115 protein-coding genes and 1 tRNA gene (2 of these 116 cut by a window edge) are annotated in these 115,343 nt (G+C 39.8%); 49 read left to right on the top strand and 67 right to left on the bottom strand.

The window, feature by feature from the left end:
- The 12 genes in view from GGQ60_RS10380 to GGQ60_RS10325 are tightly spaced (at most 24 nt apart) and all read right to left on the bottom strand, a layout consistent with a single transcriptional unit that may run on beyond the window.
- Positions 1-18: the beginning of an alpha/beta hydrolase gene (locus GGQ60_RS10380; RefSeq protein WP_183763335.1), read on the bottom strand. 597 nt of this gene lie to the left of the window's left edge; only the first 18 of its 615 coding nucleotides appear in the window; the start codon lies at positions 16-18; the stop codon falls past the left edge of the window.
- Between the two features lie 2 nt (positions 19-20).
- Positions 21-320 carry a GNAT family N-acetyltransferase gene (locus GGQ60_RS10375; RefSeq protein ID WP_183763332.1) on the bottom strand — a complete coding sequence of 100 codons (300 nt, stop codon included), beginning with the start codon at positions 318-320 and terminating at the stop codon, positions 21-23.
- A 3-nt stretch (positions 321-323) separates the two neighbouring features.
- Entirely contained in the window at positions 324-1,259 is a 936-nt protein-coding gene (locus GGQ60_RS10370) for a ring-cleaving dioxygenase (RefSeq protein WP_183763330.1), read from the bottom strand.
- Positions 1,260-1,272: 13 nt separating this feature from the next.
- Entirely contained in the window at positions 1,273-1,575 is a 303-nt protein-coding gene (locus GGQ60_RS10365; RefSeq protein WP_183763326.1) for a GNAT family N-acetyltransferase, read from the bottom strand.
- A gap of 2 nt (positions 1,576-1,577) precedes the next feature.
- The gene (locus GGQ60_RS10360) at positions 1,578-3,878 is read right to left on the bottom strand and encodes a tetratricopeptide repeat-containing sensor histidine kinase (protein WP_183763323.1); all 2,301 of its coding nucleotides are present in this window, start codon (positions 3,876-3,878) and stop codon (positions 1,578-1,580) included.
- A 6-nt stretch (positions 3,879-3,884) separates the two neighbouring features.
- Complete coding sequence (locus tag GGQ60_RS10355) at positions 3,885-4,562, bottom strand: YoaK family protein (RefSeq protein WP_183763320.1); 678 nt, start codon at positions 4,560-4,562, stop codon at positions 3,885-3,887.
- Positions 4,563-4,571: 9 nt separating this feature from the next.
- A complete protein-coding gene (locus tag GGQ60_RS10350) occupies positions 4,572-5,045 on the bottom strand; it encodes a Dps family protein (protein ID WP_183763316.1) in 474 nt (157 codons plus the stop codon).
- A 21-nt stretch (positions 5,046-5,066) separates the two neighbouring features.
- A complete protein-coding gene (locus GGQ60_RS10345; RefSeq protein ID WP_183763313.1) occupies positions 5,067-5,498 on the bottom strand; it encodes a DoxX family protein in 432 nt (143 codons plus the stop codon).
- A 2-nt stretch (positions 5,499-5,500) separates the two neighbouring features.
- Positions 5,501-7,393: an amidohydrolase gene (locus GGQ60_RS10340; protein WP_183763310.1), complete on the bottom strand. Its 1,893-nt coding sequence runs from the start codon at positions 7,391-7,393 to the stop codon at positions 5,501-5,503.
- Between the two features lie 24 nt (positions 7,394-7,417).
- Positions 7,418-8,161, bottom strand: a complete 744-nt coding sequence (locus GGQ60_RS10335; protein WP_229685027.1) for a M17 family peptidase N-terminal domain-containing protein — start codon at positions 8,159-8,161, stop codon at positions 7,418-7,420.
- A 12-nt stretch (positions 8,162-8,173) separates the two neighbouring features.
- The gene (locus tag GGQ60_RS10330; protein ID WP_183763307.1) at positions 8,174-9,550 is read right to left on the bottom strand and encodes an alginate export family protein; all 1,377 of its coding nucleotides are present in this window, start codon (positions 9,548-9,550) and stop codon (positions 8,174-8,176) included.
- Positions 9,551-9,569: 19 nt separating this feature from the next.
- Positions 9,570-10,202: a hydrolase gene (locus GGQ60_RS10325; protein ID WP_183763304.1), complete on the bottom strand. Its 633-nt coding sequence runs from the start codon at positions 10,200-10,202 to the stop codon at positions 9,570-9,572.
- Between the two features lie 302 nt (positions 10,203-10,504).
- On the opposite strand from GGQ60_RS10325, the gene GGQ60_RS10320 reads away from it, so the two are divergent.
- The 8 genes from GGQ60_RS10320 (at position 10,505) to GGQ60_RS10285 (ending at position 22,907) form a co-directional block, all read left to right on the top strand.
- On the top strand, positions 10,505-12,199 hold the full coding sequence (locus GGQ60_RS10320; RefSeq protein WP_229685028.1) for a sigma-54 interaction domain-containing protein: 1,695 nt from the start codon (positions 10,505-10,507) through the stop codon (positions 12,197-12,199).
- A 13-nt stretch (positions 12,200-12,212) separates the two neighbouring features.
- Positions 12,213-14,504, top strand: a complete 2,292-nt coding sequence (locus GGQ60_RS10315) for a tetratricopeptide repeat-containing sensor histidine kinase (RefSeq protein WP_221235923.1) — start codon at positions 12,213-12,215, stop codon at positions 14,502-14,504.
- Positions 14,505-14,507: 3 nt separating this feature from the next.
- Complete coding sequence (locus tag GGQ60_RS22980) at positions 14,508-16,430, top strand: sigma 54-interacting transcriptional regulator (protein WP_183763298.1); 1,923 nt, start codon at positions 14,508-14,510, stop codon at positions 16,428-16,430.
- A 216-nt stretch (positions 16,431-16,646) separates the two neighbouring features.
- Positions 16,647-18,602, top strand: coding sequence for a sigma 54-interacting response regulator (locus GGQ60_RS10305; RefSeq protein WP_183763295.1), 1,956 nt, complete (start codon positions 16,647-16,649; stop codon positions 18,600-18,602).
- A 368-nt stretch (positions 18,603-18,970) separates the two neighbouring features.
- Positions 18,971-19,789, top strand: coding sequence for an alpha/beta fold hydrolase (locus GGQ60_RS10300; protein ID WP_183763292.1), 819 nt, complete (start codon positions 18,971-18,973; stop codon positions 19,787-19,789).
- A 691-nt stretch (positions 19,790-20,480) separates the two neighbouring features.
- A complete protein-coding gene (locus GGQ60_RS10295; RefSeq protein ID WP_183763289.1) occupies positions 20,481-20,750 on the top strand; it encodes a hypothetical protein in 270 nt (89 codons plus the stop codon).
- A 107-nt stretch (positions 20,751-20,857) separates the two neighbouring features.
- Positions 20,858-21,625 carry a hypothetical protein gene (locus GGQ60_RS10290; protein ID WP_183763286.1) on the top strand — a complete coding sequence of 256 codons (768 nt, stop codon included), beginning with the start codon at positions 20,858-20,860 and terminating at the stop codon, positions 21,623-21,625.
- Between the two features lie 199 nt (positions 21,626-21,824).
- Positions 21,825-22,907 (top strand): hypothetical protein, encoded by a 1,083-nt coding sequence (locus GGQ60_RS10285; protein ID WP_183763283.1) that lies wholly within the window; start codon positions 21,825-21,827, stop codon positions 22,905-22,907.
- 273 nt (positions 22,908-23,180) lie between these two features.
- On the opposite strand, the gene GGQ60_RS10280 is transcribed toward GGQ60_RS10285, so the two are convergent.
- The 20 genes from GGQ60_RS10280 to GGQ60_RS10185 all read right to left on the bottom strand — a co-directional run bounded on the left by GGQ60_RS10280 (position 23,181) and on the right by GGQ60_RS10185 (position 42,377).
- On the bottom strand, positions 23,181-24,428 hold the full coding sequence (locus GGQ60_RS10280; RefSeq protein WP_183763280.1) for a phospholipase D-like domain-containing protein: 1,248 nt from the start codon (positions 24,426-24,428) through the stop codon (positions 23,181-23,183).
- Positions 24,429-24,637: 209 nt separating this feature from the next.
- On the bottom strand, positions 24,638-25,261 hold the full coding sequence (locus GGQ60_RS10275) for a hypothetical protein (RefSeq protein ID WP_183763279.1): 624 nt from the start codon (positions 25,259-25,261) through the stop codon (positions 24,638-24,640).
- A 19-nt stretch (positions 25,262-25,280) separates the two neighbouring features.
- Positions 25,281-25,619 (bottom strand): hypothetical protein, encoded by a 339-nt coding sequence (locus tag GGQ60_RS10270; protein ID WP_183763276.1) that lies wholly within the window; start codon positions 25,617-25,619, stop codon positions 25,281-25,283.
- Positions 25,620-25,996: 377 nt separating this feature from the next.
- Positions 25,997-26,076 (bottom strand) — tRNA-Leu (locus GGQ60_RS10265).
- A 79-nt stretch (positions 26,077-26,155) separates the two neighbouring features.
- Positions 26,156-26,467, bottom strand: coding sequence for a DUF3817 domain-containing protein (locus GGQ60_RS10260; RefSeq protein ID WP_183763273.1), 312 nt, complete (start codon positions 26,465-26,467; stop codon positions 26,156-26,158).
- A 318-nt stretch (positions 26,468-26,785) separates the two neighbouring features.
- The gene (locus GGQ60_RS10255) at positions 26,786-27,322 is read right to left on the bottom strand and encodes an iron-sulfur cluster co-chaperone HscB C-terminal domain-containing protein (RefSeq protein ID WP_183763270.1); all 537 of its coding nucleotides are present in this window, start codon (positions 27,320-27,322) and stop codon (positions 26,786-26,788) included.
- A 79-nt stretch (positions 27,323-27,401) separates the two neighbouring features.
- Positions 27,402-28,790 (bottom strand): RIP metalloprotease RseP, encoded by a 1,389-nt coding sequence (rseP, locus tag GGQ60_RS10250; RefSeq protein ID WP_183763268.1) that lies wholly within the window; start codon positions 28,788-28,790, stop codon positions 27,402-27,404.
- A 28-nt stretch (positions 28,791-28,818) separates the two neighbouring features.
- Positions 28,819-29,979, bottom strand: coding sequence for a 1-deoxy-D-xylulose-5-phosphate reductoisomerase (locus GGQ60_RS10245; RefSeq protein WP_183763265.1), 1,161 nt, complete (start codon positions 29,977-29,979; stop codon positions 28,819-28,821).
- 212 nt (positions 29,980-30,191) lie between these two features.
- Positions 30,192-31,739: a GH3 auxin-responsive promoter family protein gene (locus GGQ60_RS10240; protein WP_183763263.1), complete on the bottom strand. Its 1,548-nt coding sequence runs from the start codon at positions 31,737-31,739 to the stop codon at positions 30,192-30,194.
- A 40-nt stretch (positions 31,740-31,779) separates the two neighbouring features.
- The gene (locus GGQ60_RS10235; RefSeq protein ID WP_183763260.1) at positions 31,780-32,568 is read right to left on the bottom strand and encodes a hypothetical protein; all 789 of its coding nucleotides are present in this window, start codon (positions 32,566-32,568) and stop codon (positions 31,780-31,782) included.
- The gene (locus GGQ60_RS10230) at positions 32,565-33,533 is read right to left on the bottom strand and encodes a glycosyltransferase family 2 protein (protein WP_183763257.1); all 969 of its coding nucleotides are present in this window, start codon (positions 33,531-33,533) and stop codon (positions 32,565-32,567) included. The genes GGQ60_RS10235 and GGQ60_RS10230 overlap by 4 nt, the downstream gene beginning before the upstream one ends.
- Positions 33,534-33,689: 156 nt before the next feature.
- Complete coding sequence (locus GGQ60_RS10225; RefSeq protein ID WP_183763253.1) at positions 33,690-34,637, bottom strand: glycosyltransferase family 2 protein; 948 nt, start codon at positions 34,635-34,637, stop codon at positions 33,690-33,692.
- A gap of 129 nt (positions 34,638-34,766) precedes the next feature.
- On the bottom strand, positions 34,767-34,934 hold the full coding sequence (locus GGQ60_RS10220; protein ID WP_183763250.1) for a DUF8506 family protein: 168 nt from the start codon (positions 34,932-34,934) through the stop codon (positions 34,767-34,769).
- A gap of 4 nt (positions 34,935-34,938) precedes the next feature.
- Positions 34,939-35,493: an ATPase gene (locus tag GGQ60_RS10215; protein WP_183763248.1), complete on the bottom strand. Its 555-nt coding sequence runs from the start codon at positions 35,491-35,493 to the stop codon at positions 34,939-34,941.
- An 81-nt stretch (positions 35,494-35,574) separates the two neighbouring features.
- Positions 35,575-36,144: a DUF4199 domain-containing protein gene (locus GGQ60_RS10210; RefSeq protein ID WP_183763245.1), complete on the bottom strand. Its 570-nt coding sequence runs from the start codon at positions 36,142-36,144 to the stop codon at positions 35,575-35,577.
- A gap of 15 nt (positions 36,145-36,159) precedes the next feature.
- Positions 36,160-36,828: a hypothetical protein gene (locus tag GGQ60_RS10205; RefSeq protein WP_183763242.1), complete on the bottom strand. Its 669-nt coding sequence runs from the start codon at positions 36,826-36,828 to the stop codon at positions 36,160-36,162.
- A 95-nt stretch (positions 36,829-36,923) separates the two neighbouring features.
- Positions 36,924-38,180, bottom strand: coding sequence for a dihydroorotase (locus tag GGQ60_RS10200; RefSeq protein ID WP_183763239.1), 1,257 nt, complete (start codon positions 38,178-38,180; stop codon positions 36,924-36,926).
- The gene (locus tag GGQ60_RS10195; protein WP_183763236.1) at positions 38,177-40,216 is read right to left on the bottom strand and encodes a BatA domain-containing protein; all 2,040 of its coding nucleotides are present in this window, start codon (positions 40,214-40,216) and stop codon (positions 38,177-38,179) included. Before GGQ60_RS10195 ends, GGQ60_RS10200 begins: the two co-directional genes overlap by 4 nt.
- A 288-nt stretch (positions 40,217-40,504) precedes the next feature.
- On the bottom strand, positions 40,505-40,909 hold the full coding sequence (locus GGQ60_RS10190) for a hypothetical protein (RefSeq protein ID WP_183763234.1): 405 nt from the start codon (positions 40,907-40,909) through the stop codon (positions 40,505-40,507).
- A gap of 19 nt (positions 40,910-40,928) precedes the next feature.
- Positions 40,929-42,377, bottom strand: coding sequence for a L,D-transpeptidase family protein (locus GGQ60_RS10185; protein ID WP_229685029.1), 1,449 nt, complete (start codon positions 42,375-42,377; stop codon positions 40,929-40,931).
- Positions 42,378-42,768: 391 nt separating this feature from the next.
- Between GGQ60_RS10185 and hisG the strand changes: the two genes are divergently transcribed.
- The 9 genes from hisG to GGQ60_RS10140 all read left to right on the top strand — a co-directional run bounded on the left by hisG (position 42,769) and on the right by GGQ60_RS10140 (position 52,061).
- Entirely contained in the window at positions 42,769-43,620 is an 852-nt protein-coding gene (gene hisG, locus GGQ60_RS10180) for an ATP phosphoribosyltransferase (RefSeq protein WP_183763229.1), read from the top strand.
- Between the two features lie 49 nt (positions 43,621-43,669).
- Positions 43,670-44,980 (top strand): histidinol dehydrogenase, encoded by a 1,311-nt coding sequence (hisD, locus tag GGQ60_RS10175; RefSeq protein WP_183763227.1) that lies wholly within the window; start codon positions 43,670-43,672, stop codon positions 44,978-44,980.
- 129 nt (positions 44,981-45,109) lie between these two features.
- Positions 45,110-46,153 (top strand): histidinol-phosphate transaminase, encoded by a 1,044-nt coding sequence (gene hisC / locus GGQ60_RS10170; protein ID WP_183763224.1) that lies wholly within the window; start codon positions 45,110-45,112, stop codon positions 46,151-46,153.
- Entirely contained in the window at positions 46,150-47,283 is a 1,134-nt protein-coding gene (gene hisB / locus GGQ60_RS10165) for a bifunctional histidinol-phosphatase/imidazoleglycerol-phosphate dehydratase HisB (RefSeq protein WP_183763221.1), read from the top strand. The genes hisC and hisB overlap by 4 nt, the downstream gene beginning before the upstream one ends.
- A gap of 238 nt (positions 47,284-47,521) precedes the next feature.
- Entirely contained in the window at positions 47,522-48,115 is a 594-nt protein-coding gene (gene hisH / locus GGQ60_RS10160; RefSeq protein ID WP_183763218.1) for an imidazole glycerol phosphate synthase subunit HisH, read from the top strand.
- A 1-nt stretch (position 48,116) separates the two neighbouring features.
- Positions 48,117-48,866: a 1-(5-phosphoribosyl)-5-[(5-phosphoribosylamino)methylideneamino]imidazole-4-carboxamide isomerase gene (gene hisA, locus GGQ60_RS10155; RefSeq protein ID WP_183763215.1), complete on the top strand. Its 750-nt coding sequence runs from the start codon at positions 48,117-48,119 to the stop codon at positions 48,864-48,866.
- 309 nt (positions 48,867-49,175) lie between these two features.
- Positions 49,176-49,931, top strand: a complete 756-nt coding sequence (hisF, locus tag GGQ60_RS10150) for an imidazole glycerol phosphate synthase subunit HisF (protein WP_183763212.1) — start codon at positions 49,176-49,178, stop codon at positions 49,929-49,931.
- A 60-nt stretch (positions 49,932-49,991) separates the two neighbouring features.
- Entirely contained in the window at positions 49,992-50,594 is a 603-nt protein-coding gene (hisIE, locus tag GGQ60_RS10145) for a bifunctional phosphoribosyl-AMP cyclohydrolase/phosphoribosyl-ATP diphosphatase HisIE (RefSeq protein WP_183763210.1), read from the top strand.
- 567 nt (positions 50,595-51,161) lie between these two features.
- Positions 51,162-52,061, top strand: coding sequence for a WD40 repeat domain-containing protein (locus GGQ60_RS10140; RefSeq protein WP_183763208.1), 900 nt, complete (start codon positions 51,162-51,164; stop codon positions 52,059-52,061).
- On the opposite strand, the gene GGQ60_RS10135 is transcribed toward GGQ60_RS10140, so the two are convergent.
- Together GGQ60_RS10135 and GGQ60_RS10130 are read right to left on the bottom strand one after the other, a co-directional pair.
- Positions 52,058-52,480, bottom strand: coding sequence for a hypothetical protein (locus GGQ60_RS10135; RefSeq protein WP_183763206.1), 423 nt, complete (start codon positions 52,478-52,480; stop codon positions 52,058-52,060). The genes GGQ60_RS10140 and GGQ60_RS10135 overlap by 4 nt on opposite strands.
- Before the next feature lie 11 nt (positions 52,481-52,491).
- On the bottom strand, positions 52,492-53,277 hold the full coding sequence (locus GGQ60_RS10130; protein ID WP_183763204.1) for a C40 family peptidase: 786 nt from the start codon (positions 53,275-53,277) through the stop codon (positions 52,492-52,494).
- A gap of 110 nt (positions 53,278-53,387) precedes the next feature.
- Between GGQ60_RS10130 and GGQ60_RS10125 the strand changes: the two genes are divergently transcribed.
- The gene (locus GGQ60_RS10125; protein ID WP_183763202.1) at positions 53,388-53,837 is read left to right on the top strand and encodes a universal stress protein; all 450 of its coding nucleotides are present in this window, start codon (positions 53,388-53,390) and stop codon (positions 53,835-53,837) included.
- Between the two features lie 23 nt (positions 53,838-53,860).
- Positions 53,861-54,403 (top strand): ATP-binding protein, encoded by a 543-nt coding sequence (locus GGQ60_RS10120; protein ID WP_183763198.1) that lies wholly within the window; start codon positions 53,861-53,863, stop codon positions 54,401-54,403.
- A gap of 52 nt (positions 54,404-54,455) precedes the next feature.
- Here GGQ60_RS10120 and GGQ60_RS10115 read toward each other — a convergent pair whose 3' ends face one another.
- Complete coding sequence (locus tag GGQ60_RS10115) at positions 54,456-54,806, bottom strand: 4Fe-4S dicluster domain-containing protein (protein WP_183763195.1); 351 nt, start codon at positions 54,804-54,806, stop codon at positions 54,456-54,458.
- A 78-nt stretch (positions 54,807-54,884) separates the two neighbouring features.
- Here GGQ60_RS10115 and GGQ60_RS10110 point away from each other — a divergent pair, with 78 nt between their 5' ends.
- From GGQ60_RS10110 to GGQ60_RS10070, 9 genes are all read left to right on the top strand, one after another.
- Positions 54,885-55,901 carry an acyl-CoA reductase gene (locus tag GGQ60_RS10110; RefSeq protein WP_183763192.1) on the top strand — a complete coding sequence of 339 codons (1,017 nt, stop codon included), beginning with the start codon at positions 54,885-54,887 and terminating at the stop codon, positions 55,899-55,901.
- Positions 55,902-55,965: 64 nt separating this feature from the next.
- Positions 55,966-57,909 (top strand): T9SS type B sorting domain-containing protein, encoded by a 1,944-nt coding sequence (locus GGQ60_RS10105; RefSeq protein WP_183763189.1) that lies wholly within the window; start codon positions 55,966-55,968, stop codon positions 57,907-57,909.
- 51 nt (positions 57,910-57,960) lie between these two features.
- Positions 57,961-58,164: a hypothetical protein gene (locus GGQ60_RS10100; RefSeq protein ID WP_039476747.1), complete on the top strand. Its 204-nt coding sequence runs from the start codon at positions 57,961-57,963 to the stop codon at positions 58,162-58,164.
- Between the two features lies 1 nt (position 58,165).
- A complete protein-coding gene (locus tag GGQ60_RS10095; RefSeq protein WP_183763186.1) occupies positions 58,166-58,849 on the top strand; it encodes a cell division ATP-binding protein FtsE in 684 nt (227 codons plus the stop codon).
- Between the two features lie 129 nt (positions 58,850-58,978).
- Positions 58,979-59,560, top strand: a complete 582-nt coding sequence (locus GGQ60_RS10090; protein WP_183763184.1) for a nucleotide exchange factor GrpE — start codon at positions 58,979-58,981, stop codon at positions 59,558-59,560.
- Positions 59,561-59,712: 152 nt separating this feature from the next.
- Positions 59,713-60,870 carry a molecular chaperone DnaJ gene (gene dnaJ, locus GGQ60_RS10085; protein ID WP_183763182.1) on the top strand — a complete coding sequence of 386 codons (1,158 nt, stop codon included), beginning with the start codon at positions 59,713-59,715 and terminating at the stop codon, positions 60,868-60,870.
- 199 nt (positions 60,871-61,069) lie between these two features.
- Positions 61,070-61,366 (top strand): hypothetical protein, encoded by a 297-nt coding sequence (locus tag GGQ60_RS10080; RefSeq protein WP_183763180.1) that lies wholly within the window; start codon positions 61,070-61,072, stop codon positions 61,364-61,366.
- Positions 61,367-61,400: 34 nt separating this feature from the next.
- Positions 61,401-62,117, top strand: a complete 717-nt coding sequence (locus tag GGQ60_RS10075) for a DUF72 domain-containing protein (protein ID WP_183763178.1) — start codon at positions 61,401-61,403, stop codon at positions 62,115-62,117.
- A 233-nt stretch (positions 62,118-62,350) separates the two neighbouring features.
- Entirely contained in the window at positions 62,351-63,265 is a 915-nt protein-coding gene (locus tag GGQ60_RS10070) for a Ppx/GppA phosphatase family protein (protein ID WP_183763176.1), read from the top strand.
- Positions 63,266-63,326: 61 nt separating this feature from the next.
- On the opposite strand, the gene GGQ60_RS10065 is transcribed toward GGQ60_RS10070, so the two are convergent.
- The 10 genes from GGQ60_RS10065 to GGQ60_RS10020 all read right to left on the bottom strand — a co-directional run bounded on the left by GGQ60_RS10065 (position 63,327) and on the right by GGQ60_RS10020 (position 71,317).
- The gene (locus GGQ60_RS10065; RefSeq protein ID WP_183763174.1) at positions 63,327-64,001 is read right to left on the bottom strand and encodes a hypothetical protein; all 675 of its coding nucleotides are present in this window, start codon (positions 63,999-64,001) and stop codon (positions 63,327-63,329) included.
- Between the two features lie 52 nt (positions 64,002-64,053).
- Positions 64,054-64,620, bottom strand: a complete 567-nt coding sequence (locus GGQ60_RS10060) for a Maf family protein (protein WP_183763171.1) — start codon at positions 64,618-64,620, stop codon at positions 64,054-64,056.
- Between the two features lie 69 nt (positions 64,621-64,689).
- Positions 64,690-65,079 (bottom strand): DUF4890 domain-containing protein, encoded by a 390-nt coding sequence (locus GGQ60_RS10055; RefSeq protein WP_183763168.1) that lies wholly within the window; start codon positions 65,077-65,079, stop codon positions 64,690-64,692.
- A gap of 101 nt (positions 65,080-65,180) precedes the next feature.
- Positions 65,181-66,011, bottom strand: a complete 831-nt coding sequence (locus GGQ60_RS10050; RefSeq protein WP_183763165.1) for a universal stress protein — start codon at positions 66,009-66,011, stop codon at positions 65,181-65,183.
- Positions 66,012-66,308: 297 nt separating this feature from the next.
- A complete protein-coding gene (locus GGQ60_RS10045; protein WP_183763162.1) occupies positions 66,309-66,836 on the bottom strand; it encodes a KdsC family phosphatase in 528 nt (175 codons plus the stop codon).
- A 70-nt stretch (positions 66,837-66,906) separates the two neighbouring features.
- On the bottom strand, positions 66,907-67,149 hold the full coding sequence (iscX, locus tag GGQ60_RS10040) for a Fe-S cluster assembly protein IscX (RefSeq protein ID WP_183763159.1): 243 nt from the start codon (positions 67,147-67,149) through the stop codon (positions 66,907-66,909).
- Between the two features lie 120 nt (positions 67,150-67,269).
- Positions 67,270-67,602 (bottom strand): 2Fe-2S iron-sulfur cluster-binding protein, encoded by a 333-nt coding sequence (locus GGQ60_RS10035; protein ID WP_183763156.1) that lies wholly within the window; start codon positions 67,600-67,602, stop codon positions 67,270-67,272.
- A gap of 40 nt (positions 67,603-67,642) precedes the next feature.
- Positions 67,643-68,407: a Rossmann-like and DUF2520 domain-containing protein gene (locus GGQ60_RS10030; RefSeq protein WP_183763153.1), complete on the bottom strand. Its 765-nt coding sequence runs from the start codon at positions 68,405-68,407 to the stop codon at positions 67,643-67,645.
- 4 nt (positions 68,408-68,411) lie between these two features.
- Entirely contained in the window at positions 68,412-70,877 is a 2,466-nt protein-coding gene (locus GGQ60_RS10025) for a heme lyase CcmF/NrfE family subunit (protein ID WP_183763150.1), read from the bottom strand.
- A 5-nt stretch (positions 70,878-70,882) separates the two neighbouring features.
- Positions 70,883-71,317, bottom strand: coding sequence for a cytochrome c maturation protein CcmE domain-containing protein (locus GGQ60_RS10020; protein WP_183763146.1), 435 nt, complete (start codon positions 71,315-71,317; stop codon positions 70,883-70,885).
- Between the two features lie 258 nt (positions 71,318-71,575).
- Between GGQ60_RS10020 and GGQ60_RS10015 the strand changes: the two genes are divergently transcribed.
- The 4 genes from GGQ60_RS10015 (at position 71,576) to GGQ60_RS10000 (ending at position 77,412) form a co-directional block, all read left to right on the top strand.
- Entirely contained in the window at positions 71,576-72,256 is a 681-nt protein-coding gene (locus GGQ60_RS10015; protein ID WP_183763144.1) for a hypothetical protein, read from the top strand.
- Positions 72,257-72,313: 57 nt separating this feature from the next.
- Positions 72,314-74,323 (top strand): hypothetical protein, encoded by a 2,010-nt coding sequence (locus GGQ60_RS10010; RefSeq protein ID WP_183763141.1) that lies wholly within the window; start codon positions 72,314-72,316, stop codon positions 74,321-74,323.
- Positions 74,324-74,391: 68 nt separating this feature from the next.
- Positions 74,392-75,741 carry a hypothetical protein gene (locus tag GGQ60_RS10005; protein ID WP_183763138.1) on the top strand — a complete coding sequence of 450 codons (1,350 nt, stop codon included), beginning with the start codon at positions 74,392-74,394 and terminating at the stop codon, positions 75,739-75,741.
- Between the two features lie 66 nt (positions 75,742-75,807).
- Complete coding sequence (locus GGQ60_RS10000; protein WP_183763136.1) at positions 75,808-77,412, top strand: Na+/H+ antiporter; 1,605 nt, start codon at positions 75,808-75,810, stop codon at positions 77,410-77,412.
- Positions 77,413-77,672: 260 nt separating this feature from the next.
- On the opposite strand, the gene GGQ60_RS09995 is transcribed toward GGQ60_RS10000, so the two are convergent.
- From GGQ60_RS09995 to GGQ60_RS09980, 4 genes are all read right to left on the bottom strand, one after another.
- On the bottom strand, positions 77,673-79,094 hold the full coding sequence (locus tag GGQ60_RS09995; RefSeq protein ID WP_183763133.1) for a Glu/Leu/Phe/Val family dehydrogenase: 1,422 nt from the start codon (positions 79,092-79,094) through the stop codon (positions 77,673-77,675).
- 440 nt (positions 79,095-79,534) lie between these two features.
- The gene (locus tag GGQ60_RS09990; RefSeq protein WP_183763130.1) at positions 79,535-79,753 is read right to left on the bottom strand and encodes a CcmD family protein; all 219 of its coding nucleotides are present in this window, start codon (positions 79,751-79,753) and stop codon (positions 79,535-79,537) included.
- 1 nt (position 79,754) lies between these two features.
- Complete coding sequence (ccsA, locus tag GGQ60_RS09985) at positions 79,755-80,504, bottom strand: cytochrome c biogenesis protein CcsA (protein ID WP_229685030.1); 750 nt, start codon at positions 80,502-80,504, stop codon at positions 79,755-79,757.
- Between the two features lie 83 nt (positions 80,505-80,587).
- Positions 80,588-81,253, bottom strand: coding sequence for a heme exporter protein CcmB (locus GGQ60_RS09980; protein WP_183763127.1), 666 nt, complete (start codon positions 81,251-81,253; stop codon positions 80,588-80,590).
- A 160-nt stretch (positions 81,254-81,413) separates the two neighbouring features.
- Between GGQ60_RS09980 and GGQ60_RS09975 the strand changes: the two genes are divergently transcribed.
- The 3 genes from GGQ60_RS09975 (at position 81,414) to GGQ60_RS09965 (ending at position 82,868) form a co-directional block, all read left to right on the top strand.
- Entirely contained in the window at positions 81,414-81,893 is a 480-nt protein-coding gene (locus tag GGQ60_RS09975) for a methylated-DNA--[protein]-cysteine S-methyltransferase (RefSeq protein ID WP_183763124.1), read from the top strand.
- A 21-nt stretch (positions 81,894-81,914) separates the two neighbouring features.
- Positions 81,915-82,304: a cupin domain-containing protein gene (locus GGQ60_RS09970; RefSeq protein WP_183763121.1), complete on the top strand. Its 390-nt coding sequence runs from the start codon at positions 81,915-81,917 to the stop codon at positions 82,302-82,304.
- A 102-nt stretch (positions 82,305-82,406) separates the two neighbouring features.
- Positions 82,407-82,868: a lipocalin family protein gene (locus tag GGQ60_RS09965; RefSeq protein ID WP_229685031.1), complete on the top strand. Its 462-nt coding sequence runs from the start codon at positions 82,407-82,409 to the stop codon at positions 82,866-82,868.
- Positions 82,869-82,875: 7 nt separating this feature from the next.
- Here the strand turns inward: GGQ60_RS09965 and GGQ60_RS09960 are convergent, their stop codons facing one another.
- Complete coding sequence (locus tag GGQ60_RS09960) at positions 82,876-83,616, bottom strand: LytR/AlgR family response regulator transcription factor (RefSeq protein WP_183763115.1); 741 nt, start codon at positions 83,614-83,616, stop codon at positions 82,876-82,878.
- Positions 83,613-85,553: a histidine kinase gene (locus tag GGQ60_RS09955; protein WP_183763112.1), complete on the bottom strand. Its 1,941-nt coding sequence runs from the start codon at positions 85,551-85,553 to the stop codon at positions 83,613-83,615. The genes GGQ60_RS09960 and GGQ60_RS09955 overlap by 4 nt, the downstream gene beginning before the upstream one ends.
- Positions 85,554-85,890: 337 nt before the next feature.
- On the opposite strand from GGQ60_RS09955, the gene GGQ60_RS09950 reads away from it, so the two are divergent.
- The 3 genes from GGQ60_RS09950 to GGQ60_RS09940 all read left to right on the top strand — a co-directional run bounded on the left by GGQ60_RS09950 (position 85,891) and on the right by GGQ60_RS09940 (position 89,356).
- Positions 85,891-86,670, top strand: coding sequence for a hypothetical protein (locus tag GGQ60_RS09950; RefSeq protein WP_183763109.1), 780 nt, complete (start codon positions 85,891-85,893; stop codon positions 86,668-86,670).
- A gap of 144 nt (positions 86,671-86,814) precedes the next feature.
- Entirely contained in the window at positions 86,815-87,741 is a 927-nt protein-coding gene (locus tag GGQ60_RS09945) for an energy transducer TonB (RefSeq protein WP_183763105.1), read from the top strand.
- Between the two features lie 4 nt (positions 87,742-87,745).
- Positions 87,746-89,356 carry a cell envelope integrity TolA family protein gene (locus tag GGQ60_RS09940; RefSeq protein WP_183763102.1) on the top strand — a complete coding sequence of 537 codons (1,611 nt, stop codon included), beginning with the start codon at positions 87,746-87,748 and terminating at the stop codon, positions 89,354-89,356.
- A gap of 60 nt (positions 89,357-89,416) precedes the next feature.
- On the opposite strand, the gene GGQ60_RS09935 is transcribed toward GGQ60_RS09940, so the two are convergent.
- From GGQ60_RS09935 to GGQ60_RS09920, 4 genes are all read right to left on the bottom strand, one after another.
- Positions 89,417-89,821 carry a hypothetical protein gene (locus GGQ60_RS09935; protein ID WP_183763099.1) on the bottom strand — a complete coding sequence of 135 codons (405 nt, stop codon included), beginning with the start codon at positions 89,819-89,821 and terminating at the stop codon, positions 89,417-89,419.
- A 42-nt stretch (positions 89,822-89,863) separates the two neighbouring features.
- Positions 89,864-90,199, bottom strand: coding sequence for a gliding motility protein GldC (gene gldC, locus GGQ60_RS09930; RefSeq protein ID WP_183763096.1), 336 nt, complete (start codon positions 90,197-90,199; stop codon positions 89,864-89,866).
- 98 nt (positions 90,200-90,297) lie between these two features.
- The gene (locus GGQ60_RS09925; protein WP_183763093.1) at positions 90,298-90,570 is read right to left on the bottom strand and encodes a hypothetical protein; all 273 of its coding nucleotides are present in this window, start codon (positions 90,568-90,570) and stop codon (positions 90,298-90,300) included.
- A gap of 2 nt (positions 90,571-90,572) precedes the next feature.
- Positions 90,573-91,919 (bottom strand): DEAD/DEAH box helicase, encoded by a 1,347-nt coding sequence (locus GGQ60_RS09920; RefSeq protein ID WP_183763090.1) that lies wholly within the window; start codon positions 91,917-91,919, stop codon positions 90,573-90,575.
- A 295-nt stretch (positions 91,920-92,214) separates the two neighbouring features.
- Here GGQ60_RS09920 and GGQ60_RS09915 point away from each other — a divergent pair, with 295 nt between their 5' ends.
- The gene (locus GGQ60_RS09915; protein ID WP_183763088.1) at positions 92,215-93,549 is read left to right on the top strand and encodes a dihydroorotase; all 1,335 of its coding nucleotides are present in this window, start codon (positions 92,215-92,217) and stop codon (positions 93,547-93,549) included.
- Positions 93,550-93,563: 14 nt separating this feature from the next.
- Positions 93,564-94,637, top strand: a complete 1,074-nt coding sequence (locus GGQ60_RS09910) for a DUF3810 domain-containing protein (protein WP_183763085.1) — start codon at positions 93,564-93,566, stop codon at positions 94,635-94,637.
- Between the two features lie 70 nt (positions 94,638-94,707).
- Here the strand turns inward: GGQ60_RS09910 and GGQ60_RS09905 are convergent, their stop codons facing one another.
- Positions 94,708-95,289, bottom strand: coding sequence for a MiaE family protein (locus GGQ60_RS09905; protein WP_183763083.1), 582 nt, complete (start codon positions 95,287-95,289; stop codon positions 94,708-94,710).
- Positions 95,290-95,383: 94 nt separating this feature from the next.
- Here GGQ60_RS09905 and GGQ60_RS09900 point away from each other — a divergent pair, with 94 nt between their 5' ends.
- From GGQ60_RS09900 to GGQ60_RS09865, 8 genes are all read left to right on the top strand, one after another.
- On the top strand, positions 95,384-96,610 hold the full coding sequence (locus GGQ60_RS09900) for a glycosyltransferase family 4 protein (protein ID WP_183763081.1): 1,227 nt from the start codon (positions 95,384-95,386) through the stop codon (positions 96,608-96,610).
- Between the two features lie 200 nt (positions 96,611-96,810).
- Entirely contained in the window at positions 96,811-98,667 is a 1,857-nt protein-coding gene (dnaK, locus tag GGQ60_RS09895; protein WP_183763079.1) for a molecular chaperone DnaK, read from the top strand.
- 710 nt (positions 98,668-99,377) lie between these two features.
- The gene (locus GGQ60_RS09890) at positions 99,378-100,268 is read left to right on the top strand and encodes a M28 family peptidase (RefSeq protein ID WP_221235922.1); all 891 of its coding nucleotides are present in this window, start codon (positions 99,378-99,380) and stop codon (positions 100,266-100,268) included.
- Positions 100,269-100,278: 10 nt separating this feature from the next.
- Positions 100,279-100,716, top strand: coding sequence for a hypothetical protein (locus GGQ60_RS09885; RefSeq protein WP_183763075.1), 438 nt, complete (start codon positions 100,279-100,281; stop codon positions 100,714-100,716).
- 67 nt (positions 100,717-100,783) lie between these two features.
- Positions 100,784-101,815 carry an LLM class flavin-dependent oxidoreductase gene (locus GGQ60_RS09880; RefSeq protein ID WP_183763073.1) on the top strand — a complete coding sequence of 344 codons (1,032 nt, stop codon included), beginning with the start codon at positions 100,784-100,786 and terminating at the stop codon, positions 101,813-101,815.
- A 238-nt stretch (positions 101,816-102,053) separates the two neighbouring features.
- Positions 102,054-102,506 carry a DUF1569 domain-containing protein gene (locus GGQ60_RS09875; protein ID WP_183763070.1) on the top strand — a complete coding sequence of 151 codons (453 nt, stop codon included), beginning with the start codon at positions 102,054-102,056 and terminating at the stop codon, positions 102,504-102,506.
- Between the two features lie 115 nt (positions 102,507-102,621).
- Positions 102,622-103,047, top strand: coding sequence for a VOC family protein (locus GGQ60_RS09870; RefSeq protein WP_183763068.1), 426 nt, complete (start codon positions 102,622-102,624; stop codon positions 103,045-103,047).
- Positions 103,048-103,098: 51 nt separating this feature from the next.
- A complete protein-coding gene (locus GGQ60_RS09865) occupies positions 103,099-104,055 on the top strand; it encodes a zinc dependent phospholipase C family protein (protein WP_183763065.1) in 957 nt (318 codons plus the stop codon).
- Here GGQ60_RS09865 and GGQ60_RS09860 read toward each other — a convergent pair.
- The 11 genes from GGQ60_RS09860 to GGQ60_RS09810 all read right to left on the bottom strand — a co-directional run bounded on the left by GGQ60_RS09860 (position 104,050) and on the right by GGQ60_RS09810 (position 113,967).
- The gene (locus tag GGQ60_RS09860) at positions 104,050-104,742 is read right to left on the bottom strand and encodes a DedA family protein (RefSeq protein ID WP_183763062.1); all 693 of its coding nucleotides are present in this window, start codon (positions 104,740-104,742) and stop codon (positions 104,050-104,052) included. The two genes, GGQ60_RS09865 and GGQ60_RS09860, sit on opposite strands and share 6 nt — an antisense overlap.
- A 66-nt stretch (positions 104,743-104,808) precedes the next feature.
- Positions 104,809-105,510, bottom strand: coding sequence for a DUF4397 domain-containing protein (locus GGQ60_RS09855; RefSeq protein ID WP_183763059.1), 702 nt, complete (start codon positions 105,508-105,510; stop codon positions 104,809-104,811).
- A gap of 59 nt (positions 105,511-105,569) precedes the next feature.
- Positions 105,570-106,247 (bottom strand): DUF4397 domain-containing protein, encoded by a 678-nt coding sequence (locus GGQ60_RS09850; RefSeq protein ID WP_183763056.1) that lies wholly within the window; start codon positions 106,245-106,247, stop codon positions 105,570-105,572.
- A 77-nt stretch (positions 106,248-106,324) separates the two neighbouring features.
- Positions 106,325-107,449 carry a DNA polymerase III subunit beta gene (gene dnaN, locus GGQ60_RS09845; protein WP_183763053.1) on the bottom strand — a complete coding sequence of 375 codons (1,125 nt, stop codon included), beginning with the start codon at positions 107,447-107,449 and terminating at the stop codon, positions 106,325-106,327.
- Between the two features lie 33 nt (positions 107,450-107,482).
- Positions 107,483-109,168: a gliding motility-associated ABC transporter substrate-binding protein GldG gene (gene gldG / locus GGQ60_RS09840; protein WP_183763050.1), complete on the bottom strand. Its 1,686-nt coding sequence runs from the start codon at positions 109,166-109,168 to the stop codon at positions 107,483-107,485.
- The gene (gene gldF, locus GGQ60_RS09835; protein ID WP_183763047.1) at positions 109,168-109,893 is read right to left on the bottom strand and encodes a gliding motility-associated ABC transporter permease subunit GldF; all 726 of its coding nucleotides are present in this window, start codon (positions 109,891-109,893) and stop codon (positions 109,168-109,170) included. Before gldF ends, gldG begins: the two co-directional genes overlap by 1 nt.
- 175 nt (positions 109,894-110,068) lie before the next feature.
- Positions 110,069-110,725 carry a porin family protein gene (locus tag GGQ60_RS09830; RefSeq protein WP_183763044.1) on the bottom strand — a complete coding sequence of 219 codons (657 nt, stop codon included), beginning with the start codon at positions 110,723-110,725 and terminating at the stop codon, positions 110,069-110,071.
- Positions 110,726-110,908: 183 nt separating this feature from the next.
- The gene (locus GGQ60_RS09825; RefSeq protein WP_183763042.1) at positions 110,909-111,439 is read right to left on the bottom strand and encodes a hypothetical protein; all 531 of its coding nucleotides are present in this window, start codon (positions 111,437-111,439) and stop codon (positions 110,909-110,911) included.
- Positions 111,440-111,662: 223 nt separating this feature from the next.
- Complete coding sequence (locus GGQ60_RS09820) at positions 111,663-112,202, bottom strand: hypothetical protein (RefSeq protein WP_183763039.1); 540 nt, start codon at positions 112,200-112,202, stop codon at positions 111,663-111,665.
- 2 nt (positions 112,203-112,204) lie between these two features.
- The gene (locus GGQ60_RS09815; RefSeq protein ID WP_183763035.1) at positions 112,205-112,912 is read right to left on the bottom strand and encodes an ATP-binding cassette domain-containing protein; all 708 of its coding nucleotides are present in this window, start codon (positions 112,910-112,912) and stop codon (positions 112,205-112,207) included.
- Between the two features lie 134 nt (positions 112,913-113,046).
- On the bottom strand, positions 113,047-113,967 hold the full coding sequence (locus GGQ60_RS09810) for a glycerophosphodiester phosphodiesterase family protein (RefSeq protein WP_183763032.1): 921 nt from the start codon (positions 113,965-113,967) through the stop codon (positions 113,047-113,049).
- 271 nt (positions 113,968-114,238) lie between these two features.
- Between GGQ60_RS09810 and GGQ60_RS09805 the strand changes: the two genes are divergently transcribed.
- On the top strand, positions 114,239-115,343 hold the 5' portion of the coding sequence (locus GGQ60_RS09805) for a glycine--tRNA ligase (RefSeq protein WP_183763029.1). 539 nt of this gene lie beyond the right edge of the window; only the first 1,105 of its 1,644 coding nucleotides appear in the window; it begins with the start codon at positions 114,239-114,241; the stop codon falls past the right edge of the window.

Here is a 115,343-nt window from a genome sequence, read left to right as displayed (position 1 = left end):
TTCTATAAATGCTTTCATAGTTAATTTTCGTGTTCTTTGTTCCAGATATCCTGATATAAACCTTCGTGTCTTCTAAACTGTAAATGTACGTAAGGGCACAGTGGAATTACCTTTAATTTGTTTTCGCGAACGTAATTCACCATAGCATCAAGCAGTAGTTTTGCATAGCCTTTCCCCTCTTTTTCAGTATCTACCTCTGTATGGTAAACGGTTAAGTTCTGATTTTTTAGCTCAAAAATCATTTCGCCCACTTTTCCATCCTCATCATATACATCGAATGAATTGGGCTCACCCTGTATGTTTAATTTAATTTCTGCCATGATTTAATTTATTTTTGGGAGTAACTGATCGAGCTCTGCTCTTAGATGTTCATGCTGACGAGGAAGTTTTAAATGTGTGCCCAGCTCATTCAGCGGTTCATCTACTGTAAAGCCAGGATTATCGGTAGCGATTTCGAAAAGTACGCCTCCTGGCTCACGGAAATAGAGGGAGTAGAAATAATCTCTATCAATTTTTGGCGTGATATTTAAGTTTTTACTCCTGATTTTCTCTCTAAATTCCATTTGCACTTCTTCATTTGATACACGGAAAGCCACATGATGATTGGTGCCCGCAGCATTTCTTCCGCGGTTACCACCTGGATTTTCCAATAAATCGACAATAGCAGCAGTCTTCACCGCATCGGTAACAAACCGGTAGCGATTACCTTCCTGCTTTAATAAGCGGTAGCCAAAAATATCTGTTAATACCTTTGCCGTTTCATCAATACGCTGCAAATTTAAAGTGGTGCTGTGAAAGCCTTTGGTTGCGTGTTCAGCTTTGACCTCACTCGTTTCCCATGGTTTCCTTAAATCCTCTGTCTCCGGCACGATTAAACTTAAAGATAAACCATCCGGATCTTTGAAAGTGAGTAGCTGCTCGCCAAAACGCTCGGTAAGCCCGGCCGTTTTTACTTTAGCCTCATTAAAACGTTCTTTCCAAAAATCCAGGCTCCCTTCCGGTACCGCATAACCAATCTCGGTAGCCATACCCACTCCTTCAGTACCCTGCCCAATCCCATCCCACGGAAAAAAAGTCAATATCGTACCCGCATGGCCGATTTCGTCGCCATAATACAGGTGGTAAGTACCCGGATCGTCAAAGTTTACGGTTTTCTTTACCAGGCGTAAACCCAGTGTCTTGGTATAAAAATCGAAGTTTCGTTGTGCATTTCCCGCAATGGCGGTAATGTGATGCAAACCTAAAATTGTATTTTCCATTGTTTTTGTTTTTTTACCGCCCGCGGTATGATTGATTAATTTGGTCGTTATATTCCGGATGGGTACTGATAAATTTTGCCACAAAAGGGCAGTACACCATCACTAATTTCTGATGGGCTTTAGCATAGCTAAATGCATATTTTGCCAACGCCGAAGCAAGGCCCCGGCCCTCCAGAACTTTAGGCACAAACGTGTGCATAAAGGCGATGTCTTTTTTATAAAACCGGTACGACAGGTAAGCCACTTCCCCTTCCAGCGCAATTTCGAACTGAAGGTTACCGGTATTATTATGGATGGTAAAATCTGCTGATTCCATTGCTAGTTGTTTATCTGGTTAACGGTTTCCGGAGATAGTTCGCTGTGCTTTTTAAACCTTATATTGAGGATCAGACCATCTTCATTCCACATATCAATCTCACCGTTTAACTGCAGGGTCAAGCCAGTCATTAAACTCATTCCCAGGGAATCTGAACTATCTGCGTCAAAACCTGCCGGCAGCCCCACTCCATTATCGGCAATTCTTAGCTCACAATCATTTTCATCTTTCATCAAAAGGGATATCAATACTTTACCTTTCATACCATCCGGAAAAGCATATTTTATGGTGTTGCTGATTGCTTCGTTTAAAATTAACCCTAACGGCACTGCCTGCGCAACGTCTAACCTGATGGATTCGGTATGAAGCTCAAACTGGATTTTTCTATCGGTGCTAAAACATTCTACCATATAATCAACCAGTTCCTTGATGTACCAATCCATGTCTATTTCAGCCAGATTATCTGATTGATATAGTTTTTGATGGATGAGCGACATGGCATGCATCCGGTTCTGGCTGTTCCTGATGGCAATCAGCGCATCGTCATTATCGAGGTAGGCTGACTGGGTATTGAGCAAACTGATTACAATCTGAAGGTTGTTTTTAACCCGGTGATGAATTTCGCGTAAAAGCCATTCCTTTTCTCCGAGTATTTTGCGAAGCAATTCATTCTGCTCATTAATTTCCTTTTGCTTCTGTTCTAAAATCAGGTTACTTTTTTTCTTTAGCCTATAGCGGTTATAAATCAATCCGGCAAAAAGCATCACAACAACCAGGCCCCCGATAAATAAGGACCGCGTTCGCTCATCGCTTTCAATCCTTACTTGCTGTAGCTGATTTTTTTGGCTCAGCAAGGCAATATCTTTATTCTTTTTTTCGGTTTGATATTCGATTTCCAAACCGGCCATCTGCTTTGTTTTCTCGCTGTTAGCGATCGAATCTGATAACCTTTTAAAGCTTTTGTAGTGTGCAATAGCCTCCCAGGGTTTATTCTGGGCAGAATCTACGTGATACCAAAGCCTGTATAACTGGGAAAGTGCTAAAATATTCTTTTGCTCGAGGCTTTGTTTTTCATGTTCCCTGAGGTATACCATAACTGCCGAATACTGTTTCTCGTGAACCATTTTTTTGATAATGCTTCTATAGAGATAGATCTGGTTAGGATCATCCTTTGGAAGATCATGATGGAACTTTAAAAGCTGCTGATAATAAGGTTCTGCTTTGGCATAAGCCCTGATATCGTAATAAGCATTAAAAAGAATATAAGGTATTCTTAGCTTCATCTGTACATCCTGAGGCGGGAATTTTTTAATGGTTTTAATCAAAATTGATGTCCCTTCCTCAAATCTTTTCATCCGCACTAAAGCCGTGGTGATATTGGCTACAATAGTAAGAATGTAGTTGGGATCTTTGTATTTCTCCGCAATTTTTTCGGCCTCAGTCCAGTATTCCAGCGCTTTCGGGTCGTTTCTTAAGTAGAAATAAGTTAAGCCCAAATGATTATTAATGGAGCTTCGCTGTAAGGTTGTATCCCCTAGCTGTTCTGCAGTTTTCTCTGCCAACAGACCATATTTCAACGCCTGCGCTAAATTACCCAGGCTGTTATTGGCAATACATAGATTATTGTAAACGCCCTGCAACTCTTTAAAATCTACAGCTTTATAAGCAAGTAAAGACGAATCCATCAGGGTGATCGCATAAGCGGCCTGCCCTTTGATATTGTAATAATCTCCAAGGTTGTTTAAAGAATTTCCTTCTTCTAATCTGTTCCCGGCCTGACGATATAGTTTTAATGCCTGTTTATTGTATTTGATTTTCTGATCCAAATCAATGCCTTCATTCCCATAAAGCTGACCTTTTGCAGCATAAGCACGTGCCAGTTCATTAACCAAATGATGTTTACCGGCATAACCGATTGCCTGGTTGTATATTTTTTCGCTACCCGGTTTATCGCCCGATTCGCGGGTAATATCTGCTTGAAGAATCAACGCTTTTGCTATACCCTGAGAATATCGTATTTGATTAGCTAAAGCAAAACCCTGGGCCTGATAACGCAATGCGGTATTCAGATCGGTTTTGACCTCTCCGGGCAGATTCAAGTAGTAAGTGCCTAGATTAACCAGTACATCAACCTTTTCAGGGCCCGCTTTTAATATTGCTAATTTTGCCGCAGCCTCATTAAACGCTGTTTTTGTCTTAATTTCCTGACCCGCTAGCAGATCAGGAATCAAGAACAGGATTACTGCCAGCAAAATTATCGCTTTACTAAAGGAGCAACAGGCAGATTTGGATTGAACGTACATTTGGAATCAAGCTTTGCTTTTATCTGTTGCGAAATAGCAAATTGCCATGGCAATACCGGGCAATACCATGCCTGCGAGCCCCAATAATTTCCCAATACAGGCGCCCATTATACATCCCAGTAAAAAGCCGCCGAGCGTAACCAATCCTTTGTAAATTCCCGAAAGAAAATCAGCATTTTTAAAGCCTGAGTTGCAATACGACCTGATATCAAGCGCAAACTGGGTCACATTTCCGGTCATCATGGTGGTTGGGCCGAAAGTATCTTTGGCAAAAAGTTTTCCATAGGCATTCTGGAAACCCATTGCAAATACGGTAATCATCACCACCACATACATGGGCCAGGTAACTTCCGTATTATTTATATAACAGAATCCATAGGCCAAAGCACCGGCAATTAAAAGAACAAAACCTTCTATCAGCAGCAAAAAATGTTTATTGGAAAACCTCGCGGCAATCCATCCGCCTACCATCACCGATAGCATAAATACCGGAAAAGTTAACAGTTTTATCCATGCATCTGCGCCACCACCTTTGATGAGCTGGTAGGCAAAAACGATAAAGTTTCCGGTAACATGCGCAGAAAATATCTTATCTGCCGCAACGAATGTAATGCTGTCGCAATAGCCAGCTATGAGCGTTAATACCAGGGTTACAAACCAGACGTTGTTCTGCTTTTCTTCCATATTTGATTATTAAGATAAATGAGCCCTTAACATCCACGCCATCGTCTCATGTGTTTCCATTAATGCGGTAATATAATCGCTTGTTCCGGCATCTTTTAAGGCTGTGGCATAATTATTAATGTTCTCTCTTAAGTGAATTAAGATACTTTCATGATCTGAAAGCAATGTTTTAATATAACTTGTTGCATCGTTTTTCCCCCGGTCGTCCTCCGTTAAGTGTGTAAGCTCCAGGTATTGCTTAAGCGTGGCCGGAGCATAGTGGCCCAGTTTACGGATTCGCTCTGCCACGTCATCTATAATATCAGCGAGCTGATTGTATTGCTCTTCAAAAAACTTGTGTTTATTGTAAAAATCGGGTCCCTCTACGTTCCAGTGCGCTTTACGGGTTTTAGTGTAAAGCACAAATTCGTCGGCAAGAATTTTACTTAAAGAATGCGCTACCTCTGCCAGGTGTTCCGCGCTGATTCCAATTTTAGCTTCCATAATGGTTTGATTGATATTAAATTAAAAAAATTTTTGTAGTAAATAGTGATCGATTGATAGGGTTCCGGGACCTATTGCCAGTAAAAAAAGCATCGCTAAAGTGTACATATAGGGAACATCTCTCACTTCTAATGAATCTTTACGATGTACGATGAAATAGCCGATTGCGGTAACACCTATGGATGGTAAGATGAACAAGCGTGTGCCCAGCCCCATTGCAACCAGGAATGGAACTACCGTATCCGAAAAAGTGGCTACCAAGCCATTGAGCCCATCGGGCAAGCCCAAAGGGTTGGGAACATGTTCCTTTTCTCCATTTTTTAAACTGAACTTTTTCATGCCGTGTACCCTAAAAAGTTCGAGCATGAGTAGCACCCGGAATACCAGTACGGCAATATTATTAAACTCCGATCCCAGATCAGAATAAAGCAAACATTTAATGATACTCTCCATCCTTAAAAAGCAAAGCATGAACATCCCAATGCTCCCCAGAACGCGGTATAATTATTTACCGGTATGTTACTGGTCCTTACCGCATCATGATTATGCTGATGAACATTACAGCTCCCTGTGCAAACATGTACCTTTGCCAAAAGCGAAGCAGATGCGTTACCATTTGCCAACTTACTTTGCTCACTGCCCCTGTGTGTTGTTGCAGAATAATAACCATTGTAGCTATTGGTCGGTGACCAATCTGGCAAAACCGGAATTTTAGGTGGTGAGAAAGATGAAAAATCGCCTTTAGCATAAACAATTTTGCCATCAACAACTGTTAAGTCTGATTCGATACCTTTTATTTCTTCATCTGATACCTCAAAGTAATCACGGTTCAAAACAGCTAAATCAGCGAGCATACCCACCTGGATATCCCCCTTCTTTTGTTGTTCGTTAGAAAACCAGGCACTACCACGGGTATAAAGCGCTAAAGCAGTCTCGCGGGTTAATACAGTATCTGCATCATAAATTTTTAAGCCACCCACGGTTTTGCCCGCAGTTAACCAGAACATGGAAACCCATGGATTATAGCTGCTTACCCGCGTAGCATCAGAGCCACCGCCAACAGGCACTTCCATCTCGAGCATTTTTTTTACCGGAGGAGTTTGCAAGGCGGCCTTTTTCCCATAACGATCGGTAAAGTATTCGCCCTGATAGGCCATTCTACTCTGAATGGCAATACCTCCGCCTAAGGCTTTCACCCGTTCAATATTGCGTTCGTCAATGGTCTCAGCATGATCAAAGATCCATGGCAGTCCGGCAAAAGGGATATCGCGGTTTACTTTTTCAAATACATTCAAAAAACGGGTGATGCTTTCATTATAGGTTGCATGCAGCCTGAATGGCCAACGTTTTTCGACCAGCAAACGCACAACACGCTCAAGTTCCTCTTCCATGTTATCGGCCAGATCCGGACGCGGCTGAAGAAAATCTTCAAAATCTGCGGCAGAAAAAACCAGCATTTCGCCCGCTCCGTTATGACGGTACATATCGTCTCCCTGGTATACATTTACTGAATTGGTCCAGTTCTGAAAATCTTCCAATTCTTGTTTTGGCCGCTGTGTAAATAAGTTGTAGGCAATCCTCACTGTGAGTAGCTTCTGCTCGTTCAGTTCGCTTACCACCTGGTAATCGTCAGGGTAATTCTGAAACCCTCCACCAGCATCAATTACGCTGGTAATACCGAAACGGTTTAACTCCGTCATAAAGTGGCGGGTAGAGTTTACCTGATGTGCCAAAGAAAGTTTTGGTCCCTTGGCCAGCGTCGAATATAGTATCATGGCATTCGGACTGGCTATTATTAAACCCGTAGGCTCACCACTTTCGTCTCTCTGGATCTCCCCTCCAGCGGGCGCCGGGGTATCTTTTGTATATCCCACAGCACGAAGTGCCGCCCGGTTCATAAACGCCCTGTCGTATAAATGAAGTATAAAAACCGGTGTATCGGGCGCAATGGCATTTATTTCGGCTAAAGTGGGCATTCTCCGCTCTGCGAACTGAAATTCAGACCAGCCGCCCACTACACGTACCCATTGCGGCGAAGGGGTACGGTCTACCTGTTCTTTGAGCATACGCAGCGCATCGGCCAACGATGGAACACCATCCCATCGCAGTTCCAGGTTATAATTTAACCCACCACGGATAAGATGGATGTGTGAATCGTTGATTCCAGGTACCACTCTTTTCTTATTTAAATCAACAATTTTTGTTGATGAACCTGAAAAAGCCAGTATATCACCATCATTGCCTACAGCAATGAATTTACCATCCTTAATCGCCACTGCGGTAACCTGTTGCTTATGCTTTGCAATGGTATGAATTTTACCATTGAATAAAATCATGTCTGCACTCATCGTATTGTATTTAAGGGTTAAAACTTAATTTTTAATTGCTGCCACAGCCTCTTGAATGCCTTCTCCTGCCGTAGTGAAAAATGCCGGCCCGGCTAACAGGATCACTTTTGATACCGGTTTAAGCTCAACCATTTTTTTATCCTTTAACCAAAGCTGCGCCCGGTAGGCCTCAAAAATCCCTCTAACTACATTGCCTGCAACCAGGGCTGTTGGCGAATCGATACCGGCATCCTTTAAGTCGCTGGCAAAAGCAAAATTGTCGACACCCAATTTCAGGGCCTCACGCATGGCTACGCTTCCTACGCTGATCATCAGCCCGGGGGTAAATTTATTGCGGTCACCCAAACCAATCAGTAATAATTTCCTTCCGCCGATAGTTCCTTTAGGCGGTGTAATTAATAAGGTTTCATTGGCATGGGCCAAAAACCTGCCGCTCTTACGGATTTCGGTTAACAGGCCTTTTGTATCCTGATCTAAATGCACTAAACCGTTTAAAGCAGCTGGCAAGGCTGGCGGGGAATTATAGATATCGCCCTCGGTATATTCGAAAACGCAGGCTACCTGCAAATCGCTTACCTGGGCAGAAGGCCCCTGAACTACACCTTCAATTGCAATTCCATCTACCGTACCCCAAACTTTTGCTGTGCCAATTGCTGTAGTAGCTTGTTGCGCAAACACGGTTCCGCTCATCCATAGCGAAAATATAATCACCCCGGCAGCTATTTTACTGTTAAGTGATTTTGATAGGATCTTTGTTGTACTTTTCATTTCTTTATTTTTTTAAAATTTGAACGATACCTGAGCATTAAAAAATTGTGAATTATCCCATAGGGGAACAATATCTTTGATAAAGCGACCAACCTTAAAATATTGACCACCACAACTAAAGGATAAGTGTTTATTAAATGAATAATCGGCACTTAGCAGATAAGTAGTTCCGATAAAGCGGTGATTGGATATCGATCCGGCAGCATTAAAATTTCCACTCGGCCGGTAAATACCATCATTTACTGAATAACGCCAATTGAAAACCACATCGGTTTGTACGGTGAGTTTACCGGTTAAAGCAAGGGTAATATAGGGGTGTAAATCAATGAGGTTGGATGGTCCAATCAGCGGATTGAAACCAAAATAGCCTCCCCTTGGAAACAGCGGATTAAATGTTTGCAGCTTACCGTCGCCTACTTTTTGATCGCCTGATATATAATCATTGCGCAGGTTCACGGAAGGCTTAAACCTCAAGTCATCAAATACATACCCTAGCTCTATAGCAGTTGTCCAGGCATCAATGTTACCAGGGCCAAACTTACCTAACTGATAAGCCGCTTCTATATTGTAGATAAAACCTCCTCCACCTTTCCAATAACGCATAGCCAGGGTATGGCGAAGTTCCTTTTCAATCCCCTCCTCAAAGCGGGCCTGGTCTCTTCTGATTCCCAGATAATAAAAATCGAAATTTCCTCCCTTCGGAATAATGAGATTTGAATACGCCCCCCACAAATTTGCCTGGTGGCTGGGGCGGTTATCGAATATCCCGAAATTTACCTCATCAGATTCAAGTACGAAGGCATCAATAGAAAATTTAGGCGAGCTGTACATCACTTTTGCACCCGTAAAATATAGCCTCACTGTTGTACCCTCGCGGACAGAAATCAGCCTGCCCGACCCATAATTAATTTCCTGGCGGCCAACCCTTAAGGCCAATTTATTTTCAGGCTGATTGATCATCCGATATTCGGCGAACAGATTTTGAACGGCCAGCTGATCTTCATCAACAGGTGCAGGGCCATATTTACTTCCGCTCTCCAATGCACTGTTTAACTGGGCAAAAACCCTTAAGCGTTCGCCTATGTTTAAATCGGCATATAAAGCATAGCGTTGGAGTATGGAATAATTGAAACCCTGATCTTTAACCCAGTCTTCATTAATTTTTCCGCCAAATTCTTCCCTCACCTCTCCCCCAAATGTGAAATAAATTTTCCGGTCGGCTGAAAATGGCAGGAACTTTAACACGTTGTAAAAGTTCCTGCTCGAATCTTTCAAGTTGCTGTAATCCTCGTCATAGCGCATTAATTTAATGCCTTGCGCATAAACGTTTGCCGTCAAGCCGCAAAAGCATAACACCATTAATATAGCCAAACGCAGATAAACCTTCATCTTATTTTTGAAATGAGTATTAGTGTTTTACCATTTTATGTGCATACTGAATTCCGATTCCGTAACCGGCACCATATTTCTTCATTAAATCGGTTACCGGAACATAAGTTTCAGTCCTGGCCCAGTCTCTTTGCAGTTCTAAAATATATTGCACTGAAGTGATCGGTTTAACACCCGCGTGGATCATTCTTTGCATGGCTCTTTCGTGCGCCTCCTCGCTAACATCACCACATGCATCAGCAATAACAAAAACATCGTAGCCTTCTGATAAAGCTGATAATGCCGGGCCAACAATACAAACGCTGGTCCATAAACCTGCCAAAACAATTTTTTTCTTGCCTGTTGCGGTAATCGCTCTGTAAGCCGGTTCATCTTCCCAGGTATTCATTGAGGTCCTGTCAATATAATTTGAGCTCGCCTGTGGATAGAATGTTTCAATCTCAGGAAAAACAGGGCCAGCGAACAGCTCTTCCATTACGGTAGTTACAATGGTAGGCACGTTAAAAATTTTCGAAGCGCCTGAAATGATCGCTACGTTGGTACGAAGCTCATTGATTGAAATGCTTTTGGTAGCAAAAGCCATTTGTCCTTCAAAATCAATTAATACTAATGCATGATTTTCCGGTGATAACAAATCTGGTGATGGTTTCATAATATAATATTTTTGTTTCCCTGCTATTTCCAACAAGCATACCACAACATAAAACACTATCTAATAGCCGATTACAAAATCAGAAGCAATTTAATATTAACCATATATCGTCGATTTACGAGCCCTGAAAAATAATTCTAAGCGGCCATCACCATTGTATTAGCGAAAAATTACGAGCTAAAAAAAATCAAAAAATAAATTCAAACAATTGATAAACAAAGAATTATAAAATAAATTTACGAAATAGCGTAAGTTATAAAAGCCAACTATTCGCATTTAAGCATTTATATACCTATTTTAGCATGATGGAAAGCAAAGGCTCGTTATCTGAAATTAACAATCAAGAGAAGATCTGCGCTGAAAAGCAAACTATTCAAGTCCTTGAACAGGAGAATGCCCGTTTACTAAAAAGCCTGGCCCAAAAAGAGGATCAGAATAAAATTATCCTCTCCATCAGCCATGCCATTGCCTCTGTACGCCATAAGCTTGATCTTTTCGATGTCATCGATCAAAAACTAAAAAAACTCTTCGATTTTGATCACTTCGTTATCTGCCTGATCAATTCCGATCAGCAAACCCACAGTCCTTTCATCTATAATCAGAAAGAGGATTTTCTGAAAACCGCAGGCATTCCGCCTAAGGCATCAAAGAAATACCCTCTGGAGGATGGCATGTGCAGGGCAATGATTGCGTCGACAGATCCAATAGTCTTTGATGTTGATGAAGTAATGCAATGGCCTGACGCTCCCGCATGGCTGGGCTTCTGGCAAAACAAGGGGATAAAAGAAATGATTGGACTGCGGATGACCGATAGCTCGGGATGTATAGGCTTTTTTTATATTTATACCCAGCACCGCAAAACCGTTTCCAATATTTATTTTGATCTTCTTCAGGGGATATCACTACAGATCTCAATTGCCATTTCAAATATCCTGGCCAATGAAAAGATCGAGCAACAGCTCGATGAGATCAATACTTATAAGCTAAAACTCGAAGAAGAGAAAAGCTATTTAAAAGAAGAGATCAGCCAAAAGTACAATCATACCGAGATCATCGGCGAAAGTGCGCTGCTCAAAAAAGTATTTCATTTAATTGATCAGGTGGCCACCAGTAGCAGCACTGTGCTTATTTTAGGAGAAACCGGCACAGGAAAAGAGCTCATTGCCCGCGCAATTCATAACGCCTCGGCCAGAAATAAAGCCTTAATGGTAAAGATCAACTGCGCGGCACTACCGGCCGGTTTGGCAGAAAGTGAACTCTTCGGCCACGAAAAAGGCAGTTTTACCGGGGCGCTGGACCGGCGAATCGGAAAATTTGAGCTCGCTCATAACGGAACCCTTTTCCTTGACGAAATCGGTGAGCTTTCGCTTGATCTTCAGGTAAAACTGCTAAGGGCATTACAGGAAAAAGAAATTGAACGGATCGGGGGAAGACAGACGATCAAAACCGACGTCAGGATTATTGCAGCTACCAACCGCGACTTACACCAAGAAGTAGCTAAAGGGAATTTCAGAAGTGACCTCTACTACCGGCTAAATGTGTTCCCTATCCATATTCCCTCTTTAAAAGAAAGAACTGAAGATATCCCTGCCCTGGTTGCTCACTTCATAGATAAAATCGGAAAGAAAACCGGCCGTAACGTACATGCCATATCAAAGAGCAGCATGAATAGATTACTTCAATACCCCTGGCCCGGCAATGTGCGCGAACTGGAGCACCTGATAGAACGGAGTATACTGCTCTGCCATGGTACCGTGCTAAAAGATATCCATTTACCAAAAATTGAGCAGGTTGATACGGGCGCTTATGGAACAGCGCAAAAAATCAAAACGATCCATGAAAACGAGCGCGATCATATTCTATCCATACTTAAAAGCTGTAAAGGAAAAATATCAGGCAAGAATGGCGCAGCAGAAATACTCAGGATACCACCAACAACATTGAACTCAAAAATTAAAAAACTCGGGATAAAAAGAGCGCATATCCTTGAAAAATAATCTTCCATTGGGCATGCAATTAAATCACATCTACATGGGCCGTATAGGTAGCTACCTCCTTTTATTCTTAATAGGTCTTGGGTTATTGATAAAGCCTTCTTTTTCTTATGCAACCCGTGTTGATCCGGCCACAATAAAAACAGCCGCCCCGTTAAAGCAGGATACCAGTCAAATCAAATTGTTATATCAGTCTGCCAGTGAACTTATTAAGCAGCAACCTGTAACAAAACAGCAGCTAAACGGTGCCGCTAAGCTACTTAAAAAAGCGTGGATGATCAGTGAGGCTACAGGAGCTTTAACCTGGAAATACAAAATACAACTGCTGTATGGCCATTTATATGGCCAAAGTAAATTACGTGCACCACAATCCAGTGCATACGAAAATGCGATCGCTATTGCCAAAAAACTGGGCAATGAATCGTTGGAGGCAAATGCTTGGTACCAGTATTACCAGAACGTGCCCGATACGGTAGCGGATTACAGGAACAAAACTTTTTACCTCCGGGCAGAAATGGCTTATAGGCTTTACAAAAAAAGTGCAAAAACTTTCGGAGCGCACTACCGGGAGGCGGAGTTGCTCAGAGAGATGGCCGACTTCCATTTAGAGGAAGAAAACTTCGATCTGGCCATTAGCGAACTGTTCCAGGTAATTGAGCTGGATAAAAAATATAAACTTCCCCGCCTTCCTATGGCCTATGATCTGCTCTCGGCGGTATACAACCGAAAAGGAGAAATGAGCAAGGCGCTGGAATCTGCCCTGCAGAGCATAAGGGTTGCCGAAGCAAACCATGAGGAAGTGTATGTTACTTATCTAAACCGGGTGGCTGCAGCATATGAAGCGATTAACAAACCGCAGGAAAGCATTAAATGGTATACCCGTTCATATCATCAGCTTGCTGCAGATGATCCATATATATTTATTCCGGCATATATGATCGCTACCCAGCTGATCAAATTAAATCAGGCAGAAAAAGCGCTGAGCTTGCTGAAGAATACCTGGCAGGGCGTAAAAAACAGAGCCGATGATCAGGCGAACTTTATGTACCTGGGCTTTGCCGAAAGTTATACCGCGCTGGGACGCTATAGCCAGGCCGATTATTATTTTAAACGGCTGCTTTCACCCTCCATGTCCTTGTCGAATCCTTTCAGAACCTCAGTTTTTTTTTCTGCCAGCGAATTTTATTTCTCCCAAAAAAAATATTCGCTAGCCCTCGAAAATGCAAAAAAGGCGAGTTTAAACCAGATTACCATGACCCTGCCCAGGCAGATCAGGCTTAATGAAATACTTTACAAGATTGATCTCGCACTTAACCGCCCTGCCCAGGCCATTGTGCATCTTCAGGATTTCCATCGGCTTAAAGATTCTATGCTTAACCAGAATAACCTGGAGGCGATCCAACGCCTGCAAATTGAATTTCAAGCCTCACAAAAAGAAAATGAGAATGAGCTGTTAAGAAAGAAATCCCAGCTTCAGAGCCAGCAACTCAACCGGGTGCAATGGATCAGGAACGCCACCATAACCGGCCTTGCCTTCGTTTCGATCGTGCTGGTATTATTATACGGCAGGTTTAGCCTTAAGAAAAAACTACATAACACTTTGGTAAGGCAAAAGGCAGAAATAGATCTTGCCTATGCCGAACTGGAACGCAATGTGGAGCAGAAAAATAAACTTATCGAAGAAAAGGAATGTCTGATCAGGGAAGTTCACCACCGGGTCAAAAACAACCTCCAGCTTACCATGAGCTTACTCAACAGCCAAAGCCATTACCTGGAAGATAAGGCGGCGATTGAAGCGATTAAAGAAAGCCAGCACAGGCTAAAGAGCATTGCGCTGATTCACCAGAAACTTTATCAAACCCAGAACGTTTCGACGATTCAGATCCAGCCTTACATTTTTGAGTTGGTAGAATATTTGAAAGAGAGTGTCAGTAGCGACAAAAAGATCAAATTCAACCAGCACATCATCGATCTCGAACTTGATGTTTCCAAAGCCATACCACTTGGATTAATCATTAATGAGGCGATTACCAATATTTTTAAATACGCCTTCCAAAACCGTGCTAGCGGTAAAATCGAGATCAGCTTAAACGCATGTGGCCAAGATGAATATTTATTATTAATAAAAGACAATGGCATGGGATTGCCGCCAGGTTTTGATTATAAAAGAAGCAATACCCTGGGGCTTACCCTGATGAAGGGGTTGAGCAGCCAGATAGATGCAAACTTCTCCATGATGAGCGAAAATGGTGTAACCGTTAGCCTGAGATTTAGCAGTAAGGAGGCAGCTGAGCCATTTAACGATTAAACAATGATGATAAAAAAAATCCTGATCGTCGAGGACGAATTTATTGTAGCCCACGACCTGCAAATGATCCTGTCAAAGGCCGGGTACCAGGTGGTGGGCATTGCCGACTCCTTTAAAAATGCCCAGGTCATGCTACAATCCCAACCGGTAGACCTTGTTTTTTTAGATATCTACCTGAAAGGAAGATTAACAGGGATTGATCTGGCCCTGGAACTGATGAAAAGTGAAATCCCCTTTATCTACGTATCGGCCAATTCGAATGAAAAGGTTTTCGAAGCAGCAAAGTCTACCTGCCCTTATGGCTTCATTGTGAAACCATACCGGGAAAAAGACATACTGCTTAGTATTGATATTGCTAACTATCGCAAAGAAAACAGCAAAAACATGAAGCTGAGCAGCGAAAGGTTCATGCACGATTTCATTGTCGATATCTCGTTAAAATCGCTCACCTGGCAGAAAAAAATCCTTTCCATAGCCGGCGCATTTCAACCTTACATACCCTTCGATTTTATAGCGCTATCGGGAATCGCTGCAGATGGAAAACGCTATAACGAAATCGGAATAATCCGCACAAACTTCGATCAATATGATTTATTCACAGCAGATGAATTTATAGAAACCAGCGGACTGACGAGAAAAGAATATAACCGGTTAAATCAACTTGTTCCGGAAACCACTGCAGATGCAATATACACTGGCGAGCGCTTCGAAAATGTAAAACAGCTTGCTCCTATGAAAAACCTGATGGCCAGCACCTATCACCTGCATTCCAACCTCGTTAAAACATTCCATCTTGAAAACGGCGATCACATCAGCTTTTCTTTCTATAGCAGAACCCCACACCTTTATCAACCCTCGCATATGGAATTATTGAATTTTCTCTCCACAACACTCGAGAAAAAACTCATCCATTTGGTGGAGATGAAAAAAGCTGACGAAGTACAGCCTAAAACTACTTTCGCCAATTTACATCCTGAAAAAGAAAAAGTGTTTGCCAACATCATCGGCAAGAGCACCTTAATTTTAAACCTTTTGGATAAAATCAAGATCGTGGCCCCAACAGATACTTCAGTTTTAATCACCGGAGAAAGCGGAACAGGAAAAGAAGAAGTGGCCAAAAGCCTTCACCGGCTATCCGGAAGAAGCCAAAAGCCTTTTATTGCGGTTAATTGTGCGGCTTTGCCACTTGAGCTGATCGAATCGATCTTATTCGGGCACGAAAAAGGCGCTTTTACCGGTGCGCTGGAAACACGGATCGGAAAATTTGAAGAGGCGAGCGGAGGAACGATATTTCTGGATGAAATCGGCGAAATGCCTATTGATCTGCAGTCGAAACTGCTCCGGGTACTCCAGGAAAAAGAAATCGAAAGGATAGGCAGCAATCAGCCACTCGCTGTAGATCTGAGAATAATTGCAGCAACCAACCTGGATCTGGAAAAAGAAATCGCCAAGGGTAAATTCCGCTTAGACCTGTTTTATCGGCTAAATGTTTTTCCGCTCCACCTGCCACCGCTAGCACAGCGAAAGGTAGACATCCCCTTACTCGCCGCCCACTTTGTCAGCAAACACGCCAAAGAACTAGGGAAGCCAGTACAGGAGATTCCAACCAATTTTTTGAACGTATTAATGCAATACAACTGGCCGGGCAACATCAGGGAACTCGAGCACACCATCTTACGCAGTATCTTGCTTTCAAAAGATGGCCGGTTGGCAGTAGAAGACCTGGCGTTGGAAACCAAAGGCGAGCAGACTCCTATTTCGACAGAAATTAAAAGTTTTGAAGATAATGAACGCGATCATATCATCAGGGTACTGGAACTCTGTAAAGGAAAAGTGGCAGGTAGCGGAGGAGCGGCTGAACTGCTGGGAATCCCGGCTACCACGCTTAATTCGAAAATTAAAAAGCTGGGCATCACAAAATCTTAAATTCGCGCTATTTGGTAAATTAACGATATATCATAGAATATAGGCAAATACTTATAAGCTAACCACCTAAATTACAAACCGTTAACCAATGGTACTCTTATTGAATAGAAACCGTACCGGATCTGCCTTCAACTGATAAAATTTCGCAGGTTTTAACAACAATAAGGAAGATCTCCCGGAAAACAGCCCGGATGTTAATTGTGCCCTAGATAAAAAATGAAACAGAAAATTTTAATTGTTGAGGATGAATTTATTGTAGCAAATGATTTGAGGATCATGCTGGAAAAAGCGGGTTATAAAGTCTGCGGCATAGCCCCTTCTGTAGTCAAAGCCCTTGAACTTATTGCCTCAAAAGAACCCTCCTGGATTTTGTTGGATATTTTTTTACAGGGGGATAAGACGGGGATCGATCTGGCCGCTCAACTTACCGGAATGGGTATTCCTTTCATCTACATTTCAGCAAATACCAACCAGGGTATACTCGAAGCGGCGAAGGCTACGCTGCCTTATGGTTTTCTGGTAAAACCCTTTCGGGAAAAAGACCTGATGGTGATGCTTGACATTGCCCGTTACCGGCATGAGCAAAACATTAAATATAACCAAAATGCCGATTCTTCCATACACATCCAAATTGAACACATCCTGGAGAATGAAGGAACAAAAAGTGCAAAACTACAGGAATTCAGTAAGCTACTCCACCCGCTGATTCCTTTTGATTTTCTTTGGATAAGCCGGACCGTGCCCCATACTACCACCAAAGATATCACCCTTTTAAAGGAATCCAATGAAAGCTTCAGGCTAATTAGCAATGATGAGCTTTTAAAAGAGACCGGTGCCTCTGCACGTGATTTTAAAACGTGGAATATTGCAAGGATACCTACAAACGGAAAATCTATCTTTAACGGATATGATTTCCGCAGATTGCGAATGGAGAGCCGCTGGATACAGCACCTCTCTGATGGGTACAAGCTCGAATCTGCACTGGTAGCAGAGATCGCAAAAGGCGAAGAAACATTTCAAATCGTATTTTTTAGCCGGCTGAGCGATGTTTTTTCCAAAGTACATACCGGCATCATTAACCAGTTCTGCAAGGCATTTGAACTGCTTATTGATAAAGCCCTGTATGCTCCGAAGCAAGACACAACGAACAAAACAGCCGAAACTACAGCCTTAGCCTCGCCACCGGTGCAAAAAAAAATCAGCCCGGTACCGGTGAATGATTTTCACGGCATTATCGGTAATAGTCCCTTACTCCATAACGCACTCAAGAAAATTGAAACCGTTGCACCGGATGATACCTCGGTGCTCATTTTAGGTGAAAGCGGCACCGGAAAAGAAAGGATTGCACATACCATCCATAAGCTTTCGCCAAGAAAAAATAAATCATTTATCACCGTTAACTGTGCTGCATTGCCACTTACACTTATCGAATCGGAACTTTTCGGACATGAAAAGGGTGCATTTACCGGAGCCAATGAAAAACGGATGGGCAAGTTCGAACAAGCAGATGGCGGCTCGATTTTTCTTGATGAAATCGGCGAACTCCCCCTTGAGGCCCAGGTAAAGCTACTGCGTGTTCTGCAGGAAAAAGAGATTGAACGCCTTGGAGGAAATGGAACTAAAAAAGTCGATGTCAGGATTATCACCGCTACCAACCGGAATCTGGAAAAAGAAGTGGCCGAAGGGCGCTTCCGTTTAGACCTCTATTACCGGTTAAATGTATTCCCGATTGAACTTCCTGCATTAAGACACCGCAAAGAAGACATTCCCTTACTTACGCTGCATTTCCTGGAGAAATACGGTAAAAAATCGTCCGCTAAAGTAACTTCTATTTCTCCGGCCGCACTTGCAACATTACAAACATTTAACTGGCCGGGCAACATTAGGGAACTTGAACACCTGATCGAAAGGACAATGCTGCTAACCGATGGTGATGTTATCACTGAAATTGCATATCCCGATACCAATCCGGCGGCGGCTCTAGCTGATGATAGCGGCTCGAAAGTTAAAACCATGGAAGAGATGGAAAGGGACCATATCCTGCATGTCTTAAAGCTCTGCAAAGGCAAAATATTTGGGGCCGGTGGCGCCGCAGAAATGCTTAACATTCCATCCACCACCTTAAATTCTAAAATCAAGAAACTCGGAATAAAATTCGAGTTTGTAAAATAATTGCGGGTGGAATTCTTTGCAGATTCCCCCTCACCCCTCAACTGGCCATCTTTTAAAGCAACAGCATTTTTCGTGGCCAGATCAGTCCAGATCAGGCATAAACTTACATTTAGTTACATTTCTTTTCAGCTGATCCCGGTTACGACTTAGCCTGCTCACATAAACGAAATAAAGTAAATCCGGCAACCAACACGGGCGCCATAGTAAATTAACGAAATACAGTTAATAACCTAAGCCTAAAAAACAACATAAACAACTGAAATACAAATAAATAAAACAAAGGCACACCTATTGCATCTGGTTTGGCAAACGGGTGCCTATAGGTATAAACCACCTGTCAAAACACATTTAAAAAATTAAAATCAACCATGAGTACAATCAAAGTTAAAGACGGAACTGAAATTTATTACAAAGACTGGGGAACAGGACAACCCATTGTTTTTCATCACGGATGGCCTTTATCAAGTGACGACTGGGATGCCCAGATGATGTTCTTCGTAAATCAGGGTTTCCGGGTAATTGCCCACGATCGTCGTGGCCACGGAAGATCAGGTCAAGCCTCAGAAGGCCACAACATTGACACCTATGCGGCAGATGTAGCAGAGCTGGTAGCAGCTTTAGATTTACGTGATGCAATCCACATCGGGCATTCTACAGGTGGCGGAGAAGTGATCCGCTATGTAGCAAAGTATGGTAAAGACCGCGTGGCCAAAGCCGTACTCATCAGCGCCGTTACGCCGCTCATGATTCAAAACGAGCAGAACCCGGATGGCGTACCTTTAGCCGTATTTGATGAAATCCGTAAAGGAACCGGCTTTACAAGGGCACAGTATTTTTACGATTTCCCGATCGCCTTCTACGGCTGGAACCGGGAGGGCAAAACAATTGAAGAGGGCCTCAGACACAACTGGTGGCGCCAGGGAATGAGTGGCTCAGTAAAAGCGCACTATGAAGGGATCAAAGCTTTCTCTGAAACAGACCTAAGTGAAGATCTGAAAGCAGCTACAGTACCCGTGCTGGTACTGCATGGCGAAGATGATCAGATTGTACCATTTACTCAGGCTCCAAAGGCTGCCGCTTTGTTAAGCAACGGAAAATTAATAGCCTATCCGGGCTTTCCACATGGAATGCCGACCACAGAAGCTGAAACAATCAACAACGATATTTTAGCTTTTATTAAATCATAAATCGTTCGCAGCAGGTATAGCCTAAGGTATTTTTCGCTATACCGGTATTTGATTAAAATTTATTCCAACACTGAGGGGCTGTCAAAGCTCCCTCAGCGTTGGATTTTAGCTTGATTAAAAAGGCTTAAAAACAAAAAACCGGAAAGATGTTTCTAAAAACAATCTTTCCGGTTAGTACGATCAATGATGACTGGTTAGAACACACTTCACGCTTCTTTATGATTATAGAACCGATTATCGATGATTTAAAACGAAAAAATTTCATTTAAAGATTTGAACAATTCTGCTAAGAAGTACCCTTATCATGCCAATTTTTGAACACAAAAAGTTGGCATACATCAAATATATTATTTCGTATTTCTATATTAGTATTGAGCTAGTTATCTTGTCAGAAAGACTAGTTACAACAAAAAAAAATCGAGAATAATTTGGATCTAACAAGTAGCTTTTTTCACTGGAATGACAACCAGTCCGAATAAAGAAAACCGGAATAGATCAATGATGTGGTTTTCCCTGCTTTTCCAATACCTGAAGCTGTCTATCCAAAAGATTCAATTTAGACGATCCGATCATAAAAGAGCATTTAGACAACAAAAAACAGTATCAGTTTTCCATAGACTTTATGTTATGTTTTCGCTAAAATATCAAGACAAATTTAACTACATTAAAGAATAAATTAACACTATCCATTTTGAAAAAGACAATAGAAATTCCGTTTATAAACATTGCGGAGGAAATCAAGGAAAAAACTGGTTTTATTTTAGAACATCAGGTCGCAACTGTATTGGAAAAACACGATTGGAGTGTGATCCATAATAGATTTTACATTGACGATGTGCAGTCAATCCAAAGGGAAATGGATTTACTGGTGTACAAAGCAAACGAAGTAGACACTGTAATGGTCTACACCGCATTGATCATCAGTTGCAAAAAAGCACCTTCAAAGATTGGATTTTTTTAACACGCAATGCAAAGGGCACCAAATGGAACCTTGATACCGTACCTTTCACTTTTTGGTCGAATTCCGAAATATTGAATTACCAGTTGAAGGGCAAAAAGTTTTCGGACTTGAAGGGATGCGACGAAAAAATCCATAAAGAGCTTGATGCGAAATTCGAATATAATAAAACCGTTTTTGCTTTCAGGGAATATGAGGGAAAAGGCGAGGTTAAAAAGATTGGTCAGGACTCGGCCATATTTGAAAGTATCATTACGCTGATTAAATCGCAGGCTTATGAACTTGAATCCCTTCCCATGCGAAGGCAAGACAGGAAATATTATTACAACCTAAATCTATTGACGGTTGCAGATGTAGGTAAATTCATTGAACTGGAATGCAACAATGACGATTTCACTGAAAAGGAGATCGAAAGGATTAATTACGTCAACCGATTTCTCGTTAATAAAAAAGAACACAATAGCAGGATTGTCTTTGCTAAGCTTTCCGCTTTGGAAGAAGTTATCGAAGATTTCAATAATCTACATAAACTCAATATCGATCTTGTAGGAAATGGAATCCCAAGGTTTTATGAGAAAGAAATCTGGGAAGACTACTATGCCAAAAAGATTGTTGTTAATGGTGCCGAGGATGACCTGATAAGCGAATTAAAGTATGAGTTACAGGGGAAATTCCGTGTTCAGCAGGATGATTTCCGGTGGCCTTATTTTATGATTAACGAGCAGGCAGTACTCGAAGTCCAGTTCAATGCCAGTGAGGAATTGATTGACTATATTAACAACGATGAAAAGAGCAATAAAATTACTGCTGAATGGTTAAAGGATAACTTTAGGTATACCGGAAAGTTCATTTTTACCCTCAACGAACTACCGTTTTAATTTAAGCCGCTAACAATGCGTGAGCGGCCCGAGCGGCATCCTCCCGCAATAGCATCAACCTATACCGCAAGACACTAGTCAGCCAGGGATACGCCCAAAGAACGTTAATATTTATTGAACATCAATTATTGAACGAATCAATCTATCGTACAAAGTTCATATATTTAAGAACCGGTAACTTACTAATAATAACCAAACAATGGACGGACAGGAACTTAAAATACTATTTAACCAGGATAAAGCCTACTTGACCCCCGACCGCCCACTGACCTTTGAACAGATCGGTATAGCCGATATTGCCCAAAAAGGTTTCAAGTCCCCTGCATACTGGATCTTAAGGGTGAGAAAATATACTGAGGTTGAACGCAAAATATTCTGTGAGGTATTATCGTATCATATTGGACACACGGAATTTGAAAGTAACCAGAAGGCGCTGTCAGCTGTCCTTAACACCCTGGAAACCATATCTTTCAAAAGCGTCGATACCGGAGGCCTTTGGGACACCTTAAGAGGCGGAATGCCCAGCTCAATTTATACTCATCGGATTAGCACGACAAACAGGGCTACGCACCACCCAGCGATTGCAGAATTTGTGAGGCCAGTACAAAAACAGACGCTGACCAAAACATTTTCCATCGCACTAAAAAATGTGCGTTTCATCGCAGGGGGCGTATCATTTGAACTGATCATCCCTGGACAAAACAAATCCACCGGGTTCACCATTATCAATGAGGATATCAGGGAAGAATATGATTCGATTAAGAACTACTTTGGAAATATCCTCAAAACAAAAAAAATCGAGGTCACTGCCACGATCGAATTATCTGGCGGCGAAGTTGTATCCAAATCTGCAAAATCGCCGGAAATAGATCGAATCAACAGGGAACTGATCGAAAATGTAAAATTTGAATTCCTAAAGACTAACAATAAAACGATAAGCGCAGTGCCAGATAGGAACCTTTATACGATGGAAGAATATTTCGAGGCTTTTGGCGATGAGAAACTCAAACCAGGTACATTTTACGATGATGAAAAGATTTTTTTGGAGGACCAGTTAAAGGTCTCCAATAGCAAGCACTACAAACACCTCAGGTTCTTGTCCAGTAAACACGCTTGTGAGGTGATGAAGCTCAGGTTTACCCAAAACCCCTTTTCGTTTTTCTTTTTGATCCAAAGCGAAAGCAACTACCATATCGTCTGGGAAACACTTAATACTGCAGAAGCGACTTATATCTGGAGCATTGAAAAAGATCCGGATGTTTTAAAGTTGAAGCTAAAGTAACTGGAGGGCGTTATGAGCATTATCAAATCTAAGGGTAGAACAGCTTATCTCATCATAGCCGAAGATTCATTTTGTCGGGTCAATCATGATTATACCGACACTGCAGAAGCGTTTATTAACTGGAAAAACGAGCTAGAACTGGTAATCTTCCGATAAATGCTCATAGCTGATCGATGAACCTGATGGTTTAGGCATATGCCAAAATCAAAATATAGCTCGTTTAGACTCCATAACTCAATTAGCAGTAGTCCAAACTCTTGCATTTAAGCGTATTTACCCGTGCCTGATTAGCTCGTAAAGCACGTAAAGTTTTTTAAAGGCTTCCATTACTGTAGTTGCAATTTGCTTGTCTGAGAGGGCATTATCCAGGTAATAGATGTTCCGACCGATAATAAAATAGGCATCTTCACGGCTCTGCATCACAATTTGAGCTAATTGGTCGGCAGTGACAATATCTGCTTCACCTACCGGTGCTCCGGCATTGATCCAGTAGCCCTTGCCGAGATTTTTAAAGGCATCAAAAAACACAGTCCTGAAAGCAAGGTCAGCCAATTTGTTTTTCAGGTGTTTGCGATCGATCAGACTTGCGCCGCCCCTGCCCAACATCAACCACAGACCTACATCCTGGTCATGTATGATCACCTGCATCCTGATGTTATTAATGAACCGCGATGGATTGTTAATGGACCGATCACCATTATTGTAAACGGCCAATTCAGACTCCGATTTACCATAATGCAGCCACATGGCATTGATATAAAAGCCACTGAACCGGTTAAAAAAGTGCCGGCTCACCCACTCCTTCTTTTGGTGATGGGCATGAAGGTTGACCAGTCCTTCCTTCACAAAGGCAGGATAAATCCGGGAATGCAGTTCCAGAAACCTAGCCCTGACTTCCTTTCTCAACTCCTTTAAATCATCGTTTTCAACCGTATGATAAATCTCCTTAAAAATTCGATGCTGGTTGTGGGTAAAAAATTGACCGCTGTTCTCTGCAAGTTCAAGCTTGAGCGAGGCAGCCTCGGTATCGATCTCCTTAACCTTCGAACGCATCCTCACAAAACTGGCTCTGTAGGAGTCGATGAACTCCGGCGTGATGATATGGCCTTTGGCATAAAGACCATTAAACCAGTCCAAGAGTTTTGTGCACTCTGCTTGATCAGATATCTGGAAATTCATTTCGACATTTTTCTCCAACCCCCATGTAGTGGTATTGGAAGAACCAATGATAGCTTTTAGCGAATCATCAAGCCCGAGAATCAGGTATACTTTGGGATGATAGGTATAAGCAGACTTGTAAACCCTTGCGTTGTGGTCACTATTGGCGTAAAGCCGCACAAAAACTTCTGGCTCGGTGTTCAGATCAATTCCAATCAAATAATGTTGTTTGGCTATTTTAGGAATGTGTTCCTGGATAAATTTCAATCCATTCCTGCTGATCATGGCGCTGGCGATCCAAACCTCTTTTGCCTGGGTCAGTTCCTGCCCAAGAAATTCCTTAATATTGTTATGTAAGATCATGTTCGGATGGCAATCAATTTATGATTTATTGAATGTGGTTGATTTTAAGCTTCTTCGTCTAACGAAATCTGTTATCGATGAATGATTTGATTTCAACATTTCGTTTTTCTTAGGTTATTTTTTAATGACAACTAATCGCTGCATACCTTAGCTACTCCTGCGAAGAGGCGCCAACAGGTAAAAAAGACTTTGGAAAAGGAGTATACCACTTATTGTTTACAGCTGCATCGCCCATTCTGAATTGCCTTTCTGCATTTAGGTGAGCAACTGCTTCTTCGGAAATCGTTCCGATCCACACACCCACATGTGGTTATAAGATTTACCTTTTTGCAATTGATACTATCCACGGCTACAGTTACCTTTTTCTGAGGCATACCTGCCGAATCCTGCTGATCAACATGTTGATAGGTTTTGATTACATTCTTAACCTTTTCAGTTTTATCCTGTTTGCCACAAATAAAAGGGCTGGCAATAAACAAACTGGCTGATATAGCCAATAATGCTATAGCCGTCCAGTAAAATCCCTTATCGTATTTATCAATTTGCGCGTTTGCATTCTTGTAAGCTGCCAATAATAAGGGAGCGTCACTTTTGCTATCTATTTCGAGTTCAATATGGTCCGCTGCCCTGGCATAGCCCATAAGCGCCGCACCCGATAAAACTATCCCGACAGCAGCCAAAATCCCTTCTGCAAGCTTGAGGCCATCACAGTCTATTTTGTCATAGCTAAAAAACAGGATAGCAGAAAAGCCAGCTAACAGTAGCTTGCTAAATTCGCTAAATCTCTTGTACCCCTTTAAAGCTTTAATATTGCTAATATTACTACTGGCCATAAGCGATCAGAAAACGAAATTAAAATCCGGTAAAGCGCTCCCACAACTTACGAAGGATATCTCCAAAGGAATTTTGTAGTTGGTTATATGAGAATCTATCCTGGCCTTCATAAAACCGCGTTAGTAAGATTAATCCTATCATCTCAATCATATCCTGCTCTAAAAGCTCAGATTGCCTACCGGAAACGGTCGGAAATTCTGACCATAACCGTCTGATATCATATTCAATATCGTTCTCGTTATAATTCAGGTGAGTGTAACGCGAAATCCTGTTATCGTAGTCCGGATAGATCGAACGTACACGTTTCTTTGCTTTATCAAAGCCATCGTCTAGCGATGGGGAGAGCGATGTTGCCATAGTGTTTGGTTTGGGACGTTAATTTAGTCATTTTAACAATAACTGCAAATATGGTTCAACAAGTTTAAATAAGAAAAGGCCAAACTGGAATTCACCCAGCGGCAAACTGAAGTGGGTATCGATAGAGAGAAAATAGACACAATGGAAAAAATCCTTCCATTTATGACAAATTTATTCGCAGTCTATGAAAAATGTAACGTAACACAGAAACACGCTATCATTAAGGGGGTGCTCAAAGATAATCTGATATATGCTAATGGTAGTTTTAGAACCGCTTTTATTGACCCAACGTTCAATGATAACATACTGAAAGTAAAACAAAAAGGGTTACTTTTTAACGAGCAACCCTTTAAGGTTTTGGGCTTGAGCCCGGTTAGTACCCGGAGCCGGAGTCGAACCGGCACGGTTTCCCACAGGTGTTTGAGACCAGCGCGTCTACCAATTCCGCCATCCGGGCATTCTTGTTGGACGGGGTTGCAAATGTAGATAATGAAACTCGAAATGCAAAAAATATTTTAAAATAACCCGCAACTAACTTATAGTATGCGGCTTGCGTTTTCAGGCCGTTCATCCTTCAGCTTCCTATCTACAATAAAAGGGGCAAACGGCAGTAAAGAAGCTACAAAAATAAGGGCAACTTTCCCAAATTTCCATTTTTGTTCCTGCCAGGCCATCACTAAAGTAGCGGCATAGAGTACAAATAACAAACCATGCGCCCAGCCGGTATACTTTACATACAGCGGCATGTTAGCAAAATACTTTAAAGGCATTGCTACAAATAATAAAAGCAGGTAAGAAATCCCTTCGGCAACGGCTACCTTACGAAAAATAGAAAGTGAACTGTTCATGTATCTGATTGTTTGCACCGAAAGTAAAACAAAGTATCTGACCTTCAAAAACTAAGAAATGATTTTACAATCGGGTGTCTTACAAGGTAGAAGGTTTAGGGTTTAGGGCTTAAAGCACAGGCGACCATCACTCTGAACCTGATTCAGAATCTTTCCGGTATTAAAGGACTCGAACGGTTATCACATCCTGACCTACGCAATACACAATTTAACTACAGAGGGCACAGCGTGAAGGCACAGAGCACACAGAGTTGGCCAGCCGGGTATGGCCAAATCACCTTCAGACTTCCGACACCCGACTTCGGACTCGCTCCCCTATTATTGAGCTAATTTTTCCCTGATCCTGTCGATATATTTTTGACGGTAAAAATTATCTTTTATGGAAGCCAATAAAACATCTGATGCGCCAGCCGGACTGTTATCGAACTGGTTTGTTAAATCTATCAATTCCGTTTTTAGCGCTTCTTCAATCGCTCCGATATTATTCCGCACTTCTGCCAGTTTTCCGGCATCGGGTTCAAACTGCAAATCCATCAGTGCCTCGTTAATATCCATCATTTCCATTAAAAATGATTGCGGTAACTGGTAGCCTTCATCGGTTTCTACGATACCTTTGAGCTCCAATACGTATTTTAAGCATTTTTTAGCGTTGCTCAGTGTCTGGTATGCCTTATTGTTCAAAGTCGACAGATCGAGTACCTCCTGCTGCTTCTCTTCACTTTCGTTGGCATAAAAATCGGGATGATATTGTTTGCTGAAAGCATAAAATTTAGCTTTCACTAGCTGCTGATCGGGATTGAACTGTATGGGTAGTCCATAGAACTCAAAATAATTGGGTTGTTTTTGTTCGCTCATGCTGGGTATTTAATTAAAAAAGCCACAGATATGCTTTTTGTAATGAGCAGCACATCTGTGGCCATATGATCAATCAGGTTTACTTACCGAATGATTTTAGAATATCATTACCAAAAGCAAATACCATTAAACAAATCAGGATCACGAAACCTACAATCTGCGCCCGCTCCAGCACTTTTTCGCTTACAGGCTTGCGTTGTACCATTTCGATCAGGAGAAACACTACATGGCCTCCATCCAGGCCAGGGATAGGCAATAGATTCATAAATGCCAATGCCATCGAAATCAGTCCGGTTAGGGTCCAGAATTTAACCCAGTCGAACGTACTGCCATATACTTTTGCAATACCGATTGGACTGCTGATATTACGTGCGCTCAATTTACCGGTAATCATTTTACCGATGCCCTTTGCATTATCAACAAAGGTACTCCAGGCCATATTTGCACCTACCGGCAACGATTCGATAAAGCCAAAATCAACATGTGCCGTTTCAGGGGTGCTCAAATCAGGGATGATACCGATCGTTCCTTCTTTGCTCACTTTAAGGTCGAATGTAATTTCTTTTCCTTTGCGCAATGCCTTGATGGTAATCGGTTTTAATTTATTTTGGGAAACTTCTTCTTTAAATTGATCGAAGAAAGTAATGGGCTTACCGTTAACCGATAAAATGCTATCGCCGGGTTTAATACCTGCAGCATAAGCCGGGTATACCGGTTTTTCGAACTTACGTTTGAACAGTTTATCAAAAAACGATGGCTGATCGGCCTTTTCATCAGGCGCACTCACTTTATCTACCCGTTGCATCCTGTAACGCGGAGCAATAAAGTTTTCTTTATCATTTTTCGAAATCTTGTTCAAAATGGTATCAGGCACAGCAATATAGAGGGTTTTATTACCTCTTAAAACAGTTAGCTGCGCCCCATCAAACAAAACCTTGCTTGAAATGGCATCTTCAAATTTGATGAGCTTATTACCGTTAATGGCCAAAATCTTATCGCCGTTCTGTAAACCGATTTCCTTACCGATTTTACCAACAGAAATCCCATCGTTCAGTTTGCCATTTATAGTGTAATTCTGGCCAATATTGAAAGTCAGCATCCAAAAAATAAAAATACCGACAATTACATTTACGATAATACCACCCAACATTACGATTAAACGCTGCCAGGCGGGTTTCGAGCGAAATTCCCAGGGTTGTGCCGGCAATGCCATTTGCTCGGTATCCATACTCTCGTCGATCATTCCGGCAATTTTAACGTAACCGCCCAATGGCAACCACCCAATCCCATATTCAACATCACCTTTTTTGAAACTGAAGAGTTTAAAACCCCAGGCATCAAAAAACAGATAAAATTTCTCTACCTTAATACCAAATGCCCTGGCTGCCAGGAAATGTCCCAATTCGTGTAAAATTACCAATATAGACAATCCGAGCAACAGCTGCCCCGCCATAATCAATCCATTCATATTCTCTTATAAAATTTTATGTTAGATGTTAAACTATACTTTTTGTTACTAATTCGCCGGCTAAGATACGGCTATGTTTGTCAGTTTCTAAATAATCGTTCAATTGCGGCTTTTCAATAAAAGCTACTTCTTCCATACACTGCTCAATTACCTCGCTCATTTGCAGGAAGCCTATTTTATCATTCAAAAATGCCTCTACAACCACCTCGTTCGCAGCATTTAAAATGCAGGGCATATTGCCTCCTTTTCTTAACGATACAAAAGCAAGGTTAAGGTTCCTGAACGTTTCCATATCCGCTTTCAAAAAACTGAAATTCGGATATTCCAGGAAATTAAAACGTTTAAAATTGTTTTTTAGCCTGTCGGGATAATTTAAAGCGTACTGAATGGGCAATTTCATATCGGGCAGGCCCATTTGTGCCTTCATTGATCCATCGGTAAATTGTACCAGTGAATGAATAATGGATTGCGGATGCACAATCACATCCACCTGGTCGGCCTCAAGGTTAAACAGCCATTTGGCTTCGATCACTTCCAGGCCTTTATTCATCAACGAAGCCGAATCGATGGTGATTTTGGCGCCCATAACCCAGTTAGGGTGTTTTAATGCCTGTTCTTTTTTTACGGTAGCAAGAAAATCCTTCGTTTTGCCTAAAAATGGCCCGCCCGAAGCTGTGAGGTAAATTTTTTCGATCTCATTTTGCTCTTCACCTACCAGACACTGGAATATGGCCGAATGCTCCGAATCTACCGGTAAAATCTTAACCTGGTACTCAGCTGCCAGTTGGGTAATCAGCTCTCCGGCTACCACCAAGGTTTCCTTATTGGCTAAAGCAATGTTTTTACCGGCTTTTATGGCAGCAATAGTGGGTTTTAAGCCCACCGATCCCATTAATGCAGTAAGAACAATGTCACTATCGCCGTAGGCCGCAACTTCGGCTAAAGCCGCTTCGCCTGCCAAAACTTTAATATCGGTAGCAGATAAGGCATTTTTAACTTCGTGGTACTTACCTTCATCGCCAATAACTACTACAGCAGGTTTAAATTTAAGCGCTTGCTGAATGAGTAATGTAGCGTTCTTCAGCGCAGATAATACTGCAACTTTAAAAACTGTAGGATGATCACTAACCACTTCGAGTGCCTGTGTACCTATGCTCCCTGTAGAACCTAATATGGTTATTCTTTTCAAATCTTTTAATATCGTGATGCCTAAATTTAATCAAGCATTTTATTTAATCATTTTCTATTATTCACGCATTTTTGTCATTCTGAATGCAGTGAAGAATCTTTTAATAAACAAACACACTGCGCTCGCCACGGTTCGGGTCTCCACAAACTCAGAAATCTATCTAAACAGATTTCTCGACTGCGTTGCACCCCCCTCGAAATGACGACTCGTGGTTAAACAATATACCTCTCCAACCCTTCAGCCAGTTTCCTATCATTGCTCAACCTCGGCACCTTATTCTGTCCGCCTAATTTCCCCTCGCTTTTCATGTAGTTTACAAATGCATCTTTTTGCAAAGTACGTATGATCAATGGTTGGAGGATGTTCCCCTCAATCAGGTCAAAGTAATAAATATTTTTCTTTTGCAGCGCTTTATCCACTTTTTTACTAAAAGCAGCCAGGTCTTTTGGGGCTGATGAAAACTCCACAAACCACTCATGATAAGGCAACTGTCCTGCTTCCGGGTTAACCTGTGGCGCTACGGTAAATTCGGTAATCCCTACCTGTTCTTCATTGGCTACGCTCAAAATGGCCTGCTCTACTTCTTCTCCTATCACATGTTCGCCAAAGGCAGAAATAAAATGTTTAATGCGGCCCGTAACCACAATTTTATACGGGTTTTTCGATACAAATTTAACAGTATCGCCAATGCTGTACCCCCACAACCCCGCGTTGGTATTCAAAATCAGGGCATAATTGGTATTGAGTGCTACTTCTCCGAGCGATAAACGTGTTGGATTGTCGTTATAATATTCGTCTGCCGGGATAAATTCATAAAAAATCCCTGCATCGGCCAATAACAAAAGGCCCTTGTCTTTTTGCGAATCCTGGTAAGCAATAAACCCTTCAGAAGCCGGGTAAGTTTCAATGGCATCTATTTTTTTGCCTATGCTTTGTTCTATTCTTGCCCGGTAAGGTTCGAAATTAACACCACCATAAATAAAGAGGCTAAAATTCCTGAATATTTCGCTGATTTTCTTTCCTCCTGATTTTTCGGAAAGTTTATCGAAATACATTTGTACCCAGGGTGGGATGCCTGAAATCAAAGTCATGTTTTCGTTGATCGTCTCCTCCACAATGGCATCCACTTTCTGCTCCCAATCTTCTATGATATTGGTTTGGTAAGATGGCAGCCGATTTTTTTGAAGATAGGCCGGTACATGATGCGCAACAATACCGGATAAACGCCCTACATTTATACCATGCTTTACGCTCAACACCGGACTCCCTTGTAAAAAGATCATTTTACCGTTAACAAAACCGGCCTTTCCTGTTTCGTGAATGTAGGTTAAAATGGCATTCCGGGCAGCTTTGATGTGTTCCGGCATCGACTCCTTAGATAGCGGAATATATTTTACGCCCGAAGTAGTACCCGATGTTTTGGCAAAATAAAGCGGTTTTCCTTTCCAAAGTACATCAGCCTCACCTGCCACCACACGATCTACATAAGGTTTTAAACCCTCATAATCCCGTACCGGAACGTTTTTCTTAAAATCACTGTAATTTTTGATCTCCGCAAAATGATGGTCTTTTCCAAAAACAGTGTTCCTGGCCTCCTCAACAAGTTTTTTCAGGATATTATTTTGAGCATTTACGGCATTATGCTTCCATTTACCGATCTGCCAAACCGTAAATGCGGCGAAGGGTTTACTTAGTGCTGCTTTTAGCCCCCAACCCCCTGAATAGGATTTTTGCTTTCTACCGTTCTTTTCTTTTTCCATAAATTTAAGCTGATTTTAACTCCCCGTTAGGGGCCGGGGTTTAAACGATATTATGTAAAATATCCGGATGTTCGTCGCCCTTGTATTCGCTAGAAATTTTGCGGTAAGCCACTGTTAGCGCTACGCTGGATAGCGGAACAATGATAAATGAACTTAACATATTTACAATAAAGGCAATTAGAGGCCATTGCAGGTAGTTTAACAGCAGATAAATCAAATATCCACCACCTAAAACAACCAAAAGCAATAGAATTTTGGTAAAATTACCTTTTGTGGTAGCCAAACTCAGTTTTATGGAGTCGAAAGGAGTTGCACCTTTATCGATAATAAAAAAAGGAAAAAATGAAATCCTTAACCAGGTGATAAAAATGGCAATAATACCTACCGAAATGGCAACATTTTTAACAATCGCCACGTTGATACCCGTATAAATAAAAGGAAAGGCAATCAAAATGACCACCAGGTAAACACCGAGGATACAACCCACAAAATAAAGGGTAGCCACCAAAAACCTGATGATCTGTAACCTGGTAGGAAGCGTATCTACAATTTTAACATCACTTTCTTCATCATCCATTAAATGGAAAATATATTTAAAAAGTGAAAGGTTAATTGTAAAGTACAACAACACAAAAATAATGACCATTACCACACTTAATGCCTTGCTTACATCTTTAATAAAAAAAGCCATTAAGCTCGATGCACTTGCAGTGATAAACATCAAAAAGCATAGCGTGGCAATCGAAAAATAGTGCTTCTTGGTGATGCCCCATGCCTTTTGTATTACATCGTTAACGGCGAACGTACTTTCTTTTAGATAATTGATCATTGTTGTTTGAATACCACGCGTTTAAATAAATCCTGTATAAATCCCAAACCATAAGCGGTTAATTGGATAAATGAAGATATAATGCTCAAAAATGCAACTTTTAACGATTTATTTACAGACCATGAATGAAAAAATATCAACATAAAGTAAATCAGTAAGAAGAAGTTACAAACATAGGCCAGCGGCGGGTAAATAAAATTACATAAAATGGTGAAACCAAAGCCCAATGTAAACAAAGCCGGAAAAAAGTGTACAGGCTTTAATTCTTTAGGAAAGTGTTTATAAATATTGATCCTGGCCCTTCCAAAAAAGTGCAGTTGTTTATAAAACTGGCTAAAACTCGTCCGGCGCTTATGGTAAACCTTTGCCTCCGGGATTAAACCGATTTTGAAACCATTTTCATGGATACGGATGCTGTATTCGATATCCTCGCCCAAACGCGTTAAAATAAAGCCGCCAACTTTTTCCCAGGCCTGACGCGAAACGCCCATGTTAAAACTGCGCGGATGGAATTGCCCAACATGCTTTTTGTTACCGCGAATACCTCCCGTGGTAAAAGGCGAGGTCATGGCATAACTAATGGCTTTCTGCACAGGTGTAAAGCTGTCATGAGCCGCATCCGGACCTCCATAAGCATCCAAATGATGTTCGTAAAGGTAATTTTTAACAATTTCCAGGTAATCGGCCGGAACCAGGATATCTGAATCAAAAATGATAAAATAATCTCCTTTGGCCCGCTCAAAACCAAAATTACGGGCAAAGCCCTGCCCTGCATTTTCCTTGAAATAATATTTTACATCAAGTTTGTCTGCATAACGGTCTACTATAGCTTTTGCATCGTTTTTAGAACCGTCTTCGATTACCAGCACCTCAAACTGTAAATAGGTTTGTTTGGTTAAGGTGTATAAAAGTTCGTCTATTTCCTGTGGACGGTTGTAAAGGGGGATTATAATGGAGAAAAACATTTTTTTTAAAGGTTAAAGGTAGAAGGTGTAAGGTTTAGGGCTTTGGCGTACAATTACATTACGCCTTAACTTTTGTCTTATACATTCAAATGTTAATACTTGTCTGCTAGGGCACAAGGTTTAGGCGTATAAACCTTCGGCCTTAAACCTTTTGCCTTATACCCTTTTTTCTATCAAATATTGATTTCTTTCTGGTGCATTACGCGATAAAAGCTCGGCAATAAAGCCCGCTAAAAACAGCTGCGAACCAACAATAATGGCTACTAATGATAAATAAAACAAAGGCTGATCGGTGACATCACGGTAAGCCAGGCCTTTCCAAATCAGGATCTGTTTTTCTATCAGTACATAGAGCGACATAACCATCCCCAAAAAGAAACTTAATACGCCCAGTGAACCAAAAAAGTGCATGGGGCGTTTGCCAAATTTACCGACAAAAAATATCGACAGTAAATCTAAAAAGCCATTGATGAACCTGCTGAAACCAAATTTTGTGGTTCCGTATTTGCGTGCGCGGTGTTCTACCACCTGCTCTGCTATTTTACCAAAGCCCGCCCACTTAGCAATTACCGGGATATAACGGTGCATTTCGCCATATACTTCGATTGTTTTGATCACATCGCTCCGGTAGGCTTTTAAACCACAGTTAAAATCGTTCAGTTCGATACCGCTCATTTTACGGGTAGCCGCATTGAAAAGTTTGGTTGGGATGGTTTTGGTTAAGGGATCATAGCGTTTCTTTTTCCAGCCCGAAATCAGATCGAGTTTTTCTTCTTTAATGCGGCGATACAATTCCGGAATCTCGTCCGGACTGTCCTGCAGGTCGGCATCCATGGTAATCACCACATTGCCCTGTGCTGATTCGAAACCTACGTTTAAAGCGGCAGATTTACCGTAATTACGTCTAAATTTAATCCCTTTTATGGCCGTATTCTGAAGCCTTAATTCTTCAATTACTTCCCAGGACCTGTCGGTACTACCATCATCAACCAGAATAATTTCATAGCTGAAATTATTTTCTACCATCACTTTATCAATCCATGCCGTTAATTCGGGCAGCGATTCGTCTTCATTAAATAAGGGTACTACTACTGATATATCCATTTTTTAATCATAAACCCCGCAGGTTTTCGGCTACGCCGCTAGAAACCTGCGAGGTTTGCTTAAAGTAAAACGTGCAAATTTCATCAAATTAAATGATAAAACCTGCACGTTAAAAATTTTTGATCTGAATTATAATTTTATGTCTTTAGCTTTTACTTTGATAATTTTTCCCTGGTCGGAAAAAACCAAAACACCATCATTTTTCGCCTTATAAGCAACCAGTTTTTTGAAAGTTAATTTCATCCCTTCACTTATTTTTTCATGTAATAACTGAAGAGCAGTCTGTTTATCGTCCATACGGTTAACTTAATTTTTTCCAATTTTCTTTTTCAAATATAGTGATTTCAGTTTTATTACCCTCAGCTATGAAATAAAGTGACTCCTTTGAGTTATTTAATACAAACCAAAAATCGACATTTTTAATAAACTGCTGTAAATTTCGCATTCCCTTTATATATCTTCTTCTGATTACCTCTTCGGGAATATCGTGCCCACCTTCTAATACCCTTGTTTTGACCCTTTCGATAGCAAGCTCTACATCGTTTAGCCAAAAGAATAAAAGTGTAACCCGGTAGCCCAATAACTTGGCTTTTTCTATTGTATTTAAATAAGATTTTGTAGTTAATGTAGTTTCGATCGCAAAATCGACCTTTTGATGAAGCAGTTCATCAATTCTGCTCAACATGATTTTTCCTGCCTGGATGGCTACACTTTCAGGCTTAAATGGCGAAATGCCGCGCGCAATCTCATCAGCGTTTACAAATTCCCTACAGTTTAACATTTCCGGCAGAACAGTAAAAGATGCTGTTGTTTTACCAGCACCATTACACCCCGAAATAATGTATAGATTTTGCATTCGGTTTTAATTTAAACAAAAACGTGCAACTTTACCAAAATAAATGATAAAACCTGCACGTTCAAAATTTTATAAAAGGAATTAACCTTCTTTAGGAAACGAGTCTAATCTTACTGGCTCCTTTTTCTTTAAAATAGCGGAAAGAATTAAAGAAAGAACACCGTACAAGGCCAATGAAACACCAAAACTTGTAAAAATATTTTTAAAGGTTGGCTCTAATTTTTCTTGCATATTACCTGATTTAGCTATTGCTTCATCGATCTGTTCTTTGGCCATACCGAATTTTTCCATCATGGCACGCTGTGCATCTTCGATTGCCGCAGCAGCTTTTGCCGGAAGATCCGGATCAATAATTTTCATCAGCAATACATTATAAAGTGTTGCAGTAAAGGCCAGAATAAGCGAAATAATCAAAAAAGCTTTAAAAGCTTCGCCAAATGTCCAGAACCCACCAATTTCTTTACGGATGTTAATCCCTACCACTACCAATAGCACGATAAACAAAATAAATATCCCTATCTGTGCAACAAAGCTGGTATAAATTAATACGGGATCAATAAAATGCAGGGTTAATGATAAAACGACTGAAACCGCAGCCAGCATTAATCCATTTTTTAAAGCTAGTTTGGAAATAAGAGCACTCTTGTCCATTTTTTTAAATTTTAGTTAGTTATTGATTGTTGTAATCAATGTATAAGATGCAGCATCGAAGGCTTTGTTACGGCTAAACTGAATTAATTCTTTTGTGGTTTCATTACTGCCCTCCACATCCAGGAAGAAAACCATAAACGGCACAAACAGTTCCTGCATTTCTTCACTGATGTTTAATTTAACAGCTGTTTTGCAAATTTCCTCTACACTGCTTTCGGCCAGTTGCTGGTTGCTGATCAGCTCTTCATAAATCTCAAATTCATCCTGAAATTCATCATCCTCTACCAATAAAAATTCTTTCAGAAAATCGCCCAATTCTGGTTCGATATCCTCATCCTTACATTCTTTAATGTAAAGCAGAAGATTTAAAAGCTCCGTTCCCCGGTCGATGGTTTCTTCTTCGATGTTTGCCCATTCGTCGCTTTCCAGATAATCGTCTTCCAATTTCTGTACGTCGCTGCTAAAGAAATTTACCATCAGTAAATCAAAAAAGATTTCACGCAATTCTTCAAATGTCGGGTGGCTATCGAAAACAGCATCGAAGGCTTCGGCCTTATCTAAAAAATTAACATCCAGCTCAAAAGCAGCCAATAATTCTGTTTCGAAATCTCCAACATTAATGGCCGAAACTTCAGCATATTTATTAATTGAAGCGCTTAACGCCTGTTTTACTCTATTATCCATGATTAAAATTTTTAGGATTTAAGGATTATAAAATCATCAAACCGATCGTCATGCTGAATTTATTTCAGCATCTGTAGTATTCACACAACCTTTAACTAATGATACCAGTATTGGTTATTGTTGCAAACCAGTTTTACCTTACCCGTAAGCTCGGTACCCAGTAAAGGACTGTTTGCCGATTTAGAATAATTGCCCGCTGCATTGTACAGCCACTTTTCGGTAGCACTAAATACCGTAAAGTTGGCTTTGGCACCTTCTTCTATTACCGGAACTGTTAAATTTAACAATTTACGTGGATTAATGGCTAATTTCTCGGCAATTAAAGCAATATCTAATCCTGCCTTCAGCAATAATGGCAATACGGTTTGCAAGGCAACGATGCCATAATGGGCAATTTCGAACTCTACATTTTTAAATTCGATTTCTTCCGGACGGTGCTGCGAGGTAATGGCATCAATGGTTCCATCTTTTAAACCAGCGATTAAAGCTTTCACATCCGCTTTACCGCGCAAGGGTGGTTTAACTTTATAATTGCTGTCAAAATCGCTTAAAAGTTCTTCTGTAAATACGAGGTGATGGGCAGTTACGTCGCATGAGATCTGCACGCCATCTTTCTTGGCTTTACGGATCAGGGCCACTGCACCAGCAGTTGAAATATTGCTGATGTGGATTTTGGTTTCGTTGTAAGCTGCCAGGAAAATATCGCGCGAAATATGCAGCTCTTCTGCCAAAGCGGGTAAACCTTTCATCCCCAAAAGCACAGAATTTTTGCTCTCATTGATCTGCGATTTGCCTGCAATCGATTTATTTTCCGGGTAAACCATCAATAAGGCATCAAAACCTTTAGCGTATTGTAAGGCGCGGCTCATAAAACCATCATCCTGCAACGCTTTATCGCCGTCAGAAAAGGCAACTGCTCCCGCCTGTTGCATATCAAATAGCTCAGCAAGTTCTTTAGCTTCGCGGTTTTGGCTAATGGCACCCACAGGCAAAACATCAACCAGGTTATTTTTGGCCCTATTGATAATGTATTCTACCTGGGATTTTGACTGCACCACCGGACTGGTATGCGGCAACAAAGCCAATCCTGTAAAACCACCTGCCTGGGCAGTAGCTGTCAGGGTTTGTATATCTTCTCTGGTTTCAAAGCCCGGATCGCCTGCCGCACAGTTCAGATCGAAAAAACCAGGCGTTAAAAAAGCGCCCTGGGCATCAAAAATGGTTTCGTTTTTATCGGCTGTTAATTTACCTATGTTTTTAATCGTACCATTTTCAACCCGGACATCGCATTGCTGGTGATTAAATTGACTCTGCGGATCGGCAATGGTTACATTTTTAACCAGGAGATTCATATTGTTCTTTTTGTGTTGTTAAAAAATCGGATGAGCAAAATTTCTGCTGCAATAAAAATCAGCGACAAAATTAGACAAAGTTTCCATAATGTTTGCCCGATTTTATTACCGCCGGCAATTAATTTAACGGCATCCTTATCAGTATCGAATATTTTCAGGTTACTTTTACCTGCTAACTGCTCAAGTGCTGCTTTACTTAAATAATGCAGATCAGATTCGGTCCGGTCATTGTTAAAACCATAAACGGCAAGCAACGAATCGGCAAGCTTTAGGTTATAAAACCCCGCATTTTTAATCTGATCGGCAATATAAATCAGCGTTTTACCATCGGTCTGTCTCATTTCCGGGATGGCTTCAAAATGATCGGCTATAATTTTTAAGGTCTGGTTTTTACCCAAGCTAATCTTTTTACTAACTAATGCGTTATCCTTGCCAAGATTATAATATAACGGCATTTCATTCCCGCCACTTAATGCCAGGCGGTAAATTAAGGGTACAAAAACCGGGTGACGGGCCAGGTTACCATCATTTGCATTTAAGCCGGACGCAGCCAAATAGAACTGACCATTGCCGATGCCATATTTGGAGAAAAATGATTTCCTGCCGGGCAACATCATGATATCTTCTTTATTGGAAGTATTTGTTTCACTGAAAGAATAGTAACGCGTAACTGCCGGCAGATCGAGATTTTTCGGAATTTCCTCAAAAACCGTTTTAAAAATCGGGTTTTGAAGGTCAATTTGATCAACTTTTGTAGCGGTGGTAGTAAGTGCCTGGATTGTTGGCAGCGACAATGCACTTAAAAATGAGTTATATACCTTGATATCGGCATCAAGATCAGGAAAGAGGATAACCGTTCCACCTCCATTAAGGTAGGTTTTAAGCTGCTGCGCTAAACCCGTTGAGGGATTTTTCAATCCATTCAGCACAATTAAGCCATAATTGGCAAAATTGCTATAATTTATATTGCTTTCGGCATTTTCAGTAAGCTTATAATAAGCATCGGTTGCAAATAAAGCTTTAATGTAGTTACCGGCATTAGATCCATTAATGCTTAAGACAGGGAAACTTTCATCTACCTTGAAACTGAACGAAAGTGTATCATCAAAAGTTACCGGAAAGTCTTTAATGGTGATCATCCCTTTTTGCCATCCTGCAGCAAGTCCCGAAAAGTTTAAGGTATCTTTCACCGTTTTTCCTGCGGGTATAGTAACAGCGCCCAAACCTTTCTGCTGGTTGTTGATGCTTAATTTTAAAGGAATATTTTTAGCCTCTTCTTCCGAATAATTTTTTAGCTGTACCACCAGGCGCTCATTCGCACCAGGTTGATGATTTGGCGAAAGGATCCAAACGCTATCAACGGCCACATTGGGCAAAATATTCGCATTAAGCTTTAAAAACGAGTATTGAATATCGGGTCTGGTTTCGAGTTTGTTGGCCGCGGAAATATTTTTTTGAAAATCGGAGATTAAAAAGCTGTACTTATTTTCAGCTCCGGTTAAAATATTTCCCTGCCTGTTCAAAAGCTGTTGGAGATTGCGGGTGGCAGCAGATATTTTTACATCATCCAAAGCTTTCAAAAAAGCCTCCTGGTTCAGTAAACGCTGATGTTTCCCTTCAAAATCATTTGTTAAAAGCTGAAAACGGTCGTTGATCCCGAAACCTTTAACGAGTTCTTTAGCCCTGCGTTTGGCTTCATCAAGCAGGCTACCATCTTTATTAATGGCCTCCATGCTGTAAGAGTTATCGATGTAAACGCTGATGATGTTATTTGCCACCGTTGTTTTTTGATGATGGTCCGGAATGTAAGGCTGGGCAAATGCCAGCACCAAAAAGGTGATAGCTAAAATCCGGGATAACAGGATCAACAGGTTTTTAAGTTTTTCCTTTGATGAGTTTTGTTGCTCTACTTCTTTTAAAAGCTGAACATTGGAGAAATAAACCTTTTTAAACTTCCTAAAATTGAATAAATGAATAATAACCGGAACAGCAACCGATATTAGCGCAAAAAGAAAGCCCGGATACAGGAAATTCATTAAAAACCAAAGATAGAAAAAATATGGAACTGTGATGAATTCCTTATTAATTATTATTGATCAGAATAGGTTAGGGTTAAACTTATTTTTCAGTTTCTTTGCCTATACGATCGTCATGCTGAATTTATTTTACAAGTAAAATAGTGTTTCATTGCCTTGTAGCTATTTCGTGGTCAGCATCTTTCTTGCAAAATAGCCCCTGAATGAATTACCTTCTTTGAACCCGCTAAAGTTCGGTTCAGGATGACTATCTTAATGTTAATATTGGCAAAAATAAATGGTACGGGATCAATAACCAAACCCGGGAAATTCGATATTCACAATTTTCCAACTGCCATTTTGAAGGGCAAAATAAAGCTTGAACGGACCACTGATAATTTTTGATTCATTTTTTAACACTGCCCTAAAACCGGCAACCCCCTCTACAAACCCCATTCCTTTTTCTGCACCCATCAGTTCGTAATTTACGTCAATGATATCGTAGCGTCCGCCAACATATTCATCTGATTGACCGAAAATTCCTTTTAACCGGGCAACAATCACCTCTTTACCAATTACTTTACTTCCCGGAAGGATAAAGAAGTCGCTCAGTTCTGCAGTGATGGTTTTAGATTGCTTAAACCACGAGTTGATAAAACGGATTGCGCTGTTTACCAAATCGGCCTGGTGGTTAAAGGTTGGTTTTTCTTGCATGGTGCAAAATAAAGCTTTCTTATCGATACTTCTTCATTGCAGCCCAAAGTTTTTCGTCCATTCCGTAAACATCCGGGCGGTATTCGATCCTATCGTTCTGCGCCCAGGCGGTAATATAGGTAATGATTAAGGGTACCGGGTTTTTAGGTGCGAACCAGGCTGGCTTTAGCTGGAAGGTTTTAAGTGTATCGGCTTTTTGGGCCATCCTTTTTTGGTACCACTTCATATGTGTGCTATCAACAGGAGGTAAATCTACCTCAGCCCTCAGTTTATCGTAAGTATATGTATCTTTCACCAGGAGCCTGGCAAACTCCAGCGGTTTTTCAATCCGCACACAGCCATGACTGATGGCCCGGTTGGTTAAATTAAAGCCATTTTTATTATTGGTATCGTGCAGGTAAATGCTCGAGCTGTTATCGAAAATAAATTTGAACTTACCCAGCGCATTTCCACCTCCTGATCCCTGCTTAAATTTAAAGGGTAATTTATCCCTCGAATAACGATTCCAGTTAATGGTATCAGGCTCCCCAATCAGCTTGTCTTTATAGTAAACTTTAATATTGCTGTTCGACAAATAAAAAGGATCTTTCCTGGCCATCCAATAGATCTCGCTCTGGGCAATACTCACCGGAATATTCCAGATTGGATTGGCCTGAATGGAGTTGATTTTACTGAACAATAAAGGGGTTTCGTGGTTCTTTGGTTTATCGTCTAAATTGCCCGATTTGGCAAAGGCTTTTAGCTTCTCTTCGTAACCATTTTCGCGCTTCCCGCCCACGCAAACTTTCATCGAAATTACGGTATCCAATTGATCTAACCAGGTAAGCCTGAAGTCGGGAATATTTACCTGTACATAGTTATCTCCGGTAGCAGGCATCTGCCACCTGAAGCGCTCCATATTCAGCAATAAAATTCGCTTTTCACTTTCTGAATCTGCGTTCAAATATGCAGACTGCAACGCTTTATATTGCGGCGATTTCGGCTGAGCAGATTTGAGGTTTTCAACCAGGTCGTTTCCTTCTAAAAGTTTCACCATACCCGCACTATCCGGACGCCCCACTTTGATGTAATAACGCGAGAAAATATTACGCGGATTTACCACGCCATACTTTAAATAATTGGTGTAATTTAAATAGGCATTAGCCGATAAAAGTTCAAGTTTAGCAATAACCGGATAACTCTCTTCAACCTTTTTAAATTTATTAGCACTTAATACCTCCAGCAAATCCGAAATCTCATTAGCCTTAAATATTTTGGGGTTAAAGCCATGCACCGCACTTCCATTCAGATAAACTACAAGTGAATCGAGCTCGCCATGGGTATAAAAACGGGTAACCAGTTGAGGTTGGTTATAATTATGCTTATAAAACGCCTTGATTGTTTTCGGATTGATGAATTTGCCTGAAAGACTATCCATTGTTTTAACAAAAATGCTGTCGTAAGCTGCCGTATCGAAATCCTTGTACATTTTGTTATTAAAATGTGCTGACAGCACTTTTCCAACCTCGGGCGGGCTTTTAAACCATCCGCAGGCAGAAATGAATAGTAAAAGGGGCAAAATCAGAAAGCGAAATTTTTTCAATTTGTTAAAAATTTAATACAAAATAAGGGTTGTTAGCAATAAAAACAGCATAATGACAAATTAAGTGCCATTATTTTTTGTTTTACCATTTCAAACACTATATTTGCCATCGCTAATCAGCTAAAGCATTGATATTGGCAGAAATAAATTTATGAACTTAACTTTGAACCATCACTTACATCTACACCATCGCCGATAGGCGATGATATATGTTTGTTTTGTACTTCAAAACGTTTTTTCCGTAAAATAATTTCTTGTCCACTCTATATTCAATACTTTGAAAACACTTAAAATTGCTATCCAGAAATCGGGTAGATTAAACGAAAAATCTGTAGAAATACTTAAAAACTGTGGTTTAGCATTCGAAAACTACAAAAGCTCGCTCATTTCAACTGTTACCAATTTTCCTTTAGAAATTCTTTTTCTGCGTGATGATGATATTCCGGAATATGTACAGGATGGGATTGCCGACCTGGGCATTGTTGGCGAAAATGTAATTGTAGAAACCAAAGCCGAAGTTGATTACCTGCAAAAACTGGGTTTTGGAAAATGCACCTTAAAAATTGCTGTTCAGGCCACCAGCACCATTCAAAATTTATCAGAACTGAACGGTAAAGCCATAGCTACTTCTTACCCTGTAATCCTCGAAAAATTCTTAACTGAAAATGGTGTAAAATCTGACATCAGGACCATCTCCGGTTCGGTAGAAATTGGCCCGGGTTTAGGCTTGAGCGACGCCATTTTTGATATCGTTTCTACCGGCGGAACATTAAAGAGCAACGGACTAAAACCATTTGCAGATGTGATGCAATCGGAAGCCGTTTTAATCGGAAATAAATCGGTAGCCGGCAATCCAGAAGTGGAAGAATTACTGCAAAGGATCCGCTCGGTACTCAGTGCAAAATCGAACAAATATGTAGTGCTGAATGTATCTAAAGATAACCTTCAAAAAGTGGTCGATCTTCTTCCGGGTGTTAAAAGTCCAACGGTAGTTCCACTCTTCGAACCGAACTGGGTAGCTGTACATTCGGTAATTGCCGAAGCCGATTTCTGGGATAAAATAAATAACTTAAAAGCTGCCGGTGCTGAAGGCATTTTGGTTATGCCAATTGAGAAAATAATCAGGTAAAATCGAATAATTATACATTAACTATTAGTTAATTTTAAAACATAAAACATTGAAAATCTACAATTATAAAGATTTATCTAAATCAAAAATTGAAGAACTTTGTTCAAGGCAGATCGAAGACGATAAATTGGTTGAAAGCCGTGTTGCCGACATCATAAAAACGGTAAGAGAGGATGGCGACCAAGCCCTTTTTAATTTCGCAAAAACCTTTGACAAAGTTGAACTGAAAAAGCTTTTTTTAGACCGCGAAGAATTACAAGCCATTGCAGCTTCCATTCCCGCTGATGCAAAAAAGGCTATAGATACCGCTTACGAAAACATCAAAAATTTTCACCTGTCGCAATTAAAAAAAGAAGATAAAGTGGAGACCATGCCTGGTGTGGTTTGCTGGCGGGAAGCCAGGGCAATTGAAAAGGTCGGGCTTTATATCCCGGGTGGAACAGCGGTGTTACCGAGTACCTTTTTAATGCTGGCAACACCGGCGCTTATTGCAGGCTGCAAAGAAATAATTGTATGCTCGCCACCACAGCAGGATAGCAAAACCAATTGCTACCTGGCTTACTGCGCGGTGCTGCTGGGTATCGAAAAAATATTCATGATAGGTGGCGCACAAGCCGTAGCTGCAATGGCTTTCGGAACCGAATCTGTACCACAGGTATACAAGATATTTGGCCCGGGTAACCGCTATGTAACTACAGCCAAAACCATGGTGCAAAACAAGGTGGCTATTGATATGCCTGCAGGTCCATCTGAAGTATTGGTAGTAGCTGATGAAACTGCCATTCCGTCATTTGTGGCCGCAGATCTCCTTGCACAGGCAGAACACGGAACTGATAGTCAGGCTATATTGGTTTCTACCTCTAATGATATTATAGCTGAAACAATAAAAGAGGTTGAAAAACAACTTACTATCCTGCCAAGAAAAGACATTGCCGCCAAAGCTATCGACAATTCTTATGCAGTTCTAACCGATAATATAGCGCTCGCGATGCAGTTTTCAAACGAATATGCACCAGAACACTTAATATTGGCCACTGAGGAGTACCAAAAGCTTATCCCATTGATTACCAATGCCGGATCGGTATTTTTAGGCAACCTGACACCCGAAAGTGCAGGCGATTATGCCTCAGGTACCAACCATACCTTACCAACCAGTGGTTTCGCAAAAGCATACTCAGGTGTTTCTGTTGATGCTTTTATTAAAAAAATCACTTTTCAGCACCTGTCAACCGAAGGTTTAAACAACATTGGTACAACTGTTGAAACACTCGCAGCAGCAGAAGGACTGGAAGCGCACAAGAATGCAGTGAGTATCAGGTTAAATTTTGAGTCCGGAGTCGGAAGTCAGGAGATAAATTAGCATAAAATAAAACTGAAATAAGATTAAGTCATTTAATAAATTCTGTAGAAAGTATAATGTAGAAAGCTTTAGGCAAATCGCCAACCCTTTTACCTTTTACCTTTTACCTTTTACCTTTTACCTCAAATAATGGACATTAACGATTTAGTAAGAGAAAATATAAAAAACCTTCGCCCCTACTCTACTGCCCGGGACGAGTTTAAAGGCCAGGCATCAATTTTTTTAGATGCCAACGAGAACAGTTATGGCTCGCCTTTACCAGCCAATTATAACCGCTATCCGGATCCCTTACAACTGGACTTAAAGGATGCCATAAGCAAAATAAAAGGCGTGCCTATTGAGAATACTTTCCTGGGAAATGGTAGCGACGAAGCCATCGATTTATTATTTCGGGCCTTCTGTAACCCAGGTAAAGACAATGTAATTATTTTGCCTCCTACTTACGGCATGTACGAAGTTTCAGCAAATATAAATGATGTTGAAATCCGCAAGGTTAGCCTGCTTCCGAACTTCCAGTTAGACATGGAAAAGATTGCAGAAAAGATTGATAAAAACACGAAATTAATTTTCATTTGTTCGCCAAATAATCCAACCGGAAATTCGATTAACCGTGCAGATATTGAAACGATTTTAGCCAACTTTAATGGCATCGTTGTGGTAGATGAAGCCTACATTAATTACGCCCGTCAAAAGACCTTTATACAAGAGCTAACCGAGTACGGAAACCTGGTCGTTTTGCAGACTTTTTCGAAAGCCTGGGGACTTGCCGCCTTACGTTTGGGCATGGCATTTTCTTCAACAAAAGTGATCGATGTTTTAAACAAAATTAAACCACCTTATAACATCAATCAGGCCACCCAGGATTTAGCTTTTGAAGCACTAAAAAATATCGCACAGGTGAACGAATGGATTAAAGAATCTGTTGCCGAAAGACAGCGTTTATCTATCGCTTTAAACGACCTCAAAATCGTAACAAAAGTTTATCCTTCTGATGCAAATTTTGTACTGGCAGAAGTAACCAATGCCCTTAAAATTTACGACGATCTGGTCAATGCAGGAATCATCGTGCGCGACCGTTCAAAGGTGACACTTTGCGAAGGCTGTTTACGCATTACTGTAGGCACAAAAGAAGAGAACGATAAACTGTTAACTGTATTAAAAAACTTATCATGAAAAAAGTATTATTTATCGATCGCGACGGTACATTGAACATCGAACCGGAAGATGAGCAGGTAGACAGTTTCGCCAAACTAAAATTTTATCCGCGTTCGCTATATTACCTGTCGAAAATTGCCAGTGAAATGGATTACGAACTGGTGATGGTAACGAACCAGGATGGCCTGGGAACTCCTTCAAATCCTGAAGAAAATTTCTGGCCTATCCATAATTTCATGTTAGATACTTTTGCTGGTGAAGGTGTTAATTTCAGCGAGATTGTGATCGACCGTACTTTTGCCAAAGACAATGCTCCTACCCGTAAACCCGGCACGGCTTTGCTTACCAAATATTTTACCGGCGACTATGATTTACAAAACTCTTACGTAATTGGCGACCGGTTAAACGACGTGATCCTTGCTAAAAATTTAGGTGCAAAGGCGATATTCCTTCGCCAGAATGATGCATTGGGATCAACCGAAGCTTTAGACAAACACGAAACCTTATTGGACGTTATTGTTTTAGAAACCCGGAAATGGGAAGACATCTACAACCTGTTAAAAGCAGGAAGCAGGAAAATTAACCATGTACGCAAAACCAACGAGACCGATATTACCATTAACCTTGATTTGGATGGTACCGGAAAAGCGAAAATAGAAACGGGTCTTAACTTTTTTGATCACATGCTCGACCAGATTGCCAGACATGGCAGTGTAGACCTAGAGGTGATTGCCAAAGGTGATTTACATATTGATGAGCACCACACCATAGAAGATACCGGAATTGCCCTGGGCGAGGCTTTTGCTAAAGGTTTAGGCAATAAACTAGGTATTGAAAGGTATGGTTTTTGCTTACCAATGGACGATTGCCTGGCGCAGGTAGCCATCGATTTTGGGGGCAGGAACTGGATTGTTTGGGATGCTGAATTTAAACGCGAAAAAGTAGGCGATATGCCTAGCGAAATGTTTTACCATTTCTTTAAATCATTCAGTGATGCCGCAAAATGTAACCTGAATATTAAAGCCGAAGGCGAAAACGAACACCACAAAATTGAAGCTATTTTTAAAGCATTTGCCAAAGCCATAAAAATGGCCGTAAAACGCGATGCCGAGAAAATGGTATTACCAAGTACAAAGGGCATGTTATAAGGAAGGTGGAAGGCAGAAAGGTTTAAGGTTGAGGGTTTTGAGCTCACCCGTTGTTGAATAAACCCGATAGAGCGGAATAGCCCACAGGGTAGCGAGGACTATAAGCGATAGCGGGACTACAGAACCTATAAAAAACTGACATTCATTTTCAAACCTTTATAAATAAAAGATATAAAGTTAATTTTATCGACATTAGGTTGACAGCCTTTCGTCTTGATACTGGATATTAAATACTAAAATGATTGGAATAATAAATTACGGCGCCGGCAATATTTTCTCGCTAACCGCAGCTTTAGACCGCTTAAACCTCCAGTATGGCATGGTTGATACTGAAGCCGACCTTGAAAAATACAGCCATATCATCATCCCGGGGGTGGGCCATGCGGGTGCAGCCATGGAAAAACTAAAGGATACCGGCCTGGTTGAAGCCATAAAAAAACTGACCAAACCTGTACTGGGCATTTGCGTGGGCATGCAGCTCATAACCGAACATTCGGAAGAAGGTAATGCCGACCTGTTGGACATTGTGCCCGTAAAGACCAAAAAATTTGATAAAACACTGAATATCAAAATCCCACACATGGGCTGGAATGCCGTAAGCCCTAAAAACAATTCACTGTTTGAAGGTGTTGAAGATAATACACAATTTTACTTTGTGCATTCGTACTTTATTGAATATAACCCTACTTTTGACATTGCATCTGCTGATTATGGTTTAACCTTTTCGGCAGCGGTACAAAAGGACAATTTTTACGGCGTTCAGTTCCACCCCGAGAAATCAGGGAAAGCCGGTGAGTTAATATTAAAAAATTTTTCAAACTTAAGCTTATAAGATGTATATAATACCTGCTATTGATATTTTAGATGGAAAGGTTGTCCGTTTGCGCGAAGGCGATTACAACCAGAAAACTGAATACGATGTTTCTATTGCCGATATGATCGAAAAATACCGTTCAAACGGTACCGATTTTATCCACATTATTGATTTGAACGGTGCAAAAGGCGATTTCAGCAACCAGAAATCACTTTTCGAGATCATTAAAAAAACAGAAATGCGAGTACAATATGGCGGCGGCATCCGTACCATTGAGCAGGTGACCAACCTCCTTGATGCGGGTATTCACCGTGTAATTGTAGGTACACAAGCCATTACCAACCCTGATTTCTTGCCTCAGCTGAGCGAAGCTTTTGCCAAAAAAAACGATTATGCCAACCGCATCGTTATTGCCATTGATGTTTTGGACGAAGTAATTAAATACTCGGGCTGGATGGAAAGCTCACCCATTAAACTGATGGATTATGTGGATAAATGCCTGGCTTTAGGTTTTTTCCGTTTCCTGTGTACCGATATCAGCAAAGACGGGAAATTAGGAGGCGCAGCAATTGAATTATACCAAAAATTACTGGAACACTCACCCATGATCAAATTAATTGCTTCTGGCGGGGTAAGCTCAATGGACGATATTTACGAACTGGCCAAATACCCGATCAGAAGTGTGGTAGTTGGAAAAGCCATTTACGAAAACCGGATTACCATTGAAGAGATTAAAGAGTGGAATTTAAAGGCGTTGAGTTCGATTTAAAATCAATTGGAATCAAAGAAAACATTTATTGCAGGAGTACTTATCACTTTATTAGGAATAGGAATGTTGCTATGGGGTGTGCATATGTTCACCTATCGAGGTGATTTTACAGAATTAATGTCAATAACTGGAGAATATTCATTTCTATTCTGTATTCCCGTTTTCTTAATTGGAGTAGTTCTCACAATAATTGGATTAGTAAAAAGATAATAATACTCGTCATTGCGAGGTACGAAGCAATCCTACAACGATTGCTATGTTTGCGCGTTAAGATTGCTCTGCACCCAGCAGTGACGAAAACCAAAACAAATGTTAAGTAAAAGAATAATACCCTGTCTTGACGTTAAAGACGGCCGTACAGTAAAGGGTGTAAACTTTGTTGATTTACGCGACGCGGGTGATCCGGTTGAACTGGCCGCCCAATACGCGCAGCAAGGTGCCGATGAATTGGTTTTCCTTGACATTACTGCTACGCACGAACGCCGCAAGACCATGATCGAAATGGTTAAAGCGGTAGCGCGACAGTTGAACATTCCTTTTACCATAGGTGGTGGGATAACCGAAATTGCTGATGCTGAGGCCTTGTTAAACGCCGGTGCCGATAAAATCAGCATCAACTCTGCAGCTGTACGAAACCCTAAACTGATTGAAGAACTGGCTAAAGCCTTTGGCGTACAGTTTGTGGTTTTAGCAGTCGACACCAAACATGTAGATGGGAAGAACAGGGTGCACCTGAATGGCGGCAGGTTAATTACCGAACTGGAAACCGAAAACTGGATTAAACAGGCCGAAGATTTAGGCGCAGGTGAGATTTTGTTAACCTCTATGGACCACGATGGTACTAAAGCGGGCTTTGATTGCGGTTTATTGAGTAAAATAAACCAAATGATCAATATCCCGATTATTGCTTCGGGCGGTGCAGGCAATATGGATCATTTTACCGAAGTTTTCCAGAAAGCCAATGTTGATGCCGCACTGGCTGCTTCGGTATTTCATTATGGCGAAATACTGATCCCCGATTTAAAACAAGAATTAAGCAGGAACCAGATTCCGGTTAGAATATAAATTAGTCCGTGGTTGGTAGTCCCGTTAACGGGAGCCTGCTTTCCGAAATAAAAAAATAAAATGACAATCGATATTAATTCCCTTGATTGGGATAAAACTGATGGTTTAATCCCCGTAATCGTTCAGGATTATAAAACCCTGGAAGTTTTGATGCTGGGTTATATGAATGCAGAAGCTTTAACCAAAACTCAGGCCGAAGGAAAGGTTACGTTCTTTTCGCGTTCTAAAAACCGCCTTTGGACTAAAGGTGAAACCAGCAGCAACTTTTTGTACGTAAAAGAACTTTTTGTTGATTGCGACAACGATACCATTCTGATTAAAGCGGATGCCGTTGGCCCTACCTGCCATACGGGCAGTCGCAGTTGCTTTAAAACAGGTTATAACCAGAATTTCATTTTTGAACTGGAAAATATCATCAACGACCGGTATGAAAACCCGGTTGAAGGTTCTTACATCAACAAAATGCGTGGCAAAGGTTTAAACAAAATTGCGCAGAAAGTTGGCGAAGAAGGTGTAGAAACGGTAATTGCTGCCCTGGCCGAAAGCGAAGAAGAATTTATCGGCGAAGCATCTGACCTGCTTTTCCACTTGTTATTCTTATTGAAAGAAAAAGGCCTGTCCATCCAGGATATTGCAAAGAATTTAGAGAAAAGGCATAAATAAGGTAAAAGGTAAACAGGTAGAAGGTTGAAGGCGTAAGGCTTAAATGCCAGGCTGGCAATTTAATATTAAGAAGCATTGAAAGTACCGAACCAAATCAATGAGTTAATTAGGTCAAAAATATCGGTATGGCATTTTTTACTCGTCTTTGGATGTGCCTTTTTTATATGCTCTTTATTCTACTGGTTAATTACCCCTATTATATTTTGGATGGTATTAGGAGAGAGTGACGAATCTGATAGAATTGCGAGTTTACCTTTTAATATGTTTATAGGCGAATGGAGCGCATTGATATTAATTATTTTCCTATGCATTGGTTTTATATTGATAAACTTAAATAAACTGAACTATCAAAAGGCAAAATCTTACTTATTAACCGGAATAATTATTTCCATTCTATATTTATTCAGGCTCCAGATTGCGAATCTTTTAATAGGGATATTTCAATAAAGCAAATTAATAATTCAATATTAAGAAAATCAAATAAGGTTAAAGATAAAAAGGTAGAGGGTGTAAGGCACTGGATGCCTAAACCCAAAACCCTAAGCTTCAAACCCTAAACCTCCAAAAATGCTTAAATACGTCAAAACACTTCCCGGCCACCAAAATCCTGTTTATGCCCTTGCTCCTTCTGATCAGGATGAATTATTTTTTAGTGCGGGTAACGATAAGGGTATTGTAGAATGGTCATTAGCCGAAATGGCCTTTGTTAAGGTTAAAATGCCCGTACAAAGCTCTGTTTATTGCCTTCATTATTACAACCACTTGTTGTTTGTGGGCGAAAGAAGTGGTGCTTTTAGTGTGTACGATTTAAAGAAACAGGAAGTAATTGCCCGCATTAATGCGCACCTGAAACCGATTTTTAACATTAAAACGGTTCCATCTAAGCATGAACTCATTACCACGGGCGAAGATGGGACAGTTGCAGTTTGGTCGTTAACCGATTTTAAAGAGATTTACCGCTTTCAGGCCGCTTATGATACCGTGCGGACCATTGCCCTGTCTCCTGATGAAACAGAGATTGCTTTTGGCTGTAAAGATCACCTGATTAAAATTTATAACCTGAGCGATTATAGCCTGAAACAAAACCTTGAAGGGCATAAGCTTCCGGTTACCGCCCTGGCCTATCACCCCGAAAGCAGGTATTTAATTTCAGGAAGCCGCGATGCACAACTGAAAATCTGGAGTTTGGCAGATTATGCGTTACTCCAAAATATACCGGCCCATATGTTTACCGTTTACGACATTGCTTTCCATCCCACGCTACCCTATTTTGCAACCAGTAGCCAGGATAAAAGCATTAAGCTATGGGATGCCGAAAATTTTAAATTGTACAAAATTTTAAGCCTCGAAAAAGCCGGCATTGGCCATACGCATTCTATCAATAAAATTGTTTGGAGCAATGATGGCAAATACCTGATCTCAACCGGGGATGATAAGCAGGTAATGATTTGGGAGATGGAAAGTTAATTTTTGTTTTTCAGCTTTTCTATTAACTTTAAAAGAGCCTCCCTGTTTTTTGCTAAATGATAAAATTTCGGAAGCTTTTCTAAAAGCGTATAATGTGACCGGTCTTTATGCTCGCGAAGATTAGCAGAAATATAACTTTCCAGGTAAAGTAAATGTTCAAAATTAAAGGCCCAAAATACTTCATCTTTAAATGGTGCCTTTAGCCATAGCTCCGCCCCAAAATAACCATTAGCGGCCATATATAAATCACATATAGATGTCTCTTTATTATAGCCGCAATGCAAACAACTTAACTTTGCATGCTTTTCCACATAATCTACTTTAGCTGTTGCTTTTTTCAAACAAGTAGGGCAAATGATCCAGACATTGGTTTGAAAATGACTTAGTCTAAAGTTTTGATCCTGGAAACGTTCCTTCATTGGTTAGGTTATCAATCTACAAAACGTTTTATAATTCTTAATTTATGCGAGTATTTGCCCAGTTCTTTATTAAAAATACCCTGGTCATCAATCGGATCTATTTTTACTTTTGCTGAAGAATGGATAATTTCATTAGGGCTCAACATAATGCCTACGTGTGTGATCCTACCTTCCTCATTATCAAAAAAAGCCAAATCGCCTGCCCTGCATTCGGCTAAAAAGCCCACCAGTTCGCCCTGTTCGGCCTGTTGAGAGGCATCGCGGTTTAGTTTAATACCCAACATTTTAAATACCGTTTGGGTAAAGCCTGAGCAATCTAAACCAAATAAATGCCTTCCTCCCCATAGATATGGAATATTCCGGAAAAATTTTGCGGTACCGGTTACCTGGTCTTTAAAATTGATCGCACGATTATCATACACTTCAAAATTAAGCTTGAATTTTTCTTCTCCCGCATAACAATATCCATCTTTTAAAAACGGAATGTTACTTGCAGGGCTTAAATGATAGGCGCTTCCATCAGCCGCCGATAACACATTATTGAAACTTAAGGGGGCCAGTAATTTACAATCGTGCATTTCTGCAAACTGATCCTGGCTGATTGGCGCCAGCTGCCTGAAATCCATCCAGCCTTCATAGCCATCATAACCATTCTGGATCAGCCACCAACGCTCTTCTTTTTGAATAATTTCTACATGATCGCCAAATAAAAGTTGCGAAACAATTTCTGCTTTATCTGATGCATCTGCTCTTAAAGGCGCTACCGCAACCCTGCAAATACCGTATTGATTTTCCATTTAACCTGCTCGTTGAAACTATTGTAAAACTAATAAAATACATCCATTGCCTAACATTTTACCTGCAAATTTGTTATTTTTATGATGATAACCGTTTAAATACACATGCCATGAACTTTAAAAAAATATTAATTGCCGTTGATAACAGTACCTGCTCTGAAAAGGCGGCAAAAGCCGGTTACGACATGGCAGAAAAATTTGGAGCAGAAGTAGCATTGGTTAACATTATCGAACCCATACCCGCCAATGTAAACCCCGACCTGACACTGGCGCCGGTGTTTTTGGAAACCTACGACAACAGCGAAGAGAACAGCCATATTTTGCTTAAAGAAATGGAAGGAAAATACGGTAAAGGGATCAAAACTACTTACCTGAGTGTTGTAGATACCGCAGCACATGGCATTATCCAGCAATCAGACGAATGGGGATCTGACCTGATTGTAATTGGCACCTATGGCCGCACGGGATTATACCACTTTTTAATGGGCAGCGTAGCCGAACACGTAGCCCGGAAATCAGCTTGTCCGGTTTTGATTATTCCTAATAAATACGAAGTTTGAGTTAAAACTTGAGTTCATCCTAAATGAAAATTCACATCTTCGGAGCTTCTGGTTCAGGTGTAACTACATTGGGCAGAGCTTTGGCAACAAAATTAAATATTCCCTACTTTGACAGCGATCAATATTTCTGGATGCCCACCGATCCTCCATTTACAACAAAAAGAAATCCTAATGAAAGAAACCAAATGATAAAAACGGTCTTAACTGAAAATGACCGTTGGATTTTTGGTGGCTCAAGCGTAAGCTGGGGCAATGATGTTTTTCCAGATTTTGACCTGATCGTATTTCTTTGGCTTCCACCGGAAATAAGATTAAACCGGCTAAAAAACAGGGAATTTGAACGTTATGGATCAATAATTTATAATGACCCTGAACGAATAAAGAAATATCATGATTTTATCGAATGGGCAGCTCAATATGATATTGATCCTATCGAATCTGGCTTTACAGGCCGATCATTAAAAGTACACGAAGACTGGATGAAAGGTTTAAACAAAGAAATTTTACAGATTAGAGGTAATTTTACTGTAGAAGAAAGACTGAAAAAAATTATGGATCGGCTATAAACTAAAAAAGGCACCATACAGTGCCTTTAATCATTTAAATATTTTATAATGCTTATCCTTCCTGGTGCAACCAGGCTTTCTTAGCCAATAATTCTTCTTCTGTTTCACGGATATCCTCGTCATCTACACAACAGTCAACCGGGCATACTGCCGCACACTGAGGCTCATCATGAAAACCTTTACACTCTGTACACTTATCTGATACGATATAATATACTTCATCTGAAACCGCTTCCTGAGGGGCATCAGCTTCGATTTGTTGATTACCAAAATCAATGATACCGTTTAAATTGGTACCATCAGAAAAACGCCATGCAGTTCCGGCATCGTAAATTGCGTTATTTGGGCATTCTGGTTCACATGCCCCACAATTTATACACTCATCTGTTATTTTAATTGCCATGTTTTCGTCTAATTCTTTTGCTTAGTTTACCTTTGCGCTGCAAATATAAGATATAATCAATTAATAATAGTTCTAAATATGTCAGCATTAACTCAAGAAAAGGCAATAATCGCATTTGGCGAACTCGGCAAAAAGCTTACAAACCCTACTGACATACTAGGAAATGCACTTTATAGTGCCGAAAGTGCCAATGCATGGTTCACCCAGGAAAATATAAAAAAATCTGTTTTATCTTTTGCAGCCATGCTGAATGAGGCCGATTTAGCCCTTTGGTTCCAGTCGGTACAGTTCAGTACATCGCCTAAAAAGGTGGGGTTAATCCTGGCAGGAAACATCCCTCTGGTAGGCTTGCATGATGTTTTATGCGTTTTGGCAACCGGAAACATAGCCTTAATCAAACTTTCTTCTTCTGATGATAAATTGATTAAAACGGTCCTTGCCGAATTGATTAATATCGAACCAGCTTTTGCAGATAAAATCGAATATGTAGAGCGTTTAAAAGATTTCGATGCTGTAATTGCTACCGGAAGTAATAACTCATCCAGGTATTTCGATTATTATTTTAGCAAAGTGCCCAACATCATCCGCAAAAACAGAAACAGTGTTGCCGTTTTAGATGGTAAAGAAAGCCAGGAAGATATCCGGAACCTGGGGGCAGATATTTTCGACTATTTCGGTTTGGGCTGCCGGAATGTTTCTAAAATCTATTTCCCGAAAGGTTATGATGTTGCCCATTTATATGAAGGAATAGAAAACTATAACCAGATCATTAACCATTTTAAATACCAGAACAATTACGATTACAATAAATCTATTTACCTGGTTAATGCAGCCAAACATTTCGACAACGGCTTTTTATTATTAAAAGAAGATGAAAGTCTAGCCTCACCACTGGCAGTACTTTATTATGAGGAATACGAAAGCCTGAAGGATGTTGAAAATAAACTAAAAGATAAAGCCGCAGATATTCAGTGTATAGTTACCCAATCACCAATCAATATAGCCAGTTTTGCATTCGGCCAAAGCCAGCATCCTAAACTTTGGGATTATGCCGATAATGTAAATACAATTGAGTTTTTAAACGGGCTAAATTGATTGCACTAAGCAATTGGATTATAAGTTTTTATTTGGATATTAGCCAATTGACCTGAGCCAGCAGATGTATCGTTTAATCAAAACGCTATCCTTTCTTTTTATCCTGCTATTTGCATTTTTTGCCAGGGCACAGGTATGCACCGGCACTTTTGGACCACCTTTAATTAACCAAACTTTCGGACAGGGCAACGATACCGATAACTGGTATGGCCCCTTAGCTCAATATGCACCGGGCGCCTCTACTTCTACAACTTTTATGGGGCCTCCGGGGCCAAGTCCACGCAATTTAACGGCCAATCAATCCGGATTGGTAAAAACGCCAGCTACTCCAGGCAATCCTTATCCTATTTATTGGCTGCCTCATGCAGATCATACCGGCGATAACAATGGCTTAATGCTGTTAATTGACGGCGTTGCTACACCCACCGTATTCTTTGAACAAAAAATGGATGATCTTTGTCCAAATACAATGTTACGTCTGTCTATCTGGGTGCTCAACACCAACTCGCCTGCTGCTAATGCCCAGCCCCCAAAAATGATTTTAAAGGTAATTGACCCCAATGGTAACCTTCTTGGTAGCGCATCGACAGGAAATGTAACAGCAGACGGGATGTGGCACCAGTACACGCTTGATTTTAGCAATGGAAACAATTCTACGGTGACCCTGCAGCTGGTTAATGATACCCCAACCAACAGTGGTAACGATTTTGCCCTGGATGATATTACTGTACAAGCCTGTGGCCCTGGCATTACTCCTTTTTTTAACCTCAATAACGCAGCACTAAATATGTGTGAGGGCAATACCAGCAGCTTCACGGTAAACGCCAATATTTCGCCGGAATATGTCAACCCGGTTTACCAATGGCAGGAAAACAAGGGCGCTGACTGGGTTAATATCAATGGAGTAACAACAAAGCCAGCAACAATTAACTTTTTAAATCAGCCGGCAGGTATTTACCAATACCGCTTAATTACGGCCATCAATGGAAACATCGACAAGGTATTTTGCCGGGCAGTATCCGATCCGATTACGGTAACGGTAAATCCCTTGCCTATTGCCAGAGCCGAAAACTCCGGTCCTTTCTGTACCGGCAATACCATTCAGTTAACTGCATCAGGCGGGACAAGCTATAGCTGGACAGGGCCAAACGGATTTACCTCTACTGCCCAAAATCCGACGCTCACGAATGCAACTAAAGCCATGGAAGGTGAGTATACAGTAACCGTTATGGCAAATGGCTGTTCATCAAATGCATCGACAAACGTGAAGGTTTCTGACCCTTTACAGATCAGTACCAATGTTCAAATGGTGAGCATTTGCGAGGGGAAATCAGTACAATTAACTGTATCAGGGGGTACTGAATATCTTTGGCAGCCGGCAAATGGCCTTTCAGATCCCAACAGTGCAAACCCCGTAGCTGCTCCTGCCGAAACCACTACCTACACGGTAAAGGTTAGCCAAGGTTTATGCTCAGAAACAGCCCAAATAACTGTTAACGTGAACAAAAATGCAATGGCAGATGCTGGCGCTGATCAAAAAATCGTTACCGGGCAAAAAATAACGTTAAACGGTAAGGTTTCGAACGATGCTACTTATTTATGGACACCTGCCGACTATCTGGATGATCCGGCTAAATTAAATCCGGTTGCCACGCCACCACACGATATCACTTATACCTTACACGCCAGTTCCAGTTTAGGTTGCAGCAGCAGTAGCGACGAGGTTAACATAACCGTTTATCCCAAAGTGGTTATTCCCAATACTTTTTCTCCAAATGGCGATAATGTAAATGATACCTGGAATATACCTGCAGCAGCATCGTTTCCCAATCCTGTTGTTAAAATCATGAACCGTTATGGTAACCTGGTGTACCAAAGCACCGGCCCTTTTAAGCCCTGGGATGGCAAAATGAACGGGAAAGACCTTCCTCCTGGGGTGTATTATTATTCTGTTTATTTGAATGAAGATTTCCAGACCTACACCGGCTGGCTCATGTTAGTCAGATAAAAAGGGATTCTTCCTTTCGCTTATCAGTTGGAAATGCTATTTTTGGGCACAATGTATATCGTTAAAGTTAAAGGCATAGCCAAAATTCCGGATTACGTACAGTTAAGAGACGATAAGTTTACACTTTTAGCTTATTTCAGGGTAGACAGGCCCGATAAATCGTTGGAAAAACTGGGGCTTGGCGACAAGCAGGATTACATTATGGAAATGGTTAAAGATTTGCCTTTCGGGCAGATAGCAAAATTGGAAATATAATATGGCAGGCAACTCAGTAATTCACTTAAGCAATGTTGATGTTTTTCAACAAAAACATCTGGTACTCTCAAACGTAAATTTACACATCGAAAAAGACGAATTTATATTCCTGATTGGCCAGACAGGTTCGGGCAAGAGTAGTTTGCTTAAAATATTATACGGCGATCTTCATATTGGTAACGGCGAAGGCAATATTGCAGGTTTCGACCTTAAAAATTTAAAAGAAAGCCAGGTACCGTTTCTACGCCGTAAATTGGGTGTAGTATTCCAGGATTTTCAGTTGCTTACCGACCGTACCATTGAAAAAAACCTGGAGTTTGTATTAAAAGCTACCGGCTGGAAAGACGAAAAGCTGATTAACGAACGTATTAAAGATGTTTTAGACAAAGTGGGCTTACGTTCTAAAATCAAAAAAATGCCGCACGAAATTTCTGGTGGCGAGCAACAGCGTATTGTTATTGCAAGGGCTTTACTAAACGATCCTGAAATTATCCTTGCCGATGAACCTACAGGTAACCTGGACCCGGAAACTTCAGAAGAAATTGTAACGCTTTTAAAGCAGATCAGCCAGGCCGGAACTGCAGTTTTAATGGCTACACACGATTACCACATCATCCGTACTTTTCCTTCACGTATCATTAAGTGTGAAAATGGAGTAGTACACGAAGATGCCCAAATTGTATAAAAAATTCTGACATCCGTCAGCTAATCAGCCAATCTGTTCAGATAAATACAAATAAATCTGACAGCTTGGCTGATTTCTGTTTATGGCAAAATAGTTGAGATTAACACAAAAAAAATTCAGCCGAGTATTATGTTTAATAAGAAGAAAAATAACGATAAAGAGGAAAATATAATGAATACTGAAAATACATCAGAAAATTCTGCTGAGAATGTAGAGAATACTGATGCTTCTGCGAATGAAACTGAGCAGGTTGCGGAATTATCTGCTGAAGAAAAATTACAGGCAGAAGTTCAACAGCTTAACGATAAATATTTGCGTTTATATGCTGAATTTGACAACTACAAACGCCGCACCCAAAAAGAGCGTGTAGAATTATTGCAAACAGCTGGTAAAGACGTAATTGTATCGCTTTTACCTGTTTTAGATGATTTTGACCGTGCATTAAAAGCAATGGAAACAGCTGTAGATGTAGCCCCGGTTAAAGAAGGTGTATCATTGGTAAGCAATAAGCTAAAAAACACTTTGGCACAAAAAGGTCTTAAAGATGTAGAAAGCATCAACCAGCCTTTTAATACCGATTTCCACGAGGCCATTACCAATATCCCTGCCCCTACCGAAGAGCTTAAAGGAAAAGTAATAGACGAAGTTGAAAAAGGCTATACTTTAAATGATAATGTGATCCGCTTCGCCAAAGTAGTAGTTGGTGCTTAAGAAATTGAAAAGCCGGAGGGTTAAAGGTTGGAATGCTTTAAACTGCAATTTCAACAAGGGGTTCCGGTCAATAAAATAATAAATAGAATGTTTGTTTGGTACCTGAACGTTAAACGCTTCAACCATCAAACATTTTAACGTTTATAAAGAAAATGAGTAAAAGAGATTATTACGACGTACTAGGCGTAACCAAAAGTGCATCCACTGACGAGATAAAGAAAGCCTATCGCAAGATGGCTATTAAATATCACCCAGATAAAAATCCTGGCGATAAAGCTGCTGAAGATAAATTTAAAGAAGCTGCCGAAGCTTATGAAGTTTTAAGCAGTCCGGAGAAAAAACAGCGTTATGATCAATATGGCCATGCGGGTGTTGGTGGTGCCAGTGGCGGGGGCTACGGTGGCAGCATGAACATGGATGATATCTTCAGTAATTTTGGTGATATTTTTGGCGGTCATAACCCATTCGAAAGCTTTTTTGGTGGCGGTGGTGGCCAGCAACGTGGTGGCCGTCGTGTAGCCAAAGGCTCTAACCTGCGCATTAAGGTTAAATTAACCCTCGAAGAAATTGCCCACGGTGCAGAAAAGAAAATCAAGGTTAATAAACTTATTGTTTGTAAAACCTGCGATGGTTCCGGTGCAAAAGATAAATCATCAGTAAGTACCTGTGGTACCTGCGGCGGTAGCGGCCAGGTGCGCAGGGTAACCAATACCATTTTAGGCCAGATGCAAACGGCATCTACCTGCCCTACCTGTAACGGAAGCGGTCAGCAGATTACCTCGAAATGTAATGTATGCCATGGAGATGGTGTAGTACGCGGCGAAGAAACCATTACCATTAACATTCCTGCGGGCGTAAGCGAAGGTATGCAACTGAGCATGAGTGGTAAAGGAAATGCAGCCCCAAATGGTGGTATTCCAGGTGATTTGATTATCCTGATTGAAGAAATCCCTCACGAAACTTTAAAACGCGAAGGCAACAATATCGTTTACGATCTACATTTAAGTTTTGTAGACGCTGCTTTAGGAATGAGCATTGAAGTACCAACAATTGATGGTAAAGCCAAAATCAAAATCGATCCGGGTACCCAAAGCGGCAAATTATTGCGTTTAAAAGGCAAAGGTTTACCGGAAGTAAACTCTTACCACAGGGGTGATGAGATTATCCATATCAACATCTGGACGCCAAAAGCTTTAAGCAGCGAGGAGCGCAGTGCTTTGGAAAAGTTACGCGAATCGCCAAACTTTAAACCTCAGCCGGGTAAAAATGACAAAAGTTTCTTCGAAAGAATGAAAGAATATTTCGAGTAATTAATTCCCATATAAACAAGAAAGCCGATGTCGTAAGCATCGGTTTTTTTGTTTTATAGCCTAAATCATCATCCTTAGGGTTAATGATTTCCCAAAAATATTTGGAGTAATAGTCCTTTCGGGATAGTCATTTCAATTTTAGCTCCATCTCAGCAATTTATGGGTTACCATACCCCCAAAAAGGTATTAAAATAAAAGCATGAACAAATTCACTAATGGTTTAAAAAAACATCCAGTCTTATGGACAATATTTACTTTTTATTTTGTAGGCTGGCTCGTACCGCTTTTAATCGAGGTATTTTTTACACCTATACCTCAACATGATTCTACAAAAGGTCATCATTCGCCATTTGGTGGTTTTTTAATACTTTCTATCTTTTATTTATTATTTACCTTAACACTGGGTTTCACAGGTAAGAATAACAACATTTATTTAAAACTCTCAGGCTATATTGGTTTTTCACTAATCATTTTTATAGCTATTTACAACGGTTAATAAACCTTTCTACGCTATATCTTGTTCTCTATAAATGAAATGGAGAATTGGTTGTTCCGGATTTTACTACCGCGATTGGAAAGAAGTATTTTACCCGAAAGGTGTGCCCCAAAAAGACTGGTTTAAATATTATTGCAGGCATTTCAATACCATAGAAATCAATTCTACCTTTTATAAAATGCCTACCCAAAAATCCTTTAACAAATGGTATGACGAAAGTCCGGATGATTTTCTGTTTACCATTAAAGCGCCACGTTTAATTAGCCATTACAAGCAGCTAAATGATTGTAAACAACTCATCAGCGATTTCTATGAAGCCATCCAATTGGGTTTAAAAGAAAAATTAGGCTGCGTACTGTTCCAGTTTCCACCTAAATTTGATTACAACGAACAGAGATTAAAGTTATTGATTGATCAGTTAAATCCCGGATTAAAAAACATAGTGGAATTCAGGCATTTAAGTTGGTTTAACGAAGAAATTCATAAAGAACTAGCTAAAAACAAGATTACTTTCAGTGGGGAAAGCTATCCTTCGGAGCTACCCGATACCGTCATCCAAAACACCGGTACAGTTTACTACCGTTTTCATGGCAAACCTGTGTTATACAAATCGGAGTATGATATAAGTGTACTTAAAGACTTTAAAAATCAGATCAAAGATAATGCGAGTGAAGTTTTTGTATACTTTAACAATACTTGGGGTGTTGCTGCATTACACAATGCCAAACAACTGCAGGATTTAACGAAATAAGCTCCGATTAGTAGTGCCAGATGGTAACATCTGACAGCACAATAACAAAGGAATTTTTATGGGCTATTCAGTTCTCGCCAAAAGCAGCGCACGTAAAAAAATAAACCTGATAGTAATGATATTTCGCTGAACTAACTTTAATTTAGCATCAGCCGTTAACGAAATTTAATGGATAGCAGGGCTGCGGCTACCGAAGAAATACTGTTTCTGCTTTCCAAAATATAAAACAAACTATGCGCGTTGCCGTCATCGACCTTGGAACCAATACTTTTCACCTGCTAATCGCTGAAACAGCAGGGAAAGATTTGAAAATCCTTTACAAAACCAATGTCCCCGTTAAACTGGGCGAAGGAAGAATTAACGATCACATTATCATTCCAGCAGCATTTGAAAGAGGTGTAAATTGCCTTAAAGATTTTAGTCATACCCTCGCCAGCTACCAGGTGGATCAGGTAAGGGCCACCGCAACTTCAGCTGTTAGGAGCGCAGAAAACGGGCAGGATTTTGTTTATGCAGTAAAAGAACATACCGGAATAACGATCGAAACCATTAGTGGAGATGAAGAAGCAGCGCTGATTTATCAGGGTGTTAAACTGAGCGGTGCCATTACCGGCCTTTCGCTTATTATGGACATTGGTGGCGGCAGTGTAGAATTTATTCTTTGTGATACTGAAAGCCTGATCTGGAAAAAAAGCTATAACATCGGGGCTGCACGTTTAATGCAGCGATTCTTTAAATCAGATCCGCTTTCTGACGAAGATAAACAGGCCATTCTTTTTCACATTCAAGAACAATTGGCAGATCTTTTCGAAATCTGCGAAAAATTTAAGCCCCGGACCTTAATTGGATCGGCGGGTGCATTCGAAACCTTTGCCGAATTGGTTACCAGAAAGCATAACCAAAATATAGCTATTGAGCAGATAAAAACTTATCCGTTCAACTATGATGATTATATTGATATATCAGTAAAGCTGATTAATTCTACCCACCGCCAACGCGTAGAAATGCCGGGCATTATTCCCTTGCGGGTAGATATGATTGTAATTGCCTCGCTAATTACCAATTATGTTTTGGGCAGATGTCAAATAAACCGGCTTATGCTTTCTACTTACGATTTAAAAATGGGTGTTTTGGCCAGCCAGGTATAAAAAATGATCCATACAAAAAATGTACAGATCATTGAGAGATTGAAAGCGTAATTTATTTAATCTATTTTTTTGAAGTCATCATGATCCTACCCATAATGATAGACTCGGCCTTTTTTAATTTGATATCATTCTGTTTCGCACTCGAAAAATCGATGATCAAAAGACCTGTATATTGAGCACTTTCAACCACCAGCTGGTTTTTACTGCTATCAAACTTTTTATCCAAAAGAATTTCGTAACGACCATTTTTATCCGTCAGGGCGGCGTATGGAGTATTAGAAATGGATAACCTTATTCCGGCAGCCGGCTTATGATCAGCTCCAATAACATAACCGTATATTTTTTTGGGTACAACCGGTTTTTTATTGTCGGTTTTGTTGTAGATAGTTTTAGCGATTTCAACTGGTGTATTGATCTTTTCAGCCTTGGCATCCATTACAAAAATGCTCATGCCTATTGCCAAAACACCAAGGTATTTCATCCAGTTCCTGTTGGTGGTTGGTACAATCGATAGGTGAAGGTTAAGCTGGTTTAATTGGCTATGGCTTAACCGGCCACATACCGAAGTGCCTGAATTGGCCAGTATCTGAATGATTTCGGCATTGGTATAACCCGAAAAATCGATTACATTTTTACTGCAGGCTTTACAGAAATTAAAACCTGCTCCTTTTTCCATTTCATCCCAGTTCTGTAAACAGGGTTCGGCTATGCTGATCTCGTTAAATGGGGCTTTCATCTTGCTAATTTTGTTAGATGATGAAAGTTTTAACGCAATTCCACAAAAAAGTTTAAATAAATTTTAATAATTCATTATAGAGTTTTTCGGTAGGCAGGCCCATTACATTGGTATATGAACCTTCAATACGCTCTACCACAACAATACCCCACCAATCCTGTATGCCATAACTTCCGGCTTTATCAAAGGGTTGGTAGTTATCGATGTAAAAATCAATTTCCTCGCTTGTCACTGCTTTACATAAAACTTCAGTACGATCATAAAAGGAATGAACTTTATCCCCTTTAACAATCGTTACACCGGTAAAAACCTCGTGTTTACTCCCTGAGAGTTTTTTTAACATCTCCTGTGCGTGCCTGCGGTCAGTTGGTTTACCTAAAATTTCATTGTTTAAAGCTACAATGGTATCTGCGGTGATTACAATTTCACCATCACCGGTAAAAGCTTTTGCCTTTTTTTCTGAAATATAAACAGCAATTTCTGCCGGGCTTAAACCATCGGGATAACTTTCATCCACATCTTTTAATTCGACCTTAAAATTTAAGCCCATCAGGGTTAAAAGTTCCTGGCGGCGTAGCGATTTGGAGGCTAAAATGATCGGTGGAAACTGAACTGGCATATCTTAATTTTCCGCTAAAATAAGAAAAGCGGCATAAAGCCGCTTTTCTTATCTGATATTTTTCAAAGATTAATTATTTCCTCCACCTTGTCTGCGTTTCTCCATTTCGGCGCGCATTTCTTTTTGCCAGGCTTCGTATGCTTTTTTCTGGTCGTCTGTTAACACTGCAGTAACTTTTGCATCGTTATCAGCACGCATTTTTTGCATTTTTTCCCTCATCGCATCCCTGTCTCCACCAGCTTGCATTTCTTCGCGCATTTTTTTCATGGTTTCTGCCTGCTCAGTAAAAACGGTCGTTAATTTTGTTTTTTGCTCATCAGATAACTTTAATTTTTCATCCAACTGTTTTACGCGTTCTTCAGGCTTCATCATCATTCTTCCGGGTCCACCACCTTGTTGTGCATTAGCGAAACCAGCTATTCCTAGCATCAATCCGCAGATCATCATTAATTTTTTCATGTCGTTTTTGTTGTTTTTGGTTCAAATTGAGCAGGTTTGAGTGCAAAAAATGATGAAGGTTTAAAAACGAAATGTAACTTAGCTGTTGCAGATCCGATGTATTAATCTTTCAACAATAAAACTGGCACATGCGATTTAATCGTTAGTTTTTGGGAAACACTTTCATGAAGCAGGCTTTCGAAAAAACTATATTTCTTGGGTAGTGCGATAATCAGCTGTGCTGCTTCGGCTTTGGCAAACTTCACAATACCCTTAATGGTATCGGGATGATTGGAGTAGTGATAGGCCGGAGAAAAATCTTTAAGCATTTGCTGTAAAACCTGTTCTTCCTGAACATCGATCATTTGACCTGAATTGATATTGAGCACCAACAGTTCTAAGGCATGTTTGCTTAAAATATTTTTAAGCGCGTGCATCGGGATTACCTCTTTAACCTTTTTAAAATCGCAGGCCAGAATCGCTTTACGTATTGACTGATAATCGGCCTTTGGCGGAACTACCAAAACCGGAACCGGACTAGATTTAGAAATCTTGATTGCATTAGAGCCGATATCGCTTTCATCTTTAGCTTTTTTACCGTTGCTACCAATAATGATGAGGTCTATTTCTTCCCGGTTTACGCGGTTAATTACGGATCTTAAAATGGTATCGCGGGATAAATTAACTTCTATTTCTGCCTGCGGATTGATTTCCAGCAATTTAGCTTTTAGTTTTTCAAGGGCTGCCAACCTGTTCAAAATTTCGTCCGCTATGCGATCGTCGGTAGTGATTAGCATATCTGGTGTTGGCAGAATGCTCTCATATTCAGAAACGTAATAAGCGTTAAGTAAAATTATTTTAGCATTCGCCATGGCAAAACTAAGCCTGGCAGCATATTTGGCTGCGTGATCTGCTGTTTTAGAAAAGTCGACAGGTACGAGATAGGTGCTCATAGAATTAAAATTAATGTTTTTTAAATTCAAAATTAATCAATCGATTGATTAATTTATAAACGTAAATTTCGGATATAATCTACTGGATTGCAAATTTTAGAGATGGAGATTTATAACGACAGCGTCATTCTCGCGAGAAAAGCATGGTTAAATATCCCTTGACTACGCTCAGGATGGCAATAGCTTGTAGACAGTAACCGATTTAAACAATTAACCAGTTAACCAATAAAACCGCTTGCAACTTACAGTTTGCAGTACTGATGAACTATTGAACAAATGACCAATAAACCAATGCCCTTATACTCCCGAATCCGAAGCCTTGGGGTTTTCATCGTGCCATCTGCCCTGCACCCTCATTACCTTTTCGATAATATCGCGTACAGCTGTTTTACCACCTTTATAGGGAGATATAAATTTAGAAATGGCCTTAATTTCTTCTACTGCATCAGCCGGACAGGTTGGGAGCCCAACCAGTTTCATTACTTTGAGATCAGGAATATCGTCGCCCATGTAGAGTACTTCTTCTGCAATTATATTTTTATCCTGAAGGTACTGATTAAAAATGGCGACCTTATCTCCGGCACCAAGAAAAACATCGGTTATGCCAAGGTTAAAGAAGCGTTTACCCATTGCAATACCGTCGCCACCGGAGATGATGCAGATGTGGTAACCCCGTTTAACTGCCAGTTGCATGGCATACCCATCCTTAATGTTAAAGGTACGTAACGACTGGCCATTATCCGTAACCTGAACGGTTCCATCGGTAAGCACACCGTCTACATCAAAAATGAAAGTAGTGATTTCTTTTAATTTCTGGAGAAACATCTTGCGTTTGGCGTTTAGGGGTAAGCGTTTGGGATTGACTCCAGACTAAGAACTAGAGACTCAAGACTAATTACTGATTATCTCTCCACTCGTATACCCAGGCTGATTGAATTTGCTCCAAATGGCCTTCATTGCTTTCTTCGCGTGTTCCTTTAAAATTAGGTAATTCTAAAACCCATTCTAAAAGTTCGGTAAAACGGATACGGTAGATTTTGGTTTCGGTAAAATCATCACCAAATTTCTCATATAAAGACATGGCAATATCTTCATAATCGTTCCAGTAAAAAGGTAAAGCAAATTTATCGTTGTTCATGTTTTGTTTGTTGTTGTAAAGTTGAAATATTTAAACGGTTAACTGTTTAAATTGGTTAAGCGGTTTAATTGTTAAATTGATAGCCGATTCAGGACTTAAGGCTCCCAACTCAATACTGAATTAGTGTCCCATAAAACCAGACTGATCCGGAATGGTCACTTCGATATCGCCGTTAATCACCACGCACTGGCAGCCTAAACGCGAAGTAATTTTCGGACGCACTGCCCTATCGATAAAATCTTCCTCTTTATCCGAAATCTCTTCGATATGATCCATCCCTTTGGTTACATACACATGGCAGGTACTGCAACCGCAAACACCACCACAATTGTGCTGTAATTCTATCCCGTTATCCAGACAAACATCTAAAACAGACTCGCCAGCAGCAATGGGTAATTCTACCGGTTCGTGATCTGGTTCTTCAAAATTTATTTTTAATTTAAAAATGCTCATAATTATTTTGCAAAAGTAATAAGCAAAAGCCGTAAAAATGCTATTTCGGCATTAATTTTATGCTGTTGCTTAGTGTTTGATAAATTTCCTGCAATGCGGGCTTATCTTTTAGCATGCTTAGATGCTTATTTATAGTGCTTTCGTCGTTCCTTACTGCTGGCCCGGTTTGTACATTTTCAGGCAGGTTAGTCATGACCTTATCGGCAGTTTCAGCTATTAAAGGCCTGATGATCTCAAAATCAAGACCATTTTGCTGTAATACCTGGTTTGCCAAAGCATATAGATGGTTTGGGAAATTACAGGCAAAAACGGCAGCCAGGTGTAATACCTTTCTTTTTTCGCCGCCGAGCTCGTAAACCTGCTCACTTAATTTAGCGGCCAGTTGGCGTAAAATTTCCAATCGGCCCGCATCAGTGGCTTCGATGCAGAGCGGAATCCGATCAAAAACCACTTCCTTTATTTTAGAGAAAGTTTGCAGAGGATAAAAAACACCCGCATGTTTAACCTGTGCCGATAATACCTGGATATCGGTTGTGCCTGAAGTATGCACCACCAGTCCGTTTACTTTTTTTAATCCTGCGGCGATACTTTCAATAGCATCATCTTTTACCGAAATGATATACAAATCGGCATCGGTTTTAACCGCATTTAAATCATTTACGGCTTCGGCAGCGATCCTACCGGCCAGCAATTTCGCATTAACCAGGTTGGGACTGTACACCTGCACCACATGTTCGCCTTTGGCTTTTAAAGCTTTTGCTAAATGTGTAGCAACATTACCCGATCCTAATAAAACGATGTTCATGTGCTTATCCGATCCTGGCTTCTTTCCTTCTTCTAAAAATAGACAGTAAGAAACCAACCACCATCACTATGGTACCTGCCCAATATAAATTGATGTAAGGAAATTCGATTGCTTTGAAAACTACCCAGTCTTTAGCTTGCTGTGGTTTTTCAAAAATCTGCAATTCTACTTTTTTCTCATCAGGTAAAACCCTCGAGAAACGGAACTTCAGATCCAATTCATCTACTTTACGCGCAAAATCGAACGTATTGTTTCCTTTAATCAGGAAGATTGGTTCAGTGTTGTAAATTTTACCTGCTGCATTAATTTCCAAAGGTAAACCCACAGCATAATCGCCTTGTGCCAAGGCTAAATCTTTGGCGGTAGGTTTCCGGTTTAAATCTTTCACTGTAACCACACCGCTTGAAGTATGAATGGTATCACCTACCGAAACCTTAACTATCCGTGGTGCTTTGTAATTTTCATCATCCGAATGCCCTTCGTGATCCTCGTGGGCAGATTGCTTAACCGCAGCACTTGTAATATGTGTATACACATCATAAGTTAAATAATGTTTGGTATCGGGAGAGGCAATTAACCCCATTTTCTCGTTGTCCTGGGTGTGAGGATGTAAATTAAAATCTTCTTTAACCTTACCGTCTTTATCTACAACTTTGAAGTTAAGTGTATAAAAAGTATTCGGCGCCTCGGTAGTATCGCTTACATAGGTTACGGTATACTTGCCCATTTGTTTAGGCTCGTTTTTATACAGCATAATGTTTTCGCCAGGTTTCTCCGTTTTTTCGAAATCTTTAACCGGAATAAACTTGTTGGCGTTTATTGAAATCGGCTTATTGGTGGCAGCTGCTATTAAGGCACCTAAAATTAAAAGTGCAAAACCAATGTGAGCAATTGCCGAACCTGCCAGCTTTGCTTTGCCTCCAAATGCCTGGTATAAAACCGCCGCATTAGAAAGTACCGCAAACAAGCAACTAAAAGTGATCAGGATGTACATCGTGTTGGTATAAACATCTGCTACATATACCAAACCTGCTGTTAAAACCACTGAGAAAATAACTACAGAGACTAAACTGCTGTAGAATTTACGCGGATCAGTTCTTTTGTATTTTAAATATTGAGAAAAACCCGATATCAGCGTAATCACCATTGCAAAAGGTGCCTGCCACTGATTATAATACTTAACGGCGTCGGTAGGCGGTGTAAAATTAGTACCAAATGCTTTGTTAAATACCGGAACTGACGTAGAGAAAATCACCTGGATGCAGGCAACAGTTACCACTAAGGCACCAATAAACATCCAGAATTCGCGAGAATAGGTTTCTTCATCCTTTGTGGTAATAGGCAACTCTTTCCACCTGATGATGACCAGCGCAATGGCTAAAGCGGCGAATACCACGTTGTAAAGGATCAGGTGGCCAAACATCCCCATATCGGTAAACGAGTGTACCGAGGTATCACCTAAAATACCGCTCCGGGTTAAGAACGATGCATAAAGCACCAACAGAAAGCTTAAAAATACCAGTGCTATGGCTGTAAAATAGGCATGACCGGTGTTTTTATAGGCGATCATGACATGCACAGCCCCGATCAAGGTTAACCACGGGATTAAAGAAGCATTTTCTACCGGATCCCAGGCCCAGAACCCACCGAAATTTAATGCCTCATAGGCCCAGAAAGAGCCCATAATAATGCCGGTACCCAAAACCATTACCGCAAAAAGTGTCCATGGCATGGCGGGTTTAATCCACTCTTTATATCTTTTTTGCCAAAGGGCCGCAATCCCGTAGGCGAAAGGTACCACCATACTGGCAAACCCTAAAAACAAGGTTGGCGGGTGAATCACCATCCAATAATTTTGTAATAGCGGGTTTAAGCCCCTGCCATCGGTAATGAATTTTAGGTAATCTTTAAAATTTTCAGGATTGGCAAAAACCACAGGCGCCATGGCCTTTAAATCAACTGCATCTCTAAGCAGAATAAACGGAGAACTACCAATGCGCTCACCAAAAATCTCTACCCCCAACATCATTGAGGTTAAAAATACCTGAGAAAAAGCCACAACGGTCATTACAGGGCGCTCCCACGTTTTGGCTTTCCAGATGAGCAATACACCTAAAAACGATTGCCAGAATGCCCAAAGCCAGAAACTTCCTTCTTGTCCTTCCCAAAAGGCCGATACAATATAATAAATTGGAAGTTGCTTTGATGAGTGAAAATAAACGTAGTTATATTCGTTATAATGTCCTAAAACCAAATAGAAAAGCGTAACACCAATGCCTATAATGCTGGCCCAGTTAATCAGGAATCCAATTCTTCCCAGATTGCGCCAGGATTTGTCTTCTAAATTTTTGCCGCGACTGGCATAAAAGTATGCAATGGTTGAAAGTAATGATGCACTAAACGCCAGTACAATAAAAAACTGCCCGATTTTACCCGGTAACAGGTGTTCGCCTACAAATTGAATATCCATTAAAATTAGTTGTATTTTTTCTCGCCGTATTTCCCTACGGTGTCTACCTTACCATCCTTATTTACCTCTACCAGGTTATCATTATATTTAGATGGGCATTTCATTAAAATTTTCGATGCATAAAACTTGTCACTGTTCATCTTACCGATCAACACAAGCTTTTCTGATTTTTCAAAATCCTGCGGTTTGGTTCCTGCGTAAATGACCTCTCTCACCTCTCCTTTTTCATCTTTCATGTGGAATGAAAAGTGGTTAGCATCTTTTACGGCGTCGTAATACGTGCCCATTGATTTTACCCAATAGCCCATCACATGCTCTTCTTTTCCGGAAAGGGTTGCCTGTTTAAAATTAGAGTAAGTATCGGTATTCGCATTTAAGCTAAATAAAATACCTACGGAAATGGCGATGGTAATTAATCCAATGATTGCACTTTTCTTCATGGTTATACTTTTTGTAAAAGCTGGCAACAAAGATAGAAAAATCGGCTTAGCCAGCATTCTTTTACATTTTTCTTGTCTTTATATTGACAATTACCTGATTTTTGAAAGAAAATATTTTTTCTGCAATGCTTATTTATTTATTACCCATCATCGGGAATATATCAAATCGTTTAAAAGTCCGGACTGAAATTCTTAAATTCGCCCACCGGATATTTGCTCCTCTTTTACACCCTGCAATAAAACATAAATCAAATTAAGATGAACTTGAAACAGTTTTATAAGCTTTTGCTATTTATTGTGCTGATCCCCATTTTAAGTTCGTGTTTTGAAGTAATTGAAGAAATTTCGATGAAAAATGATGGTACAGGCGATGTGGTATTAACCATCAACATGAGCCAAAGCAAAACCAAAGTAGCCTCGGTCATGCTGTTAGATAGCGTTCAAGGCTATAAAGTGCCCAGCAAACAAAAAATACAACAAGAATTAAATGAGGCTGTAGCTTATTTAAAGAAATCGGAAGGAATCACTAATGTAAAAAGCACTGCCGATTTTAACAATTTCATTGCCACTATCAGCTTTTCATTTAAAGATGTTTCCAATATCAATAACATCACCAAAAATATCCTGGCGCAACAAAAAATTAAAGCAACAAACACCTCATCGTATAGCTATAACAAGGTTACCAAAACTTTTAAAAGACAGTACCAGGCCATTGGCACAGCTAAAACCGAATTCAACAAATTAAAGCCAAAAGATAAGGCTGTTTTTAATGGCGCCACCTATACCAGCATTTACCGTTTCGAATCGCCTGTAACAAGTAGCACCAATCCGGCATCAAATGTATCAAAATCGAAAAAAGCAGTGATGCTTAGAAGCAGTATTACCGATTTAATAAACGGAAAAGTTAACGTATCCAATTCAATACAATTATCTAAATAACAAACAACAGCCCAGCTAAGCCTGCACGGCTAGCCATGCTCACAGCACCAATTACTAATGAAAAAAATTCTATTTTCCTTCTCCCTCCTGTTATTATTTAATTTAGCCAAAGCCCAGGACCTGGTAAAAAAAATACCTGCAAATGCCTTTACCGTTGCTACCATTAAAGGCGATAACATTTTTAAACTGATGTTTGTAAAAGATTTTAACGAATCTTTTGTGGGTAAGAAATTACTGGAAGGCACCTCCAAATCGCTTGATAAAAATTTTACGACTATCGAAGATTTCGGTATTAACCTGGATAAAAACATGTATTACTTTAACCAGCTAACCGATAGCATCAATTATAACTGTTTTCTGATCCCGTTAAAAGATGCCACTAAATTTGAAAGTCTGATTAACAATAAAGACAATAGAATTAAAGCCACCGGCGATACCAAAACCATGGTGTTACCAGATAGTACCGGCATCTTAAAGTGGAACAACAACATGCTATATTTTGTTAACGGTAGTATTAAAAGCAATTTCTTTGCTGATTCGGCTAAATCGGCCCGTTATGGCATTAAGGATATCAGGTTTCAGAACGATGAAGCTACTTTAGTTGATAGTGCCGCGGTAGCAGTAGATTCGGCATACGTAACCACAGCCGACGAGCCTATGGTAGAAACCACAGCCGCACCACCTGTAAAAGTTAAAGCAAAGCCAAAAACAGTTACCAAAAAGGCCGCTAAAAAAGCCAATGGCAAGAAAAAAACTGTAAAGAAAAAAACTGCGGCAAAACCAAAGCAGGAAGTTGAAGAAGAGGTTATGGCTGATGCCGTCATGGAGGCTGCAGAAGCAGTACCTGCAGCTGAAAGAGTAAATGCCGACTATGACCTTTACCAGCAAGAACGCGCCGAACAGGATGCCAGGAAAAAAAGACTGGCCTTTACCTGGATAACTGCACAAGCCGAACAAATTTTTAACGGTAGCTACCAATCGATAGAAAGCAACAAATCATACACGGGCAGTTTAGATAGCAAAGCCATTGCAGAACTTTGGGTTTCGAGCCTGCAAGATGTTTATAATGCCGTTGCTCCCGAATTTGGCACTTATGGTAAATCAGGTATGATGAAAGGGTATGGCAGTTTAAATGCAAAACTGTTTATGGATAATAAGAGTTTCCGCATTTCTACCGGTTTGGAACTGGCACAAGAACAGGCCGATTCGTACAAAAAAATCATGAACAAAAAGTTAAACAAGAACTTTTTAAAGTATGTAAACAGCGATAAAGCGATTGGCTTTATGAGCTATGCCATTGATACCAAAGCTTACCTGGAAGAATTACCTACACTGATGAAACAAACTTATGGTTCACTTGTAGGTGCCCGTATGGATGCAGAAATGGACTTAGGCGCCGATCTCCTCTCGCTATTGCTGGATGAAGAAGCAGTTAGTAAAGTAATTAAAGGAGATGCCTTGTTTATAATTAATGGATTGAACAGTAAAGAGGTAACCTATACTACTTACGATTACGACGACGATTACAATCAGAAAGAAGTGGTAAAAACTAAAAAAGAAACCTTACCCGATTTCCTTTTTATGTTCTCGTCTGATGATACCAGGCTGATTAACAAGCTCATTAAATATGGGGTAAACAAAAACTTTGTAAGCGCTGAGGGCAACATTTATAAAATAGTAGAGAAGAAAAGTCCGATTGATATTTATTTCCTGATCAAAGATGGTATTGTATTTTTTGGGAATTCATTAACCGAAATACAGGCGATCAACAGCAACCGGGTAAACAGCCAAATTAGCAAAACACATAAAAACCTGTTGAGCAAAAATAATTTCAGCTTTTTGTTCAATGCTAAAAACCTGGTGGGCAAAGTACCAGCTTCTGAAATCGGTGGCGAAGAAACCGCTAAAAAATTCAACAGCACTTTAGAGAAAATGGGTAATGTGTACATGAAATCGAACCCGATTAAAGGCAGGTTGGTTTCTGCAGATATCAGTGCAGAAATTCCTAACGGGCATGAAAATGCGTTGAAATATCTGTTTTCGTTAATTGAGAATGCAGCCAAGTAGATCAGTTTTCAATTAACAGTTTACAATTGGCAGTTAACCGATTTAAACAATTAACCGCTTAACCAATCATGGTAAAATTTTTAAAAATAACAGCAGCAATAGTTCTATTGCTGTTTGTTTTTTTTGCCTGTATTTGCAAATACAGAACATACCAGGCCGAACAGACGGCAATTCCCAAAAGTGCAATTAGCCTCATCCAGATTAATGTGGATGAACTTTACAAAACAATTGCTGCAAACATGTTAAGCCATCCGGTGTATTATTTTAAATCTGATTTTAAAAAAAACACTGCCGCGGCAGGGCCGCGCAAACTGGTAACGGGCTTATCTATTCCGGCCAGCATTTACCTTTATAACCTTGCCAATAAGCCAGCTGACGCAATATTTTCTTCTCTCGAGATTAAGAGTATAAGCGATTTTGAAAATTTTATCAAAAATGTATTACACCTGCAGGTCACCAAAAAAACAGAAGGAATTAATATAGCCAAATCGCAGCTGGGTAATTTAGTGATCTGCTATAACCATAAAGTAGCAGCTTTTGCAATAACCACAAGAGCAGAAAACCTCGAACCGGATCTGCTCGGCATTTTAAACAAAAAGAATACAGTAAAAGCTAGCGAAAGCAGATTTAAAGCACAGCTGGCACTTAAAAAGCATGTCGTTTTTAGTAACAGCGGCCATAATGGCTGGATTGATTTTAGAAACGGACAGATCGATTTTGGAGATGTGCTATCATCAGCTGATATTCTGCCGGCTAATCAATCTTTTCAGCACCAGCAAAACACGGGCAATACCGTTAACTTTTCGTTAAATGCCAATTTTAAACAAGGCTTAAACAAAGCTTACAGATTCAAAAACTTCAGCCTCGAATGGGATAGTTTACTGAAGTATTATAAAGGCAATCTCGATTTGGAATGGACAAACTCCATTACCCAAACCGATTCCGTTATTACTTACGAATACAATGATAATTTCGAAAAGGTAGAAAAAGTAAGTTTTCGAAAAAGTGAAATACCCAATTTTGTAATCAGGATTAATGCAGATACTAAAGGATTAATGCGCTATCTTGATCATCAAAACATCATTAATAAAGATAGCGCAACTTTAAATAAAGCTATATTTCCGCTGTTTAAGGTCTTTGTAAAACATACTGACCAACAGTTCGTATTAAGCTCAAAAAAAGACATGAAATCAACTGCCAGCTATACGAAATCAGATAATCTTTTTATGCTGAACATTAATTTCCAGAAATTAAACAAACAGATTAACCAATCGCTGATTAACCGATACCTGAAAAATCTTGCACAGTTAAGCATTAGCGGCAAAGCAGACGAATCTGGTAAAATTAATATCCGGGGAGCATTAAGTATGAGCAATAAGGATATCAATTCGTTATACCTGTTACTGAGCAGCTTTTAAATTGTCCTCTATTTCTTAATTAAACGTTGGTATATTCGTAAATTAACAACATCAAAAAGATCTTAAATGCTTCACGATAATCTGATTCTTATTTTGGTTTTACTTTTAGGTGTAACCCTATTGGTAATGATTGGCCAGAAGATAAAAATCTCCTATCCTATCTTTCTAGTATTAGCCGGCTTACTTATTGGCTTTATCCCCGGTATTCCACATATCAAAATCGACCCGGATATTGTTTTCTTACTTTTTTTACCGCCCTTGCTTTATGAAGCTGCCTGGTTTACCTCCTGGAAAGATTTTTGGGAATATAAGGGTGCTATTTTTTTAATGGCTGTGGGTTTGGTTTTTATTACCTCCATGGCTGTTGCTTATGCATCTGCAGCATTTATACCAGGTTTTACCCTCGCTCTCGGCTTTTTATTGGGAGGTATTGTTTCGCCCCCCGATGCCGTTGCCGCAGCAGCAGTGTTAAAAGGCATGAAGATTCCGAAGGTTGTAAGTGCTTTACTGGAAGGCGAAAGCTTGGTAAACGATGCCTCCAGTTTAATTGTATTTAAATTTGCATTAGCTACTGTAGTTAGCGGTACCTTTGTAATGCAGGATGCTGCAGTGAGTTTCGTAACTGTTGCCGGCCTGGGTATTTTAATCGGTCTTGCCATTGGTGGTATATTTTATGTTATTCATCGCTGGTTACCCACAACTGACAATATCGATACTGTACTTACCTTACTTACGCCATACTTTATGTACATTATTGCCGAGCATTTCGAAGCTTCCGGTGTAATGGCAGTAGTATCAGGCGGCCTGTTACTCTCCAGTCAATCGCATGTAATCTTAACCTCAAATTCCAGGATCAAAACGGTTAATGTGTGGTCATCATTAATATTTATGCTTAATGGTGTGGTATTTATACTAATTGGCCTGGCCTTACCGGATATTGTACATGGCTTAGGTTCTGATTATCCAATCATAAAAGCTATCGGCTATGGATTTGGGATAAGTATACTGGCCCTGGTTGTTCGACTGGTATGGTTGGTTTCAACAGCCCAGATTACGCTATTATTTAATAAAAAAACGAGAATACGTTATCAGGATATGACATGGCATTCTTATGTGGTAATCATTTATGCGGGGATGAGAGGCGTGGTCTCTTTAGCGGCGGCACTCTCCATTCCGGTAATGATTTCTGATTCGGTGGCTTTTCCTTTAAGAAACCTGATCTTATTCATCACCTTTGTGGTCATTTTTATTACCCTGGTTTTGCAAGGGCTTACTCTGCCACTGGTGATTAAACTGCTTAAAATTCCTGAGCCTAAAAGTAAATTGACAGAACAGGAGCAAACTGATCAGATTAAACTAAAATTGATCGATCTTTCTTTAGATAAATTAAATACCGATTATCAGCACCAATGCACACACAATGAGTTAATGGTTAACTTAAAAGCAGAGCTGCACCATTCTTTAAAAGAAAAAAAGGATAATATCCATGCTTTTAAAAGAGGTGAAATTAATAAAGAAGATTTGAAAGCTTACCAGGAAATAGTGCTGACCCTGATTCAGCTCCAGCGTGACGAGTTGCATCATTTAAAGCGGAATAAAGAATATGATGATGAAGTGATCAGAAAAGAAGAATGGAGGCTGGATTTAGAGGAGTTGAGTATTACATCTTAATGCCGGTTTTTAAATCAAAATAAAATAGAAAACTTAAGCGCAGTTTGCAGCGGGAAGGAATGACAAATACGAAACGTACAAGCGCAATGCGGAAACAAACTTTGTAAATCGCTTAATAGCTGCCTCCAATAATATAACAAGCTTGCTATTTAGCAGTTGACGAACGCAAAACCAACAAGGCTAACCACAAAAAATCCCTGCAAATTTCACATTTGCAAGGATTTTTCGCTTTAAGCTCCAGTCTTTTCGGCTTTGACCGCTTATGGCCAAACACCTAAATTCATGTAAGAAACTGCAATTTTATCAATCGAGTTAACGAAAGCAGCTGTTCTCAATGTTTTAGTACCTGGTTTGGTCATTAATGTTTCGCGTATTTCGTGGTACGAATGGATCATGGTATCTTCTAAGCCAGAATTTACCAATTCCATTTCAGACGCACCTTTCACAATCATTAAACGGTGCTCAGGAAGTATGGTTTTCCCGGTCAGGTTTTCCAGAGTATTGATCAGGTTGGCATTGGAGTTAGCCGCATAACGGTTTTCCATACGGCCAAAGGCCACGTGCGAAAGGTTTTTCAACCACTCGAAATAAGAAACCGTAACACCACCGGCATTACAATACATATCCGGGATAATAATACCACCCATTTCGGTAAAAATGGCTTCTGCTTCCGGTGTAGTTGGACCATTGGCACCTTCGGCAATGATTTTTGCTTTAATATTTCGGATATTTTCTTCTGTAAACTGGTTTTCTAAAGCTGCAGGGACAATGATATCGCAATCCTGCTCCAAACCTTCCATCGAATTTTTGAAGCTGGTGGCACCAGGGAAGCCCAAAATTGAACCCGTATTCTTACGGTGTGCAAAAACCTCATCAACGTTTAATCCGTCAGGGTTGTAAATGGCACCTTCAAATTCACAAAGGCCAACAATGGTTGCACCAAATTCGGCAAGGAATTTAGCTGAGTGGTAACCCACGTTACCTAAACCCTGTACAATTACCCTTTTATCGCTTAAACCAGCCTTAAAGCCAAGTTTAGCCATATCTTCTGCTACTTCTACGCACTCGCGTACAGCGTATGCCACACCACGGCCGGTAGCCTCTTTACGACCTCTGATACCGTGCAAAGCAATTGGTTTACCAGTAACGCAGCCCAGTGCATCAAGCTGACCTGGGTTCATGGTCATATAAGTATCGGCAATCCAGCTCATTTCGCGTTCACCAGATCCATAATCAGGCGCAGGAACATCAATGCCCGGGCCGATAAAGTTTTTCTTAATGAGTTCTGTAGTATAACGGCGTGTGATGGTTTCCAGTTCTGCAACACTGTATTGTTTAGTGTTGATTTTGATCCCCCCTTTTGCACCGCCAAACGGAACGTTAACAATGGCACATTTGTAGGTCATTAAAGCGGCAAGCGCCATTACCTCATCCTCGTTAACCATTTCACTGTAACGGATACCACCCTTTGTAGGGCTCATGTGGTGAGAGTGTTCTACGCGCCAGGCGTCAATTACTTCAAAACCATTTCCGCGGCGGATTGGGAATTGGAAACGATATACACTATTACATGTTTTAATCTGGTTCAATAAACCTTCCGGATGATTGGTGAATTGAGCCGCACTGTCAAAGTTCTTACAAACATCTGCAAAGAACTTGTTCTCGTCTGCTAGATTAGCCATTATTTATTTTTTATATTGAATAAGTTTTCGGTGCAAAATTGCCTAAAAAAACCGCAAATATCCAAATGCAAAAAGACTTAGTGTATAGCGAACACCACATCATTTGGGCCGCTGAAAAGGCTTTATACCAGTTTTGCAAAACTGTTCAAAAACAATATTTAAATCGATTTAAACAGGGAAATCTTTATTTATCAACTCGATTTAAGCAACTGTTTTGACAGGCTTTTTATCATTGCTTTCCCGATAAAAAAAATTATAAAAAAAATATCCACAGGATTATTTTATTGCGATATTGATCAATTACAAAACAAAAACAGCACTATAATTGCGAATATCATAAAATTTAGCCGGTAAAAATCAGGCACAAAAAAAAAGAGATCAATATCCTTTTGATCTCCTTTAAAAGTTAACATGAACTCCTGTAGTTACGGCCTTCCATGTTATTCTTTGATTTGATTTTCTTTTTCAATTTTCTTTAATCTTTTATCAATGGAGAAAAGATAAGCCAGCAAACCAACCAGTATAATTACGATACAGATTACAACAACGTAAATTTTTCCGCTGCTGCGAAGGCTGTCTGCCATTTCTACGCTGTTATCCTGTGCAAATAACTGCATAGCGGCCATCAATAATATTAGAGAGAAAAATATCTTCTTCATCTTAGTTATGTTGTTGTTTGTTTTCGTTTGTTATTGATTGATTTTCAGCGGTAACGAAGCTATCCTGAACACTTTTAGTTTCATTTTGATAGGGTGTGTTCATGATGGTCTCTATTGAACGTATCCTGAAACGGATGGTATACACCCAGTACCCAACTAATATCCAGCCTAAACATGCCGGATAAAACACCATGCGCATCCGGCTGTCTAAATCGTAACTGTTAAAACCGGGATTACCGCCGTTACCGGGATGTAATGAATCTTTTAAACGTGGAAGTACGAAAAGCAATACCACCATCATCGGGAAGGCAAAAATATTGTAAATAGCCGAAATTTTAGCCCTTTTTTGTTCTTCATCTATGGCATTGCGAAGGATCAGATAGGCGAAATACAATAAGATAGATATGGCAGCAAAATTCTGTTTTGGATCGAAGCTCCAAAACTGTCCCCAGGTATATTTAGCCCAGATCGCCCCGGTAATCAGCCCTAAAACACCAAAAATAATCCCTGCATTTACACTTTCTACGGCTTTCATGTCATCTATTTCGCTTTTGCTGCTTAACGATTTTACGCTGTAAAAAACAGAGATCGAAAAAAGAACGATCATGGCAAACCACATGGGAACATGAAAATACAGGTTACGGATCGTTTCGTTTAAAATAGCCAAATGAGGTACCCCCAGCAACAATCCTGCAATTGCAGTATAAACAACCAGCACCGAAGCCAAAATTTTCCACCAGGTTTTTTTCATAAGTATATTTAATTATTGAATTTTGAATGATCAAATTAATGAAAGTCTGTCTGTTCCATCATCCATTTTCTGCCTTCCAATATTTAGTCCCTCCAAAGGTAAGGAAATAACAGTAAAGAGGTTGCGATCACCAGTACATTCACCACCAGTAACATAGCAATTTCATCGTAACTATTTTCCCAGGGCAAACCATCAACCGCATTTTTGGCCAGTTTTATCAGTAAAATCAATACCGGTATAATAATGGGAAAACTTAAAATTGCCATCAGCATGCCTCCGTTACCTGCTTTGCTGGCAATGGCCGAAACCATGGTAAACACCGTAGAGAAACTCATGCTGCCGAATATCGCAGCTACATAATACAGCACCATATCAGGCGGTGTAAAGGAGTCGAAAACTAAAGTATAAAAGCCCAGCGCGATGGTGGTGAGTACCAGCATCAGAAGGGTATTGTAAATGGTTTTAGAAATCAGAATCGCCGCCGGACTTGCCAAAATATAACTGTAAAGTTGCTGGCCTTTGGTTTCCTGCAAAAAGCTTTTCGATACCCCATTGATAGAGGCAAAAAGCATAATGATCCAAAAAAGCGCATTCCAGGCTAACTTGTCTCCCAAACTCACAAACGATAAATAACAGGTGAAGATGGTAGAAACCACATATAGCAATACACCGTTAATGGTATATTTGGAACGCCACTCTAACAATACTTCCTTGTGAATTAAATATTTAACCTCTTTGGCCAATTGCATAACCGCAAAGATACTTTTATTGATAAATATTGCACGCTTAAATTGTTGTATTGTTGTAATTTTGTTTGAGTTCCGGGACATTCATAATTTAGCCAAACGGCACGGAAAGCACAGAGAATAAAGCCAAAAATCAGTGTAATCTCTCGCAAAAACAAAAAATATGAACTACGCATCAGTTATAGCATCGCCTGTTGGCCAAGTTACCATCCTTGCCGATGATGAATTTGTGCATGCCATCACTTTTGCTGAAACAGCCATTACCGGACTTGCTGAAAATTCGCTCACGCTTAGGGCTGCCCAACAATTAAACGATTATTTTAAAGGCAAATTACAGCATTTCGATTTCCCGATGAAACAGAAAGGAACAGCGTTTCAACAAGGGGTATGGCAAAATTTACTGGCTATCCCCTATGGCGAAACCACCTCCTATGCTAAATTCTCGGCGCATCAACCACTGGCCATCCGTGCAATTGCGGCAGCAAATGGAAAAAACAATATTGCCATTGCAATGCCCTGCCATAGGGTAATTGGCAGTAATGGTAAACTGGTAGGTTATGCAGGTGGCTTATGGCGCAAACAATGGTTACTGCAGCACGAACGCGAGGTTACACAACAAGGACAAACAGAATTAAAATTTTAACACCATATTATTTTTTTGCAGATGGATACAGATCAAGCCGGAGCACCAAATTATTTAAAAGCCATTCGTTTAATTAATATAGAAGGCGATAAATGCGCATTCGAGACCGGAAAAATTCCCATCCGGCAGCACATTAACGTAAATTACTTTTTCGCTCAAACGGATGTATCGACTTTAGAAAAAATTCCCCATCCTGCACCAAGAAGGCAATACGTAATTACGGTTAAGGGCAAACTGAAATTTACAGTAAGTAATGGAGAAACTTTTATCATTGAGCCAGGCATTATACTGATCGCCAATGATACTGCGGGTATAGGGCATACCTGGGAAATTGTAGATGGCAACGAATGGGAAAGAATATACATCCCACTGGAAGAGGATGCTGATGATTATTTTATGATAGATCAATAATTCCAAAACCAGGATCCGGTCAAATCCGTAAATAATATCAAAGCTTAAGATATTATGAAAACGATCTGCCTGCTCCTTTTTGTTCTTTTTACCTGTTTACCAATGGAAAAAAACGCTCCGGTGACTAAATTGGATCTCAAAAAATATTCCGGAACCTGGTATTCGCTATATTCTATACCAACCATTTTTGATAAGGGCAGCCGAGAAACTACTACAAAATACTCGTTAAACAAAGCGGGTTATTACGATGTATTAACCACCTACAAAAAGCCTGGTGATGAAAAGGTTTATTCGCGGAATTCAAAAATCTTCCCTTCAGAAAACGGCGATGGTGGCGAATTGAAAGCACAATTCATTTGGCCGATAAAGGTTGATTACTGGATTATCGAGCTGGCCGAAGATTATTCTTATGTGGTGGTTGGCCACCCTGATCATAAATTTTTGTTCATCATGAGCCGTAATCGCACTATGCCTAAAAAAACCCATGATGAAATTATAGCCAGGTGTAAATCAAAAGGGTACGAAGTAGAAAAACTCACCTCACAATTGCATGAAAAGGCTTAATTCGGCATTAAACCAATCCGAATCTTTCTATCAGTTTATCTTTTTGAATACGTGCTACCTGTAACTGTTTATTATTTTCCATAGTTAACAGGCAATCGTTTTTATTAAAGTGTTTTACTTTATGAAGATTGATAATGTACTGACGGTGGATGCGAAAGAAATTTCTCTCCTCCAGAATTTCCTGTACATCTTTTAATGTTTTGGAAATGATAACCTTTTCTCCATCCACTAAAACTAAAATAGAGTAATTGCTGCTGGCTTCTACGTACAGAATCTCATCTAAATTGACAAAAGTAATCCCCGTAAGCGAACTGACTGCTATTTTATTAATCCGTTCGAGGTAGAATTGTTTTTGAAAAAGGTCAAACTGTGCCCCGGATGGCCTGATGGCCTGAACGGCTTTGTTTACGGCATCTGTTAAATCATTAATATGCACGGGTTTTACCAGGTAATCTAAAGCACTAAACCTGAATGCCCTTAAGGCAAATTCGTTGTAAGCAGTAATAAAAATTACGCTAAAGTTTAGGGGAGCCAGGTGTTCTAAAAACTGAAAACCGTTAAGTTCGGGCATTTCTATATCCAGAAAAACCAGGTCGGGCTTTAGCTGTACAATTTCCTGCAATGCCTTTAATGGACTGTTAAAAGTATGTATCTCGCCAATTTCTGGGCAATGCCGCTGAAGCTGGATGCGTAACAGATTAACGCTATCTTCCTCATCGTCGATAATAATGGTGTTTAAGCGTTTCATACCAGGTGGAGATTAATGGAAACCAGTGTACCCGCGGCCTCATTATTTTCGTGGTACAAATCTTCAATATGCACCCGGGTATCGGCATTAAATTTTTTATTGAAAACCGCTATGCGCTCGCTGGTAATTAAAGTACCGTACGATTTATCTTTTTCTGCAGCCTTGCTCTTCAGCTCACCGGCTTTTTTACGCCCTATCCCGTCGTCTTCAATGGTAATATTTAAGGTTTGTGCGGTAAAATCCTGGCTAATTTTAATGCTAATTTTACCACCCTGCTTTTTATGCATTAAGCCGTGCCAGATGGCATTTTCAATGTAGGGCTGTATCAACATCGGTGGGATTTCTATAAAATCGGCATCAACATTATCATCAATATCAAAAACATAATTTAATTTACCTTTAAACCGCATACTTTCCATTTCTAGATACAGCCTTAAGCTCATAATTTCCTCGGTAAGCACTATTTTTTCTTTTCGTGAATGGACCAATGATAAGCGCATGAGCTGAGAGAATTTACTCAGGTAATCGGATGCTAGGGTACTGTCGTTCTGTTCGATGTATAAATTGATTGAATTTAAGCAATTAAAAATGAAATGGGGATTCATTTGTAACCGTAAAATTTTATGCTCGTTTTCGGTATTTTTTATTTTGAGGTTAACCCGTTCCAACTCATCACGCCTGTCTTTATAGGCCAGTGCGGTTAAAAACAAAATGGTATCGACCACAAATGCCAGGGTTATTAAATCGTACCGTGCATTTAAATGATGGTACCAACCGGGTAAATCCCCTGATGCAACCAGCCACTTGGGCACAACTACAAAAATAAATGCCGCGGCTAGGGTAACCAGGCCTATAAAAGCAAATTTTAAATACCCCCGGTTAGGTTTTGGCCTGGTATGGTAGCTTAACCAGAGCAACAATATCAAAAAGGGCAGTGCATTGTATTTCCAAAATACCTTGGTTATTACACTTTGCTCGGGCCAAACAAAATGAACGGGCATGATAATCAACATCAATAACCATTGTAGCAGGCAGATGTTGAGGTAAATATTTAACCACTTACTTTGTTTAACCTGTAAAAATTCGCTCAAAAAGAGAATGTAAAAAATACTCTGTGGAATAAAAGATAGCAGGAATATAAAATCATTATTGAGCCAGGGTAGCCAATCCATTTCAATTATTAAAGCATCAACCTGCAATGAATATCTTAAAAACAACGAAATAGAGGCCAAAGCACAATACAGGTAAGATTTAAGCCTGCGCTGTAAAAAATATTTTAAGCAACAATAAACAAATACGGCAAAATAAAAGCCTGCCACCCATAATTTCAAGGTTTTAAAACTGGCAGGAGCACTTATCAGTTCTTCAACTTTCTCATGGTATGCAGTATCAAAAGTTTCTAAGTAAGGGTATTGGTGCGCAATGTTATACTGGTATTTATTGATCAGCAGATAAAATTGCTGCACACTTTGTTTCTTAATGGGGAGGTTAAGTCGCCAGTAATCACCTCGAACAGATAAATCGTTAATGCGCGAACCAAAACCGGTACGCCCAACCAACACCAATTGGTTATGCTTATATTCAAACAGTAGGGATTCTTGGTTTTTGTTGCCCAGTTTTAAAATCAGTGTGGTATCTTTCTTTAAAGTGCTTGAGGTGTTAAAATTCAGCCAGAATTGCCTTACCGTATCGGCAAACTCACCTTCCTTCAAAGTAATATCGAGCGTGTACCATTTTAAGGTTTTAAGCTGATCAATATTTTTATTGTCTTTTTTCGAAACAGCATAAGAGGAATGGTTAATGAGGTTGATTTTTTTTGTCTCATAGTTGATCGCAACAGGCTTTACCACAGGTTGCCCCATTAAAGAGAAATTGTTGCCCAAAGTGGTATAAACAAAAATGAAAAAAGTGATTAAAGCGCTGTTTTTTATGATCATCCTGTTAAAATCCCTAAAAGGATACCTAAGCTTAAAGTTAATTAGAAAAACTACAATAAACAGTAAAAATGAGTGAGCGGTTGGTTTAGCCTTGCGAAACCCATTATTTTATGTTTAAATCTTTTCGTAACTGCCTATAACGAACCGCACCTAACACCTTTCACTACACATGATATAACCCTTAGTTCACAGCAAAAATCTGATACTTCACTCAATTGCCCGCTTAACAGAAAATGGTTGGCTTAAATTTGCAATGTAAATTAAATCGTACAAAAAACAACTATTTCAGTAGTCCATAAAAATTATCATTAACGCTTGGCCATAAAATCATGTAGTTATGAAAAGGATCTTAATTAGCACACTCGTATTAAATCTGGTTGTGATAACTGCATTTACTTTAAACGCCGATATTTCCTTTCAGTTGGGAACCAAAACCTGTATGGCAAAATATAAGGGAAGTAAGCAAGGTATTGCAACCCTCCTATCGCTTCACGACGATGAAAACACAGCGATTGATGCTTTTAATGGCTTACCTAAAGACACCTGCTTCAACCTTTTAGAGATACATCAGAATAATCTGCGTACCCTAACCTGCAATCTTAACAGCAAAAATTATGAATTTGATCCCAATCGTATCTTTTCGGATGCGGGAATAGATAGTACCTTAAAAAAATACAATAGCGGAATAACCAAATTTCCTGCAGCAGTGGTTACCCAGATCAAAACCTTTTCGGCCGATCTTCTAAAAGCTTATGGTGCCAGGAACCGGAGTACCTATACCATCTCTATCCACAATAATACGAATGAAGGGTCGCTTTCATTAACGGATTATATTAGACCCAATAAATACCATCAGGAAGCCAGGGCTGTTTTTGCAGCTGAGGGTAAAGATTTAGATGATTTCTTTCTGGTTACAGAATTAAATGACTTCAATTACTTAAAAGGCCTCAATGAAAACGTGGTGTTACAAAGTGACAATCCTACTGATGATGGTTCCTTATCGGTTTATTGTGCCAAAAATAAAATTCCGTATATCAATATCGAAGCCGAACATGGCCATAAGGCCGAACAGGTAGACATGCTGAAAATTGTCTACGGACTTTTAAAAATAAGGTGAAATTCAAGCTACAAAATTTAATCATATTAATTTGATAGTGGAAAATCCGGGAAGTTATACAAAACGTAAATCATTGATATATAGCAGTTTTACTTCAGAAAGTTAAGTATACCGTAATTTAAATTCATTCTCTAAATACCAAACATGTTTATAATTAAAAAAAACACCTTGCCCTGGGCTGTATTTTGTATAGCATTATATTTTGGCCTGACATCAAATGCTTATTCGCAGGAATATTCCAATTCAAACCCTCAATTCAATTGGGGAGAATGGACTAAAAACCCCTGTTATAAGGGCATTTATATGCGTGTACAAAAGGCTTATTTTAATAAAAGTGCCCAACAGTGGTACTGGAATTGGCAAATACAAAACAGGTATACTAAAAGAGTTGCCATTAGCTGGTTATTTTACGACAAGACAAAAGGTAAGCCCACCAGAACCAATGCGCGCCATACTTTTGAGCCTAATGAGATATGGAAAAACGGCAGTTTTGGAAGTGCCACCGAGCTTTCTTATATTTTTGAAGCAGCTTGTTTTGAATTCAAAGAGTATAATGGCACTTGGATAGACGATTGCTCAACAGACCCTGCTACCTACGGAAGAGGATACTACTATGCGGAATGTGATAACGGAATTCCAAACTATAAGGCTTACAATAACCAAAAAATGGCAGGTAGTAACCAAACTTTTGCCACGAGAAATACCGGCACTTCAGGCGTAAAAAACCCTCAAAATCAGCAGACTTATAACAGCCAAAATGCAGTTTATGATTCGCGTTCTGAAGTTACACCGGCGAAATTTAATGGAAATTTATCTAGCTTTCTGGGTGAGAACATTAAATATCCTGTAAAAGCAATAGAAAGTAACATACAAGGTAAGGTAAATATCAAAGTTATAATAGAAGTTGATGGTAGCATCACTGCCTTTATAATAGATGGCCCCACAGCATTGCGAGAGGAAGCACTGAGGGTTGTGAACCTGACCAGCAGAAACTGGACACCTGCAAGATTAAACAACACAAAAGTGAGGTACTCACTTACGCTCCCAATATCATTTAACTTAAGTAATTAAAGCCATGAAAAGTTTCATTCAAAAAGGCCTTATACTGATGCTATTTTGCATAGCAACAGAGACCATCGCACAGGTTAAAAAAACAGCAAGCCCTGCTAAAACCACAAAAAAAAGTACTGCCCCTGCTGTAACAAAAAGCATAGCCATTGAGCTGTTGCGAGCCAATGCAGAGCAAGCCAGCCGACTGGTTAGCAACGAGCTGAAAGTTATAGGAGTGCAGATGCAAAGCGTAGAAGAAGAATCGGTTTACGATAACCGGAAAAATGGCGAACAAACCGGGAAACTGTTACAGGTGCGAACTTCACTAATATGCAGTCATAAAATACAGGTAGACATACGAACCGACGCAAGTGATCAGATCCAAAGCATTGACTGGTATCTTAACGATGTGCCGAAGGAAGGATTTCTTGCTATTGAAAAAATACTCGGTTACCGTAAATGGCAGGCACTTAGTCATAACCTCTACTTAAACAACAATTTAATAGCTGAGATAACCGAAATGGGCAATAGCGGAGAAGATAAAAATCAGTTTACTTATGCCATTACTTTAACTAAAACCGATCGTTTTGTTTTACCTGTAATGGCTCAGGCATTAAATACCGATTCGTTAACAGTACACAGCAATCCTGAAGAAACTGCCCAAAGTATTGTGCAGTTTATAAGAGGTCAGGGCAGCAAATTTCTTTATAAATCGGTCAATAAGATTTCCGCAAATTATGAAGGCAATGGCATTTCGTCTGTGTTTGGATATTCTACCGACTATGTGTTTGATGAAGGTACCTCAGTAACTATCACCAGTAACAGATATAAAAAAATAGATGGTATTAGGTTTAGTTTTAGCGATCCGCTGATGCATAACAAGATTAAAAAATGGTTCCGCTTTAACAACTGGACTAATGATGGTGAAGGAGACGAAGAGGGCGATGTTATCTATATTAAAAATAACCTGAAATGTACAAATAACGACAAAGAAAGATATATCAGGTTTAACGTTTCGCCTTACATTACCGATATTGCTACCCGCTACCAGAATACGAGCCCAATAGATGCAAGCTCATTGGTAAGCTATTATCTCAACATGGAAAAGCCATTTTTAAAAAAATTCTTGGCTGAGAATTATGTGACTTTGGTAAATGTAAACTGGCCGGGCAGAAACATGACCTATAACGCATCAGCCTACCCTTACGATTTTTATTTTAAATCTCCTGCCGATTCGCTTTGTTATGTAAGCTACGAATACCAACTGAGTGATACCTGGTCGCGCATTATTTATTTCAGTACCGGCGATAAGGCCTATTATGAAGAGATGAAAACCAATTTGTTAAAGAACGCCGAAGACCCTAAATCGAAAGTTATTGTAAATTATAGCGATAAACAATTTGAGAAATCGCGGATGTATTATATCACCATATTCTCAAAAGAGAAAGACATTGAAAACAAACGCAAAAAACAGGAGGCCCTGGTTGCACAACAATTACGCGAAAAAGCAGAAGCTGAAGAAAAGGCACGTTTAAAAGCACAAAAAGATGCTCAAACTTCTGCAGATATTCAAAAAGTAGGCGATATACTGATACAAGGGTTGCAACAAATTAATAGAAGAAAAGGGAGCAATTAACTGTAGACTCGCCTTTAAAAATAAACGCCGGTAAGCTGATCGCTACCGGCGTTTTACTTTTTATTGTTTTACTTCCAGCCGTTCTTTCTTAACACTGGTAACCAATAATATTACGGCGACCAATAGTACAATCCAGCCCCATTGAAAATGGATGGTTTTAGACAGCATTTTATCAAAAAATTTTGAGCCAAAGTAATTATTTACTTTAAACCAAACGGCTGCCGCCATGATAGCACTCCAGATTAATGCTATAATAGCCATTAGCCTGAACATGCTTAAGGCCCTTACAAAAAGGAATAAAGCGGTTAAAGCCAAAATACCCAAAGAAATATAAAGCAACCGTGGGTCTGCCTGATACAAATTCCAGTTACCCTTAACAGGTACCTTTAACATGGGTGCGATGGTAATGGCAATGGCACCCAAAATTAAGCCGATGTAGGCATTTACTTTTTTTACAACTAACATTTTATCTTGTGTTACTATTGGAACTGAAAACTGCCAACTTAACTATTGTCCCTCTATAATTCCCATTTTATCAGCAAAATGAGCACAATAATCGCGTAAATCTTCTACAATTAATGTTTCGCCGGTTGCTTTTAAAAAGCTATCGCCCAAGGTCTGTAAAGTTTCATAAAAAAAACGCTTCATCTCATCAACAGGCATATCTTTTGTCCAAAGGTCGATGCGCATTGAATTTTTATAATTATGGTCCCAAAGGGCAAGGAACATTGATTTTACCGGAACTTTATCCGTTGTTTTTGCATCGGTACTCTCCCAAAGAATGTTCTCTGGCATATTGTTATCGTCTAACTCAACGGTTATTTTGATTTCTGCTTTTCTCATATTTTAAAATGGATTTCACCCATAACGGATTATACCAATTTACGGGTATTTTATTCGGGGGCAAAGATGATGATTTTACCAAATACTTCACCTTTGTATTATACTAGTTTTTGTAATATTAACATCAAGATTGCAGCGATAACAATAAATATCAGTTCTATCACCCAGATTCGCTTGATATCCTTCAATGTAAAACGAAAAATAAGATCGGTTACAAACGTAACAGCAACCAGGCAAGCCAGAATAAGCAAATAGAAACCACTGAGGTTAATCTGCCCCGGTGCGGTACTTTTTTCAGAAAAAAGACCAACTGCCATTAGGCTCAAACCAATTGCACCAATAATATTTAATGGAGTAACACGAAGTTTCATGATTATTTTTTCTTATCGAAGCGTTTACCCTTTTTAAAACTTTTTATTTGTTTACCGGCTTTTGCCTTGGCCTTATCTCTTGCCTTTTGTTCAATGGCCTTTGCATTTTTCTTTTCGTGGAAAGCCCCTTTAAAATCAGGATCTTCTTTACGTTTTTGCAAATCAATTTCTTTGGCGATCTGCTGGCGTTCCTCGTAAGGCGTTTCTTCGATAAAAACACCCTGCGGAATGGCCTCCACAGGAATCGACTGACGAATCAGTTTTTCGATTTTACGGATATAGTATCTTTCTCCCTCGGTAGCAAAAGTTATTGCATCACCTTTGGCGAAAGCCCTGCCCGTACGTCCAATGCGGTGCACATAATCTTCGATGATAATTGGCACATCAAAATTGATGACATGGCTCACATCGCTTACATCTATCCCCCTGCTGGCTACATCGGTTGCCACCAGAACCCTTACATTTCCTTCTTTAAAGCTATTAATGGAGTTAATCCGTGTATTCTGACCTTTATTGGCATGGATTACACGAACATTATCGGCACCATATTTACGTTCCATGAAACTAAAAATATTATCGGCAACTGTTTTGGTTTTACAGAAAATGATTAAACGCGTAAATGCTTCATCGTTCTTCAGCAAATGTTGCAACAAATTCAGTTTCGTTTTAAAATTCGGAACATAATATAAAGTTTGCGTTACATTTGCCGCAGGGGTTGCCTGTTGTGCTGTTTCAATAATGGTTGGGTTTTTCAGGAAATCGCCGGCAATTTTCTGAACCAGATCGCTCATTGTTGCCGAAAACAGCAAATTTTGTCGCTTGCGCGGCACTACTTCTAAAATGCGGTGTATCGAGCCAATAAAGCCCATATCCATCATTTTATCTGCTTCATCCAACACCAGGAATTTTAAGCTTTGGGTATTGATATCGCCGGCAAGGTACAAATCCAAAAATCTTCCGGGTGTAGCGATTAAAATATCTACCCCTTTTGCAACCTGTTCCTTTTGTGTTTTAGGGCCAATTCCGCCAAAAATTACCAAAGCACGTAAATCAGTATAAGTCGAGAATAATTTCACCTGCTCGGCGATCTGCATGGCTAACTCTCTTGTTGGCGATAAAATTAAAGCTCTTGGATGATTACCCTGAGCATATTTCAATTGCATTAAAATCGGCAAAACAAAGGCCGCGGTTTTTCCGGTACCGGTTTCGGCAATACCAAAAATATCCTGACCCGATAATACCGGCCCGATGGCTTTTTCCTGTATCGGTGTGGCAACGGTATAACCTGCATCGGCAACTGCATTTAAAATCTGCCTGTTTAACTTAAATTCTTCGAACGATTTTGCCATAGCCTACAAAGATAGTGATTAAGGTTGAGGGTTTGAAGGCGTAAGGCAGAAGGTTTCAATCCCATGCAAAATCGAAGCTTCCTTTAATCAGAATGACGAATAAAGCAATTGCAGTAATTCTTCGGTTGTAGCAGTCCTGCTATCCGTTTTATCCCGATTCCCGCTACGATCAGGGTTATTTTACCCAAAACAGTAGCATTTAACTCAGTTCAGCACCTTTCATCTGTCAAAATAAGCTTCCGAAATTCTCAAATCTCCTACCTAACTTCTCAAATCTATTTTTACCTTTGAAACCATGAATACTTACCTGATAAAAGCTGCTACAATTGTAAATGAAGGACAGAAAATTGTTGCTGATTTATTGATAAAAGATGGATTTATTGCCAAAATCGGCCAAAACCTGGCTGCACCTGGTGCACAGGAAATTAATGCCGAGGGGCAATATCTTTTACCAGGTATGATTGATGACCAGGTGCATTTCCGCGAGCCCGGCCTAACGCATAAAGCCGATATTTTTACCGAAAGTATGGCGGCTGTAGCCGGAGGAATTACTTCTTTTATGGAAATGCCCAATACCGTGCCCAATACGTTAACACAGGAATTGCTTGCCGATAAATACGACATCGCGGCACAAACCTCGCTGGCTAATTATTCATTTTATATGGGTGCGAGCAACGATAATATTGAAGAAGTTTTAAAAACCGACCCGAAAAATGTTTGCGGAATTAAAGTTTTCATGGGTTCATCAACCGGAAACATGCTGGTTGATAATGAAAAAACCCTTGAACACATTTTCAGCAAGGCACCTATCCTCGTGGCTACACATTGCGAAGATGAGGCCACCATCCGCCATAACCTGGCCGAGTTTAAAGCCAAATATGGTGACGACTTAACCATCGAAATGCATCCACTGATTCGCAGTGCAGAAGCTTGCTATAAATCATCGTCATTGGCAGTAGAACTGGCCAAACGTTACCAAACGCGTTTACACATCCTCCACATTTCTACTGCCAGAGAAATTGCGTTGTTTGACAATACCATTCCTTTAAAAGATAAAAAAATTACTGCCGAAGCCTGCATACATCACCTTTGGTTTAATGATAAAGATTACGCTCAGAAAGGCAATTTTATTAAATGGAATCCTGCCGTTAAAACCGAAGCAGACCAACAAGGTATTTTAGCTGGTGTTTTAAACGATAACATCGATGTTATTGCTACTGACCATGCACCGCACACTTTAGAAGAAAAACAGCAAGCTTACGCGCAGGCCCCGTCTGGTGGTCCACTGGTGCAACATGCTTTACCAGCTTTATTGGAAATGCATATACAGGGCAAAATCTCTTTAGAAAAGATTGTCGAAAAAACGGCGCATAACCTTGCCATTTGCTTCGATATCGAAAAACGTGGCTTTATCCGCGAAGGATACTGGGCTGATCTAGTATTGGTTGACCTGAACGACCCGTGGAAAGTAACCAAACTTAATAATTTCTATAAATGCGGCTGGAGCCCTTTTGATGGCGATACCTTTAAAGCCAGTATTACCCATACTTTTGTATCAGGTAACCTGGCCTATGTAAAAGGGAAATTTACTACCAACCAGATAGGCAAGCGTTTAACATTTACCAGATAAAATCTCAGTAAACAATGACTAAACCTGCAATAATTGTTAAATCAACAGTACTTGTTAGTTTAGCTGTCCTGACTTATGTTTTTGGCTTCTTTCCAGGTCTGGTTCAAAAATATTACTCAACGGGTATTTATCCTTATATTTCAGCTATATTAAGGTTCATATCGGGTATTTTTCCCTTTGCCATTGGCGATATTATTTACGTTTTACTTATTGGTTTTGTACTTTATAAAACCGTTAGATTTTACAAAAGGCGTAAATCACTAAAAAAGCAAGACAGCATCATTATACCGCTACAGATTTTAAACTTCTTTTTAATTCTTTACATCATTTTCAAAATAGTTTGGGGTTTAAACTACAGCCGGCCAAGTATAAGCGAAGAGCTGGGCATTGGTAATGAAAAATATAATGTTAAAGAGCTGGTTGTTCTGGGCAATTATTTTGTTGAAAAAACCAATGCCTTAAAATTGAAGCAAAACAAGGTACCTGCTTACACAATTCATGAGCTCGAATCTAAATCATCGGCTGCGTATGCTCTTATGTCGAAAAGAAACCAGGTATTCAGGTACTCCAATCCCTGTTTAAAATCGGTTTTAAATTCATGGCTCATCGGTAAAATCGGCATTGAGGGCTATTATGCACCGCTTTCCGGCGAAGCCAACATGAACATGAATCTGCCGGATTTTGTGAAACCCTATGTGAGCTGTCATGAAATTGGTCACCAATTAGGTATTGCTTATGAGGATGAAGCCAATCTGCTGGGTTATTTAACCGCAGGCAATAGTCCTGATGTGAATTACCGATATTCTGCCAATTATGAAATGTTGCGTTACATCTTATTTGAAATCAGGATGAAATCACCAGAAGATTATAAGGCACTTCGAAAAAAACTCCTGCCACAGGTTTTAGCCGATTTTAAAATAGAAAAAGAATTCTGGAGAAAATACAATAGCAATATGTTCGGTTACATGGACGCCGCTTTCGACCGCTTTTTAAAACTAAACAACCAGAAAAAGGGAATCGACAGCTACCAGGATATCGTTATCTGGCTGTGGAACATTCACAAAAAACAGTTGTCAGTTAAGAATTAGCAATTTTTCAATTAGCAACTATCATAAAAACTGTAAACTGCCAACTGTAAACTGACGATTGTCGACGGATTTAACCGTGTATTGCTTCTTTGGTCCCAAAACTCTGAATCAGTTCTCCCTCAAAATCGAGCCATTCTTTCCAACGTTTTTCAACATCTACATCGGTGCTGTATTTACGGGCAAAATTTAAGAAAGTAGTATAATGGCCAGCCTCCGAAACCATTAATTCATGGTAAAATTTAGCCAGTTCTTTATCCTTAATGTTTAAAGAAAGTACCCTAAAGCGCTCGCAACTCCGGGCTTCGATCATGGCTGCAAATAAAAGTCTGTCGATAAAAGCCTGGTTACGGCTGCCGTCTTTTTTGCTAAATTTTACCAGGCGCCCTACATAATCATCCTTACGCTCTCGGCTTAAAGTATAACCCCGTTCCTTAATAATGTTGATGACCATTTGGAAATGCTGCATTTCTTCGATGGCAATGGCTGTTAATTCATCTACCAACTCCTGATGTTCCGAATTTTGGGTAATCAGGGTGATGGCGTTGGTTGCTGCTTTTTGTTCGCACCAGGCATGGTCAGATAAAATTTCCTCTAAATTCGATTCTGCAATATTTGCCCAACGTGGGTCAGTCAATAATTTTAATCCTAACATCTGGTACTTTATAATTGAGCTGCAAAATTAGAAATAATCGTCGCGGTTTTAAAATTGTGAACTAAAAAGCCTTTATTTTGCAGAAACTTAAATCATGAGCACAAAGAAATTATTGATTATCGGATTGGTTTGGCCCGAACCCCGTTCATCGGCAGCAGGCACCAGGATGATCCAGCTGGTTGATGTATTTCTTGTAAAAGGCTATCAGATCACTTTTGCTTCGGCGGCATCTAAAAGTGAATTCAGCTACGATTTTAGCAAAACCAGGGTTGTAGAGCAGGAAATTAAGCTAAACGACGAAAGCTTTAATGCTTTTTTAAAAGAATTAAAGCCCGATCTGGTCATTTTCGACCGTTTCATGATAGAGGAACAATATGGCTGGCGCGTTCAACAGGAATGCCCCAATGCACTGAAGATCTTAGATACCGAAGATTTACATTCCTTAAGAAGTGCGCGGCAACAAAGTGGTAAGAAAAAGCAGGCCATAGATTTATTTTCGGATACTGCCAAAAGAGAAATGGCATCGATTTTACGTTGCGATTTATCTTTAATTATTTCGGAAGTGGAAATGGAAATATTAAAAGTACAATTTAAAATAGATCCTTCATTGATTTATTATTTGCCTTTCCTGGAAAATGAGATTACACCACAAAATATCGAAAACTGGGTTCCTTACGAAGATCGTGCAGATTTTGTTTTTATCGGCAATTTTCTCCACGAGCCCAATTGGGATACGGTGCAGGTTTTAAAAACTAAAATCTGGCCTTTGCTGGGGAAAAAACTCCCGAATGCCATTTTGAATATATATGGCGCTTATCCTTCGCAAAAAGTGTTGCAACTGAATAATAAAAATGAAAAGTTTCTGATTAAAGGCCGTGCAGCCGATGCAAGGGAAATCATTTCGAAACACCGCATTTTACTCGCTCCTATTCAATTTGGCGCCGGCGTAAAAGGAAAATTTATCGATGCCATGCAAGTGGGTACGCCATCAGTTACCACCTCCTTGGGCGCTGAAGCCATGAGGGGAGAATTAGTTTGGAATGGGAGCATTGAAGATGATCCGGAACTTTTTGTAGAAAAAGCTGCAAAACTTTACCAGGATAAAAATGCATGGCAAACTGCTCAACAAAATGGCGTAAAAATCATTAATGAGCGCTACGCTGCAAAATATTATACCGGTAAGTTTATAAAAGATATAGAAAAATTGGCTTCTAATTTAAGTATACATAGGCAGAACAACTTTTTCGGACAGATTTTAAACCACCATACCGTTCAGAGTACTAAGTACATGAGCCTCTGGATTGAGCAAAAAAACAAATAAGTTCAAGGTAAGAAAGTTCGGAGTCTGAAAATACAAACCCTAAAAGCAATATATTAGCGCTCAAACTCAGAACCTTCGGTTCTCAACGAAAAACATGCCTTATCTCCCAACTTCCTACTTCGGACTCATGGCTAAAACTATTGACTTTTAAAAAACATTCGGGTTCTTAAACCTTGGAACAATATTGTAAATTTGCCCCTATGGCAAAAATATCGATTAACCTTGCTACAGGTTCATTTCAGAAGGAAGAAATTATAGTTGGAATAGATTTAGGCACAACCAATAGTCTGGTAGCATTTATCAATCCAGATAAAGATCCTCAGGTAATTAACGATGCCGGCAAAGGGATTTTGGTGCCATCTGTGGTATATTTTAACAACCAAAATGAGGCTATTGTAGGCAACGAGGCTAAAGAATTTTTAACTACCGACCCTGCCAATACCATTTTCTCCGTAAAAAGATTGCTTGGCCGCTCTTATAAAGATGTAGCCGAACACAAAGACATCTTCTCTTACAAAATTATAGATGACGATAGCGATGCTTTGGTAAAAATACAGGCCGGCAACCGCTTTTATACGCCGATCGAATTATCGGCCGAAATTTTAAAAGAACTTAAAGCAAGAGCAGAACATGCTTTAAAAACACCTGTTAACCGCGCGGTAATTACTGTGCCCGCTTATTTTAACGATAGCCAGCGCCAGGCCACCAGGGATGCGGGAAAACTGGCCGGACTGGATGTAATGCGTATCGTGAATGAGCCTACTGCAGCGAGTCTGGCTTACGGAATCGGTTTAGATCCTACGCAGCAGAAAACCATCGCGGTTTACGATTTGGGGGGGGGTACCTTCGATGTTTCCATCCTGCAGATCCAAAATGGGATTTTCGAAGTTTTGGCAACCAATGGTAATACCTATTTGGGAGGCGATGATTTCGACCGCTCCATTTTAAATTACTGGCTGGAGAAAAATAATCTTGATGTAAATGTGGTTGCACAGGATAACATCCTGATGCAAACTTTACGTTTACAGGCCGAAGCAGCTAAAAAAGCATTATCAACCCAAAATTTATATAACGAACAGGTTGGCGAAATCTGGTGTACGATCGATAAACAGACTTTTGAACAATTGATCGCAGTAAAAGTGGAAGAAACCATTACAGCCTGTAAAAATGCATTGAAAGATGCCGGTTTAACAGCCAGCGATATTGATGAGGTGATCCTGGTTGGGGGCTCTACCCGTACTCCTTTTGTAAAACAGGCTGTAGAAAATTTCTTCGGAAAAAAACCACAGGACAATATAAATCCAGATGAAGTGGTAGCACTTGGAGCAGCCATCCAGGCTGATGTTCTGGCCGGAAACCGCTCTGATATCTTATTGCTGGATGTAACCCCGCTTTCTTTAGGAATCGAAACCATGGGTGGCTTAATGGATGTTATTATAGCCCGCAACAGCAAAGTACCAACTAAGGCAGGCCGGCAATACACCACCTCGATAGATGGACAGGTGAACATGAAAATATCTGTTTATCAGGGTGAACGCGACCTGGTTAAAGAAAACAGAAAACTTGCCGAATTCGATTTAAAAGGAATCCCTGCAATGCCTGCGGGACTCCCAAAGGTTGATATCAATTTTTTACTAAATGCCGATGGAATTTTAACCGTTCAGGCTATAGAATTGCGCTCGGGTGTAAAACAGGAGATTGAAATTACGCCAAGTTACGGCTTGAGTGATGATACGGTTGAAAAAATGTTGATGGATAGCATTACACATGCCAAGAGCGATGTAGCGCAACGCATGCTGATTGAAGCGAGAAGTGAAGGCGAACAATTGGTTTACACAGCTGAAGGCTTTATCAAAAAACACGCAGAACATTTAACCGAAACCGAAGTAGCAGAAACAGTGGCCCATATCGAAGCGCTTAAAAATGCTTTGTCGAGTCTGGAAAAAGATATCATTTTAAAGAAAGCAGACGAACTGAACGAGTTTACCCGCCCCTTTGCTGAGCGCGTAATGGATGCTGCGATTTATACAGCGATGAAGGGGAAGAAGATAGAGTAATTTCAGTTGGCAGTTTTTAGTTTAACAGCTTTCAATTGCTAATTGAATATAGTTGCCTTATCCTGATCTTACTTCTACAGATACGTCATTCTGAACTTGTTTCAGATTCCTTCCAGAGGCATAAGCTGATAGGATTTTAGGTGCCTTATAGGGTTTAAATATGCTTAATATCTTCATTCTTATTTTTTTTGGAAAGCAAAGGCCATGCACATCGGTTCCGATAGTCCCGCTTATCGCTTTACTCTGTTGCACTCCGTGTTCGCTATAATCGGGTTTAGTTTACCCGGGTCTGTGCAAAAAACTCAGGTTGCAGAGTCCCAAAATAGTTTTCAGTTGGCAGTTTTTAGCTTAACAGCTTCCAATTGCCAATTGAATATAGTTGCCTCATCCTGTTCTTGCTTCCACAGATACGTCATTCTGAACTTGTTTCAGAATCCTTCCAGAGGTATAAGCTGGCAGGATCATATGGTTCAAACAAATATGCTTAAGATCTTATTCCTAACTTTTTTTGGAAAGCAAAGGCTATGCACATCGGTTCCGATAGCCCCGCTTACCGCTTTACTCCGTTGCACTCCGTGTTCGCTATAATCGGGTTTAGTTACCCGGGTCTGTGCAAAAAACTCAGGTTGCAAGGTGCCTAAACCAGGTTATAAGTATTATCTTCGGTTATGCATCACAATCAGCTTAAAATTTTAATTAGTCTCCTATTCATGTTGCTTCTTCATGAGGGTAGTGCCTCTGCCCAATCAGATACAACACTAATCAAAAGCTACTTAAAAACCTTAACCAAAACACCTCAGTTCCGCAACCACAACAATGTAGATCAGCTCAATTTAACAGCTGACTTCCTCAAAACAATCTTTAAAAAGTCATCAGACAGTGTTTCAGTACAAGCGTACAATGTTGATCAGAAAACCTATAAAAATATCATCTGTTCTTTTGGTACCGAAAACAAAAAACGTATTATTATCGGTGCACATTACGATGTTTGTGGTGACCAAGAAGGCGCCGATGATAACGCCAGCGGAGTCATTGGTTTATTGGAGCTTTCCAGGCTGCTTAAAGACAAAAAACTCCCTTACCGCATTGATCTCGTAGCCTATACCCTTGAAGAACCACCCTATTTCCGCACTGAATTTATGGGCAGTTACATCCATGCCAAATCGTTAAATAAATCTGACACTGAAGTTTATGGAATGATTTCGCTCGAAATGATCGGTTATTTTAAAGATGAACCCAAATCGCAGACTTATCCTTTAGGTATACTTTCTGTAAAATACGGAAACAAAGGAAATTACATTACCTTGGTTAAAAAGTTCGGTTCAGGTGAATTTGTAAATCAATTTTCCAAAAATTTCAAAGCAGGCAAAAACATCCTCACTAAAACATTTGCCAGCCCTCCATCATTGCCGGGCATCGATTTTTCTGATCATTTAAATTACTGGAAATTCGGTTATGATGCCATGATGATTACCGATACCTCCTTTTACCGGAATAAAAATTACCATCAAAAAACCGACACCATGGAAACCCTCGATATACCAAGAATGAGTAAGGTAATTGATGGGGTTTACAATGCACTAATTTCTTTGAACCCATAATATAATTCTAATGATGGTTAAATCGATCAAAGTTAAAGACAACGGCAACATAATCATTATGATTTATATCTTCTGCATGTTCCCATTGTTCTTTGTAGCACCAATATTTATGTTCGATCTAAGCTATGCTCAATCAGCCATTATCTCGATGTTCATATTAACTGTGTTCTTTATTTTCTACTTTAAAAACCTGATTGCCAAACAGGATGAATATGCAATTATTGCAGACGAAAATGAAATCACTTTATTAAATCGGGGAACCTTTAAATGGCATGAAGTTAAACTTATAAAAGCCCTCGATGAGTCATTTGGCCGCAGACGACATTCTTACATCCATATCATTTTAGAAAATGGCAGAACATTTAAGATAGAATCCACAAACTTCGATTATCCCAATCATGAATTGGAAACCATTCTAAAAGCGCTGGGTAAACGCTCCGATTCATAAATTTCTTACCATACATCAAAATCTGCTTTCCCCTCATCCATTATCTTTGTTAAAATTATTTAGCAATATGGAATTAGGTATCGGAATGTTTGGCGATCTGCAGATCAATGCAAATGGAGAAATTCAACCCGCACAACAACGACTTCAGGAAATTATAGAAGAAATAAAACTAATGGACGAAGTTGGTTTAGATTTTTATGGAATCGGCGAACACCACCGTCCTGATTATGCTGTATCCAGTCCTGAGATTATTTTGGCCGCCGCCGCCACAGTAACCAAAAACATTAAATTAAGCAGTGCGGTTTCGGTTTTAAGTTCATCAGATCCCGTTAAACTGTACCAAAATTTTGCAACGATCGATTTAATTTCTAACGGAAGAGCCGAATTAATGGCTGGCCGGGGAAGTTTTATCGAATCGTTCCCATTATTTGGCTACGACCTGCGAGATTATGACCAGCTTTACGAAGAAAAATTAGACCTGCTTCTTAAAATCAATGCATCACCTAAAATCAGCTGGAAAGGCAAGTTCAGACCCGAACTGAACAACCAGGAAATATTACCAAGAGCGGTAAACGACAACTTAAAAATATGGGTTGCTGTTGGCGGCACGCCTGAATCGGTAGAACGTGCCGGCAGATTGGGACTACCTGTAATGTTTGCCATTATCGGAGGTCAGCCAATACAGTTTAAACCGCTTTTTGATTATTACAAAAAAGTGTACCAGGCCTATGGACACGACATGAATAAGTTCGAAGTTGGCGTCCACATGCATTCTTTATTTGGCGAAGACAGTAAGGAAGTTGCTGATTATTATTACCCACTTTATTCTGCCCAGATGAACAGGGTTGGTAAATCACGCGGTTGGCCGCCTTATCAACGCAATCAATTCGATGGCGGCAGGAGCATTAGCGGTGCTTTAATTATTGGCGATGTAAACGAATCGGTAGAGAAGATATTAGCCATGGAAGAAACCTTTGGTTTAACGCGTTTTTCAGCACATATGGATGTTGGTGGGCCATCTCACGCAGCTTTAATGAAATCCATAGAGCTTTTCGGAACTAAAATTGCACCGAAAGTTCGTGAGGCATTGAAGAAATAGGTTAAGTCTGTCCTTCTTTACAAAGGCACTCGTCTAACTATATTTATTTATGCTTTCGGCTGCTTAAGGCAAGATAATTCCATGGATACAATTTAGGTGTAACATTGGCGATTAAAACCTGCTAACAGAATTTGAGATGGATAAGGGTGTTCCCTTGGCTCATTTTCTAAATTTCAGGATCTTTAAAAATACATTCTTATCTTTAGTAAAGTAAATTTACACTCCAGATAAACAAACCATGAAGAACATTTTCCAACCTGCAGTAGCCGGCGAAATTATCGAAAGGATTAACAAACTTAGTCCTACTACTACTCAACTTTGGGGCAAAATGAATGTTGCACAAATGTTGGCGCATTGCAATGTAACTTACGAAATGGTTTATGATGACATTCATCCAAAACCAGGGACGATTACGAAGTTTATTCTGAAAAAATTGGTCAAAAATAAGGTCGTAAATGAGAAACCTTATCCTAAAAATAACCAGACCGCACCACAATTTATTATGAAAGGTGAAAAGGATTTTGAAAAAGAGAAAGCCCGCCTAATCGGTTATATTAACCAGACCCAACAACTTGGCGAAGATTATTTCGACGGTAAAGAATCACATTCTTTTGGTCCATTGACCAAAACTGAGTGGAACAACATGTTTTATAAACACCTGGATCATCATTTAGCACAATTTGGCGCTTAGCTTTAGATAAGCAGGAACAAATTATTGTCCAAATTGCCCCCTTAAATCGTCACTTTTAAACCTTATCCAGGTCAAAAATCTTGTCTAACTTGCCATAACAAAACCCAGATATAAAATGGCAAAACCACTTGTAACATGCCTTTGGTTTGATGGACAAGCCGAGGCAGCAGCAAATTTCTACTGTTCCGTTTTTAAAGATTCAAAAATTACACAAGTTACCCCTATGGTGGTTACTTTCGAATTAAACGGAAACAAATTTATGGGCTTAAATGGCGGTCCGAAATTTAAATTTGATGAAGCCATTTCTATTATGGTAAACTGCGATAACCAGGATGAGATTGATTATTACTGGGATGCCCTTACAAAAGATGGTGGAGAGGAAAGCGTTTGCGGCTGGCTAAAGGACAAATTTGGCCTTTCGTGGCAAATTGTACCTTCCAACTTAGGAGAACTGATGGCAGAACCGGAAAGGGCCAAAAGAGTAATGGAAAAAGTGATGAAAATGGTAAAGCTCGATATCGCCACGCTCGAAAACGCTTAATTTTAAACCCCTCTCCCAGGAATTATAAAGAAAATTTCCTATCTTGTTGATATGAAAAGATTAACGATTTTAACCGCGTTAATCATCCCTATTTTTCTTTGTACTTCCTGGGGGTTCTTTGCACATCAAAGGATAAACAATCTTGCTGTTTTCACTTTGCCCCCTGCCATGATTGGCTTCTATAAGAAGAACATCAAACACATTACTGAACATGCCGTTGATGCGGATAAACGCAGGTATGCTGATACCCTCGAAGCCGCGCGGCATTACCTTGATGTGGAGAATTATGAGAAAAATATTGACAGTATTCCGGAAAAATGGGACGACGCACTGGCTAAGTACGGACAAAAAAAACTAAACACCAACGGTATCATCCCCTGGCAGGTACAGCGTAGTTATTATGGCTTAGTTAACGCCTTTAAAATGCGCGATTCATTAAAAATTTTAAAATACTCTACAGACTTAGGCCATTATATTGGTGATGCACATGTCCCCTTGCACACTACCGCCAACCATAACGGACAACTCACCAACCAGGTTGGTATCCATGCTTTTTGGGAAAGCCGTTTACCCGAACTGTTTTCAATTCATTACAATTTTGTTGTTGGCAAAGCAAAATATATAGAAGACCCTTTAAAAGAGATCTGGAAAATACTTAAGCACACCCATAGTTTGGTTGATACCGTATTGACTTTCGAAGCTCAGCTGAACGCTTCATTTCCTTCCCGTAAAAAATACAGTTTTTCAGAACGGAACAATACCGTGCTCAAACAATACTCTCAAGAATATTCGAAAGCCTATCATGATAAGATGAACAATATGGTCGAAAAACAGATGCGGGCTGCTATATTAACCCTTGGTTCGTTTTGGTATTCTGCCTGGGTTGATGCGGGTCAGCCGGTGCTTAAAAACCTGAACAGAACACCATTATTACCTGATGAAAAAAAAGAAATTGAAGAGATAGAAATGAAATATCAAAACGGCCCCATTTTTGGCAGGGAATTATAATGATGATCTGGTATCCTCTCCTTCAATAATTTCTTCAATCTTTTTAGGCTGTAAGCGACTCTTGATGGCTGCCCAAATGGCTGGAACAAAAGTAACTACTGCAATAAAGATGATTACCAGTTCGAAGTTATTTTTGATTACCGGAATCTGCCCCAACAGGTAACCACCGATTAATAAAGCGAAAATCCAGGTTACACCACCAATAATATTATAATAGGTAAAACGGCCAAAAGGCATTTTAGCTATACCGGCCACAAAAGGGGCAATGGTTCTGAAAATCGGCAAAAACCGGCTCAGCATAATGGCCTTACCCCCGTGTTTCTCAAAAAACTCGTGAGATTGATGATAGTATTTAAGCTTCAAAATCTTATTATTTTCTTTAAACACACCAGCGCCCAAAACACTTCCGAGTTTATAGTTCACAGTATTTCCTAAGATCGCGGCTACAATTAATATCAGGAGCATAATCCAGATATTTAAACCTGTTTCATGTTCACCGGCAATTAAAGCACCCATGGCAAAAAGCAATGAATCGCCAGGAAGGAACGGTGTTACCACAAAACCGGTTTCGGCAAAAATGATCAGAAATAAAATAAGGTAGGTCCAGGTACGATACTCGTTAACAATTTCTGCTAAATGCACATCGATGTGGAGAATAAAATCTAAAAGCTGCTGTAGTAATTCCAATTTATCTGATTTTGGGCAAAAGTATGAATAGTAAAGGGATTAAATGCTTTAAATTGCAATAAATAATTAGTTGGCAGGGACGATCCGGTTTTTAAGCTCGCCTTTTTTATCCCCATCCAGTAGGATCAGGTAAACCCTTCCATTATTAATCGTCAGAGAATCTAAGCGTGTTACCACCGGCGGTGGATTTGTTGCCGTAGGAGTGGCCAATTTAAATGCATACCTCGTGGTTCTATTAACTTTTACTTTAAAACTTTTACTCTCGCCATAACCAATTAAAGATTCAGTTGGCGCGGCTGTATTTGTACTATCAGTAATCACAACTTTAGATCCAAGTGTGTAGCCCAGGTTCAAAAAAGTTAATTTAGCTGAATCAAGGTCAGGTTTTACATCATCGGTGTAAACTTTCAATTTTGCAGGATCGCCAGTTTTCTCTTTATAATAAAAAACAGAATAGTTTTGACCAATTTTAAACTTCTGATCTGCCAATGAAGTAGCATCTACACCAGTGCCTATATTTCTGCTTGTGATTTTAAAAACAGAATCGCCGGGTATCACAACATAACTGGTATTTGCATTATAGGTTACTGAATTTCCAATCTGGATCCCATTTAAATAAAAATTTTGCGTGGTATCGGTAGAAGCAACCTGAAAAAAACGGATTTTCGCATCTCCTTTAATGAAATTATCATTTTTGATACACGAGCTGATTAAAAAAATGCATGTAAAAAGAAGGAATATTTTGGAAAACAATACTGTATTTTTCATATCAAATCGCCTATGCTAATAAAACGTAAAGATAGCAGAAAGCATATTAAACTTTGAAATTAATTATCAGTAATGATATTTGCGGTTAAGGTTGCAGCAGTAGTACCGCTAAACCAAATGGTATAGATCTTGCCCCCTTCTAAATCCGTACTTTTGATCGTTTTAACATTACCGGAACCTACTACAGTATATCTTAAATTGAATCCGGTATCTACTGTAAAATAGTTAGAAGCTTCTTTAAAAGCCAGTCCGTTAACAAATTGGGTACCGCCCTCTACCATCACATTTATTCCGGTGGCAAAATTAGGGCTCAGGTTAATGAGTTTAATTTTAGCTTTATTTGATTCTGTATTACTCAGATTATCCTCATAGTTAACAATTTCCAGTTCGCCTTTTTTATTGGTAACCAAAAAAGTAGTGTAAGTAATAGATGGCGTAAAGTTTAAAGAGGTATCCGTTGTGGCATTATCTGTTCCCATGTAAGAAATACTTCTGTTGCCTGAAGGTATCTTTATATACCCGCTGGTCTCGCCAAAAGCTAAAGTAGAAGTGGTGAGTTTTTCATTGTCCAGATAAACATCCTGTTTTGCATTTGCCAGCGAGGCATTAACCACTTTTATCTTGGCTTCTCCTTTAACCAATTCGTCGGGATTATTCTTTTTACAGGATAATAAGCATAGATTGCCTAACACAACAAACAGAAATAGGACTTTAGAGAGATTAGTATAGATTTTCATGGGTTTTGTTTATAAACAATAATGGCTCGGTCAAAAACCAAGCCATTTTTCTATAAAAACTAAATTAATAGTAGATTTTAGTAGCTGTTGTTTAGCATTACCGGCATAACCAGCATTAAAACATCCTCACTTTCATCATTGGTTTGTGGGATTAACAGGCCTGCCCTGTTAGGGGTAGAAAGCTCTAAAGTAACTTCATCGCCACTTAAGTTACTCAACATTTCGATCAAAAAACGGGCATTAAAGCCTATTTCCAAATCTTCGCCATCATATTGGCAACTTAACCTCTCATGAGCTTCGTTTGCAAAATCCAAATCTTCTGAAGAGATATTTAATTCGCTGCCACTAATTTTTAACCTTACCTGATGCGTAGTTTTGTTCGCAAAAATAACTACCCTGCGAAGAGTATTCAGGAACAAGCCCCTGTCAATGATCAGTTTGTTAGGGTTATTTGTTGGGATTACTGCCTCATAATCTGGATAACGTTCGTCTATTAAACGACACACCAGGTTGATATTTTCGAACTTGAAGAAAGCGCTTGTTGCATTATAATCTACTGATACATTGATATCTGTAGATGGTAAAGCAGCCTTTAAAAGGGTTAAGGCTTTTTTAGGCAAAATAAATGAGGTTGCCTTATCTGCTTTGCTATCCGTGCGGCGATACCTTACCAATTTATGTGCATCAGTAGCAACAAAGGTAATGTGCTGTGGGGATAACTGGCAGAATACACCAGTCATGGCCGGGCGCAGCTCATCATTACTTACTGCAAAAATGGTTTTTGTAATGGCTTCAGTTAAAACTGACGCGGGTAAGTTTACAGAAGATGCGTTTTCTACTACAGGTATCTTCGGAAAATCATCCCCATTTTCGCCACTTAACTTATATTTACCATCTCCGGCACTAATTTCAATCGCAAATGTACTATCATCGATATTAAATGCGATCGGCTGATCAGGCAATGTTTTAAGCGTATCTAATAAAATTTTAGACGGAACAGCCACTTTGCCTTCTTCTTTTGATTCTACAGCCAAAGCAGTTGTCATGCTGGTCTGTAGATCGGTAGCAGAGATCGTTAAGTTCCCATCCTTAATTTCGAAGAGAAAATTTTCTAATATAGGTAAAACCGTACTGCTGCTTGATGCACCATTTACAGTTTGTAAGTGTTTTAATAGAGTTGATGTGGATACAATAAATCTCATGATATTATTTAGTCTTCTTCAAAAATATAAAAATTATTTAGCGTACTTGTATTTGCGGTAATAATGTTGAAAAATCGCAAAGAATATTAACAATAGCAAGGGCGCTACCACATTTATAAACTGCCATTTGGTTTTTTCGAGCTTAATTTTGGCCTTATCCAACAACCTGATCTTTACTTCCTTGTTCCGCAGTGCAATCAGGTTATCATCATCGGTAAAATAATCAACCACATTTAGCAAAAGAGCTTTATTTCCAAATGTACGCTGTGAATAACGGTCGAAACCCAATGGGAAAGGCGAACCATCTTTTTCAGAAACCTGGTTTTTAAATATATCGCCATCGCCAATGATCATCATTTTACTGGGTTTACCGGTTAAAGCTGTGGTAAAAGGTGCCGTTATGCCTGCAGGAAGAGGACGTCCGGCAAACACGGATGGAAAATTCCCTTCTAAAAGTATTCCAACGTTTTGTGGTACGCTCTGAAATGCCCTTGGATCTAACTTTTCTCCTACCATCTGTAAGCTAAAAGGCTTCGGAGTCTGGTATACTTTATTAAAAGGGGAAGTGCTTAATATATACGATTTTGTTATGCCTTTCGCTCCAATTGTATCTACTGTGCTCGGAAATTCTGATTTTATGCCGTCTAAATTTTTAACTACGTTCTGAGCAGTATCGGGAAGCAAAATCGGGTAATAGATCCACGGCAGCAATTGCATTTGGCCCTGCCCGCCAACGGCCCCTGTTGAAACCGGAATTTCAGCACTGTTTGCCGGATCAGCAATAATATTGTAATTAATCCTTGCACCATACATAAAAAGCATGTCGTCAAGATTGAGGTTATTATTGGTGGCCATTTGTCCGCCCCTGCCCCTTAAGCTGTCCAGCTCTGCATTCACCTGATCAATACTCCAGAGCACCCTCCCTCCTTTCATTACAAAATAATTGATTTTGTATTTTTCCGTTTCTGTAAAGGGCTTTTCAGGCTTGGCGATCACCAGCATGTTCAGCTTATCGAGCCCTTCTTTGGTAATGGTATTCAAATCGACCCTCCCTACCACATAATTATTGGCTAAGGTAACCCTCGCATCGTATAACTGTGCATCAGACAGCTCTCCATTCGATTCGGTAAAACCGATCCTAGGGTTATAGCCGTTGATCACTTTTTTCAAACTGGAGGTTAAGGTATATTCGAGATTTTCTATTGAGCGGTTGATATTTTCTTCATAACCACCAACCACATTGAAATTTTGAAGCAATTTAACAGGCATCTGCTTGCCATTGCTTTCTATCATCGCCATTGGAACAACCAGTTTCTCTGTTGAGCCACTTTCTGTTTTTAGAGTTGTCCGGGTAGCCTCGATGCCGTTTTGAGCAAGGTTGTAAATTACCGTATCCTGCTCCTGGGTACTTAAGCCAGCTAAGGGATCAACATAAACCAACCTGAAATCTGCTTTTGAATAAGCTTTATAATCTGCTAAAATATCACTTACTGCCGCCTGTAAACGTTTAAAGGCCGGTGGCAGTTCGCCTTTTAAAAATACAGTAACGATGACCGGTTTTTCATTTTTTCGGAGCAAATCTTTTGTTTTTTCACTCAGGGTAAAACGTTTATCGGCCGTAAAATCGAATCGGTGAAAAGCAAGAGTTCCAATCCAATTTATAACGATCAGGACCGCTAGTACAACAATAAAATTAACCCATTTATTTTTCTGCTTCATTATCGCTTTCCTCCTATGATTAATTTAGTAATCAGCAAAAACAGAACAGAAAAGGTAACGAAGTAAATCAGATCCCTCGTGTCTAAAACGCCACGGCTAATAGCGGTATAATGTTCATTAATACCTAAATTGGCAATTCCCCCCGCTATGGGCTGAAAAGCGGCAATCTCACTGGTATAATCGAAACCTAAATAGGAAAACGCACATAAAGCGGCGCAAATAACAAAGGCAATCACCTGGTTTTTGGTTAACGCTGAAGAAAATATGCCAATGGAGGTAAAAGCGGCACCCAACAGGAATAAACCGATATAAGAGCCAATAACCGATCCTGAATCGATATTGCCTTCGGGGAATCCCAGTTTTGAAACACTATAGTAATATATTAAGGTTGGTATTAAACCAAATAAAACCAAAACCAGGCTCGCTAAATATTTTGCCACTGTAATCTGCCAGATCCGGATAGGCCTGGTAATTAAAAGCTCGAAAGTTCCCTCTCTCCTTTCTTCGGCAAAGGAGCGCATCGTAATGGCAGGAATAAGAAACATGAAAAGATAAGGCACTAAACTGAAAAAGCCACCAAGTTCGGCATAACCATAATCAAGAATGGATGTACCGGGGAAAAACCAAAGCAACAGACCGGAAACCAATAGAAAAATAGCAATGGTAATATAAGCAACCATCGAACTTAGGAAACTGAATAACTCGCGTTTAAAAACTGCGTACATAGTTAAATTAAAATGCCGAAGTTAAGAAATATTTTTTCGTTAGCTTACCCGGTTTAATGGCAAAATGGCCGATGGCTAAGAGTTTAATATTAATGGCAAACGGTCAGGCTACCAAAAGTGTTTACACAAAAAAGCCCCTGATTTTCATCAGAGGCCTGAAGTTTTGATTACAATTTTAGAAAGAAAAACCTAACCCAACTGTAAATACTTTGTGCTTAATTGAAACGTCAAAATCTTGTGCTTCTTCGCCGTTAGCCATATTGCCTAAACCCAAGCCATAGCCTGCGTGAATGTTTAAACCGTTATTTAACTGAAAACCAGCTAAAAAATTCAATCCGAAATCGCTACGGTTAAAACCTGAATCTTTAAATTCGATTTTTTCTTTCATTGATCCCATTTTAGCATTACCACTTAAAGCATAGGCGAAGTAAGGCCCTGCGCCTACAAATAATTTCCCCGAATTAGCTACTTTGAAATTCACAAGGGCATTAACGGGTACTTCAAGATATTTGAAATTTAATGTGGCATTAACATCAGTAAGAAAGTCATCATTGTCAAATCCAAAACTGCTACTATTAATTTTGGTGCCTTTATTGACAAAAGTTAATCCTGGTTGAATTGATACCAGATCAGACAATTCGAATTCTACTGTCCCGCCAACATAGTAAGAGGTTTTTGTGCCATAACTAAATGATGCATTACCAGCCGAGAAAGTCATATTAGGAAATGCCAAACCTGCTTTTACACCAAATTTTACCGGCTTATTGTTTTGAGCGAATGCCGCAGTGCTTAAGGCTGCAACTGTTAATAAAGATAGTACTAATTTTTTCATTTGTTTTTTGAGAACTGTTTGTTAGAATTGTTTTTTATTTTCCGTGTATTTACCTGATTGGCAAGTAAATCCTGCAATGATAAACAAACTAATTTAATAGTTAAAATATTAAAAAAATAAATTTCCGTAAAAACAAAGCCCCCAATTGCTTGGAGGCTTTGAAATAATGTATGGTTGTGTTTATTACAAACCGAATGCAAATGCAGCGCGTAAGCCGATAAAACCGGTAGAACCACCATTACCAGACCAGTTTTCGTAACGTAAACCGAAATCTAAGCTTGATTTATCTGCAACTGAAAAAGATGCACCTAAAGTTGGTGCAACAGCAAATAAAGTACTGCTGCCAGTTTCAGTACCTATTGCAGCACCTAATTCTCCAGCACCATAAAAATTGCCACCAAAATAATATTTAGCACCAGCTTTTAATGGAATAACACCTGAACTTGTTTTAGCTCCTATAGATTTTAGAAAATCTTTAGCATCGCCAGTTGCCATTACCGATAAATAACCAGCTGATCCGGTTAAACTTAAAGATTTAGCTACTGGGTGCTCATATTGCAATGAACCACCTGCGATGAAAGAATTAGAGTTTTTTTCTGTTGGTAAACCAAATTCAGCACCAATACTTAATTTTTGAACTGCGCCTTCTGTTTGAGCTGAAGCTGCAAAGCCTAAGCCTGCAACCATTAATAAAGATAGTAATACTTTTTTCATTGTTTTTTAATTATTATTCGTTAATTATTTCGTCTTTTTAGACAAGCATGATGCCAAAACGTTACGAACAAAATGAAAAACAGAAAATAATGGCAGTAAAAAACTGACTAACTGAACGTTAAAATAAAAATATTTTATTCCAAACAGTTGTATTAAATGGTAAAAATTGGAATTATTGCTCTTTTTTGACTAATAAATCAAACAATTAAACACAAAAATTGTTTCACAGCCCCAATACGTAGGCGAACCTGATCCCCACAAATCCTTTGGTATCCGACCGGTCCAGCCCTATGGTATTTTTACCTGTCCACGCTTCGTATCGGATTCCCAGATCGAGCTTATCACCTCCCGGAAGTTTAAATTGGTTTCCAAAACCAGGCGACCATGCAAATAAAGTTTTTTGATCTTTATTTAAAGGCAATGCTGCACCTAATTGACCTTCGGCGTAAAAACTTTCGCTTAGTTGGTATTTCAGTCCGGCTTTTGCCGGGATGTAGGTTAAATCCTGTACACTGAAAAGCGCGTTACTCCTTCCAAAAAAGTTCATAAAACCTGCATTTAAGGTTATTGCGAAACTTTCAGCTACGGGCAGGTCAGCTTTTAAGGATGCCCCCAGGCCAATTCCTGAAAGGTTTGAAAAATTGCCCGAAGGTAAACCGATCTCGGCACCGACTCCGATACTGGTGTTTACCTGGGCTTTTAATAATAGCGGACTTAAAAATAAAGCAGCGATGAGTAAAATTTTGATTTTTGGGTTGAACATAACTATGCGGTAAGCTTTCTGAAAATATCTTCTAGTGATTGTTGCTGATGTGCTTTTTTCAAGCCTTCAAGTGAGTTGTTAGCCACAATTTTGCCTTTACTCAGGATGATGATATCGTCGCAAATGGCTTCAACTTCCTGCATGATGTGCGTGGAAATGACAACCGTTTTAGCTGCACCCAGTTTTTTGATCAGCTGCCGGATGTCGACCAATTGATTCGGATCCAGGCCTGAAGTGGGTTCATCCAAAATTAAAACCTCCGGATCATGGATGATGGCTTGCGCCAAACCCACCCGTTGGCGATAACCTTTAGATAACATGCCGATTTTTTTATGCTGCTCTGGCGTTAAACCAACCATCTTAATCACTTCATCAATCCTTACAGCTAAATGATCGGTTTTATAGGTTTGCCCCACAAAGCTTAAGAACTCCTTTACATACATATCGGCATATAATGGGGTATTTTCAGGAAGGTAACCGATGTGTTTTTTAGCTTCTATAGCCTGACTTTCAATGCTTTTTCCAAAAATTTCAGCTGTACCAGAAGTTGGCTCCAAATAACCGGTAAGCATGCGCATAGTGGTTGATTTACCCGCTCCATTTGGGCCTAAAAAACCAAGAATACGGCCAGGTTTAGCCTCAAAACTGATGGCATCAACCGCTTTTTGCTTACCGTAATGTTTCGAAAGATTTTTAACTGAAATACTCATTTTATATTTTTTTCGCAGATCAATACAGACTTTAAGGTTAAATGTACTTAACCTATTTTTTTACCGCAGATTATACAGGTAAACACAGTTTTTAAGTTACCTACCAGATCTGTGTTCATCCTTTTTATCGGTGGTTAATTAATATGCGTAGAACTTAATTTTTTATTATACCTAAATTTATCCAGCTCTTCTGATGCCTGTGGCAAATTATCGCCCGATAAAATATCGGCTCCGTTATTAACGAGATGATAGTATACATTTTTAGCAGGACTTGCCTTGGCACTTTCATCAATATTACCCATTGTGCCTAAAATAGTGGTAATGCCCTTGCTGTGCAGGTATTGATAAAAATCCTTACCGGGTGCAGAAACGCCAACAAAAGCGACTATCCGGTTATTGGGAATCCCTATGCTGTTTAACCTTTTCAACTCCGCTTTCTTTTGCACAGAAGCAGATATCATTAAATCCGGAGCAAGTTGGTGCACCTCTTTAGCCTGACCGGCAGTATAGGTAATGATTATTGAATTGCTTTCTGCTTTATACTGCCTCACTTTTTCGATCACTTTGGCATAAGAAACACCTTTTTTTAAATCGATGGTTAATAACACCTTGCCTTTGCTCCAACTGAGTACGCTATCCAGGCTGGGGATCTTAAATTTAGTTTCATTACCCTCGTTATCTTTCAGGTTAAAAGCCCTTAACTCTGCATAGGTATAATTTGCAACAGGTCCTTTGCCTGTAGAGGTCCTGTCTAGTTGATCATCGTGCATAAGAACCATAACAGAATCTTTGCTATAGGCAATATCGAATTCAATTATGACGGGGTTATAGGTAGTGGCATTATCGAATGTTTCGATACAGTTTTCAGGAAAACCGGGCATCGGACCGCCACGGTGGGCACTGATTAAAGGAAAACGGCCTTCAGGCGACCATTTTAAGAATCGGTATAACTCTTCCGTGCTACTAAACCTGATATATTGGTGGCTTTTTTCTTCTGGTTTGCAGGAGCTAAAAACGGCAATAACCAACCAGCATAGTAAGTAATGGTATTTCATATTTCAAAAGTAGGAAAAAATGGAAAATGGAAGCGGTAAAATGGAATGTTAAATGTTGGGTAAACCGATTAGCAGCGTTATTGCTTCACTATATATTTAATCATATAAGAAATGCAGGAACATATAAGCTGACTGATCATGTATCTAATTCCTTTCCATAAAAGATAGCTGGAATAAATTCAGTATCACAATAGCGTTGGTTTTAGGTGATCAAAAACCTTCAACCTTATACCTTTAAACCCTCCGCCTTTTTATTATATTTGCCTCCATTATGGCTCAAAAGAATAACGACGAACAATTTAAAAATGTAATATCACACGCTAAAGAATACGGTTTTGTATTCCAGAGCAGCGAAATATATGATGGCTTAAGTGCCGTTTACGACTATGGCCAGTTGGGTGCCGAGTTAAAAAACAACATTAAAACTTACTGGTGGAAAGCCATGGTACAGATGCACGAAAACATTGTGGGGATCGATTCTGCAATTTTTATGCATCCTAAAGTTTGGAAAGCCAGCGGACACGTAGATGGTTTTAACGATCCGATGATCGATAATAAGGATTCGAAAAAACGTTACCGTGCAGATCAGTTATTGGAGAATAAAATTGACGAATTATATGCTGAATTGGCCAATTTCAGCGAGGCAAACCGAGCTAAATTTGAAGAATTTCAACAAGAAATACTGGCCCTAAGCGATGAAGGCCAGGCCGCCTGGATTCCGGGTTTTAAAGACGAGGCAACCATTTTGGATGCGGCTAAATATCCTTTTGTTGAGGAGGCAAGCTGGAGATTTGTAAAAAAAGGTTTAGCACTTGAAGTAGAAATGAACCTTGCACTTAAATCTGAGAACTTAGCACAGCTAAAGGATTTAATCGTAAATTATAAAGTAATCTGTCCGATTTCTAAAACTTCGAACTGGACAGAGGTACGCCAGTTTAACCTGATGTTCAGTACGCAATTTGGCGCCATGGCTGAGGGAAGTGACGAGGTATACCTGCGTCCGGAAACTGCCCAGGGTATTTTTGTTAACTTTTTGAACGTACAAAAATCAGGCAGGATGAAAATCCCCTTCGGTATTGCACAGATTGGTAAGGCTTTCAGAAATGAGGTAATTGCCCGCCAGTTCATTATGCGCATGCGCGAGTTCGAACAAATGGAAATGCAGTTTTTCGTTCGTCCGGGTGAAGATAAAAAATGGTTCGAATACTGGAAGGAAGCCCGTTTAAAATGGCATAAGGCCTTAGGCACCAATCCTGAGAAATACCGTTATCACGACCATGTTAAACTGGCACACTATGCCAATGCGGCTACTGATATTGAATTCGAATTCCCATTTGGTTTTAAAGAAGTTGAAGGAATCCACAGCCGTACCGATT

The sequence above is a fragment of the Pedobacter zeae genome (assembly GCF_014196715.1).
GTDB lineage: Bacteria > Bacteroidota > Bacteroidia > Sphingobacteriales > Sphingobacteriaceae > Pedobacter > Pedobacter zeae.
Note: the sequence above shows the minus strand (reverse complement) of the source record. Positions and strands in the feature narration are given on the sequence as shown.

What these genes read in the sequence shown, in the direction of transcription:
- GGQ60_RS10375 (WP_183763332.1), bottom strand. Translation starts at nt 320, where the DNA reads ATGGCAGAAATTAAATTAAACATACAGGGTGAGCCCAATTCATTCGAT.
- GGQ60_RS10370 (WP_183763330.1), bottom strand. Translation starts at nt 1,259, where the DNA reads ATGGAAAATACAATTTTAGGTTTGCATCACATTACCGCCATTGCGGGA.
- GGQ60_RS10365 (WP_183763326.1), bottom strand. Translation starts at nt 1,575, where the DNA reads ATGGAATCAGCAGATTTTACCATCCATAATAATACCGGTAACCTTCAG.
- GGQ60_RS10360 (WP_183763323.1), bottom strand. Translation starts at nt 3,878, where the DNA reads ATGTACGTTCAATCCAAATCTGCCTGTTGCTCCTTTAGTAAAGCGATA.
- GGQ60_RS10355 (WP_183763320.1), bottom strand. Translation starts at nt 4,562, where the DNA reads ATGGAAGAAAAGCAGAACAACGTCTGGTTTGTAACCCTGGTATTAACG.
- GGQ60_RS10350 (WP_183763316.1), bottom strand. Translation starts at nt 5,045, where the DNA reads ATGGAAGCTAAAATTGGAATCAGCGCGGAACACCTGGCAGAGGTAGCG.
- GGQ60_RS10345 (WP_183763313.1), bottom strand. Translation starts at nt 5,498, where the DNA reads ATGGAGAGTATCATTAAATGTTTGCTTTATTCTGATCTGGGATCGGAG.
- GGQ60_RS10340 (WP_183763310.1), bottom strand. Translation starts at nt 7,393, where the DNA reads ATGAGTGCAGACATGATTTTATTCAATGGTAAAATTCATACCATTGCA.
- GGQ60_RS10335 (WP_229685027.1), bottom strand. Translation starts at nt 8,161, where the DNA reads ATGAAAAGTACAACAAAGATCCTATCAAAATCACTTAACAGTAAAATA.
- GGQ60_RS10330 (WP_183763307.1), bottom strand. Translation starts at nt 9,550, where the DNA reads ATGAAGGTTTATCTGCGTTTGGCTATATTAATGGTGTTATGCTTTTGC.
- GGQ60_RS10325 (WP_183763304.1), bottom strand. Translation starts at nt 10,202, where the DNA reads ATGAAACCATCACCAGATTTGTTATCACCGGAAAATCATGCATTAGTA.
- GGQ60_RS10320 (WP_229685028.1), top strand. Translation starts at nt 10,505, where the DNA reads ATGATGGAAAGCAAAGGCTCGTTATCTGAAATTAACAATCAAGAGAAG.
- GGQ60_RS10315 (WP_221235923.1), top strand. Translation starts at nt 12,213, where the DNA reads ATGCAATTAAATCACATCTACATGGGCCGTATAGGTAGCTACCTCCTT.
- GGQ60_RS22980 (WP_183763298.1), top strand. Translation starts at nt 14,508, where the DNA reads ATGATGATAAAAAAAATCCTGATCGTCGAGGACGAATTTATTGTAGCC.
- GGQ60_RS10305 (WP_183763295.1), top strand. Translation starts at nt 16,647, where the DNA reads ATGAAACAGAAAATTTTAATTGTTGAGGATGAATTTATTGTAGCAAAT.
- GGQ60_RS10300 (WP_183763292.1), top strand. Translation starts at nt 18,971, where the DNA reads ATGAGTACAATCAAAGTTAAAGACGGAACTGAAATTTATTACAAAGAC.
- GGQ60_RS10285 (WP_183763283.1), top strand. Translation starts at nt 21,825, where the DNA reads ATGGACGGACAGGAACTTAAAATACTATTTAACCAGGATAAAGCCTAC.
- GGQ60_RS10280 (WP_183763280.1), bottom strand. Translation starts at nt 24,428, where the DNA reads ATGATCTTACATAACAATATTAAGGAATTTCTTGGGCAGGAACTGACC.
- GGQ60_RS10275 (WP_183763279.1), bottom strand. Translation starts at nt 25,261, where the DNA reads ATGGCCAGTAGTAATATTAGCAATATTAAAGCTTTAAAGGGGTACAAG.
- GGQ60_RS10270 (WP_183763276.1), bottom strand. Translation starts at nt 25,619, where the DNA reads ATGGCAACATCGCTCTCCCCATCGCTAGACGATGGCTTTGATAAAGCA.
- GGQ60_RS10260 (WP_183763273.1), bottom strand. Translation starts at nt 26,467, where the DNA reads ATGAACAGTTCACTTTCTATTTTTCGTAAGGTAGCCGTTGCCGAAGGG.
- GGQ60_RS10255 (WP_183763270.1), bottom strand. Translation starts at nt 27,322, where the DNA reads ATGAGCGAACAAAAACAACCCAATTATTTTGAGTTCTATGGACTACCC.
- rseP (WP_183763268.1), bottom strand. Translation starts at nt 28,790, where the DNA reads ATGAATGGATTGATTATGGCGGGGCAGCTGTTGCTCGGATTGTCTATA.
- GGQ60_RS10240 (WP_183763263.1), bottom strand. Translation starts at nt 31,739, where the DNA reads ATGGAAAAAGAAAAGAACGGTAGAAAGCAAAAATCCTATTCAGGGGGT.
- GGQ60_RS10235 (WP_183763260.1), bottom strand. Translation starts at nt 32,568, where the DNA reads ATGATCAATTATCTAAAAGAAAGTACGTTCGCCGTTAACGATGTAATA.
- GGQ60_RS10230 (WP_183763257.1), bottom strand. Translation starts at nt 33,533, where the DNA reads ATGTTTTTCTCCATTATAATCCCCCTTTACAACCGTCCACAGGAAATA.
- GGQ60_RS10225 (WP_183763253.1), bottom strand. Translation starts at nt 34,637, where the DNA reads ATGGATATATCAGTAGTAGTACCCTTATTTAATGAAGACGAATCGCTG.
- GGQ60_RS10220 (WP_183763250.1), bottom strand. Translation starts at nt 34,934, where the DNA reads ATGGACGATAAACAGACTGCTCTTCAGTTATTACATGAAAAAATAAGT.
- GGQ60_RS10215 (WP_183763248.1), bottom strand. Translation starts at nt 35,493, where the DNA reads ATGCAAAATCTATACATTATTTCGGGGTGTAATGGTGCTGGTAAAACA.
- GGQ60_RS10210 (WP_183763245.1), bottom strand. Translation starts at nt 36,144, where the DNA reads ATGGACAAGAGTGCTCTTATTTCCAAACTAGCTTTAAAAAATGGATTA.
- GGQ60_RS10205 (WP_183763242.1), bottom strand. Translation starts at nt 36,828, where the DNA reads ATGGATAATAGAGTAAAACAGGCGTTAAGCGCTTCAATTAATAAATAT.
- GGQ60_RS10200 (WP_183763239.1), bottom strand. Translation starts at nt 38,180, where the DNA reads ATGAATCTCCTGGTTAAAAATGTAACCATTGCCGATCCGCAGAGTCAA.
- GGQ60_RS10195 (WP_183763236.1), bottom strand. Translation starts at nt 40,216, where the DNA reads ATGAATTTCCTGTATCCGGGCTTTCTTTTTGCGCTAATATCGGTTGCT.
- GGQ60_RS10190 (WP_183763234.1), bottom strand. Translation starts at nt 40,909, where the DNA reads ATGCAAGAAAAACCAACCTTTAACCACCAGGCCGATTTGGTAAACAGC.
- GGQ60_RS10185 (WP_229685029.1), bottom strand. Translation starts at nt 42,377, where the DNA reads ATGTACAAGGATTTCGATACGGCAGCTTACGACAGCATTTTTGTTAAA.
- hisC (WP_183763224.1), top strand. Translation starts at nt 45,110, where the DNA reads ATGGACATTAACGATTTAGTAAGAGAAAATATAAAAAACCTTCGCCCC.
- hisB (WP_183763221.1), top strand. Translation starts at nt 46,150, where the DNA reads ATGAAAAAAGTATTATTTATCGATCGCGACGGTACATTGAACATCGAA.
- hisH (WP_183763218.1), top strand. Translation starts at nt 47,522, where the DNA reads ATGATTGGAATAATAAATTACGGCGCCGGCAATATTTTCTCGCTAACC.
- hisA (WP_183763215.1), top strand. Translation starts at nt 48,117, where the DNA reads ATGTATATAATACCTGCTATTGATATTTTAGATGGAAAGGTTGTCCGT.
- hisF (WP_183763212.1), top strand. Translation starts at nt 49,176, where the DNA reads ATGTTAAGTAAAAGAATAATACCCTGTCTTGACGTTAAAGACGGCCGT.
- hisIE (WP_183763210.1), top strand. Translation starts at nt 49,992, where the DNA reads ATGACAATCGATATTAATTCCCTTGATTGGGATAAAACTGATGGTTTA.
- GGQ60_RS10140 (WP_183763208.1), top strand. Translation starts at nt 51,162, where the DNA reads ATGCTTAAATACGTCAAAACACTTCCCGGCCACCAAAATCCTGTTTAT.
- GGQ60_RS10135 (WP_183763206.1), bottom strand. Translation starts at nt 52,480, where the DNA reads ATGAAGGAACGTTTCCAGGATCAAAACTTTAGACTAAGTCATTTTCAA.
- GGQ60_RS10130 (WP_183763204.1), bottom strand. Translation starts at nt 53,277, where the DNA reads ATGGAAAATCAATACGGTATTTGCAGGGTTGCGGTAGCGCCTTTAAGA.
- GGQ60_RS10125 (WP_183763202.1), top strand. Translation starts at nt 53,388, where the DNA reads ATGAACTTTAAAAAAATATTAATTGCCGTTGATAACAGTACCTGCTCT.
- GGQ60_RS10120 (WP_183763198.1), top strand. Translation starts at nt 53,861, where the DNA reads ATGAAAATTCACATCTTCGGAGCTTCTGGTTCAGGTGTAACTACATTG.
- GGQ60_RS10115 (WP_183763195.1), bottom strand. Translation starts at nt 54,806, where the DNA reads ATGGCAATTAAAATAACAGATGAGTGTATAAATTGTGGGGCATGTGAA.
- GGQ60_RS10110 (WP_183763192.1), top strand. Translation starts at nt 54,885, where the DNA reads ATGTCAGCATTAACTCAAGAAAAGGCAATAATCGCATTTGGCGAACTC.
- GGQ60_RS10105 (WP_183763189.1), top strand. Translation starts at nt 55,966, where the DNA reads ATGTATCGTTTAATCAAAACGCTATCCTTTCTTTTTATCCTGCTATTT.
- GGQ60_RS10100 (WP_039476747.1), top strand. Translation starts at nt 57,961, where the DNA reads ATGTATATCGTTAAAGTTAAAGGCATAGCCAAAATTCCGGATTACGTA.
- GGQ60_RS10095 (WP_183763186.1), top strand. Translation starts at nt 58,166, where the DNA reads ATGGCAGGCAACTCAGTAATTCACTTAAGCAATGTTGATGTTTTTCAA.
- GGQ60_RS10090 (WP_183763184.1), top strand. Translation starts at nt 58,979, where the DNA reads ATGTTTAATAAGAAGAAAAATAACGATAAAGAGGAAAATATAATGAAT.
- dnaJ (WP_183763182.1), top strand. Translation starts at nt 59,713, where the DNA reads ATGAGTAAAAGAGATTATTACGACGTACTAGGCGTAACCAAAAGTGCA.
- GGQ60_RS10080 (WP_183763180.1), top strand. Translation starts at nt 61,070, where the DNA reads ATGAACAAATTCACTAATGGTTTAAAAAAACATCCAGTCTTATGGACA.
- GGQ60_RS10075 (WP_183763178.1), top strand. Translation starts at nt 61,401, where the DNA reads ATGAAATGGAGAATTGGTTGTTCCGGATTTTACTACCGCGATTGGAAA.
- GGQ60_RS10070 (WP_183763176.1), top strand. Translation starts at nt 62,351, where the DNA reads ATGCGCGTTGCCGTCATCGACCTTGGAACCAATACTTTTCACCTGCTA.
- GGQ60_RS10065 (WP_183763174.1), bottom strand. Translation starts at nt 64,001, where the DNA reads ATGAAAGCCCCATTTAACGAGATCAGCATAGCCGAACCCTGTTTACAG.
- GGQ60_RS10060 (WP_183763171.1), bottom strand. Translation starts at nt 64,620, where the DNA reads ATGCCAGTTCAGTTTCCACCGATCATTTTAGCCTCCAAATCGCTACGC.
- GGQ60_RS10055 (WP_183763168.1), bottom strand. Translation starts at nt 65,079, where the DNA reads ATGAAAAAATTAATGATGATCTGCGGATTGATGCTAGGAATAGCTGGT.
- GGQ60_RS10050 (WP_183763165.1), bottom strand. Translation starts at nt 66,011, where the DNA reads ATGAGCACCTATCTCGTACCTGTCGACTTTTCTAAAACAGCAGATCAC.
- GGQ60_RS10045 (WP_183763162.1), bottom strand. Translation starts at nt 66,836, where the DNA reads ATGTTTCTCCAGAAATTAAAAGAAATCACTACTTTCATTTTTGATGTA.
- iscX (WP_183763159.1), bottom strand. Translation starts at nt 67,149, where the DNA reads ATGAACAACGATAAATTTGCTTTACCTTTTTACTGGAACGATTATGAA.
- GGQ60_RS10035 (WP_183763156.1), bottom strand. Translation starts at nt 67,602, where the DNA reads ATGAGCATTTTTAAATTAAAAATAAATTTTGAAGAACCAGATCACGAA.
- GGQ60_RS10030 (WP_183763153.1), bottom strand. Translation starts at nt 68,407, where the DNA reads ATGAACATCGTTTTATTAGGATCGGGTAATGTTGCTACACATTTAGCA.
- GGQ60_RS10025 (WP_183763150.1), bottom strand. Translation starts at nt 70,877, where the DNA reads ATGGATATTCAATTTGTAGGCGAACACCTGTTACCGGGTAAAATCGGG.
- GGQ60_RS10020 (WP_183763146.1), bottom strand. Translation starts at nt 71,317, where the DNA reads ATGAAGAAAAGTGCAATCATTGGATTAATTACCATCGCCATTTCCGTA.
- GGQ60_RS10015 (WP_183763144.1), top strand. Translation starts at nt 71,576, where the DNA reads ATGAACTTGAAACAGTTTTATAAGCTTTTGCTATTTATTGTGCTGATC.
- GGQ60_RS10010 (WP_183763141.1), top strand. Translation starts at nt 72,314, where the DNA reads ATGAAAAAAATTCTATTTTCCTTCTCCCTCCTGTTATTATTTAATTTA.
- GGQ60_RS10005 (WP_183763138.1), top strand. Translation starts at nt 74,392, where the DNA reads ATGGTAAAATTTTTAAAAATAACAGCAGCAATAGTTCTATTGCTGTTT.
- GGQ60_RS10000 (WP_183763136.1), top strand. Translation starts at nt 75,808, where the DNA reads ATGCTTCACGATAATCTGATTCTTATTTTGGTTTTACTTTTAGGTGTA.
- GGQ60_RS09995 (WP_183763133.1), bottom strand. Translation starts at nt 79,094, where the DNA reads ATGGCTAATCTAGCAGACGAGAACAAGTTCTTTGCAGATGTTTGTAAG.
- GGQ60_RS09990 (WP_183763130.1), bottom strand. Translation starts at nt 79,753, where the DNA reads ATGAAGAAGATATTTTTCTCTCTAATATTATTGATGGCCGCTATGCAG.
- ccsA (WP_229685030.1), bottom strand. Translation starts at nt 80,504, where the DNA reads ATGAAAAAAACCTGGTGGAAAATTTTGGCTTCGGTGCTGGTTGTTTAT.
- GGQ60_RS09980 (WP_183763127.1), bottom strand. Translation starts at nt 81,253, where the DNA reads ATGCAATTGGCCAAAGAGGTTAAATATTTAATTCACAAGGAAGTATTG.
- GGQ60_RS09975 (WP_183763124.1), top strand. Translation starts at nt 81,414, where the DNA reads ATGAACTACGCATCAGTTATAGCATCGCCTGTTGGCCAAGTTACCATC.
- GGQ60_RS09970 (WP_183763121.1), top strand. Translation starts at nt 81,915, where the DNA reads ATGGATACAGATCAAGCCGGAGCACCAAATTATTTAAAAGCCATTCGT.
- GGQ60_RS09965 (WP_229685031.1), top strand. Translation starts at nt 82,407, where the DNA reads ATGGAAAAAAACGCTCCGGTGACTAAATTGGATCTCAAAAAATATTCC.
- GGQ60_RS09960 (WP_183763115.1), bottom strand. Translation starts at nt 83,616, where the DNA reads ATGAAACGCTTAAACACCATTATTATCGACGATGAGGAAGATAGCGTT.
- GGQ60_RS09955 (WP_183763112.1), bottom strand. Translation starts at nt 85,553, where the DNA reads ATGATCATAAAAAACAGCGCTTTAATCACTTTTTTCATTTTTGTTTAT.
- GGQ60_RS09950 (WP_183763109.1), top strand. Translation starts at nt 85,891, where the DNA reads ATGAAAAGGATCTTAATTAGCACACTCGTATTAAATCTGGTTGTGATA.
- GGQ60_RS09945 (WP_183763105.1), top strand. Translation starts at nt 86,815, where the DNA reads ATGTTTATAATTAAAAAAAACACCTTGCCCTGGGCTGTATTTTGTATA.
- GGQ60_RS09940 (WP_183763102.1), top strand. Translation starts at nt 87,746, where the DNA reads ATGAAAAGTTTCATTCAAAAAGGCCTTATACTGATGCTATTTTGCATA.
- GGQ60_RS09935 (WP_183763099.1), bottom strand. Translation starts at nt 89,821, where the DNA reads ATGTTAGTTGTAAAAAAAGTAAATGCCTACATCGGCTTAATTTTGGGT.
- gldC (WP_183763096.1), bottom strand. Translation starts at nt 90,199, where the DNA reads ATGAGAAAAGCAGAAATCAAAATAACCGTTGAGTTAGACGATAACAAT.
- GGQ60_RS09925 (WP_183763093.1), bottom strand. Translation starts at nt 90,570, where the DNA reads ATGAAACTTCGTGTTACTCCATTAAATATTATTGGTGCAATTGGTTTG.
- GGQ60_RS09920 (WP_183763090.1), bottom strand. Translation starts at nt 91,919, where the DNA reads ATGGCAAAATCGTTCGAAGAATTTAAGTTAAACAGGCAGATTTTAAAT.
- GGQ60_RS09915 (WP_183763088.1), top strand. Translation starts at nt 92,215, where the DNA reads ATGAATACTTACCTGATAAAAGCTGCTACAATTGTAAATGAAGGACAG.
- GGQ60_RS09910 (WP_183763085.1), top strand. Translation starts at nt 93,564, where the DNA reads ATGACTAAACCTGCAATAATTGTTAAATCAACAGTACTTGTTAGTTTA.
- GGQ60_RS09905 (WP_183763083.1), bottom strand. Translation starts at nt 95,289, where the DNA reads ATGTTAGGATTAAAATTATTGACTGACCCACGTTGGGCAAATATTGCA.
- GGQ60_RS09900 (WP_183763081.1), top strand. Translation starts at nt 95,384, where the DNA reads ATGAGCACAAAGAAATTATTGATTATCGGATTGGTTTGGCCCGAACCC.
- dnaK (WP_183763079.1), top strand. Translation starts at nt 96,811, where the DNA reads ATGGCAAAAATATCGATTAACCTTGCTACAGGTTCATTTCAGAAGGAA.
- GGQ60_RS09890 (WP_221235922.1), top strand. Translation starts at nt 99,378, where the DNA reads ATGTTGCTTCTTCATGAGGGTAGTGCCTCTGCCCAATCAGATACAACA.
- GGQ60_RS09885 (WP_183763075.1), top strand. Translation starts at nt 100,279, where the DNA reads ATGATGGTTAAATCGATCAAAGTTAAAGACAACGGCAACATAATCATT.
- GGQ60_RS09880 (WP_183763073.1), top strand. Translation starts at nt 100,784, where the DNA reads ATGGAATTAGGTATCGGAATGTTTGGCGATCTGCAGATCAATGCAAAT.
- GGQ60_RS09875 (WP_183763070.1), top strand. Translation starts at nt 102,054, where the DNA reads ATGAAGAACATTTTCCAACCTGCAGTAGCCGGCGAAATTATCGAAAGG.
- GGQ60_RS09870 (WP_183763068.1), top strand. Translation starts at nt 102,622, where the DNA reads ATGGCAAAACCACTTGTAACATGCCTTTGGTTTGATGGACAAGCCGAG.
- GGQ60_RS09865 (WP_183763065.1), top strand. Translation starts at nt 103,099, where the DNA reads ATGAAAAGATTAACGATTTTAACCGCGTTAATCATCCCTATTTTTCTT.
- GGQ60_RS09855 (WP_183763059.1), bottom strand. Translation starts at nt 105,510, where the DNA reads ATGAAAAATACAGTATTGTTTTCCAAAATATTCCTTCTTTTTACATGC.
- GGQ60_RS09850 (WP_183763056.1), bottom strand. Translation starts at nt 106,247, where the DNA reads ATGAAAATCTATACTAATCTCTCTAAAGTCCTATTTCTGTTTGTTGTG.
- dnaN (WP_183763053.1), bottom strand. Translation starts at nt 107,449, where the DNA reads ATGAGATTTATTGTATCCACATCAACTCTATTAAAACACTTACAAACT.
- gldG (WP_183763050.1), bottom strand. Translation starts at nt 109,168, where the DNA reads ATGAAGCAGAAAAATAAATGGGTTAATTTTATTGTTGTACTAGCGGTC.
- gldF (WP_183763047.1), bottom strand. Translation starts at nt 109,893, where the DNA reads ATGTACGCAGTTTTTAAACGCGAGTTATTCAGTTTCCTAAGTTCGATG.
- GGQ60_RS09830 (WP_183763044.1), bottom strand. Translation starts at nt 110,725, where the DNA reads ATGAAAAAATTAGTACTATCTTTATTAACAGTTGCAGCCTTAAGCACT.
- GGQ60_RS09825 (WP_183763042.1), bottom strand. Translation starts at nt 111,439, where the DNA reads ATGAAAAAAGTATTACTATCTTTATTAATGGTTGCAGGCTTAGGCTTT.
- GGQ60_RS09820 (WP_183763039.1), bottom strand. Translation starts at nt 112,202, where the DNA reads ATGTTCAACCCAAAAATCAAAATTTTACTCATCGCTGCTTTATTTTTA.
- GGQ60_RS09815 (WP_183763035.1), bottom strand. Translation starts at nt 112,912, where the DNA reads ATGAGTATTTCAGTTAAAAATCTTTCGAAACATTACGGTAAGCAAAAA.
- GGQ60_RS09810 (WP_183763032.1), bottom strand. Translation starts at nt 113,967, where the DNA reads ATGAAATACCATTACTTACTATGCTGGTTGGTTATTGCCGTTTTTAGC.